Source organism: Lentzea terrae, from assembly GCF_003265345.1.
GTDB lineage: Bacteria > Actinomycetota > Actinomycetes > Mycobacteriales > Pseudonocardiaceae > Lentzea > Lentzea terrae.
The window spans coordinates 222,564-328,295 of record NZ_QFWW01000013.1 but is presented as its reverse complement, the minus strand read 5'-3'; the positions used below and the strand labels follow the sequence as shown (position 1 = coordinate 328,295).

Annotated in this window: 91 protein-coding genes and 1 pseudogene (1 of these 92 cut by a window edge); 41 read left to right on the top strand and 51 right to left on the bottom strand. The window is 69.4% G+C overall.

Annotation, left to right across the window (positions count from 1 at the left end):
• Positions 1-133: 133 nt before the first annotated feature.
• Genes DI276_RS20195 through entS form a run of 7 tightly spaced genes read right to left on the bottom strand, consistent with a single transcriptional unit; the run spans position 134 to position 24,620 of the window.
• Entirely contained in the window at positions 134-3,511 is a 3,378-nt protein-coding gene (locus tag DI276_RS20195; RefSeq protein WP_112265614.1) for a non-ribosomal peptide synthetase, read from the bottom strand.
• A complete protein-coding gene (locus tag DI276_RS20190) occupies positions 3,505-10,740 on the bottom strand; it encodes a non-ribosomal peptide synthetase (protein ID WP_112265612.1) in 7,236 nt (2,411 codons plus the stop codon). Before DI276_RS20190 ends, DI276_RS20195 begins: the two co-directional genes overlap by 7 nt.
• Positions 10,733-15,055 (bottom strand): non-ribosomal peptide synthetase, encoded by a 4,323-nt coding sequence (locus DI276_RS20185; protein ID WP_112265610.1) that lies wholly within the window; start codon positions 15,053-15,055, stop codon positions 10,733-10,735. Before DI276_RS20185 ends, DI276_RS20190 begins: the two co-directional genes overlap by 8 nt.
• Positions 15,040-22,314, bottom strand: coding sequence for a non-ribosomal peptide synthetase (locus tag DI276_RS20180; RefSeq protein ID WP_112265608.1), 7,275 nt, complete (start codon positions 22,312-22,314; stop codon positions 15,040-15,042). The genes DI276_RS20185 and DI276_RS20180 overlap by 16 nt, the downstream gene beginning before the upstream one ends.
• 3 nt (positions 22,315-22,317) lie before the next feature.
• Positions 22,318-22,524, bottom strand: a complete 207-nt coding sequence (locus DI276_RS20175; RefSeq protein WP_112265606.1) for an MbtH family protein — start codon at positions 22,522-22,524, stop codon at positions 22,318-22,320.
• Between the two features lie 51 nt (positions 22,525-22,575).
• The gene (locus tag DI276_RS20170) at positions 22,576-23,382 is read right to left on the bottom strand and encodes an alpha/beta fold hydrolase (protein WP_232836776.1); all 807 of its coding nucleotides are present in this window, start codon (positions 23,380-23,382) and stop codon (positions 22,576-22,578) included.
• On the bottom strand, positions 23,358-24,620 hold the full coding sequence (entS, locus tag DI276_RS20165) for an enterobactin transporter EntS (protein ID WP_112265604.1): 1,263 nt from the start codon (positions 24,618-24,620) through the stop codon (positions 23,358-23,360). The genes DI276_RS20170 and entS overlap by 25 nt, the downstream gene beginning before the upstream one ends.
• A 68-nt stretch (positions 24,621-24,688) precedes the next feature.
• Between entS and DI276_RS20160 the strand changes: the two genes are divergently transcribed.
• Genes DI276_RS20160 through DI276_RS20150 form a run of 3 tightly spaced genes read left to right on the top strand, consistent with a single transcriptional unit; the run spans position 24,689 to position 28,286 of the window.
• Entirely contained in the window at positions 24,689-26,293 is a 1,605-nt protein-coding gene (locus tag DI276_RS20160; protein ID WP_112265602.1) for a (2,3-dihydroxybenzoyl)adenylate synthase, read from the top strand.
• A gap of 2 nt (positions 26,294-26,295) precedes the next feature.
• Positions 26,296-27,279, top strand: a complete 984-nt coding sequence (locus DI276_RS20155) for a FecCD family ABC transporter permease (protein ID WP_112265600.1) — start codon at positions 26,296-26,298, stop codon at positions 27,277-27,279.
• 29 nt (positions 27,280-27,308) lie between these two features.
• Complete coding sequence (locus DI276_RS20150; protein ID WP_232836775.1) at positions 27,309-28,286, top strand: FecCD family ABC transporter permease; 978 nt, start codon at positions 27,309-27,311, stop codon at positions 28,284-28,286.
• A 37-nt stretch (positions 28,287-28,323) separates the two neighbouring features.
• Here DI276_RS20150 and DI276_RS20145 read toward each other — a convergent pair whose 3' ends face one another.
• A complete protein-coding gene (locus DI276_RS20145) occupies positions 28,324-29,637 on the bottom strand; it encodes a salicylate synthase (RefSeq protein WP_112265596.1) in 1,314 nt (437 codons plus the stop codon).
• A gap of 200 nt (positions 29,638-29,837) precedes the next feature.
• Here DI276_RS20145 and DI276_RS20140 point away from each other — a divergent pair, with 200 nt between their 5' ends.
• On the top strand, positions 29,838-30,536 hold the full coding sequence (locus DI276_RS20140) for an excalibur calcium-binding domain-containing protein (protein WP_112265595.1): 699 nt from the start codon (positions 29,838-29,840) through the stop codon (positions 30,534-30,536).
• 1 nt (position 30,537) lies between these two features.
• On the opposite strand, the gene DI276_RS20135 is transcribed toward DI276_RS20140, so the two are convergent.
• Both DI276_RS20135 and DI276_RS50085 read right to left on the bottom strand, forming a co-directional pair.
• Positions 30,538-33,318: a hypothetical protein gene (locus DI276_RS20135; RefSeq protein WP_157984819.1), complete on the bottom strand. Its 2,781-nt coding sequence runs from the start codon at positions 33,316-33,318 to the stop codon at positions 30,538-30,540.
• A gap of 58 nt (positions 33,319-33,376) precedes the next feature.
• Positions 33,377-33,532 (bottom strand): hypothetical protein, encoded by a 156-nt coding sequence (locus tag DI276_RS50085; protein ID WP_157984818.1) that lies wholly within the window; start codon positions 33,530-33,532, stop codon positions 33,377-33,379.
• A 167-nt stretch (positions 33,533-33,699) separates the two neighbouring features.
• On the opposite strand from DI276_RS50085, the gene DI276_RS51030 reads away from it, so the two are divergent.
• Together DI276_RS51030 and DI276_RS20125 are read left to right on the top strand one after the other, a co-directional pair.
• Entirely contained in the window at positions 33,700-34,563 is an 864-nt protein-coding gene (locus DI276_RS51030; protein WP_232836774.1) for a peptidase inhibitor family I36 protein, read from the top strand.
• A 123-nt stretch (positions 34,564-34,686) separates the two neighbouring features.
• Entirely contained in the window at positions 34,687-35,343 is a 657-nt protein-coding gene (locus tag DI276_RS20125) for a hypothetical protein (RefSeq protein ID WP_157984817.1), read from the top strand.
• Between the two features lie 4 nt (positions 35,344-35,347).
• Here the strand turns inward: DI276_RS20125 and DI276_RS20120 are convergent, their stop codons facing one another.
• The gene (locus DI276_RS20120; RefSeq protein WP_157984816.1) at positions 35,348-36,541 is read right to left on the bottom strand and encodes a PucR family transcriptional regulator; all 1,194 of its coding nucleotides are present in this window, start codon (positions 36,539-36,541) and stop codon (positions 35,348-35,350) included.
• Between the two features lie 208 nt (positions 36,542-36,749).
• Here DI276_RS20120 and DI276_RS20115 point away from each other — a divergent pair, with 208 nt between their 5' ends.
• The gene (locus tag DI276_RS20115) at positions 36,750-37,046 is read left to right on the top strand and encodes a hypothetical protein (protein WP_112265587.1); all 297 of its coding nucleotides are present in this window, start codon (positions 36,750-36,752) and stop codon (positions 37,044-37,046) included.
• On the opposite strand, the gene DI276_RS20110 is transcribed toward DI276_RS20115, so the two are convergent.
• Together DI276_RS20110 and DI276_RS20105 are read right to left on the bottom strand one after the other, a co-directional pair.
• Positions 37,047-37,685: a DNA alkylation repair protein gene (locus tag DI276_RS20110; RefSeq protein WP_112265783.1), complete on the bottom strand. Its 639-nt coding sequence runs from the start codon at positions 37,683-37,685 to the stop codon at positions 37,047-37,049.
• A 70-nt stretch (positions 37,686-37,755) separates the two neighbouring features.
• The gene (locus DI276_RS20105; protein WP_157984815.1) at positions 37,756-38,325 is read right to left on the bottom strand and encodes an RICIN domain-containing protein; all 570 of its coding nucleotides are present in this window, start codon (positions 38,323-38,325) and stop codon (positions 37,756-37,758) included.
• Between the two features lie 133 nt (positions 38,326-38,458).
• Between DI276_RS20105 and DI276_RS20100 the strand changes: the two genes are divergently transcribed.
• On the top strand, positions 38,459-41,167 hold the full coding sequence (locus tag DI276_RS20100) for an AfsR/SARP family transcriptional regulator (protein ID WP_198680765.1): 2,709 nt from the start codon (positions 38,459-38,461) through the stop codon (positions 41,165-41,167).
• Here the strand turns inward: DI276_RS20100 and DI276_RS50080 are convergent.
• Entirely contained in the window at positions 41,145-41,366 is a 222-nt protein-coding gene (locus tag DI276_RS50080) for a hypothetical protein (protein WP_157984814.1), read from the bottom strand. The genes DI276_RS20100 and DI276_RS50080 overlap by 23 nt on opposite strands.
• 193 nt (positions 41,367-41,559) lie before the next feature.
• Here DI276_RS50080 and DI276_RS20095 point away from each other — a divergent pair, with 193 nt between their 5' ends.
• A complete protein-coding gene (locus DI276_RS20095) occupies positions 41,560-42,300 on the top strand; it encodes a hypothetical protein (RefSeq protein WP_112265581.1) in 741 nt (246 codons plus the stop codon).
• Here the strand turns inward: DI276_RS20095 and DI276_RS20090 are convergent.
• Entirely contained in the window at positions 42,297-42,515 is a 219-nt protein-coding gene (locus tag DI276_RS20090; RefSeq protein ID WP_112265579.1) for a hypothetical protein, read from the bottom strand. The genes DI276_RS20095 and DI276_RS20090 overlap by 4 nt on opposite strands.
• A 96-nt stretch (positions 42,516-42,611) precedes the next feature.
• Between DI276_RS20090 and DI276_RS20085 the strand changes: the two genes are divergently transcribed.
• Together DI276_RS20085 and DI276_RS20080 are read left to right on the top strand one after the other, a co-directional pair.
• Complete coding sequence (locus tag DI276_RS20085) at positions 42,612-45,335, top strand: ATP-binding protein (RefSeq protein ID WP_112265577.1); 2,724 nt, start codon at positions 42,612-42,614, stop codon at positions 45,333-45,335.
• Between the two features lie 248 nt (positions 45,336-45,583).
• Entirely contained in the window at positions 45,584-46,156 is a 573-nt protein-coding gene (locus DI276_RS20080; protein ID WP_112265575.1) for a dihydrofolate reductase family protein, read from the top strand.
• Here the strand turns inward: DI276_RS20080 and DI276_RS20075 are convergent.
• Genes DI276_RS20075 through DI276_RS20055 form a run of 5 tightly spaced genes read right to left on the bottom strand, consistent with a single transcriptional unit; the run spans position 46,138 to position 53,136 of the window.
• The gene (locus tag DI276_RS20075; RefSeq protein WP_112265573.1) at positions 46,138-47,022 is read right to left on the bottom strand and encodes an EamA family transporter; all 885 of its coding nucleotides are present in this window, start codon (positions 47,020-47,022) and stop codon (positions 46,138-46,140) included. The two genes, DI276_RS20080 and DI276_RS20075, sit on opposite strands and share 19 nt — an antisense overlap.
• A 3-nt stretch (positions 47,023-47,025) precedes the next feature.
• The gene (gene upp / locus DI276_RS20070) at positions 47,026-47,694 is read right to left on the bottom strand and encodes a uracil phosphoribosyltransferase (protein WP_198680764.1); all 669 of its coding nucleotides are present in this window, start codon (positions 47,692-47,694) and stop codon (positions 47,026-47,028) included.
• On the bottom strand, positions 47,691-48,353 hold the full coding sequence (locus DI276_RS20065; RefSeq protein ID WP_112265569.1) for an HAD family hydrolase: 663 nt from the start codon (positions 48,351-48,353) through the stop codon (positions 47,691-47,693). The genes upp and DI276_RS20065 overlap by 4 nt, the downstream gene beginning before the upstream one ends.
• Positions 48,350-49,270, bottom strand: a complete 921-nt coding sequence (locus DI276_RS20060) for a pseudouridine-5'-phosphate glycosidase (protein WP_112265566.1) — start codon at positions 49,268-49,270, stop codon at positions 48,350-48,352. Before DI276_RS20060 ends, DI276_RS20065 begins: the two co-directional genes overlap by 4 nt.
• A complete protein-coding gene (locus DI276_RS20055; RefSeq protein ID WP_112265564.1) occupies positions 49,267-53,136 on the bottom strand; it encodes an amino acid adenylation domain-containing protein in 3,870 nt (1,289 codons plus the stop codon). The genes DI276_RS20060 and DI276_RS20055 overlap by 4 nt, the downstream gene beginning before the upstream one ends.
• Before the next feature lie 196 nt (positions 53,137-53,332).
• Here DI276_RS20055 and DI276_RS20050 point away from each other — a divergent pair, with 196 nt between their 5' ends.
• From DI276_RS20050 to DI276_RS20030, 5 genes are all read left to right on the top strand, one after another.
• Complete coding sequence (locus DI276_RS20050; RefSeq protein ID WP_112265562.1) at positions 53,333-53,980, top strand: ABC transporter permease; 648 nt, start codon at positions 53,333-53,335, stop codon at positions 53,978-53,980.
• Positions 53,967-55,088, top strand: a complete 1,122-nt coding sequence (locus DI276_RS20045; protein ID WP_232836773.1) for an ABC transporter ATP-binding protein — start codon at positions 53,967-53,969, stop codon at positions 55,086-55,088. The genes DI276_RS20050 and DI276_RS20045 overlap by 14 nt, the downstream gene beginning before the upstream one ends.
• A complete protein-coding gene (locus DI276_RS20040) occupies positions 55,085-55,819 on the top strand; it encodes an ABC transporter permease (protein ID WP_112265560.1) in 735 nt (244 codons plus the stop codon). Before DI276_RS20045 ends, DI276_RS20040 begins: the two co-directional genes overlap by 4 nt.
• Positions 55,816-56,766: a glycine betaine ABC transporter substrate-binding protein gene (locus DI276_RS20035; RefSeq protein ID WP_112265558.1), complete on the top strand. Its 951-nt coding sequence runs from the start codon at positions 55,816-55,818 to the stop codon at positions 56,764-56,766. Before DI276_RS20040 ends, DI276_RS20035 begins: the two co-directional genes overlap by 4 nt.
• 67 nt (positions 56,767-56,833) lie before the next feature.
• Positions 56,834-57,763, top strand: a complete 930-nt coding sequence (locus tag DI276_RS20030) for a hypothetical protein (protein ID WP_157984813.1) — start codon at positions 56,834-56,836, stop codon at positions 57,761-57,763.
• Here the strand turns inward: DI276_RS20030 and DI276_RS51025 are convergent.
• Genes DI276_RS51025 through DI276_RS20015 form a run of 4 tightly spaced genes read right to left on the bottom strand, consistent with a single transcriptional unit; the run spans position 57,760 to position 59,859 of the window.
• On the bottom strand, positions 57,760-58,146 hold the full coding sequence (locus DI276_RS51025) for an acyl-CoA thioesterase (RefSeq protein ID WP_198680763.1): 387 nt from the start codon (positions 58,144-58,146) through the stop codon (positions 57,760-57,762). The genes DI276_RS20030 and DI276_RS51025 overlap by 4 nt on opposite strands.
• Entirely contained in the window at positions 58,143-58,646 is a 504-nt protein-coding gene (locus DI276_RS51020; RefSeq protein WP_198680762.1) for a hypothetical protein, read from the bottom strand. The genes DI276_RS51025 and DI276_RS51020 overlap by 4 nt, the downstream gene beginning before the upstream one ends.
• A 56-nt stretch (positions 58,647-58,702) precedes the next feature.
• Entirely contained in the window at positions 58,703-58,987 is a 285-nt protein-coding gene (locus DI276_RS20020; RefSeq protein WP_112265552.1) for a SelT/SelW/SelH family protein, read from the bottom strand.
• The gene (locus DI276_RS20015) at positions 58,984-59,859 is read right to left on the bottom strand and encodes a helix-turn-helix domain-containing protein (protein WP_112265550.1); all 876 of its coding nucleotides are present in this window, start codon (positions 59,857-59,859) and stop codon (positions 58,984-58,986) included. Before DI276_RS20015 ends, DI276_RS20020 begins: the two co-directional genes overlap by 4 nt.
• Positions 59,860-60,005: 146 nt before the next feature.
• On the opposite strand from DI276_RS20015, the gene DI276_RS20010 reads away from it, so the two are divergent.
• Positions 60,006-61,046: an NAD(P)-dependent alcohol dehydrogenase gene (locus DI276_RS20010; protein ID WP_112265548.1), complete on the top strand. Its 1,041-nt coding sequence runs from the start codon at positions 60,006-60,008 to the stop codon at positions 61,044-61,046.
• Positions 61,047-61,282: 236 nt separating this feature from the next.
• On the opposite strand, the gene DI276_RS20005 is transcribed toward DI276_RS20010, so the two are convergent.
• On the bottom strand, positions 61,283-62,542 hold the full coding sequence (locus DI276_RS20005; protein ID WP_408610564.1) for an IS701 family transposase: 1,260 nt from the start codon (positions 62,540-62,542) through the stop codon (positions 61,283-61,285).
• A gap of 57 nt (positions 62,543-62,599) precedes the next feature.
• Positions 62,600-62,971: a MerR family transcriptional regulator gene (locus DI276_RS20000; protein WP_112265546.1), complete on the bottom strand. Its 372-nt coding sequence runs from the start codon at positions 62,969-62,971 to the stop codon at positions 62,600-62,602.
• 59 nt (positions 62,972-63,030) lie between these two features.
• Between DI276_RS20000 and DI276_RS19995 the strand changes: the two genes are divergently transcribed.
• A complete protein-coding gene (locus DI276_RS19995) occupies positions 63,031-64,080 on the top strand; it encodes an alkene reductase (protein WP_112265544.1) in 1,050 nt (349 codons plus the stop codon).
• Here DI276_RS19995 and DI276_RS19990 read toward each other — a convergent pair.
• On the bottom strand, positions 64,071-64,658 hold the full coding sequence (locus DI276_RS19990) for a TetR/AcrR family transcriptional regulator (protein ID WP_198680761.1): 588 nt from the start codon (positions 64,656-64,658) through the stop codon (positions 64,071-64,073). The genes DI276_RS19995 and DI276_RS19990 overlap by 10 nt on opposite strands.
• A 95-nt stretch (positions 64,659-64,753) precedes the next feature.
• Here DI276_RS19990 and DI276_RS19985 point away from each other — a divergent pair, with 95 nt between their 5' ends.
• Together DI276_RS19985 and DI276_RS19980 are read left to right on the top strand one after the other, a co-directional pair.
• Positions 64,754-65,137, top strand: a complete 384-nt coding sequence (locus DI276_RS19985; RefSeq protein WP_198680760.1) for a nuclear transport factor 2 family protein — start codon at positions 64,754-64,756, stop codon at positions 65,135-65,137.
• Complete coding sequence (locus DI276_RS19980; protein WP_112265542.1) at positions 65,134-65,928, top strand: Rossmann-fold NAD(P)-binding domain-containing protein; 795 nt, start codon at positions 65,134-65,136, stop codon at positions 65,926-65,928. The genes DI276_RS19985 and DI276_RS19980 overlap by 4 nt, the downstream gene beginning before the upstream one ends.
• Here the strand turns inward: DI276_RS19980 and DI276_RS19975 are convergent.
• From DI276_RS19975 to DI276_RS19945, 7 genes are all read right to left on the bottom strand, one after another.
• Entirely contained in the window at positions 65,921-66,439 is a 519-nt protein-coding gene (locus DI276_RS19975) for a pyridoxamine 5'-phosphate oxidase family protein (RefSeq protein ID WP_112265539.1), read from the bottom strand. The two genes, DI276_RS19980 and DI276_RS19975, sit on opposite strands and share 8 nt — an antisense overlap.
• A 36-nt stretch (positions 66,440-66,475) precedes the next feature.
• The gene (locus DI276_RS19970) at positions 66,476-68,158 is read right to left on the bottom strand and encodes a flavin-containing monooxygenase (RefSeq protein WP_112265537.1); all 1,683 of its coding nucleotides are present in this window, start codon (positions 68,156-68,158) and stop codon (positions 66,476-66,478) included.
• Positions 68,159-68,200: 42 nt separating this feature from the next.
• Positions 68,201-69,532, bottom strand: a complete 1,332-nt coding sequence (locus tag DI276_RS19965) for a hypothetical protein (protein ID WP_112265535.1) — start codon at positions 69,530-69,532, stop codon at positions 68,201-68,203.
• A gap of 29 nt (positions 69,533-69,561) precedes the next feature.
• Positions 69,562-71,064 (bottom strand): glycoside hydrolase family protein, encoded by a 1,503-nt coding sequence (locus tag DI276_RS19960; RefSeq protein WP_112265533.1) that lies wholly within the window; start codon positions 71,062-71,064, stop codon positions 69,562-69,564.
• Positions 71,065-71,192: 128 nt separating this feature from the next.
• On the bottom strand, positions 71,193-72,227 hold the full coding sequence (locus DI276_RS19955) for a heme/hemin ABC transporter substrate-binding protein (protein WP_112265531.1): 1,035 nt from the start codon (positions 72,225-72,227) through the stop codon (positions 71,193-71,195).
• Positions 72,228-72,298: 71 nt separating this feature from the next.
• Positions 72,299-72,943 carry a response regulator transcription factor gene (locus tag DI276_RS19950; RefSeq protein ID WP_112265529.1) on the bottom strand — a complete coding sequence of 215 codons (645 nt, stop codon included), beginning with the start codon at positions 72,941-72,943 and terminating at the stop codon, positions 72,299-72,301.
• Complete coding sequence (locus tag DI276_RS19945) at positions 72,934-74,058, bottom strand: sensor histidine kinase (protein WP_232836772.1); 1,125 nt, start codon at positions 74,056-74,058, stop codon at positions 72,934-72,936. The genes DI276_RS19950 and DI276_RS19945 overlap by 10 nt, the downstream gene beginning before the upstream one ends.
• Positions 74,059-74,252: 194 nt before the next feature.
• Between DI276_RS19945 and DI276_RS19940 the strand changes: the two genes are divergently transcribed.
• Entirely contained in the window at positions 74,253-74,867 is a 615-nt protein-coding gene (locus DI276_RS19940) for a DedA family protein (protein WP_232836771.1), read from the top strand.
• Positions 74,868-75,313: 446 nt separating this feature from the next.
• On the opposite strand, the gene katG is transcribed toward DI276_RS19940, so the two are convergent.
• The 3 genes from katG to DI276_RS19925 form a co-directional block, all read right to left on the bottom strand.
• Positions 75,314-77,545 carry a catalase/peroxidase HPI gene (gene katG, locus DI276_RS19935; protein ID WP_112265523.1) on the bottom strand — a complete coding sequence of 744 codons (2,232 nt, stop codon included), beginning with the start codon at positions 77,543-77,545 and terminating at the stop codon, positions 75,314-75,316.
• An 18-nt stretch (positions 77,546-77,563) separates the two neighbouring features.
• Positions 77,564-77,998: a Fur family transcriptional regulator gene (locus tag DI276_RS19930; RefSeq protein WP_112265773.1), complete on the bottom strand. Its 435-nt coding sequence runs from the start codon at positions 77,996-77,998 to the stop codon at positions 77,564-77,566.
• Positions 77,999-78,078: 80 nt separating this feature from the next.
• Positions 78,079-79,473, bottom strand: coding sequence for an aminotransferase-like domain-containing protein (locus DI276_RS19925; protein WP_112265521.1), 1,395 nt, complete (start codon positions 79,471-79,473; stop codon positions 78,079-78,081).
• Between the two features lie 22 nt (positions 79,474-79,495).
• Between DI276_RS19925 and DI276_RS19920 the strand changes: the two genes are divergently transcribed.
• From DI276_RS19920 to DI276_RS19910, 4 genes and pseudogenes are all read left to right on the top strand, one after another.
• Positions 79,496-80,386, top strand: coding sequence for a DMT family transporter (locus DI276_RS19920; RefSeq protein ID WP_232836770.1), 891 nt, complete (start codon positions 79,496-79,498; stop codon positions 80,384-80,386).
• A 52-nt stretch (positions 80,387-80,438) separates the two neighbouring features.
• Positions 80,439-80,600 (top strand): annotated as a pseudogene (locus DI276_RS53425) (DUF6939 family protein); the annotation flags it as partial.
• A gap of 79 nt (positions 80,601-80,679) precedes the next feature.
• Positions 80,680-81,027: an MmcQ/YjbR family DNA-binding protein gene (locus DI276_RS19915; RefSeq protein ID WP_232836769.1), complete on the top strand. Its 348-nt coding sequence runs from the start codon at positions 80,680-80,682 to the stop codon at positions 81,025-81,027.
• Positions 81,024-81,383 carry a VOC family protein gene (locus DI276_RS19910; RefSeq protein ID WP_112265515.1) on the top strand — a complete coding sequence of 120 codons (360 nt, stop codon included), beginning with the start codon at positions 81,024-81,026 and terminating at the stop codon, positions 81,381-81,383. The genes DI276_RS19915 and DI276_RS19910 overlap by 4 nt, the downstream gene beginning before the upstream one ends.
• On the opposite strand, the gene DI276_RS19905 is transcribed toward DI276_RS19910, so the two are convergent.
• Genes DI276_RS19905 through DI276_RS19895 form a run of 3 tightly spaced genes read right to left on the bottom strand, consistent with a single transcriptional unit; the run spans position 81,374 to position 84,487 of the window.
• A complete protein-coding gene (locus DI276_RS19905) occupies positions 81,374-82,546 on the bottom strand; it encodes a hypothetical protein (protein ID WP_112265513.1) in 1,173 nt (390 codons plus the stop codon). The two genes, DI276_RS19910 and DI276_RS19905, sit on opposite strands and share 10 nt — an antisense overlap.
• Positions 82,543-84,015, bottom strand: coding sequence for a WXG100 family type VII secretion target (locus DI276_RS19900; RefSeq protein WP_112265511.1), 1,473 nt, complete (start codon positions 84,013-84,015; stop codon positions 82,543-82,545). Before DI276_RS19900 ends, DI276_RS19905 begins: the two co-directional genes overlap by 4 nt.
• A 7-nt stretch (positions 84,016-84,022) precedes the next feature.
• Positions 84,023-84,487, bottom strand: coding sequence for a YbaB/EbfC family nucleoid-associated protein (locus DI276_RS19895; protein WP_112265509.1), 465 nt, complete (start codon positions 84,485-84,487; stop codon positions 84,023-84,025).
• Positions 84,488-84,557: 70 nt separating this feature from the next.
• Between DI276_RS19895 and DI276_RS19890 the strand changes: the two genes are divergently transcribed.
• The gene (locus tag DI276_RS19890; RefSeq protein WP_112265507.1) at positions 84,558-85,235 is read left to right on the top strand and encodes an SDR family oxidoreductase; all 678 of its coding nucleotides are present in this window, start codon (positions 84,558-84,560) and stop codon (positions 85,233-85,235) included.
• A 4-nt stretch (positions 85,236-85,239) separates the two neighbouring features.
• On the opposite strand, the gene DI276_RS19885 is transcribed toward DI276_RS19890, so the two are convergent.
• The gene (locus DI276_RS19885; RefSeq protein ID WP_112265505.1) at positions 85,240-86,094 is read right to left on the bottom strand and encodes a serine hydrolase; all 855 of its coding nucleotides are present in this window, start codon (positions 86,092-86,094) and stop codon (positions 85,240-85,242) included.
• A gap of 148 nt (positions 86,095-86,242) precedes the next feature.
• On the opposite strand from DI276_RS19885, the gene DI276_RS19880 reads away from it, so the two are divergent.
• From DI276_RS19880 to DI276_RS19870, 3 genes are read left to right on the top strand one after another with little or no spacing between them, the layout of a single operon-like run.
• Complete coding sequence (locus DI276_RS19880; RefSeq protein WP_112265503.1) at positions 86,243-86,665, top strand: hypothetical protein; 423 nt, start codon at positions 86,243-86,245, stop codon at positions 86,663-86,665.
• On the top strand, positions 86,662-86,886 hold the full coding sequence (locus DI276_RS19875; protein ID WP_408610563.1) for a helix-turn-helix transcriptional regulator: 225 nt from the start codon (positions 86,662-86,664) through the stop codon (positions 86,884-86,886). The genes DI276_RS19880 and DI276_RS19875 overlap by 4 nt, the downstream gene beginning before the upstream one ends.
• Positions 86,883-87,827, top strand: coding sequence for an NAD(P)-dependent alcohol dehydrogenase (locus DI276_RS19870; RefSeq protein WP_112265501.1), 945 nt, complete (start codon positions 86,883-86,885; stop codon positions 87,825-87,827). The genes DI276_RS19875 and DI276_RS19870 overlap by 4 nt, the downstream gene beginning before the upstream one ends.
• On the opposite strand, the gene DI276_RS19865 is transcribed toward DI276_RS19870, so the two are convergent.
• Both DI276_RS19865 and ribA read right to left on the bottom strand, forming a co-directional pair.
• Positions 87,785-88,966, bottom strand: a complete 1,182-nt coding sequence (locus DI276_RS19865; protein ID WP_112265499.1) for an amidohydrolase family protein — start codon at positions 88,964-88,966, stop codon at positions 87,785-87,787. The genes DI276_RS19870 and DI276_RS19865 overlap by 43 nt on opposite strands.
• A 38-nt stretch (positions 88,967-89,004) precedes the next feature.
• Positions 89,005-89,658 (bottom strand): GTP cyclohydrolase II, encoded by a 654-nt coding sequence (gene ribA, locus DI276_RS19860; RefSeq protein ID WP_232836768.1) that lies wholly within the window; start codon positions 89,656-89,658, stop codon positions 89,005-89,007.
• Between the two features lie 73 nt (positions 89,659-89,731).
• On the opposite strand from ribA, the gene DI276_RS19855 reads away from it, so the two are divergent.
• Genes DI276_RS19855 through DI276_RS19840 form a run of 4 tightly spaced genes read left to right on the top strand, consistent with a single transcriptional unit; the run spans position 89,732 to position 92,829 of the window.
• Complete coding sequence (locus tag DI276_RS19855) at positions 89,732-90,142, top strand: 6-pyruvoyl trahydropterin synthase family protein (RefSeq protein WP_112265495.1); 411 nt, start codon at positions 89,732-89,734, stop codon at positions 90,140-90,142.
• Positions 90,066-91,091, top strand: coding sequence for a glycosyltransferase family 4 protein (locus DI276_RS19850; RefSeq protein ID WP_112265493.1), 1,026 nt, complete (start codon positions 90,066-90,068; stop codon positions 91,089-91,091). The genes DI276_RS19855 and DI276_RS19850 overlap by 77 nt, the downstream gene beginning before the upstream one ends.
• The gene (locus tag DI276_RS19845) at positions 91,088-91,867 is read left to right on the top strand and encodes a class I SAM-dependent methyltransferase (protein WP_112265491.1); all 780 of its coding nucleotides are present in this window, start codon (positions 91,088-91,090) and stop codon (positions 91,865-91,867) included. The genes DI276_RS19850 and DI276_RS19845 overlap by 4 nt, the downstream gene beginning before the upstream one ends.
• Complete coding sequence (locus tag DI276_RS19840) at positions 91,867-92,829, top strand: lysylphosphatidylglycerol synthase transmembrane domain-containing protein (RefSeq protein ID WP_112265489.1); 963 nt, start codon at positions 91,867-91,869, stop codon at positions 92,827-92,829. The genes DI276_RS19845 and DI276_RS19840 overlap by 1 nt, the downstream gene beginning before the upstream one ends.
• Here the strand turns inward: DI276_RS19840 and DI276_RS19835 are convergent.
• On the bottom strand, positions 92,743-93,435 hold the full coding sequence (locus tag DI276_RS19835) for a creatininase family protein (protein ID WP_198680759.1): 693 nt from the start codon (positions 93,433-93,435) through the stop codon (positions 92,743-92,745). The two genes, DI276_RS19840 and DI276_RS19835, sit on opposite strands and share 87 nt — an antisense overlap.
• Complete coding sequence (locus DI276_RS19830; protein WP_112265487.1) at positions 93,422-94,420, bottom strand: zinc-dependent alcohol dehydrogenase; 999 nt, start codon at positions 94,418-94,420, stop codon at positions 93,422-93,424. The genes DI276_RS19835 and DI276_RS19830 overlap by 14 nt, the downstream gene beginning before the upstream one ends.
• Positions 94,421-94,461: 41 nt before the next feature.
• Here DI276_RS19830 and DI276_RS19825 point away from each other — a divergent pair, with 41 nt between their 5' ends.
• Positions 94,462-95,196 (top strand): CDP-alcohol phosphatidyltransferase family protein, encoded by a 735-nt coding sequence (locus DI276_RS19825; RefSeq protein ID WP_112265485.1) that lies wholly within the window; start codon positions 94,462-94,464, stop codon positions 95,194-95,196.
• Positions 95,189-95,590, top strand: coding sequence for a DoxX family protein (locus DI276_RS19820; protein ID WP_112265483.1), 402 nt, complete (start codon positions 95,189-95,191; stop codon positions 95,588-95,590). Before DI276_RS19825 ends, DI276_RS19820 begins: the two co-directional genes overlap by 8 nt.
• Here DI276_RS19820 and DI276_RS19815 read toward each other — a convergent pair.
• On the bottom strand, positions 95,571-96,233 hold the full coding sequence (locus DI276_RS19815; RefSeq protein ID WP_112265767.1) for a RibD family protein: 663 nt from the start codon (positions 96,231-96,233) through the stop codon (positions 95,571-95,573). The genes DI276_RS19820 and DI276_RS19815 overlap by 20 nt on opposite strands.
• 84 nt (positions 96,234-96,317) lie before the next feature.
• Here DI276_RS19815 and DI276_RS19810 point away from each other — a divergent pair, with 84 nt between their 5' ends.
• Positions 96,318-97,892 carry an alkaline phosphatase family protein gene (locus DI276_RS19810; protein ID WP_112265481.1) on the top strand — a complete coding sequence of 525 codons (1,575 nt, stop codon included), beginning with the start codon at positions 96,318-96,320 and terminating at the stop codon, positions 97,890-97,892.
• Here DI276_RS19810 and DI276_RS19805 read toward each other — a convergent pair.
• The gene (locus tag DI276_RS19805; RefSeq protein WP_232836766.1) at positions 97,889-98,086 is read right to left on the bottom strand and encodes an AsnC family protein; all 198 of its coding nucleotides are present in this window, start codon (positions 98,084-98,086) and stop codon (positions 97,889-97,891) included. The genes DI276_RS19810 and DI276_RS19805 overlap by 4 nt on opposite strands.
• A gap of 50 nt (positions 98,087-98,136) precedes the next feature.
• Between DI276_RS19805 and DI276_RS19800 the strand changes: the two genes are divergently transcribed.
• Positions 98,137-99,036 carry an SMP-30/gluconolactonase/LRE family protein gene (locus tag DI276_RS19800; RefSeq protein ID WP_112265479.1) on the top strand — a complete coding sequence of 300 codons (900 nt, stop codon included), beginning with the start codon at positions 98,137-98,139 and terminating at the stop codon, positions 99,034-99,036.
• Positions 99,037-99,058: 22 nt separating this feature from the next.
• Here DI276_RS19800 and DI276_RS19795 read toward each other — a convergent pair whose 3' ends face one another.
• Together DI276_RS19795 and DI276_RS50075 are read right to left on the bottom strand one after the other, a co-directional pair.
• Positions 99,059-99,577, bottom strand: a complete 519-nt coding sequence (locus DI276_RS19795) for a DinB family protein (protein ID WP_112265477.1) — start codon at positions 99,575-99,577, stop codon at positions 99,059-99,061.
• Positions 99,578-99,740: 163 nt separating this feature from the next.
• The gene (locus DI276_RS50075; protein ID WP_157984812.1) at positions 99,741-100,253 is read right to left on the bottom strand and encodes a hypothetical protein; all 513 of its coding nucleotides are present in this window, start codon (positions 100,251-100,253) and stop codon (positions 99,741-99,743) included.
• Positions 100,254-100,486: 233 nt separating this feature from the next.
• On the opposite strand from DI276_RS50075, the gene DI276_RS19785 reads away from it, so the two are divergent.
• Positions 100,487-101,056 (top strand): DinB family protein, encoded by a 570-nt coding sequence (locus DI276_RS19785; protein WP_112265473.1) that lies wholly within the window; start codon positions 100,487-100,489, stop codon positions 101,054-101,056.
• Here the strand turns inward: DI276_RS19785 and DI276_RS19780 are convergent.
• Positions 100,987-102,114 (bottom strand): MFS transporter, encoded by a 1,128-nt coding sequence (locus DI276_RS19780; protein WP_232836765.1) that lies wholly within the window; start codon positions 102,112-102,114, stop codon positions 100,987-100,989. The two genes, DI276_RS19785 and DI276_RS19780, sit on opposite strands and share 70 nt — an antisense overlap.
• A gap of 124 nt (positions 102,115-102,238) precedes the next feature.
• Here DI276_RS19780 and DI276_RS19775 point away from each other — a divergent pair, with 124 nt between their 5' ends.
• From DI276_RS19775 to DI276_RS19765, 3 genes are read left to right on the top strand one after another with little or no spacing between them, the layout of a single operon-like run.
• Positions 102,239-102,715 (top strand): phosphatase PAP2 family protein, encoded by a 477-nt coding sequence (locus tag DI276_RS19775; protein WP_232836764.1) that lies wholly within the window; start codon positions 102,239-102,241, stop codon positions 102,713-102,715.
• An 8-nt stretch (positions 102,716-102,723) separates the two neighbouring features.
• Complete coding sequence (locus tag DI276_RS19770; RefSeq protein WP_157984811.1) at positions 102,724-104,100, top strand: sensor histidine kinase; 1,377 nt, start codon at positions 102,724-102,726, stop codon at positions 104,098-104,100.
• Positions 104,097-104,744 (top strand): response regulator transcription factor, encoded by a 648-nt coding sequence (locus DI276_RS19765; RefSeq protein ID WP_112265760.1) that lies wholly within the window; start codon positions 104,097-104,099, stop codon positions 104,742-104,744. Before DI276_RS19770 ends, DI276_RS19765 begins: the two co-directional genes overlap by 4 nt.
• On the opposite strand, the gene DI276_RS19760 is transcribed toward DI276_RS19765, so the two are convergent.
• Positions 104,745-105,732, bottom strand: the 3' portion of a protein-coding gene (locus DI276_RS19760) for a solute symporter family protein (protein ID WP_112265469.1). It continues 593 nt past the right edge of the window; only the last 988 of its 1,581 coding nucleotides appear in the window; its start codon lies beyond the right edge, outside the window — the gene reads right to left on this strand; its stop codon occupies positions 104,745-104,747. It lies immediately after the preceding gene.

The following is a 105,732-nucleotide window of genomic DNA, read 5'->3' as shown; positions in this document are numbered from 1 at the left end:
GCCGCGTCTTCCGGCGCTCAGCAGGGCACCTCGCGGCACCGGCCCCGCGCCCCCGTACAACCAGTACGAGGACGCGGGGCCGGCACCACGATGCACCCGTCTGACCGGCGAAATACGGGGCGAAGGCTGACGGTCACAGCACTAGTTCTTCCTCGGTCATCGCGTCGACCTCCAGGTAGATCTCCGCGACCTGGGCCAACCGGCCGGGCATCGACTCGTCGGCCTGCATCCGGGCCGCCATCGAACCCACGGTCAGGGTGGCGAACAGGGTCCGCACCGTCACCTCGGACGTGTCGAGTGCTTCGCGCAGGCGCCCGACGATCATCGTCGCGAGCACGGAGTCACCGCCCAGTGCGAAGAACGCGTCGTCGAGGCCGACCCGGTCGACGCCGAGCACCTCGGCCCAGATCTTCGCGAGCACCTGCTCCAGTGCGGAAACCGGTGCGACGTAGGTGTCCGCTTCGGTCGCCCACAACGCCGAGACGGCCTTGCGGTCGACCTTTCCGTTGGCGGTCAACGGCATCGTGTCCAGCACGACGACCCGCGTCGGGACCATGTGCGGCGGCAGCAGGGTGCGCACGAACTCGCGGACCTCCTCGCCATCCACCTCACCTGCGACGGCGGCGACGAGCTGAGTGCCGGCCACGCCCGCCACTCCTCGGCGGACACCGGGGAACTCGGCCAGCGCGGCCTCGACCTCGCCCAGTTCGATGCGCATGCCGCGCACCTTCACCTGGTGGTCGCGGCGGCCCAGGAACTCCAGCGTGCCGTCCGGCCAGTACCGCGCCAGGTCGCCCGTGCGGTACCAGCGGCGGTCCTCCCACGAGACGAACCGGTCCGCGGTGCGTTCGGGATCGGCGCGGTAGCCGAGGGCCACGCCGTCGCCGCCGATCCACAGCTCGCCGGTGACCCAGTCCGGGCAGTCGCGGCCGCGCACGTCGACCACTCGGCAGGCGACGTTGCGCAACGGCGTGCCGTAGGGGACGGAACGCCACGACGGCGCCACTTCCCGCACCTCGCACACCGTCGAGTGGATCGCCGTCTCGGTGGTGCCGCCGAGGCCCGCGAACCGGCAGGACGGCGACTGCTCGAACGTCCGGCCGGGCAAGTCCGTGCCCACCCAGTCGCCGCCCAGCAGGACTGTGCGCAGGCCGGAGAGCTCACCGGGCCGCGCGGTCACGAGCAGCATGTCGAGCAACGCCGGCACGCAGTTCACCAGCGTCACGCCGCGGGTGGCGGCCAGCTCGACCCACTGACGGGCGTCCTTGCGGTCGTCCTCCTCGACCAGAACGACCGCGCCACCAACGGAAAGCAGGCCGAACACGTCGTAGACCGAGAGGTCGAACTCCAGCGCCGACACGGCGAGGCAGCGGTCGGACGGGCCGATGCCGAAGCGCTCGTTCAGGTCGTCGATGGTGTTCATCGCGGCCCGGTGCGGCACCTCGACGCCCTTCGGCTCACCGGTCGAGCCGGACGTGAAGAGCACGTACGCGATGTTCTCCTCGGGCACGCTGATCGGCGCGGTGAGCGGCTCTGCCGTGGTCTCCCACGACGTCAGCACGTGCTCGACACCCGCGATCCGACGAATCCGCTCGGCCCTGGCAGGAGGCTGGTCGACGCCGATCGGTACGTACCCCGCGCCCGCCGCCAGCACGCCAATCGCGGTGGCGACCTGCTCAGGACCCTTGCGCTGGCTCACCCCGACGAGGTCGCTCGGCTGAACTCCCTGAGACACCAACGATCCCGCGATGCGCAACGCCTTGTCGGCCAGCTCGCCGTAGGTCAGCACGCCGTCGCGGCCCCAGAGCAACGCCGGCGCGTCCGGCGTCTCCCGCGCCCGAGCGAAGAACCCGTCGTGCAGCAACGAACCACTGCGCGGCCCCTCGGTCGCGTTCGCCGCGGCACGGACCTCCAACTGGGAAACAGGCAGCGCGCCACCCGCCGGACGTTCCCACACGTCGTCGCGCTGCCCGAGGTTCGTGACGAGGTCGCGGAACGCCGCGAACATCGCGTCGATCACGCCCTCGGGGAACGCGTGCTCGCGCACGTCCCAGTTGATCAGCAGGCCCTCGTTGACCTCGGTGACCTGCGCGTCCAGCAGCACCTGCGGGCCCTGCGAGACGATCCACACCGCCTCGCCGAAGCAGCGGCGGACACGGGCGTCGAACAGTTCGCCGAGGTTCAGCGCGCTGGTGAACACGATCGGCGCCAGCACCTGCTCGCCGTGGTGGCGCGAGAGGTCGCGCAGCACCTCGACACCCGAGTAGGCCGCGTGCGACGCGTCCTCGTGCATCCGCGCTTGCAACGCCCGCGCGTGCGTCACGAAGGACGCTTCCTCGCTGAGGTCGACCTCCAGCAGCACGGAGCTGGTGAAGTCGCCGACGAGCTTGTCCACGTCCGGGTGGTCGCTCTGCCGGTCGAACATCGGCAGGTTCATCAGGAACCGCGGCTGCGCGCTCCAGGCCGACAGCGTCTCCGCGAACGCGGCCGCCACCACCATCGCCGGCGTGAGGCCGTGCTCGTGCGCACGGGCTGCGAGGCGCTTGCGGTCCTCCGGCGCGAGCCAGTGGTGGCGCCGGGTCACGCGCGAGGCGTCCGCGCGTTCGGACTCGGGCACCAGCGGCAGGTCCGGCGCGGTCGGCAGCTCCGGAATCCGGTGCTGCCACCAGTCCCGCGCGGCCTCCTGCTCGGCCTTGCGGCTCAGCTCGCGCTCGGCGAGGTAGCGCGGGTAGCTGTAGTTGATCGGCGCCGGCACGTGGTCGGGCTCGTCGTAGAACCGCGCCAGGTCGGCGAGCAGCACGCGGTAGCTCAACGCGTCCGCGGCCAGCATGTCGACGTCGACGTGCAGCCGGGCCTTGCCACCGGGCAGGCGGCTCAGCGCCACGTGGAAGACCTCACCGCGCGCCACGTCCAGGCGGGCGTGCGACGAGGCGTCCCGCAGTTCCTCAAGCCGTTGCGCCACTGCATCGTCTGAGAGTGAACGCAGGTCGTGCACGGTCAACGGGTCCTGGCGCCGGTCGGGCAGGATGCGCTGCTTGCCGTTGTCGCCGAACTCCGCGCGCAACATGCCGTGCCGCGCAACGAGCTTGCGCACCGCCGTCGTGAGCCGCACCGGCTCCAGGTCGGGCCCGTCGAACTCGACGTAGAGGTGCGCGGCGACCGAGCCGAGCGTGGCCTCCTCGTCGCGGCCGATCCAGTACGCGTGCTGCATCAACGCGAGCGGGAACGGCGCGCTCTCGTCGACCTCGACCCGCACCTCCGGTTCCGGCGCCACGCCAGCCGCGTCGGCGAGGATCTTGCGCCAGTCCGCGAGCGTCGGGTTCTTGGCCAGCAACGCGAACGGCACCTTCACGCCGCTGCGCCGCCACTTGTTCGCGACCTGCATGAGCTGGATGGAGTCGAGGCCCCACTCGATCAGGCTGTCGCTCTCCGACAGCCCGGCCGCCTCCGGCCCCAACAGGTCGGTGACCTCGCGCAGGAGTTCCCCCGCTGTCGGTTGCTGACTCACCACGTGCCCAGCTCCACTTCGAACTCGTCGATGTCTTCTGCGGAAACGTCCACAAAGGACGTGTCGATCGCCGTCGGTGCGCTGCCGGCCAGCTCCGCGCGGAACTTCCCGACCAGGCCCGGCTCGTCCGGGCCGGTGACCTCCACGCGCAACGTGTCGCCGACGGCCACGGCGTTCACCTCCAACGCCCAGTGCGGTGTCTTCGGCGGTACGCGCAGCACCGGTGCCTCTGGTGCCACGATCCACGGCGCGCCCGAGCCTGCGCGCAGCCGGCCGTGGTAGTTGACGACGATGGTGGGTTCGCGCAGTCCCGCGAACGGCCGGACCAGGCCGTAGCCGAGGCCGTGGTCGGGCAGCGCGTCCAGCTGCTCGGCGATGTCGCGGATCCGGATGCCCGGCCGCAGCCGCACCGGGTGGATCGTCGTGAACCAGCCGACCGTGGCCGACAGGTCGGCACCGATCTGCTCCTCCCGGCCGTGACCCTCGACCGCCACCACGACGTCACCGCTGCGGCCGCGCCACGACTCCAGCGCTCGTGCGAGCGCCGCCAGCAGTAGTTCCCGGACGCCGGTGGAGTCGGGCAACGGCACCGTGAACTCGGTGACCAGCTGCTCGCCGCCCAACGGCAGCACGGGGTCCGCACCGTCGAGCACGTCGCGCCACATGCCGGTCTCGCCGCCGCGCTGCTGTTCGGCCAGCAGCTGCGACCAGCGCCGGAACGACGTGCCGGTGCGGGTGAGCTCGCGGCCCGCCCACGCCTCGGCGAGGTCGTCCATCAGGATCCGCCACGACACACCGTCGATCACGAGGTGGTCGGCGACGATCAGCACGCGGTCGTCGAACCACACGACCTGGATCATCCGGTCTGCGGTGAGGCGCTCGCGGGTCGCCGCCAGTTCGGTGTCCAGGTCGCTGGTGGCTCGGCGGACGACCTCGGCCGCGTCGAACGACTCCTTCGGCACCTCCAGAGTCGTGCCGTCCCAACGGGAACGCAGCACGTCGTGCCGGTCGAGCACGGCCTGCACGGTCCGCACGAGGCCCTCTTCTGTCAGGTCCTCGGGTGCGACCAGCAGCATCGCCTGTGCGAGACCGCCACGGGTCCAGCGCATGATCGGCGTCGGCTCGACCAGGCCCACCGGCTCGTCGGCGATCGCGTGTGCGGGCGCCGCGATCAGCGTGGCCAACGCAGCTGGGGTGCGGTGCTCGAACACCTGCCTCGGCGTGATCACCACGCCTGCCTTGCGGGCCCGGCTGACGAGCTGAACGGACAGGATGCTGTCGCCGCCGAGCGTGAAGAAGCTGTCCTGCGCGCCGACCTCCGGCAGGCCGAGCACCTCGGCGAACAGGCCGCACAGCACGGCTTCCCGTTCGTCGGCGGGCTTGGCGTCCCCGGCGAGCGCGGCGAAGTCCGGTGCGGGCAACGCTTTGCGATCGAGCTTGCCGCTCGGCGTGAGCGGCAGTTCGGGCAACGGCACCAGCGCGGCCGGGACCATGTGGTCGGGCAGCTCGCGGGCCAGTTCCGTGCGGATCGCGTCCGGCGTGGCATCGCCGACGACGTAGCCGACGAGCCGGTCGTCCCGCACCACCACTGCGGCCTGCCGCACGCCGGCGACCTTTCCGATCGCCACCTCGATCTCGCCGAGCTCGACGCGGAAGCCGCGGATCTTGACCTGGTCGTCGGTGCGGCCCAGGTACTCCAGCGCTGCTCCGGTCCACTTCACCAGGTCGCCGGTGCGGTAGAGCCGTTCGCCGTTGCTGAACGGGCTGGCGACGAACCGTGACGCGGTGAGGCCCGGCCGGTTCAGGTAGCCCTCGGCGAGCTGGACACCCGCGAGGTAGAGCTCGCCCGGCACGCCGGGCGGGACCAGGCGCAGGTGCCGGTCGAGCACGTAGACCTGGGTGTTCCAGACGGGCTTGCCGATCGGCACAGTGCCGTCGCCGACACCTTCTGCAGTGTCCCAGTACGTGACGTCAACAGCCGCTTCGGTCGGGCCGTAGAGGTTGTGCACGTGCGGCAGGGCCTGTCCGAGGTCGGACGGCAGTGCCTCGCCACTGCAGATCACGCGCTTGAGAGACTCCGGCCGCGCGCCCGATTCGACGAACGCCCGGAGCATCGACGGTACGAAGTGGACGGTCGAGATGTTTTCGCGGTTGATGAGCTCGGCGAGGTAGACCGGATCCTTGTGGCCGTCGGGCTTGGCGACCACGAGGGTGGCGCCGGTGATGAGCGGCCAGAAGAACTCCCACACCGAGACGTCGAACGACGACGGCGTCTTCTGCAGTACGCGGTCTTCAGCGGTCAGACCGTATTCGTCCTGCATCCACAGCAACCGGTTGACGATCGCCCGGTGCGAGACCACAACGCCCTTGGGCCGGCCAGTGGACCCGGACGTGTAGATCACGTACGCCGCATCACCCGGTGCAGGCGCCACGACCTCAGCAGTCGGGCCATCGAGCAGACCGGGTTCCAGCACCACCACGGGCTGGGCGTCCTCGACCATCATCGCGAGGCGGTCGGCGGGGTAGGACGGGTCGAGCGGCAGGTAAGCAGCACCCGCGCGCTGAATCGCGTAGAGCGCAACGATCAGTTCCAGCGACCGGTCCAGCCGAACACCCACGACCGAGCCGGGACGAACCCCGCGAGCTGCCAGGCGTCCTGCCAGCTCGGCAACACGCACGTCCAGTTCCGCGTAGGTCAGCGACGAACCCTCGAACGTCACCGCGGTGGCATCCGAGGTCCGCGAAACCTGCTGCGCGAACAGCTCCACCAGCGTCGTGTCCGGCACCTCGTGGTCGGTCGTGCGTCCGAGCAACGCGGAACGCTCGCCGGACGTCAGCACGGAAGCGCGCGACAACGGCCGGTCCGGGTTCGCGACGAGCTGGTCGAGCAGGCTCACGAGTCGCGCCACCAGGTCGTCCGCGGTGGACCGGTCGAACCTGTCCTCGCTGTAGACCAGCCAGCCGTCCAGCCCGCTGTCGCCGGAGCGTTCGAACAGGTGGAACGACAGGTCGAGCCGTGCGGTGTAGAAGTCGACGTGCTCCTCGCGCAGCGACGCCGCACCGAACGGGACGGGCCCGCCGGCCGCGCGCTGGAACGCGAGCATCACCTGGAACAGCGGGTGCCTGCCGAACTGCCGCGCCGGGTTGAGCGCCTCCACGATCCGCTCGAACGGCAGATCCTGGTGCGCGTACGCCTCCAGGTCCGTGCGCCGCACCCGGTCCAGCAGCTGCCGGAACGTCGGGTCACCGCTGAGGTCCGTGCGCAGCACCAGGTTGTTCACGAAGAACCCGGCAAGACCGTCGAGCGCCGCGTCCGTTCGGCCGGCCACCGGCACGCCGAGCGGGATGTCGTCGCCCGCGCCGACCAGGCCGAGCAGTGCCGCGACCGTCGCCTGCAGAGCCATGAACACCGTGCCGCCGGACTGCTGCACGAGGTTCGCCAGCGCGCGGTGGGTCTCCGGGTTGATGCGGAACGCGACGGCGTCACCCGCGTAAGTCGCCTCGACCGGACGCGGCCGGTCTGCGGGAAGGCTGATCTCCTCCGGCAGTTCGGCGAGCTGTCGCGTCCAGTAGGTGAGCTGTTCGTCCGCGAGGTTGGCGAGCAGATCTCGTTGCCACAGCGCGTAATCCGCGTACTGCACGGGCAGCGGTGCCCACGTGGGCGTGCGGCCGCGCGACCGTTCGTGGTACGCCGTGGTCAGGTCCGCGACGAGGCGCTCCGCCGACCAGCCGTCGCTCGCGATGTGGTGTGCCAGCAGCGAAAGCACGTGCGCGTTGTCGCCGACCCGGTACAGCGTGGCCTCGAACGGCGGTTCGCGGTCGAGCTCGAACGCCCTTGCCGCAGCCTCACGAGGCGCGCCCTCGCCGAACTTCAACGACGGCAGGACGCCGAGCACTTGCTGGTAAGGCTTGCCCTCGAACTCGGGGTAGATCGTGCGCAGCACCTCGTGCCGCCGCACCACGTCCGCGAGGGCGAGGTTCAGCGCGTCGGTGTCCAGCGGCCCGTCGATGCGCACCGCGAACGGGATGTTGTAGGTCGCGCTCGGCCCTTCCAGCCGGTACAGGAACCACAACCGCTGCTGCGCCGACGACAGCGGGATCCGTCGCGGCCTCGGCATCGGCGTGAGCGCGGGGCGCTTGCGGCCGGTGGAGTCCAGCAGTCCGGCGAGTCCGGCGACCGTCGGGGCCTCGAAGACCTCGCCGATCGCGATCTCCGCGCCCAGGTCGGCACGCACGCGGCCGACGAGCCGGGTGGCGAGCAGGGAGTGCCCGCCGAGCGCGAAGAAGTCGTCGTGTCGGCCGACGCGTTCGACGCCGAGCAGTTCGGCGAAGAGCGCGGCGACGGCCTGCTCCCGTGGCGTGGCCGGTTCTTCGGACAGGGCGGTCAGCTCGGGTTCCGGCAGCGCGCGGCGGTCGAGCTTGCCGCTGGGGGACAACGGGAGCTCGTCGATCTCGACGATCACCGACGGCACGAGGTGCTCTGGCATCCCGGCGGCGAGCTTCTGCCGGATCTCCGACACGTTCGCGCCGTCGCGCAGCACGACGTAACCGACGAGCTGCTGGCGTTCGGTCCGTGCCACCACGCCCGCGCTCACGACCTCGGGCAACGCCGTGAGCGCTGCCTCGATCTCGCCGAGTTCGACGCGGAAACCGCGGATCTTGACCTGGTCGTCGGTGCGGCCCAGGTATTCCAGGGCGTGTCCGGTCCACCTGACCAGGTCGCCAGTGCGGTAGAGGCGTCCTGCGCCGAACGGGTTCGCGATGAACCGCGAGGCCGTGAGACCAGGCCGGTTCAGGTAGCCCTCGGCCAGCTGCACGCCGCCGAGGTACAGCTCGCCCGCGACACCGGGCGCGACCGGCTGGAGGAACCGGTCGAGCACGTAGGTCTGGGTGTTCCAGACCGGCAGGCCGATCGGCACGGTGCCGTTCCCGACACCGGCGGCCGCGGGCCAGTACGTGACGTCGACGGCTGCTTCCGTTGGGCCGTACAGGTTGTGCACGTGCGGCAGGGCGTGGCCGAGATCGGACGGCAGTGCCTCACCGCTGCAGATGACCCGCTTCAACGACTTCGGCCGCGCGCCGGACTCGACGAACGCGCGCAGCATCGACGGTACGAAGTGGACGGTCGTGATGTTCTCGCGGTTGATGAGCTCGGCGAGGTAGACCGGATCCTTGTGGCCGTCCGGCTTGGCGACCACGAGGGTGGCGCCGGTGATGAGCGGCCAGAAGAACTCCCACACCGAGACGTCGAACGACGACGGCGTCTTCTGCAGCACCCGGTCGTCACCGGTGAGCTGGTACTCGTCCTGCATCCACTGCAACCGGTTGACGATCGCCCGGTGCGAGACCACAACGCCCTTTGGGCGGCCGGTGGATCCGGACGTGTAGATCACGTACGCCGCATCACCCGGTGCAGGTTTCACGACGTCGGCAGTGGGACCGTCGAGCAGACCGGGTTCCAGCACCACGACGGGCTGGGCGTCCTCGATCATCATCGCAAGGCGGTCGGCCGGGTAGGACGGATCGAGCGGCAGGTAGGCCGCACCCGCTCGCTGGATCGCGTACAGCGCGACGACCAGGTCGAGCGACCGGTCCAGGTGCACGCCGACGATCGAGCCGGGACGAACACCCTGCGCGGCAAGGCGTCCGGCCAGCGCGGAAACCTCCGCGTCCAGCTCGGCGTAGGTCAGCGAGGAGCCCTCGAAGACAACGGCGGTGGCGTCCGGGGTCCGGGCGACCTGCTGCGCGAACAGCTCCACCAGCGTCGTGTCCGGCACCGCAATCTCGGCGCCGAGCAGCTGCGAACGTTCGTCCGGAGCGAGGAAGTCCAGTGCGCTCAGCCGGGCCGACGGGTCGGCGAGTGCCGTCGTGAGCAGGCTTTCCAGGTGCGCGAGGAACCTGTCGACGGTCGCGTGCGTGAACAGCTCGGTCGAGAACGTGGCCTCGACGCGCATCTGCCCGCCGGTGACGAACGCCTCCAGCGCGAGGTCGAACTGGGTCGTGTCGTTGTGCACGGTCTCCCAGCCGGCCTGCACGCCTGGCAGGTCGAAGCCCTGCAGGCCCTGCACCAAGAACAGCAGCATCACGTCGAACAGCACGGAACGGCCGGGCACGCGCGGCGGCCGCAGACGTTCGACGAGCAGGTCGAACGGCAGGTCCTGGTGCGCGTAGCCCTCGGTGCACACCTTCTGCACGCGCTGCACCAGCTCGGCGAACGTCGGGTCGCCGGTCAGGTCGGCGCGCAGCACCAGCGTGTTGCCGAAGTTGCCGATGAGCTTCTCGACCTCGCCCGCGTCGCGGTTCATCGACGCCGAGCCGATCGGCACGTCGGTCGCGCCGGTGTACCGGCCGAGCAGCGCCGCGTAGGCCGCGAACACCACCATGAACGGCGTGACGCCACGGGTCTGCGCGAACTCGCCGACCAGCTCGGTGACGCGCGGGTCGAACGCCCGGAACAGCCGGTCACCCCGGTCCGAGCGCACCGCCGGCCTGGGCAGGTCCGTGGGCAGCGGCAGGTTCTCCGGCATCGGGTCCAGCGCGCGCCGCCAGTACCCGACCTCGCGATCGAGCTTGGAGCCGAGCGTCTTGCGCTGCCACACCGCGAAGTCCGCGTACTGGATGGGCAACGGGTCGAGCTCGGCCGGACGGCCCGTCGTGTCTTCCCGGTACAACGCCGAGAGATCGCGGGAGAGCGTGTTGAACGTGAAGCCGTCCCATGCGATGTGGTGCACCGTCAGCACGAGCACGTTGTCGTCCACGCCGCGCCGCAGCAGCCGCAGCCGCAACGGGTGCTCGCGCCGCAGGTCGAACACGTGTCCGGACTCCTCGCGGGCGATCCGCGCGACCGCGTCGTCCCGTTCCGCCGCGTCCATCCCGCGCAGGTCGGAGTCCGGCATGGTCACGACGGCGAACTTGTCCACGATCTGGCGCGGTTCGCCGTCGGTGCCCTCGGTGTAGCGGGTGCGCAGGATCTCGTGCCGTTCCACCAGCCGCTGGAACGACCGGTGCAGCGCCGCCGTGTCGAGCGGACCGCGCAGGTCGATCGCGAGGCACACGTTGTAGGCGGGGCTGTTCGGGGCGATCTGCTGCAGGAACCACATGCGCGACTGCGCGTACGACAACGGCAGGTCGTCGTCGTTGTCCCGCTTGGGGATCTGCGCCGTGTTCGCGAGACCGGCCTCGGCCAGCCTGCGGCGCATCAGCTCGCGCTTGCGGGCGGCAAGGTCACTCACCAGGGGTCTCCTTCGCGATCAAGGTCAACGCGGCGAACCACTCACGGGACAGCTCACGGATGCGGTCTTCGGTGAACAACGCGGCCGGCCACTGCCAGTCGGCCTCCAGGACCGACCCGCGCACCAGCACGTTGAGCACCAGGCAGTACGGGGCGGGCGCGGCGTCGTCGGCACCGCCGCCCATCGCGCCCACCTCGGGCGCACCGGTCCACGGCGCGCCGTCGCGTTCGCCGATGGTCAGCCTGCCGAGGTAGTTGAACTCGAGCTGCGGCTCCGGCAGCCCCGCCAGTTCGGTGGCCGTGTCGGGGTTGAGGTAGCGCAGCAGGCCGTGGCCGATGCCCTTGTCCGGCACCGCGAGCTGCTCGTTGACCCGTTGCAGTCCCTTGTGGACGTCTGCGGTGAGGTCGCCGGGATCGACGCGCACCGGGTAGACGCTGGTGAACCAGCCGACGGTGCCGGACAGGTCGGCACCGGGCACGACCTGTTCCTCACGCCCGTGGCCTTCCAACGCCAGCAACAGAGAGGTGTCGGAGGCGTCGCGCCAGCGGGAGACCGCGTGCGCCAGACCGGACAGCAGGACGTCGTCGACGGTGACGCCGTGCCGCGCGGGCACTCGCGTCAGCAGTGCCTCTGCAGTCCTCTCGTCGAGGAACGTGCGGGTGGCGCGCATCGTGGCGCGGGTGTCCACCGCCGGGTCGAGCCTGCGGGCGCCGAGCAACGGATCCGGACCGGCGAGCATTTCGCGCCACAACGGCAGTTCCGGCGTCTTGGCGCGTGCGGCTTCCTGAAGTCCGGTGGCCCACTCGCGGAACGACGTGCCGACCGGTGGCAGCTCCTTGCCGTCCCACAGGTCAGCCAGCTCCGGCACCAGCACGCCCCATGAAGCGCCGTCGACGACGAGGTGGTGCAGCAAGATGAGCAAGCGGCCCTGACGGTCGCCGGCGTCGAACCACACGAACCTGGTCATGTCGCCGGTGGCGGGCCGCAGTTCGGCCAGCTCTTCTTCCACCACCGACGGCAGCAGCTCCGCGATGTCCTGGTACGACAACGCGGTTGCGTCGATCCGGCGCACCGCAGGGGTCACCGTGCCGGGTTCCGGAACGGTGAAGCTGCCGTCGAACCGCGCCCGCAGCACGTCGTGCCGGTCGATCAACGCCCGCACGAGGTCCACCAGCCGCGGCTCGGTCAGCTCGACCGGCGTGCAGAGCAGGCGGGCCTGGCTGAGCCGCTCGTACGGCCCGTTTTCGGTGAGCCAGTGCAGCATCGGGGTCAACGGCACCTCGCCGACGCCGTCCGACGGTTCGGAGTGGACGGCGGAGCGGACGACGGATGCCAGCGCGGCCACGGTTCGCTGCTCGAACACGTCCCGCGGGCTGAACGAGAGCCCGGCACCGCGTGCCTTGCTCACCAGCCGCATCGACACGATGGAGTCGCCGCCCAGTGCGAAGAAGCTGTCGTCGGCGCCCACCGTCGGCAGGCCCAGCACCTCGGCGAAGAGCTCCGCGATCTGCTTCTCCCGCACGGTGGCGGGTGGCCGGGACGTCGTGGCCGTCCAGTCCGGCGCGGGCAGTGCCTTCACGTCGAGCTTGTCGTTGCGGGTCAACGGGAACGAGTCGACGCGCACGATCGCGGCCGGCACCATGTGCTCGGGCAGCGCCGCGGCGACGTGCTCGCGCAGGCCTTCGGTGTCGCTGGCCACGACGTACGCCACGAGTCGCTTGACGCCCGGCACGTCCTCGCGCGCGATGACCACGGCCCGCCGGACCCGTTCGTCGCGCAGCAGCACAGCCTCGATCTCGCCGGGCTCGATGCGGAACCCGCGGATCTTCACCTGGTCGTCGACGCGGCCGAGCAGTTCGATCAGGCCCTCGCCGTTCCACCGCGCCACGTCACCGGTGCGGTACATGCGGGTTCCGGCGGCACCGAACGGGTCGGCGACGAACCGCTCGGCGGTCGTACCGGGACGCTTGAGGTAGCCGCGGGCCAGGCCGGCGCCGGAGATGTACAGCTCGCCCTCGACTCCCGGCGGGCACGGCCGCAGATCGCGGTCGAGCACGTAGGCGTGCGCGTTGCCGACCGGCGAGCCGATGCACGGGTTCTCGGTGCGGTCGAAGTCGCACGCCGCCGAGTCGACGGTGCATTCCGTTGGACCGTAGAGGTTGTAGATCGCGAGGTCCGGTTCGGCACGGAGCGTTCGCCACAACGGCAACGGCACCGCTTCGCCGCCGACGCCGAGCACCTTCAGCGCACCGCGCCAGCCCGGTTCGGACGCGACCTGCGCGAGCAGCGACGGCGACAGCTCGACGAACTCGATCTCGTGGTCCGCCAGGAACTTCCGCAGCAGGTCGGCGTCACGCCGGGTGTCGGCGGGCACCAGGTGCAGCTCGTGCCCGGCGAACATCCACAGCATCGGCTGCCAGGAGGCGTCGAACGCCATCGGCCACGCGTGCGCGACCCGCAGCGGGCGGCCGACGCGGTGCTGGGCGGGGTCGAACAGGTCGGTGCGGTGGCTCACCAGCAGGTTGGCGATCGCCCGGTGCGGCACGACGACCGCCTTGGGCGTGCCGGTGGACCCGGACGTGTAGATCACGTACGCGGGGTGTTCCGGCTTGGCCCGGGGCTCGAAGTCCTCGCCGGGCACGCCGGTGACGTCGGGCAGGCTGGTCAGCACGATCGCCGGGTCGGCGTCGCGCAGCATGAAGTCGGTGCGCTCGGCCGGCCATTCGGGGTCGAGCGGCAGGTACGCCGCGCCCGCCTTGAACGCCGCCGCGAGCGCCACCAGCACGTCCGGGCCGGGCGGCAGCAACAGCGCGACGATCTTCTCCGGTCCGGCGCCTGCCTCGATCAGCTTGCGGGCGACCCGGTTCGCGAGCTCGTTCCACTGGCGGAACGTCAGCCTGCGCTCGCCGGCGACGATCGCGGTCGCGTCCGGCGTGCGGCGGGCCTGGTCTTCGAGCACTTGCGCGAGAGTGGCTCCGGTTTCGAGCACCTTGCCGGTGCCCCACTCGCGGAGCTTGATGATCTCGTTGTCGCTCAACAACTCGACGTGCCGCACGTCGGTGTGCGGGGCGTGTGCGAACACCTCGGCGGCGCGCTGGAACCGGTCGGCGAGCGTGTCCGCCCACTTGTCGTCGAAGACACCCGGCCGGTACTCGAAGACGACGGTGAGCCGTTCCTCCGCGCCGACTGCCAGGGTGAGCGGGTAGTGCGTGGAGTCGTCGACCTCGACCTGGCTGATAGTGAGGCCTGCGGCGCGTTCCCGTTCGGCGACGGCGTCGGTGTCGACCGGGTAGCTCTCGAACACCACGAGCGTGTCGAAGAGGTCGCCCTGCCCGACGGCCCGTTGCACCTCGGTCAGGCCGATGTGCTGGTGCTCCATCAACGCGCCCTGCTCGTGCTGCACGGCTTTCAGCACGTCGAGGACGGTGCCGCTGGTGCGCACGCGCACCGGCACGGTGTTGATGAACAGGCCGATCATGCTGTCGACGCCGGGCAGGTCGGCCGGGCGACCGGACACCGTCGCGCCGAACACGACGTCCTTGCGGTTGGTCGCCTGCGCGAGCAGCAGTCCCCACAAGCCCTGGACGACGGTGTTGACGGTGAGGCTGTGCTCGCGGGCCCTGGTGTAGATGTGCGAGGTCAGTTCCTCGGACAGCTCCAGCCGCACCTTGCCGGGCCGGACCGGGACCTTCGGCGCGGTCGGTGCGAGCAGCGTCGGGCCCTCGACGTCGCCGATCGCGTCGAGCCACGCGGTGACGGAGGCGTCTTCGTCTTGTCCGGCGAGCCACGCCAGGTAGTCGCGGTACGGCCGTGGCGCGGGCGGCGTGACGCCCTGGTACAGCGCCAGCAGTTCGCGCACCAGCAGCGGCAACGACCAGCCGTCGAGCAGCACGTGGTGGTTGCTGATCACCAGGCGGAAGTCCCGCTCGGCCAGCTTGACGAGCGTCATCCGCAGCAAGGGCGGTTCGTCGAGCGTGAACCTGGTGGTGCGGTCGGTTTTCAGGAACGCTTCGAACTCCGCAGCGGTGAATTCGTGCTGCGCCCACGGCAGTTCGACGTCGCGCAGGACGACCTGGACGGGCTCGTCCACGTCCTCGTGCACGAGCGCCACCCGCAGGTTGGCGTGCCGGTCGAGCAACGCCTGCGCCGCTTCGTGCAACCGGTCGGCGTCGACGTCACCGCTGAGGCCGAGCACGAACTGCGCGGTGTAGACGTCCTCCGCCGACTCGTCGTACAGCGCGTGGAACAACATGCCCTGCTGCAACGGCGACAGCGGCAGCACGTCCTCGATCGGGTCGCTCACTTCTTCCGCCATTTCGCTGCGATCTTGTCCAGCTGCTTCTGCTGCAACGACACCAACGGCACGTCCGACGGCGTCAGTGCGGACACGTGGCCCCCACGCGCCTCCGCGACGAGCGCCTCCAGCGCCGTCCGCCACTTCTGGGCGATCTCGTCCACTTCGGACTTGTCCGCGGTCCACGACCAGGTGGCCTTCAGGACCGGACCGTCCGCCCGGTCCTCGGTGACGATGGTGATTTCGAGCGGCCGGTGTTGGGTGCCGGGCTTCGGCAACTGTTCTTCTGCCGGCACCCAGAAGCCCTCAGCCAGGTCGAACCGGCCGAGGTAGTTGAAGCCGATCGCGGGGTCGGTTTCGCCGTGCAGGAGCCCGTACCCGATGCCGTTGTTCGGCACCGCGCGCAGCTTTTCCTTGACCTGCTTGAGGGTGTCGCCGGGGGTGGCCGCCGGTGCCAGCGCGACCGGGTAGACCGTGGTGAACCAGCCGACCGTGCGGGAGAGGTCGGCGCCGGGCACGAGGTGTTCCTCGCGGCCGTGGCCTTCCAGCGCGACGGGTTCGGGCTTGCCCAGCGCGGTCGCGAGTGCGGCCAGCAGGACGTCCTGCAGACCTGCGCGGAACGCACCCGGCACCTCGCGGAGCAGTGCGCTCGCCAGGTCGCCGTTGATCTCGTCGGTGCGCGAGCCTGCGATCTGGGCAGGACGCACGGGTTCGGTGGTGGGGAAGGCCTGGCTTTGCCACCACTGCGCCTCGGTGGCCGGGGGAGTGGGCAGGTTCTTGGCCCACCAGCGGAACGACGTCGGCACCGGGTCGAGCTTGACCGGGTTGTTCTCGATCCTGGCGGTGAAGGCCTGTTCCAGGTCGCCTGCCAGGACTCGCCACGACACGCTGTCCACGGCCAGGTGGTGGATGACGAGCAGCAGCCGGCCCGGGGTCGACGGCCCGAGGTCGAACCACACTGCGCGGACGAGGGCGCCGGTCGCCGGGTCGAGCTCGGCCGAGACGCGGTCGAACTCGCGGTGGACCAACGGTTCTAGGGCGCCCTCTACGCGGATGTGCGTGAACACGCCGTCCGGCACGTTCGCCGGCACCGTGAGCACCCCGTCCGCGAACCGCGCCCGCAGCATGTCGTGGTGCTCCAACAACGCGCTCACAGCCTCGGCGAACGGATGCGGACCGTCGGCCGGAGGAACCCGCAGCAGCGCGGACTGAGCCATCGTCGAGTCGCCAGACGCCGCCCACCACCGGATGATCGGCGTCAGCGGCACCTCACCCACACCGCGCGCGCGTTCCTCGTCCTGCGGGGCAGGCGGTTCGCCGACCACACGGGCCAGCGCGGCGGCGTTCTGGAACTCGAAGACCTGGCGCGGCGAGATCCGCAGGCCGGCCGCCCGTGCCCTGCCCACGAACTGGATGGACAGGATGCTGTCGCCGCCGAGCGAGAAGAAGTTGTCGTCCGGGCTGACCCGTTCGACCTTCAGCACCTCGGCCATGATCCCGCACAGCAGCTTCTCCGCCGCAGTCGAAGCGTCCCGGCCGGTGCTCTGCTCGGCGGGAGGTTCCGGCAGCGCCTTGCGGTTCACCTTGCCGGACGGCATGAGTGGGAACTCGTCGAGGAACATGAAGCGCGCGGGCACCATGTGGTCCGGCAGGCGGGTCCGCAGCCAGTCGGCCAGACCGTCCACTTCGGAGCCGACGTAGTAGCCCACGAGTCGCTTGTCGCGCAGCAGCACCACGGCACGGCGGACGGAGGAGTGCTGTTCGAGGACGGCCTCGATCTCCTCCAGCTCGACCCGCATGCCGCGGATCTTGATCTGGTTGTCCGCGCGGCCGAGGAACTCCAGCGTGCCGTCCGGGCACCAGCGCGCCAGGTCACCGGTGCGGTACAGGCGCGATCCGGGCGGTCCGAACGGGTCGGCGACGAACGCCGCGGCGGTGCGGCGCGGGTCGTTGATGTAGCCGCGGCCCAGGTAGACGCCACCGGCGTACAGCTCGCCGGGCACGCCGACGGGTACGCGGCGCAGGTTTGCATCGAGCACGTGCAGCTGGGTGTTGCCGTTCGGGCGGCCGATCGAGACGGCACCGCGCATGGCGCTCGGCTCGCGGTACACGACGTGGCTGACGCCGATCGTCGCCTCGGCCGGGCCGTAGCCGTGGTACATCACGGCGTCGCTGACCGTGCGGAACCGGGCGAACAGCTCCGGCGTGAGCACCTCGCCGCCGCACCAGACGTGCTTGAGCGAACGGCCGCGCTGGGCGAAGTCCGGCAGGCCCACCAACAGGTCGAGGATCGACGACGGCAGGTAGGTGTATGTGACGCGGTGGCGCTCGATGATCCCGAGCATGTAGTCGATGTCGCGTTCGCCGCCGGGCTCGGCGATGACGAGCTTGGCGCCGGTGGTGAGCGGCAGGAAAACCTCGTTGATCGAGATGTCGAACCCGAGCGGTGCCTTGAACAACCCGCCGTCGCCCGGGCCGAAGCCGAGCAGTTCGCGTTGCCACAGCAGCCGGTGCGTGATGGCCCGGTGCCTGATCATGGCGCCCTTGGGCGTGCCGGTCGAGCCCGACGTGTAGATCACGTACGCGAGGCTCTCCGGCTCGATCCGCACGTCGAGGTTCACCGGATCCGCAGCGTCGAGATCGACGTGCAGCACCGGTATGTCCAGCTCGCGCACCGGCTGGTCGTGCGACGGACCGCTCAGCACCGCGGTGAACCGGGAGCTGGCCGCGACCTCGGCGATGCGCTGCGCCGGCCACGACGGCTCCAGCGGCACGAACGCGCCACCGGCCTTCTCGACGGCGAGCAGGCCGACGACGAGCTCCAGCGAGCGCTCCCAGTGCATGCCGACCGTGCGCTCCGGCCCGACGCCCGCTTCCTGGAGCCGGCGGGCGAGGTGGTTGGCCCTGGCGTTGAGCTCGGCGTAGGTCAGCGACTGCTCGTGGAACTCGACCGCGACGGCCTGCGGCGTGCGGACCACCTGCTCCTCGACCAGTGCGGTGAGGGTGGTCGCCCGGCGCTCCTCGGCGGTGGCGTTGAACCTGTCGAGCATCGCGCGTTCGGCGTCGTCGAGCAGGTCGACGGTGCTGATCCGCTGCTCCGGCTTGGTGACCAGCGTCGTCAGCACGCGGAGGAGCCGGTGTGCCAGCAAGTCCACAGTGGACTCGTCGAACCGGTCGGCCGAATAGGTGAGCTGGCAGTCGTAGTCGCCGAAGTGGAACGCGAGGTCGAACTTCGCGCCGGTGACCTCGGTGGCGATCGGTGCGACGGCGAGGCCGGCCAGCGCGAGGTCGGTCGCTCCGTCGTCCCGGCGCGAGACCATGACCTGGAAGAGCGGGTGCCTGCCCGGCGAGCGCGGCGGGCTGACCGCGTCGACGACCTGCTCGAACGGCAGGTTCTGGTGTGAGAACGCGTCGAGGTCGGCGTCGCGCACCCGTGCCAGCAGGTCGCGGAACGCCGGGTTGCCGGACACGTCGGTGCGCAGCACGAGCGTGTTGACGAAGTACCCGACGAGGTCGTCCAGCGCGGCGTCGGTGCGGCCGGCGACCGGCGTGCCCAGCGGGACGTCCTCGCCCGCACCCAGTGCGGACAGCAGGACGGCGGTGGCTGCCTGGCCGATCATCAACTCGGTGACGCCGAGCTTGCGGCCCAGCGCGCGGATCCGGTCACCGAGGCCCCGGGGGAACTCGACGGTGACGCTGCCGGCCTTGCGCGTCGCCTCGCGCGGGCGCGGGCGATCGGCCGGGAGTGCGATCTCCTCGGGCAGGCCTTCCAGCTTCTTCGTCCAGTACGCGCGCTCGTCGCCGGTGGCGAGATCTTGCTGCCACAGCGCGAAGTCCGCGTACTGGACCGGGAGCGGCGCCCACTGCGGGGCTTCGCCTGTGCGTCGAGCCGCGTAGGCGGTGGCGAGGTCGCGGAACAGCGGCCGGGCCGACCACTCGTCGGCCGCGGAGTGGTGCACGACCAGGGCGAGGACGTGTTCCTCCGGGCCGACGGTCAGGAGTTCGGCGCGGAACGGGATCTCGGCGTCGAGCAGGAACGGCCGGTTCGTCGCTGCGGCAACGAACTCCGCCTCGTCTCCTGAGCGCCGAACCGCCTGGACGACAGCCGCGTTCTGCACGTGCTGGCCTTCGTCGGACAGCAGCGTCCGCAGCGACTCGTGCCGGGCCACCACGTCGGTGAGCGCGGCGTCGAGGGCGTCGGCGTCGAGCGGTCCCGTCAGCCGGGCCGCGAACGCGACGTTGTACGTGGCATCCGGCCCCTCGAGCTGGTGCAGGAACCACAGACTCCGCTGCGCCGCGGACATCGGCACGACCTGAGGCCGTTCGGCCGCCACCAGCTCCGGGCGGCTGGTGCCGCCGTCCAGCAGCTGCGAAAGCCGTGCGACGGTCGGTGCGTCGAACACCGCGCGGATCCGCAGGTCGGCCTTCAGCGTGCGGCGGATCCGGCTCACCAGCCTGGTGGCGAGCAGGGAATGCCCGCCCAACGCGAAGAAGTCGTCGTCGCGGCCGACCCGCTCGACGCCGAGCACGTCGGCGAACAGCCCCGCCAGCACCTGTTCCCGCGGATCACGGGCCACCTCACCGGCGGACTCCGCGATCTCCGGCGCCGGCAGCGCCGCGCGGTTCAGCTTGCCGTTCGGAGTCGTCGGCAGCTCATCCAGCACGACGATCGCCGACGGAACCAGCTGCTCCGGCAGCCGCTCCCGCAGCGCGCGCCGGGCTGCGGCCGGGTCGAGTCCGGCGCCGGTCAGGTAACCGACGAGCTGCTGGCGTTCGGTGAACACCCGAGCTGCCGCCGCCCGCACTCCCGGCAACGCCGTCAGGGCGGCCTCGACCTCACCGAGCTCGACGCGGAAGCCGCGGACCTTCACCTGGTCGTCCGAGCGCCCGAGGTACTCCAGGGCCGTGCCGTTCCAGCGCACGACGTCACCGGTGCGGTAAAGCCGTTGTCCCGCACCGAACGGACTGGCGACGAACCGAGACGCGGTGAGGCCGGGCCGGTGGAGGTAGCCGTCGGCCAGCTGGACGCCGCCGACGTACAGCTCGCCCGGCACACCGGGCGGCACCGGCCGCAGCTGCTGGTCGAGCACGTAGACCCGGGTGTTCCAGACCGGCCGGCCGATCGGCGCCGCGGCCGTCCCGGTGCCTTCGCTCGCGTCCCAGCGAGTCACCTGCACGGTGGTCTCGGTGGGGCCGTACACGTTGTGCACGTGCGGCACGGCGCGGGCCAGGTCGGACGGCAGCGCTTCACCGCCGCAGATGATCCGGCGCAAAGATGCCGGCGGTGCTGTGGAATCCAGGAAGGCCCGCAACGCGGAGGGCACGAACTGCGCCGTCGTGACCTGTTCCCGCTCGATCATTTCCGCGAGGTAAGAGGGATCCTTGTGCCCCTGCGGTTTCGCGACGACGAGCGTGGCGCCGCTGACGAGTGGCAGGAACAGCTCCCACACCGACGCGTCGAAGCTCGACGGGGTCTTCTGCAGCACCCGGTCGTCGGCGGTGATCCCGTACTCGTCGCGCATCCACAGCAGCTGGTTCACGATCGCCCGGTGCGACACCACCGCACCCTTGGGACGGCCGGTGGAGCCGGACGTGTAGATCACGTATGCCGCGTCACCCGGCGCAGGTGCCACGACGTCGGCGGCCGGGCCGTCGAGCAGGCCGGGTTCGAGCACCACGGCGGGCCGGGCGTCCTCGATCATCATCGTGAGGCGGTCGGCCGGGTAGGACGGGTCGAGCGGCAGGTACGCCGCACCCGCCCGCTGCACGCCCAGCAGCGCGACGATCAGGTCCAGCGAGCGGTCCAGCCGCACACCGACGATCGAACCGGGACGAATCCCTTGTGCGGCAAGGCGTCCGGCCAGTGCGGAGACCTCGGCGTCCAGTTCGGCGTAGGTCAGCGAGGAGCCCTCGAAGACGACGGCAGTGGCATCCGGGGTGCGGGAGACCTGCTGCGCGAACAACTCCACCAGCGTCGTGTCCGGCACGGGGTGCGCGGTCGAGTTCGGGACCGTGATCGTGGCGTCGAACTCGGTGGGGGAGAGCGGTTCCAGGCGCGCGACGAGCAGGTCCGGCGTGGCGGCGAACCGTTCCAGCACGTCGACCAGTCGCGCGGCGACGCGGTCGACGGCGGTGAAGCGGACCGGGTCGTGAGCGAGGCGCAACGACAGCGACTCGCCGGGAACGACCAGCAGGGCCAGCGGGTAGTGGGCGGCGTCCCGCGACTCGATCGCGGTGACCAGCGAGTCCTCGAAGTCGGTGCCGGGGTAGCTCTCGAAGACGACGAGCGTGTCGAACAGCGTCGACTGGCCGGCAGCCTGCTGGATGTCGGCGAGGCCGAGGTGCTGGTGGTCGAGCAATGCCGTCTGTTCGGTCTGCACGCGCTCAGCCAGCTGGGCAAGCGTTTCGCCACCGGAAAGCCGGATGCGGGCCGGCACGGTGTTGATCAGCATGCCGACGATCGACTCGACGCCCGCCACGTCGGGGTGGCGGCCGGAGACGGTGGCACCGAAGACGACGTCTTCGCGGCCGGTCTGCTCGCCGAGCACGAGCGCCCAGGCGGCCTGCACGACGGAGTTCACGGTGAGGCCGCGCTCACGGGCGGTGCGGGTGAGCGCGGCCGTCGTCGAAGCGGGCAGAACGGCGTCGGCGACGGAAGGTAAGCCGGAGGGTGCCGCGTCGGAGGCGACGAGCGTGGGGCCGTCCAGTCCGGCGAGGGCGTCGGCCCAGGCGCGTGCGGCGGCTTGAGTGTCCTGTTTGGACAGCCAGCTCAGGTAGTCGCGGAACGGCCGCACGGGCGGCAACGCGTCGCCGGAGTGCAGCGTCAGCAACTCGCGCACGAGCACAGGGGCGGACCAGCCGTCCCACAGCAGGTGGTGCGCCGAGATGATCAGCACGGGGCCGTTTCCGGTGCGTGCCAGGGTGAAGCGGACCAGCGGTGGCCGGCCGAGGTCGAACGGCGCCGTGCGGTCCGATTCCACCAAGCGGCGCAACGCTTCGGCGTCCGCGCAGTCGACCTCGCGCCACGGCAGGTCCACCGAGCGGAAGACGACCTGCACGAACTGGCCGGAGGACTGCGTGCGGAACGACGCGCGCAGCGTCGTGTGCCGCCGCATCAGCTGTTCGGCGGCGTCGCGCAGCCGGACGGCGTCCACGTCGGCGGACAGGTGGAGCACGGTTTGCACGGTGTAGACGTCGACGCCCTCGCCGAGCAGGGCGTGGAACACCATGCCCTGCTGGAGGGGCGTCAGCGGAAGGACGTCCTCGACGTTCGACGACACGCCTCAGCGCTCGCCGCGGACGAGGCTCAGCGGACGCATGTCGGTCCAGTTCGCCTCGATGTGCGCGAGGCAGGCTTCGCGCGTGTCCTCGCCGAACACGACTCGCCAGCCCTGCGGGACCTCCGCGAACGTCGGCCAGAGCGAGTACTGACCCTCGTCGTTGACCAGCGCGTGGAAACGCCCGTTGTCGTCGTCGAAGGGGTTCGTCACGGCAAGCCTCCAGCGTAGTGGTTAACTGAGGCTTACCTTAGTTAGGTGCAGCTAACGGTGTCCAGCGGCGAAGAAGCCCAGAACTGCGGCGTTGACCACGTCCGGACGCTCGAGATAGCCGTAGTGGCCGCAGCGCTCCAACTCCACGTACCGGGCACCGGGAATCACGTCCGCGACCTCGCGGGACAGGTGCGGCGGCAGGCGGAGATCGTCGGCGAAACCGATGACGAGGCACGGCACGTCGATGTCGGCGTAGGCGGCCAGCCGGCTCGATTCCAGCGGGATGTCCAGGTCGAGCTGCGCCCGCAACCCCGGCGTCCACAGGACCGGTGACATCTCGAAGATGTCGAGCCAGTCGGAGATCGCGGCGTCGTCGTTCAACGTGTGCGTGGAGAGGTTGCGCAACGCGCGGTCGACTGCCTCTTGGCGGGGCGGCAGCACGACGCCCGAGTCGAGCATCTCCTTCTCCGCCAAGCCCATTGCCGCGCGCATGACGTCCGGCCGCCCGCGCGTGGCCATCAGCACGGCCTGCGAAACCAGCTCGGGACGGGCCAACGCCAGTTCCGTCACGACTTGAGCGCCCATCGAGGTGCCCACGAGCCGGCACGGACCGAGCCCGAGGTGCTCGATGAGACCTGCCGTGTCGGCAACGAGGTCGTCGACGGTGAATCCGGGTTCTGCGGGAGAAATTCCGCGGTTGTCGAACGTGATCACGCGGTAGCCGGCTTCGACGAACGCGGGCACCTGGTGCAGGTGCCACACCCTGCCGGTCGCGCCCGCGCCCATGACGAGCACGACGGGTTCGCCGGAACCCGTGTCCTCGTAGGAGAGCTTCACGCCGGGGAGGTCTGCGAACACGACTCACCTCGCAGGTTCGCGCGGCGCAGACCGGGCATGGTCAGCGCGGTCAGGACGACACCCGCGACGCAGATGACACCGCCCGCCACGATGCCCATGGCCGGGCCGAGCATGCGCGCGCCCAGGCCGGCCGCGGTGCCACCGACCGCGGGGCCGCTGGTCGCCTGCGCGAGCCACAGGCTGCTCACCCTGCCCTGCAGGCGGTCTGGCGTGTGGTGCTGCAACAGCGCGCGGCGCAGGATCTCCGACGTCGTGTCGGCCGCACCCGCGACCACCAGGAACGCGAGGCCCAGCCACAGGTGCCCGGACAGGCCGAACGAGGTGATCGCGAGGCCCCACAGCAACACGGCGACGATCAGCGCGCGGCCGCTGTGCCGGAACGTGTTCACCCAGCCGCTGAACAGACCGCCGATGAACGCACCCACTGCGGGCGCCGTGTGCAGCAGACCCACTGCCTCCGGGCCGCCGCCGAACACCTCGGCCGCCATCTGCGGGAACAGCGCGTACGGCATCGCGAACACCATCGCCCACAGGTCGATGATCAGCAGTCCGCGCACGATCTCGTTGCTGCGCACGAACTTCCAGCCCTCGGCGATGGACCGCAGCGGGTGTTCCTTCTCCTCGTCAACGCCTTCCGGCCGCAGATCGGGCAGTTTCCAGAACAGTGCGATGCCGATGAAGTAGCCGACGGCGTCGATCGCGAAGCACACCGCCACACCGGGCCCGGAGGCGATCAGGCCCGCGACCGACGGCCCGAGCATCGCGCCGAACTGGCTCGCCAGCGTGAGCAGGGCGCCTGCGGCCGCGAGGTGCTGGGGTTTGACCGTGGCGGGGATGGCGGCCATCAACGCCGATCCGCCGACACCGGCGACCAGGCCGATGACCACCGCGGCGAGGTAGACGAACCAGAGCATCGGCGACGGGATGGACGCGTTGACCGCGAGCGCGAAGAGCGAGATCCCGACGATCACGCGCGACCCGATGATGAGCCTGCGCCGTTCGCCCCGGTCGGCGAGCACGCCACCGGTCAGCAGGCCGACCAGCAGTGCGGCGCCGAACACCAGACCCACTAGACCGACCTGTACGGACGAGCCGGTGATCTGGTAGACGTGCACGTTGATCGCGACGTTCGTGAGCGCTGTGGTCAGCACGGTCACCGTCTGCGCGGCGAACACCAGGCGGTATGCCGGATCCTCGCGCAGTGGTGTGACGTCGACGACGAGTTCACCGAGGCGCACGGCACCATCCCTTCGATATGTCGGCTAGCCTAACCTAACTTTCTCGCCGCGATCTCAGGGAGTCGACGATGCTGGACGGCTGCGTGCCTTGGCCGGAGGAGCTGGCCGAGAGGTACCGGGCGGAGGGTTACTGGGCCGCTGAGACGCTCGACGTGCTGTTGAGCGCCGGCGCGCGCCGCCATCCGGACCGGACCGCGCTCGTCGCCGCCGACGGCACCCGGTTCACGTGGGCCGAGCTCGACGCGTGGGCCGACCGGATCGCCGCCGGACTCGTCGCCGCCGGGTTGGTCGCGCAGGACCGCGTGCTGGTGCAGCTGCCGAACGTGCCGGAGTTCGTCGCACTGTTCTTCGGCCTGCTGCGCGCCCAGGTGCTGCCCGTGCTCGCGTTGCCCGCGCATCGCGAGAGCGAGATCGTGCCGCTCTGCGAGCTGAGCGAGGCGGTCGCGTACTTCATCGCGGAGGACGACGGCGCCGGTTACGACTACCGCGACCTGGCCAGGACCGTTGTCAAGGCGATGCCGTCGGTCCGTCAGGTGTTCGTGGTGGGCGATCCCGCCGAGTTCCTGCCGCTGCCCTCGGCCGACCCGGTCGAACTGCCCGCGGCTGACCCGTTCGCGCCGGCGTTGTTCCTGCTCTCCGGTGGCACGACGGGCACGCCGAAGCTCATTCCCCGGACGCACACCGACTACCTCTACAACGCGCGCGCGAGTGCGGAGGTCTCCGGCTTCAGTGCGGACACCGTGTACCTGGTGGCATTGCCCGCCGCGCACAACTTCGCGCTCGCTTCGCCCGGCCTGCTCGGCGCGATGTCGACCGGCGGCTCCGTGGTGCTGGCGCCGGATCCCAGCGCGGACACCGCGTTCGAGCTGATCGAACGCGAGCGCGTGACGGTGACGGCGGTCGTGCCGCCGATCGCCTTGCTGTGGATGGACGTCGTCGACTTCATGGACGCCGATCTGTCCACTTTGGAGCTTCTGCAGGTCGGTGGCGCGAAGTTCAACCCCGAACCGGCCGCGCGGGTGCGGGAGACGCTGGGCTGCGACCTGCAGCAGGTGTTCGGCATGGCCGAGGGCCTGCTGAACTTCACGCGGCTCGACGACACGGACGAGCTGAAGATCACCACTCAGGGCGCCCCGCTGTGCCCCGCCGACGAGCTGCTGATCGTCGACGAGGAAGGCGAACCGGTCGCTCCTGGTGAGAGCGGCGAGCTGCTCACGCGTGGCCCGTACACGTTGCGCGGCTACTACCGCGCTGCCGAGCACAACGCGCGTGCGTTCACCGACGACGGCTTCTACCGGTCCGGTGACGTGGTGCGGCAGCTGCCGTCCGGGCACCTGATCGTCGAGGGCCGGCGCAAGGACCAGATCAACCGCGGCGGCGAGAAGATTCCCGCGGAGGAGCTGGAGAACCACCTGCTCGCACATCCCGCCGTGCACGACGCCGCAGTTGTCGGCATGCCGGACGAGGTGATGGGCGAACGGACGTGCGCGTTCGTCGTGGTGAAGGGTGAAGCTCCTACGTTGCGCGAGGTGACGGCGTTCCTGCGCGAGCGTGGTGTCGCCGCCTACAAGCTGCCGGACCGGCTCGAGGTGCTGGAGTCGTTCCCGCAGACGAAGGTCGGCAAGGTGTCCAAGGTCGCGCTGGTGCGGTTGCTCACCGGTGAGAACGGGTGAGGATGCCTTCCCGCGGCACGGGACTGGTGCTCGTGCTGGTCGCACTCGGGTTCGTGATGCTGCTGTCCCTCGCGGTCGGCGCGCGGTCGATCCCGTTCTCGACCGTGCTGGACGTGCTGGCGTCCCGGGACGGCTCCGACTCGGCGTTCGTGGTGTGGGAGCTGCGGATTCCGCGCACGTTGATCGGCGTTGCGGTCGGTGCGGCGCTCGGCGTGGCGGGCGCGTTGATGCAGGCGTTGACCAACAACCCGCTCGCCGACCCCGGCCTGCTCGGTGTGAACGCCGGTGCGTCGGCCGCGGCGGCGTTGTCGATCAGCGTGCTCGGGCTGACGGACCTGCGGGCGTTCGTCTGGTTCGCGTTTTTGGGTGCTGCGTTGGCCGGCACGGTGCTGTACGTGATCGCGGGCCGGTCGGGTGCTTCGCCGGTGCGGCTCGCGTTGGCCGGTGCGGCGGTGACGGCTGCGCTGACCGGCTTCACGCAGGCGGTGGTCCTGCTCGACCAGAACGCGTTGGACCAGATGCGGTTCTGGACCGTGGGTGCGTTGGAGCGCGCGAACATGGGGACGCTGACGGACGTCACGCCGTTCCTGGTGGTCGGGCTGGTGCTGGCGTTCCTGCTGGCGCGGCCGTTGAACGTGCTGGCGCTCGGTGAGGAGGTCGGGCGGTCGCTGGGCGCGAACCTCGGCCGGACGCAGCTGTTGACGCTGATCGCGGTGACGTTGCTGGCCGGTGCGGCGACGGCGGCGGTGGGCCCGTTGGTGTTCGTCGGTCTCGTTGTGCCGCACATGGTCCGCGCGATCACCGGGCCCGATCAGCGCTGGGTCGTGGCGTACTGCGCGGTGCTCGCGCCGGCGTTGCTGCTGCTGGCCGACGTGCTCGGGCGGGTGATGGCGCGCGAGGAGATCGACGTGGGCGTGGTGACCGCGTTGCTGGGCGGACCGGTGTTCCTGCTGCTGTTGCGGCGTGACAAGGCGGTCCGCGCATGACTGCTGTACTCGATCCTGTGGTTCCGGTTGTGCGCTCTGGGATGCGGCGCTCGTTCGTCGTGTCTGCGGTGCTCGTCGCCGCGATCGTGGTCCTCGGCGTGGTCGCGCTCGGCATCGGTGCGATCTACGTGGCGCCGCTCGACGTGGTGCGCACGTTGCTCGGCAACGGCAGCCGCATCACCAACTACGCGGTGCTGGACCTGCGGCTGCCGCGCGTGCTGATCGCGGTCGTGGTCGGCGCGGCGCTCGGCATGAGCGGCGCGGTGTTCCAGAGCCTGTCGCGCAACCCGTTGGGCAGCCCGGACATCATCGGCTTCAACTACGGTGCCGCGACCGGCGGCCTGCTCGTCATCATGGTCATCGGTGGCAGCCCCGGCGCGGTGTCGGCGGGCGCGCTGGTGGGCGGTCTGGTGACGGCGTTGCTCGTGTACCTGCTGGCGTGGCAGCGCGGTGTGCTCGGGATTCGGTTGGTGCTGACCGGAATCGGCATCAGCGCGATCCTGCAGGCGGTCAACTTCTACCTGATCGTCAACGCGGGCGTCGCCGACGTGGCGCGTGCGACGGTGTGGCTCACCGGCAGCCTGAACAACCTCGGCTGGACCCAGCTGTGGCCCGCGGCGATCGCTTTGGTCGTGCTGGTGCCCGCGCTGCTGTTCGGTGTGCGGTGGCTGGAAATGCTGGAGATGGGCGACGAGGTGGCGCAGGGCCTTGGCGTTCCGGTGGAACGTGCGCGCATGTACCTGCTCTTCACCGGTGCGGCGGCGTGCGCGGTGGCGACTGCGGCGGCCGGCCCGATCGCGTTCGTCGCCTTGGTGGCGCCGCAGTTGGCGAAACGGCTGACCCGGTCGTACGGCGCCGGGTTGCTGCCGGCGGCGTGGATGGGCGCGCTTTTGGTGCTGGCAGCGGACTTCACCACACAACGGATCGGTGGCACGTTGCCCGTGGGGGTCGCGACCGGCGCTTTGGGTGGCGTGTATCTGGCTTGGCTGCTCTGGAAGAGGCCCTGAGATGCCCCCGCCGTTCGTGGCGGGGGCATTCGCTCTGTCAGGCAGGCACCACGAACGGTGCGACCGAGCCCAGCTTCTCGCAGGTCTCCTCGAACTCGCGGTCCGGCGTCGAGTCGACCACGATGCCCGCTCCAGCACGCAGCCAGGCCTGGTCGTTCTCCTGGTAGACCGCGCGCAGCACGAGCGCCGCGTCCAGCGAGCCGTCCTCGTCGATCGCGACGACCGCACCGGAGTAGAGGCCGCGGCTGCCGTCCATGCGGGCGATCGCGTCGAGCGACTCGCGCTTCGGGATGCCCGACGCGGTCACCGCCGGGAACACCGCCTCCAGCGCGTCCCACGCCGACCGGTCGTCGGCCAGGTCGCCGTTGACGAGCGAGGCGAGGTGCTGCACGGAACCCCGCTCCTTGATCCCCATGAAGTCGCCGACGTGCACGGACTCCGGCTTGCAGATCCGGCGCAGCTCTTCCTGTGCCGTGCGCACGGAAACGGCGTGCTCGAAGACTTCCTTCGGGTCGTTCTCCAGCTCGTACCGCGCCGCCGCGTCGACCTCGGCACCACGGCCGAACGCGCGGGTGCCCGCCAACGGCTGCGTGACGACGTGGCCCGCACCGTCGACCGACACGACGATCTCGGGGCTGAACCCGGCCGCCTCGGCACCGTTCAGGCGCAGCACGAACGACCGGGCGGGGGTGTTGCCGCGGCGTCCGAGCTCGTAGGTGGACACGACGTCGACCGGGAACGGGATGTGCACCGACCGCGACAGGATCACCTTCTGGTACTGCCCCTGCCGGATCTCCTTGACCGCCTGCGCGACCCGCTCGCGGTAGTTGGCGTTGTCCGCCGTGATGTCGACCGCGGCAGCCTCACCGCTGTCCAACGGGACGTCGGCGGTCAACAGCTCGCGAACCCGCACGCGCTCGGCCGTGTCGACCCCGCGCACCACAGCCGCGCCCTCGTCCAACGTCACCTCGACGCGCGGCACGATCAGCCGGACGACCTCGCCCTCCGGCGCCGCCGCCCCGCGCAGCTCCAGCCCCGGCACCAGCGAGGCGAACCCGAAGTTGACCCGCCCGTAAGCGCGCCAGCCGGCGACCGGCAGCTCCGCGAGCGCCTCGCGGACCGCCTGCCCCGGCGAGCCCGACCAGGACCGCTCGGTGACCTCGCCGCCGGCCTCGACCCGCACCCGCCGCGCGTCGAGCGTCACCGTGGCAAGCGCGCCACCGGCGAACGTCCAGGCGCCCGCACGCTCGTAAACGACGTAGTCGTCGAAGCCGGACCGCGCCAGCCGGGTAACCAGGTCCAGCGGATCAGCCGACCCTGTCGCGATCTCTTCACGGTCGTACTCGGTCACACCAACTCCTCGTCCTTGGCGCCGGATCTCGGCTCGGTCGACCAGGGCCAGCTGGAGACCAAGGTGATCCTAACCTAAGTTAGGGCACCCTCTACAGGTCCGAATGACCGGTCAGAGCCAGATAGGTCACACCCTCCGCGCGCTGGACCGTCCGAGTGACGCCGGTAACACCGCGTCGTGGACCTCGCGATGGACCGGCCATGACCGCATTCACGCGCCGGCCGAACGCCCCCATGATCGCTGCGCTGGCTGCGGTCGTGCCCCTGCTCCTGGTGGGTTGCTCGGCAGAACCCGCTCCTCTCTCGACTTCCGCGACCACGACGACCACGACCACAACCGCCACGACGACAACGACTCCGCCGCCGGTGACCGTTTCGTCTGTTGTGGACGGACGCACGGTGGTCTTGTCGAACGGTGCCAAGGTGCAGGTTCTCGGCCTGGCGCAGCCCGGCGAGTGCTGGGCCGCGTCGGCGGTCGAGTTCGCGACGAAGACGTTGGTGGGCAAGGCGGTCAACGTCGCGGGCTCGCGGCTGCTGCTGGCCGATGGCAACGACTACGCGGTGCTCGCGGTGAGTCAGGGTGTGGCCAGGGCGGCAGCCGGAGCCGACGCGGCGATCCAGCAGGCGGAGGCGGTCGCCAGGACTGCGGCGCTCGGGTTCTGGGGGCCGTCGTGCGGTGGGCTCGACGTGAAGCCTGCGCCGCAACCCGTTGTGCCACAGCCGCAACCCGTGGTGCCGCAACCGGAGCCGGAGCCCGCGCCCGCACCTCCACCGCCGGCGGCCGCGTACTACGCGAACTGCGCGGCGGCCAAGGCGGCCGGTGCGGCACCGTTGTACCGGGGACAGCCCGGCTACCGGGCGGCGCTCGACCGGGACAACGACGGCGTCGCGTGCGAGTAGCTCAGCGGTGCGCTCGACTCCAGAGCGCAGACCAACCGCCCTTCCCCAGCAGTGCGGCGGGCACCAGCAGACCGCGCTCGGCGATCCGCTCCCAGAACAGCTCCACGGGCGCACCGAGCTCAGCCGCCGCACCCAACGCGTTCTGCCACGGCCCGTGCTCGTCGGCCAGGTCGGTGGCCGGAAACCCGGGAACGGCGGTCTTCCGCGCTGTCAGCACCCGCACCACATTGTCCGATGTGGACAGACAGGTGGCGGCGATCGTCAGCGCGCACACCAGCTCGGTCGACGGCCGACGAGCCACCGAACGCGCCAGCGCGTCGTCGTCGATCAAGGCACCCATGGCAGCGCGGATCGAGCGAGCCACCACGTCCATCGCGTGGGCCGGCGCGATTTCCGGGCGGCGGACGAGGGCGCGCAACGACCGGGGCAGCGGTGAGCCGTCCGTGAGCGTGCTGAGGCGGTCGTACTCGCGCAGGTCCGGGTCGAGCCGGGCCACTGCGGCGGCGAGCGGGCGGACGCGGGTGGCTTGCCAGAGGGTTGTGGCGTCGAGGTTCGAAGCGCGGAGCAGGTCGACGTGCTCGGCTTGGCTCAGGCGCTTCAGTGCGATCACCGCGGCTTCGGGTTCGAAGTCGGCGTGCGGACGGGCGAGCCGGGCGTAGGTGCGCCGGGCGGAGGCGGCGGAGGCCAGTTCCTGCGCGACCGCCGCGGTCAGCGCCTTGACGAGGTCCGCGGGCAGGCCGGTGGAACGGCGCGCGCCGCCTCGGGTGCGCGGCGGTGGCACGACCAGCAGGGGTTCGGGTGCGGACGGCACCGGGATCGGGATGTTGTCCACCCAGTGCTTGATCTGCTTTTCGAGGGCCGGCGTGACGTCGTCGTTGAAGCGGGCGCGCAGTTCGTGGACGTGCCAGCCGCCGGTGTGGCGGCGGATGTCGAGGTTGGCGGCGATGCGGCCGTCCGCCGAGGTGCGGAAGGCGATCAGGACGCACTGGCCCTTGCCGGCGTCCTCGGCGTACCAGGACTCGCCGATGCAGTTGCCCATGAAGCTGGACCACTCGGCCAGCTGGCGCGGTTCGCGGCCGAGTTCGACGGACAGGCCGGCGACGGTGTGTCCGTCGAGCGCCGAGATCTCCGCGGGAATCGGGAAAGCGCCGGTGCTGGCTTCGGCGATCACGGCGTCCGAACTGACGGCGGCGGCCAGTGCCGGCCAGTTGCCGCAGCGGGGTGGTGGGGTGGCGCCGAACATGACCAGTTGCGCGACGCCTGCGGCTGCTTGTGGCACGGAGTCGGTTCGGGGCGGCGGTGCGTGGTCGTAGGTCACGTCCGGGTTCGGGCGTTCGTGCCGGACGGAGGCGCGTTCGTTGCCGTAGAACGGAGCCAGCGCGTCGGCGAGGTCGGCGAGCCAGATCAGGTCGTGCGGGGACTCCGCCGCGGCCGGGTCGTCCGCCAGGCGCTGGGCCAGCGGCTGGGCCGGGGCGTCGGCGTGGGCGTCTGGCAGGGGTGGCTGCTCCCAGGTCGCGGGCGGGCGCGCGCAACCCGTTGCGGTGCGCCACTTCTGCAGCTGCGGGACCTCCCAGGGCCGGCAGGTGTCGTAGCAGTTGTGCAGCGGCCGGTCGAGATCCCAGAGGAGGGCGAACGCCGCGTCGTAGACCACCACGCCGTAGTTGCGGGCCATGGACGCGCGAATCTGCACGTACCTCTCGGTCCTGGTGTTGAGTGTCCTTTCTGGACTCAACGCGTGCACCAGCTGGTGGACGTAGTTGCCGGGCCGCGCCGGGTGGCTGTAGGCGCCTTCTGGCCGGCGGGCGGCTGCGGTCAGCTCGTTCTCGCTGAGGAAGTCGGCAGCGGCCAGCTCGTCGCGGTGCTTCTCCGCGGCGGCCGCGAGACCTTCGTCGGACAGGGTTCTGGCGAACCGGAGCAGCGCGGTGGCGGCGATCGCGTCCTGGAGGAGGCGGCCGAGCTCGGCGGCGGGCCACCAGTCGGGTGGCCGCCACCGTGCTGCGGCGGCCAGCGTCGCCTGGCCGGGCACCTCCCGGTTCATGCGCACGAAGACCATCTCGTCGAAGTGGACGCGGTGGCGTTCGCGGAGCTTGTCGATCCGGTGGGCACGGGTTTGCGACGCGGCTCGGCGTTCGAAGCGCTGCTGTTCGAGCAACTGGTCGCACACTTGGTCCCAGAGGCTGATGATCAGTGCCAGGCGTCGGGGACGCTGGTAGCCCGACAGCACGCGGGACAGGTGCTCGGCCAGGGTGGACGCGGCGCCGCGCGGGAACGGGTCGATGCCGTCCGGCGCGTGCAAGTCCAGCACGCGCTCGAGTTGTTCCGGGCCGAGGAGATCCGACGCGGCCGAAGCCAGGTGCAGCGTCGCCCAACGCTCTTCGGCGACGGCCGCGTTCGCTGCCGCGCCAACGCGTTTGGTGGCGGACGGGCCGAACATCGCCACCAGAGTGGCGGTGCGGTCGCCAAGACGATGAGCGCCGTCCAAACCGAGAACTTTCAACGCGGCCAGCACCGCGTCCCGCCGGTCTCCGTGCGCGCCGGCCAGTCGGGCTGACGTGAAGCCGCCGCCGAGGTCGACGCCCGCACCCGCGGCCGTGTCGGTCAGCGAAGCGAGCTGCCTGATCGCTTCCGCGGGATCCGCGTCGACTGGGCCGACGGCGACCGGAGCGCCCGCCGGATGTGCGCCCGCGCGGTCGCTCACGGGCATGGCTCCACCACCGGACACGGGCAGCCAGCAGCTCACCCCGGGTCCGGCTGTCACCCCAAACGCCAGCTGAATGGACATCGACACCATGATGGCGCACCCGCGCCACCCGTTTTCGGGTCGTGAGCTGCAGCTTTCGCTAAATGCCGCCGCGTTCGAAGATCGTGCGCGCCTCCCGGGCCTCGCGGCCGGCCTCGGCCTCGGCGAGAGCGCCCGGCACCGGGTTCGTTTCCTTCTCCGCGACCCACTCTTCCGGCTTAGGCCGTTCGGGTAGCGCGTTCCACTTGTCGCTCATGAATCCAGTGTGCCCGAGAAGGGCGCTGACTGACTGGTGACTTCTGGTGTCAGCGAAGTGTCAGCGCGCGTCGAGATGCTCCTTCCCAGCGGAAAACAAAAGCTTCCTGCAAAGGGCTCCGGCAATTTCGGCGGGGCCGGAGCCTGCGAAGAAGAAAAGGACACACAGTGCTCAAGAAGTTGACTCTCGTGGCGATGATGGGCGCGCTGATCAGCGTGTCCTTCGGTGCGGCCACGGCCAATGCCGCCACGGCCCGCAACGGGTCCTGCGAGGACGGCGAGTTCTGCCTGTACTACAACAGCGACCAGGCAGGTTCGGTTTCCGACTTCAACACGTCGGTCTCCGACTACGGTGACGAGCAGCCCAGCTGCTACGACTTCAAGGGCGCCGGCAACGGCAAGGGCCTGTGCGTGAAGAACGAGGCCGCCTCGGTGTGGAACCGCACCGACAAGAAGGTGACCGTGTACTTCAACAGCGGTTACGCGGGCCCGAGCCAGACGATCGCGGCGAACGCCAAGGCCAACCTGAACTCGACGCTCAAGAACGAGAACGCGTCGCACAAGCTCAACGACGCCGGTGGCCCGCCGCCGCCCGGTGGCAGCTACGACGCTCCGAACAACAACCCGCACCCGGAGGCCTCGGCCCGCGCGCCGCAGGCCACGAAGCGCACGCAGTTCGTGGACGACGAGATCCGCCGCCTGACCGGTGAGACGCACTGCTGGGTGGGCGACTACCGCAGCAACGAGTCGTCGACGAGCAACCACAACACCGGCAACGCGCTCGACTGCACGATCTCGAACGCGATCGGGCAGCACCCGTCCGCGGCGCAGAAGGAACAGGGCTGGAAGCTCGCCAACTGGCTGAAGAAGTACGCGTCCAAGCTGGACGTCCGCTACGTGATCTGGCAGGGCAAGATCTGGAGCGTGGCCCGCGCGTCTGAGGGCTGGCGCAACTACACCGCCGGTGGCGGTGTGACCGGTGGTCACTACGACCACGTCCACGTCTCGATTCAGAACCCGCACGGCGACTGATCCCGATTCAGTCCCGAAAGGCCACCCGATCATTGGTCGGGTGGCTTTTCGCCGTATTTTTGAGGCAGACTCTCCACAACCGCCGCGCCTGTGTGTCCCTGCACTGCACAAGGAGCGTCCGAAATGGCACGACGAGTCGTGGCAATCGCCGCCACAACAGCACTGGCGTTCACCGTGATCAATCCACCCGCGAACGCCGGCCCGGTCGGCAGCGGCTGGCAGGAGTACAGCCCTTCCTGGAACCTGCAGATCCAGAGCAGCGGCAAGATCACCAGCTACCCGAGCAGCACCACCAGCGCGTCCGGCCCCGGCGGGTCCTACCGCCGCGAGGGCGGGGTGCAGACCTTCAAGCTCTTCAACAACGGCTCGAACCGGGTCGAGGCGCGGATCCAGGACAACTACCGCACCGGGCAACGGCAGTTCGAGGGCGAGCTCAAGGTCACCGCCGGCACGGACGACGAGAGCGCCATGCAGATCTTCGGCAACGACGGCGACGGCGCCACCACGTTGATGATCAGGTCCTTCGCACGCAACGGCGGGACGTTGCGGGGCGGTGGCAAGGACCTGGTCAGCAACATCAACGGCAAATGGGTGCGGGTCAACGTCACCCACAACGCGACGGCCGGCGGTGGCAGCTACTCCATCTACATCAACGGCAAGCACGTGCACACGAACAACGGGCCCAAGGGCGACCACTACTTCAAGTACGGCGTCTACGGCACGTTGAAGACGTCTGGCGCCGAGCACCAGTGGCGCAACGTGCACTTCTACCGGAAGTAGAACCTCAGGGACGCAGGTCGTGGACGATCAGTGACGCGGCCAGCAACCTGATGTCCGCCGGGTCGGCCGGGTTGTAACCGGTCAGCTCGGTGACGCGGCGCAGGCGGTAGTTCAACGTGTTGCGGTGCAGGTGCAGGCTTTCGGCCGTGCGGTGCCGGTTGTGGTCGCTGTTGAGGAACACCCTGAGCGTGTGCAGCAGGTCGGGGTGCTCGGCCAGCCGGTCCATCACGCGGGCGAGGCGCTTGCGGCCGGGGCCCGGGCGGCAGAGCTGGTACTCGAGCAGCACGTCGTCCAGCACGTACGGGCCGGGCGGACGGCCCAGGCGCTGCACCAGTTCGGCGATGTCGGCGGCCTGGCGCGCGGCGGTGGGGATGTCCTCCCGGCTCTCCGCCGCCGCGATGCCGCCGACCAGGCTGACGCCTGCCGCGGTGTGCAGCTTGCGGATCAGGTCCGCGGCGGCGCCCAGTTCGGACTCGAGCGCGTCGGGCGAGGTGGGCAGCAGCACCGTGCCGCCGTCCTGGTCCAGTGCGGAAAGCGCCTGCTTCGGCAGTTCGGCACGCATGCGTCGGGCCAACGTGCCGTGCGCAGCCTCGACGCGCACGGCCACAACCACGTGATGGCTGGACAGTTCGAGGCCGATCCGCTCCGCCAGCGGCTCGGCTTCCCGGCCGGTCAGCAACGCGGCCACCAACGCGCGGGCCGCCTCACGGCGTTCGGCGTGCAGCGCCTGCTGTTCGGCCAGGTACGAAGCGGCGACGGCGGGCACAGCGGCGCTCAGGAACTGCAGCAGCGCGGGCACGGTCGCCAGCAGGTCGCCGACCTCGTCCTGCTCGGCGACGCCGGCCATCGACAGCCAGCCGACGTACGCGGCCACGTGGTAGGTGCTCAGCACGACTTCGAGCGGCACGCCCTGCTGTGCCCTGCGGACGGCCGTGGCGATCTGGTCGGCCAGCTCTTCCGGCGCGGGTGGCCGCTGTTCGCGCAGCGCCCGCAGGAAGACCTGCAGGTTTCTGGTCACCGCCTCGGTGATCTCGCGGTCGACCAACTGGTGCGGCAGCTGCCGGTAGGCCGCCGATCTGGCGAAGAACGCCTCCAGCACTTTCTCGGCGATGCTGGGAATCTGCGTCGCGGCCCGGTCGTACAGCGGGGCGAGCGGGTCCGGTGCGGGGATGTCGACCACCGGCAGAGGCTTGCGCATGCGAGCGGCCCGTGCCATCGCCCGAAGCGGTCTTCTTTCATCGGCACTGTGCACGAATGGAGGCGTCGGGCGTTGTGCATCTGACCCAAACGTTTGACCTGTTCGAGTGATGGACGGTGGGGGCGGGGCGTGCCTGCCGCCAGAATTGCAAGTCCAACCGGCAGGGCAGGATGACTTGGCACCCAACACGAGCAGTGTTCAAGAGTGCATGAAGCTGTTGCTGCGAAGTGGATTCCAGCGATCCGTCGTGCATGACGCCGTGACGCGCGTCAACGCCGTGATGTTCCGGAGGCTGTGGCGGGGCACCAACGAGACGGTGCTCGCCTACTCCGAGTCCGAGGCGCTGGCCTATCGCGTGCGTCAGGGCGACGTCGACCCGGCCGACCCGTTCGTCGTCGACCCGGACGTCACGTTGTGGCAGTGCGGCGGGGAGTTCCTGGACGTCGCGATCCAGCTGCTGGAGCTCCCACCGGCGGAGGAGCACTCGACGTTCGAGGCGAGCTGACTACTGCTGGCGGCGCACCATCTCGTTGATCCAGATGGGGGCGAACGGCGAGGTGCAGCCCGCCGGTGTCGGGTAGTCCTTCAGCACTTCCAGGCGCTCACCGATGTCGATCGCACGGGCGCGGTGTGCCGGGTGTTCGATGCCGATCTGCGCCAGGCAGTGGTTCATCGCCCACTGCAGGCGCTCGTCGGCGTGCTTCATGTCCTTCTCGATGATGTCGAGCAGGCCTTCGAGATCCAGGCCGTCGGGCTTCTTCGCCACCCGTTCGCTGGTGAGGGCCCAGCCCGCGCTCGCGACCACCGGATCCGGGTCGGCGAACCAGGCAACGCGCAGATCTTCGGCGTGGGCGCTCTTCTTCACCACGTAGTTCACGAGCCAGTCGTGGACCTTGGGGCGGCGGGCCTCGCGCAGTATCGTGTCGAGCTGGTCGCGGGTGAACGCCTTGGGGCGGCAGATCAGCAGTGCGAGCAGGCGGGCCGCGGTGTCGCCGGTCGCCCACAGCTCCAGCGAAAGGTCCTGCTGGGTCTTGAGGCGCTTGGCGATCGCGCGGAGCTTGCCGAGGTTCACGCCGTGGTCGTCGCCGTGCTTCTCGTTGACCGCGCGTGCTTTCGGGTCCTCCAGTGCGGCCAGTTCGGCCATCAACTCGGCCACCGTGCTGTCCGCCACCTCAGCCCTCCCGTCCTCGGTGGCGGACAGCCTAAGCGGTGTTTCAGCCGATCCGCCATTCCTGCGCGCGGTGGTTGACGCACCAGTTCTGGTGCAGCTTCGCCTTGTTGCCCAGGCCCCGACCGGCGATCTCCAGGCACTGGCCGCTGTGCCGCGCCCGGAGCTTGAACGTGCCGCTGCCGGTGGGCTCGACGATGAACTGCTGGTTGAACTTGGTGGCGCTGCAGGTGTACTGCGTCGCGTCGGCGGTCGGGTCCTGGCTCGCGTCCCAGACGTCGACGCACTTGCCGCTGTGCGCGACCTTGATCCGCACGGCGTTGGCCTCACCGACCTGCTCCAGCGTCCACAGCTGGTGCTGCTTGCCGGAGTCGCAGGTGTACTGGGCGATGGCCGCCTTGTTGTCCCTGCTGGCGTCGGCCACGTCGAGGCACTTGGCGCTGTTGGCGTTGCGGACGAGGTCGTAGGTGACCGCGCTGGTGCCGATGGCGGACGGCGCCTGCGGCTGAGCGGACGCGGCCTGTGCGCCCGTCAACGCGAGTGCGGCGGCAGACAGCGCAATCGCGGCGCTGACACGGCGAAGGATCGAACGGGCCTGGGGAATCCGGGTGAACAATGTGCCCTCCGTGGCGTGACGACCGGGTCCCTGCGACCGGTCTGTCGGCGATGAGGCTGGGCCGCGCAGCTTCGGCGGAGATTCGGTGGTCGTGTGATCGGCTGCTCAGACGACTCCTGAGGGGGAGTTGGTGGTGGAGTTCGGACTCCTCGGCGACGTCGAGGTCCGCGTGGACGGCCGGACCGTGGACATCGGCCACGCCAGGCAGCGGTGCGTGCTGGCGGCGTTGCTGGTGGACGCGAACCGGCTGGTGCCCGTCGACGCGCTGGTCGACCGGGTGTGGGGCGAGCAGGTGCCGCATCGCGCGCGCAACGCCGTGGCCGGGTACATGTCCAGACTCAGACAGGTGCTCCCCGCCGACGCCCGGATCACCGGCCGGCAGGGTGGTTACGTCCTGACCGTCGATCCGTTGTCAGTTGACCTGCACCGGTTCGACCACCTGGTGGCGCGGGCGCGGTTCGAACCGGACCGGGCCGCCGCGTTGCTCACCGAAGCGCTCGGGTTGTGGCGCGGCGAGCCTTTCTCCACTTTGGACACTCCGTGGCTCGCAGGAGTGCGGTCCGGGTTGGAGGCTCGCCGGCTGGCCGCGCGGCTCGACCTCACCGACCTGGCACTGGACCAGGGACGGCACACCGAGCTGCTGGCGGAGCTGGAGGCCGCACACGCGCTGTCCCCGTTGGACGAGCGGCTGGCCGGGCAGCTGATGCTGGCGCTGTACCGGTCTGGACGGCAGGCCGACGCGCTGCTGCGGTACGAGCAGGTCCGGCTGCGGCTGGCCGATGAGCTGGGTGCTGATCCCGGGCCCGCGTTGCGGTTGCTGCACAAGCAGATGCTGACCGCGGACCCGTCGCTGACGATCAGCGTCGCCCCTGCCCGTCCGGTGCCGCGGCAGTTGCCGGCACCGCCGCCGTCGTTCGCCGGCCGAGGTCGCGAGCTGGCCGCGCTGGACGCGATCATGATCAGTCAGCACCCGATCGTCCTGTCCGGCACGGCGGGGGTGGGCAAGACGGCGCTGGCGGTGCACTGGGCGCACCGGGTGGCCGACCGGTTCCCGGACGGGCAGCTGTACGTCAACCTGCGCGGCTTCGACCCCAGCGGCGCGGTCATGACGCCCGGCGAGGCGGTGCGCGCGTTCCTCGACGCGCTCGACATCGACCCGCAACGCATCCCGGCGGGTCTCGACGCGCAGGCCAGCCTGTTGCGCAGCGCGCTGGCCGACAAACGCGTGCTCGTCGTGCTGGACAACGCCAGGGACGCCGACCAGGTCCGGCCGTTGCTTCCGGGCAGTCCCGGTTGCCTGGTGCTGGTGACCAGCCGGAACCGGTTGGCGGGCTTGGTCGCCACGCACGGCGCGTACCCGTTGGCGTTGGACCTGCTGTCCACCGGGGAGGCGCACGACCTGCTCGTCGACCGGCTCGGGCTGGACCGGCTGCGCACCGAACCCGACGTGGCGGACGAGATCATCTCGCGGTGTGCCGGGCTGCCGATCGCCTTGACCATCGTGGCGGCTCGGGTCGCCTGCACGAGCTTTCCGTTGCGCGCCATCGCCGCCGAGCTGCGCGGCGGACTCGACCCGTTCGACGGCGGCGACTCGGCGACCGACGTCCGCGCCGTGTTCTCCTGGTCGTACCAGGCGCTGGAGCCGGCGCCGGCGCGGCTGTTCCGGTTGCTCGGCCTGCATCCCGGTCCCGACGTCTCCGCCGCGGCCGCCGGGAGCCTCTTCGGGTCGGCGGTCCGTCCGCTGCTCGCCGAGCTGACCCGTGCGCACCTGCTGACCGAGCACCAGCCCGGCCGGTACGTCTTCCACGACCTGCTCCGGGCTTATGCGATGGAGCAAACTCAGTTCCACGACACCGCCTCTGAACGACGTGCTGCCACTGGCCGGATGCTCGACCACTACGTGCACACCGCGCACGCCGCGACCAGGCTGCTGAGCCCGACCCGTGACGTGATCACTCCGCCGGCGCCCCAGCCCGGCGCGTACCCGGAGTGCCTCACCGACTTCGCGCAGGCCCTGGCCTGGTTCACCACCGAGCACCACGTCCTGCTGGCAGTCGTCGACCACGCCGCCGCCATCGGCCTCGACGCCCACGCCCGGCACCTGGCGTGGGCGCTGGCCGAGTTCCTGGAACGCCGCGGCCACTGGCCCGATCTCGCTCTGGTCGGTGAGGTCGCCCTGGCAGCCGCGTTGCGCTTGGCGGATCCGCTGGCGCAGAGCCACGCCCATCGCTACCTGGCCCGCGCGAGCACGCAGCTCGGCAACCTCGACGAGGCCCACACGCACCTGCGGCGCAGCCTCGACGTGTCCAGTGACGCGATCGGCCAGGCGCTCACCCACCGCGAGCTCGCCTTCGTGTGCGAACGGCAGGGCCATCACGACCAGGCGCTGCACCACTCCTCGCAGGCCATGGAGCTGTACGCGGAGGCCGGTCACCGGCGCGGTCAGGCAGGCGCCTTGAACGCCGTCGGCTGGTACCAGGCGTTGCTCGGCGACTTCGCGCAGGCGTTGACGTCGTGCCAGGCGGCGCTGGGGTTGCTGGAGCCCGACGACCTCGACGGGCAGGCGTCGACCTGGGACAGCCTCGGCTACATCCACCACCACCGGGGCGATCACCGCGAGGCCATTGCCTGCTATCAGCGGTCTTTGCAGGTGTTCCGGTCGCTCGGGGACCACTACTGGACCGCTGACGTGCTGATCCACCTCGGCGACAGCCATCTCGCGGCCGGTGACCCCGTCGAGGCTCGGGCGGCCTGGCAGGAGGCGTTGGGGATTCTGGAGGACCTCGGCCACCCGCACGCCGAGGCGGCACGGACGCGGCTCAGTCCTCCAGTGCCGCGATGATCGGGTCAGGCGCGAGCGGTCGGTCCAAGTCGCGCAGGCGTTGCTCGACCTCGGTGACCTTCTCGCTGATCACCTCGCCGAGGTCGGCCGCTCGAGTCCGGATCCGGCCAGGATCTGCTCGACCTCGACGAGATGGAGCCGAGCGGCTGGGCGCGGCGGACGAAGGCTCGGGCTTGTGCCACCGCGCGATCGACCACATCACGACCACGGTGCCGAACAGCGCCGAACAGGTGCAGCATCCCGGCGGACGTCCAGGGCGTGGCGAAGGCGAGGCTCGCCACCAGGTCGTACAGCGCGCCTGCTCGGCCCCAGCGGGCCACGTCGTGTGTCATGGTGATCACGATGGACCCTGCATCGTGGTGCAGAGTCGACCGTGCTGACGAGGGAGCGGCGTGACCGGCCAGATCCTCCGCCACGCCGGCCACGTCGAGGCCGTGCGCGTGCGGTTCGCGGCCGTCCACGACGCCAGCGCGGTCGTCGTCGGCGACGAGACCGTGTACGGGCGGCTGTGCCGGTGGATCATCGGGGCCGTGCTGGAGAAGCACGTCCGGCAGGACGAGCTGGTCGCCTACGTCGAGGAGAACCTGCGCCTGATCGTGGCCGGGCTGTTCCGCGAGGCAGGGGAGCAGCCACCGGCCCCGGACCCGGTCCGCGCGGCCGCCGTGCCCTCCTTGGTCGCGCCGGTGGAAGAGGCGGCGAGACCGGCCATGGAGCAGATCGGGCCGCTCAAGGACGTGCTGGACGAGCTGACCGGCCGCCCCGACGTCATCGCCGCGCACGCGAAGACCTGGTGGAACATCGCGGTCGCGTTGCTGGCCATGGCCGAGGAGCTGGAGGAGTTCGCCGAGCGCGACGTGCCGGCGTGGGACGGGGCTGCGGAGCACCAGCGGTTGATGGGGCACAACATCGACGCGATCAAGGGCCTCAGCTCGGTGTCGGCGGCGTTCGCGGAGATCACCGAGAGCGTCGGGGTGCTGGTCGCGCAGACGCGGCGGCTGGTGCGGGAGCTGGTCGTCAGCCTGGCCGTGGCACCGTCCGACGCGACGTTTCAGCGGCTGACCTGCCGGATCGCGGTGTACGGGGTGGCGTTGGACGCCACCCTGACGCACCTGGAGAACCGGCTGAACGGTTAGACGGCAGCCCGGCGGGCACGGCGGCGGGCGATGGACGGCAGGAACCACATGTAGACGCCCGTGCCCATCAGGACGAACAGGGGCAGCAGCGGGATGTACGAGACCCACACCGCCGAGCTGTCGACGGTCAGGGCCACGGCGGTGAAGACCACGGTGGCCATGAAGACCATGCTGACGACGCGGTGGAACTGCCGGATCCGCTTGTTGCCGCTCATTTCGTCCTCCCAGGTTGTCTGTTGGGGACAACGTTAGGAGTGGCGGATCGACCGTGCTTCTCGATTCCTGACCACTCGCTAGTAGGGTCGCTGGCCATGCAGTTCACGTCCCCCGTGCTGGTGGGCCGGAGCGAGGAGACATCAGCACTGCGGGCCGCGCTGACCAGGGCCGAGCAGCATCGCGGTGGAGCGGTGTTCCTCGTGGGGGAACCGGGAATCGGCAAGTCGCGGCTCGCAACGGAGCTCGTCGGGCACGCCTCGCAGCGCGGCTTCCGCGTGCTCAGAGGACGGGCGAGCCGCGCGGTGCCGTTGCGGGCGCTGTGCGAGGCGGTGCTGTCGGCTTTCCGCAAGGACGAGCAGCAGCTCGGCGCCTACCTGCCCGTGCTCACGAGGATGATCACGGACGCACCGAGCGGTGTGCCCGATCCGGCCGTGGTCAGGGCCGAGGCAGTCCTCAGACTCGTCACTGCCCAGAAGACCGTTGTCCTGCTTGAAGATCTGCACGATGCGGACGGCGAGACGCTGGCCGTCGTGGACTACCTGCTCGACAACCTCGCGGACGAACCCGTCCTGCTGCTCGCCACTCAACGACCGCATCCCGATGCCGCGCGACGTCTCGCGGACGAGGCCGCAACACGCCGGACGGCACAAGTGTTGCGGCTCAACGGGTTGACGGACGAGGAAGTCGCTGAACTGGCCCGGCACCACCTCGGCAGACCCGTGCCGGAAGACGTCCTGGCCAAGCTCACCAAGATCGCGGACGGGGTTCCGTTCGTGGTCGAAGAGCTGCTCAACGCAGATCTGCATGCCGGGGTGCCGCCGACGGTGGCCGCGGCGACGTTGCAACGGGTCGACGCGCTCGAACCCGACTGCATCGCGCTGCTCGAAGCCGCCGCGATCTTCGGCCGCACCTTCCCGCTCGACGTCGTGGCGGCGATGACGAACCAGGACAACGCGACCAAGCTCCTGCAGGACGCCGAACGGGCGCAGCTCGTCCACGGCCACAAGTTCCGGCACGCGCTGACGGCCGACGCAATAAGAAGCCGGATGACACCGACGGCCGAAAAAACGCTGGCCCGAAGAGCCGCAGAAACGACAGAGGCGTTGCGCCCCAACGAGTTGGAGCTCATCGCGGAGCTGTGGCAAGCAGGCGGGGACAACGAGAAGGCGGTTGACTGCCTCATCAGGGCCGGACGGCACGCGGCGGCGCTGGGCAGGTTCGGCACCGCCGTGGAACTGCTCGAACGCGGCCAGGCCCTGGACGAAAAACCGGCAGAGCTCCTCGACGCGCTCGCCCAAGTGCTCCCACTGGCCGCGGTCGTCGTGCCTGCGGACAACGGCGCGCGGGCGTTCGCGTTGGGGGAGCGGCTTCAGCAGTCGCTCACCGCAGCGCACGCCACCCCGGAACGCCGTGCCGCGGTACGCCTCGCGCAGGCCAGGGTCGCGGCCGTGGCAGGGCAGTGGGAACGCGGGCTCGACCTGATCGCGTCGACCAAACAGGCCTGCGCGGCGGTCGACGTCGTGAAAGCGGCGCTCCTGCTCGGACTCAACCAGCTCGACCTCCTGCCCAAGGCCCGCGCACTCGCCGAACGCGCGGCTGCCACCGGAACTCCGGAGATCGTCTGCGAAGCCCTCGAAGTGCTCACCCGGTGCACCAGAGGCCAGGACCTGGCCGAGGCACGGCAACACGTCCAGCGCTGGCTGCAGGTCGCCGAACAGCACGGCCTCGCGGCGTGGCGGCTGCGGGCGCTGCTGGAGCTGGGCATCACCGACAAGTACCTGACCACGACCGTCGACACCCTGCTGGCCGCGCGCCAGGCGGCCGAGGACGCCGGCGCCATCGTCATCCTGATCGCCGCCGACCTGCACATCGGCGCGACCCACCTCGTGCGCGGTGAGTACCAGCAGGCCGCCGAACACGGTGCCAGCGCCAAGAAAGCCGCCGAAAGACTGGGCCTGCACGCGTTGCAGGCACTCGCAGTCGCGATCGAGGCGGGCATCGCGGCGATGCACGGCGATCGCAAGGCGACCGACCAGGCCCTCAAACAGCTGCGCGACCACGGTGGTTCCGCCGAGATCTGGGCCTACAGCTCGGCGGTTTGCGCGCTCATGGAAGAGCAGTACGACCGTGCGCTGGCCGAGTTGGACGAGGTCGAGCAGCAGGTCACCGAACCGCGGATCCTGCGCGGCACCTTCTACCAGGGGCCGCGGCTGCTGGTCAGGGTCGCGCACGGACTTGCGGGCTGGCCGGAGTACGAACGCCTCGCCGAGTCGCATCTCGCCCAGGTCCAGCTGCACCGCACGTACTTCGCCTGGAGCCGCGCGATCCTGCTCGGCCGGGACGGACACAAAGATCAAGCAACCGAAGCCGCGAACGAAGCGCTCAGCGCCGAACTCGGCCTGCCGCGCCTGCTCGGGCTGAGGCTCGCGGGCCCGGCCGCGCTGGCCGACGGCTGGGGCGAACCGCTGGAGTGGCTGAGAGAAGCCGAGGAGTACTTCCACCGGCTGGGCGTGCCCGCCGTCGCCGCCGCGTGCCGGGCGGTGCTCAGAGAGGCCGGCGCACCCCGCCAACGACGGCGGCGCGACCACGACACCGTGCCCGCCGAGCTGCGCAAGGCCGGCGTCACGGTCCGGGAGTTCGAGGTGCTGCGGCTCGTCGTGGAACGGTTCGGCAACGCCGAGATCGCCGAACGGCTGTTCCTGTCCCCCCGAACGGTCGAACGCCACGTCGCCAACCTGCGCGTGCGCACCGGTCAGAGCTCCAGGGCCGAGCTCATCAGGTACGCGCGCCCACTAATTGAGGGGTCAGCCCGCATGTAGCCGCGCGCGTCCCCCAGCAGACTCCGCACCAGGCCCGAGTGATGCCGGGCCGCGAGGAGGGGGAAGCACGATGAGTGCAAACGGCTGGCCTGGTCCAGTGCGCTGAGGCGACGGCGGCGCTGGACTCGGTGGGGTGTCCAGCGCCGTCGTCACCGATGGCGGAAACTTTCTTGGCGCGAGATGTCGATACTGATATCTCCCGTTCGACGCACCTATGACAGCAAGCGCGAACACCAAGGAGAACCCCGATGCGCACCCTGATCGCCACCGCGTTCGTCTCGCTCGACGGCGTCGTCGAAGCCCCCGGCGGCGAGCCCGGCCACCGCAGCTCCGGCTGGACGTTCCAGGACATCGAGTTCGACGAGGCCGCCTACGAGATCAAGGGCCGCGAGCAGGACGAAGCCGCGGCGATGATGATGGGCCGGGTCAGCTACGAGGGGTTCGCCCCGGTGTGGCCGACGCTCGACTACTTCCCGCGCTACAACGTGATCCCGAAGTACGTCGTGTCGAGCACGCTCAAGGAGGACCAGCTCGTCGACAACTGGGGCGAGATCACGATCCTGCGCTCGCTCGACGACGTGGCCGCGCTGAAGGAGACCGACGGCGGCCCGATCTCCATCCACGGCAGTGCGACGCTCAACCGCAACCTGTCCGACGCGGGCCTGATCGACCGCTACCACCTGCTGGTGTTCCCGGTGCTGCTCGGCGCGGGCAAGCGGCTGTTCAGCCAGACCGACAAGGCCAAGCAGATGCTGAAGCTCGTCGAGAGCGAGTCGTACTCGAACGGCATCCAGAAGCTGGTCTACGACGTCGTGCGCTGAAGCTCGCGCACCCTCGTCGGTGTGAGCTGCACGAGGACGATCGCGCCGATGAGAACGGCGGCACCGACCAGCTGCAGGTACGACAGGGTCTGGCCGAGGAACGCGAACCCGAGGACCGTCGCCACGAGCGGGCTGCAGAACCCGAGGAACGACAACCCGATCGCGGGCACCCGGTCCGTGCCGCGGAACCAGACCGAGTAGGCGAAGAGCGAGCCGAGCACGACGAGGTAACCGAAGCCCAGCGCGTTGGTGCCGGTGATCGTGCTCGGCAGACCTTCGACCAGGAGCAGCGCCGGCAGCAGCACGATCCCGCCCGCGGTCAGCTGCCAGCCGGTGAACAGCAGCACGTTCACCGGGCGCTGCCACCGTTTCGTGAGCACGATGCCGGACGCCATGCACACCGCGCCGCCCAACGCGGCGAGCACGCCGACGAGATCCAGCTGTGCGGTGGCCTTGAGCACCAGCAACGCGACGCCGACGGACGCGGCCAGGCAGGCGAGCACGTGGGGAAGCCGGATCCGGTCACCGAGCAGCACCGCGGCCAGCACCAGCACGATCACCGGCTGGACCGAGCCGACCAACGCCGCCACGCCGCCGGGCAGGTGGTAGGCAGCGACGAACAGCAGGAAGAAGAACGCGCCGATGTTGAGCGTGCCCAGCACCAGTGCGCGCCACCACCAAATGCCTTGGGGGAGCACGCGTCCGAACATCAGCAGGATCAGGCCCGCGGGCAACGCGCGGACGGTCGCGGCGAGCAGCGGCCGGTCCGGTGGCAGCAGCTCGGTGGTGACCAGGTAAGTGCTGCCCCAGATCGCCGGCGCCAGCGCGGTGATCGCCGAGTCCGCGAGCAGTCGGTTGCTTCGCACGGCCTACCTCCTGTCGGTGCCGAAGAACCGGTCACCGAAGTCGCCGATGCCGGGCACCATGTAGGCGTTGGAGTTCAGGCGTTCCTCGATCGCCGACGTCACGATCCGCACGCGCGGGAACCGCGAGCACACCGCCTCGATGCCTTCAGCCACCGTGATGAAGGTGACGAAGACGATGTTCTCTTCCAACACGCCCTGGTCGAGCAGCACTTGAATCGCGGCGTTGGCGGTGCCGCCGGTGGCGAGCATCGGGTCGAGCAGCAGCACGTGCCGGGACGCGATGTCCTGCGGCAGGTTCGAGTAGTAGAGCCTCGGCAGCTTCGTGGCGTCGTCGCGCTGGATCAGGATCTTGCCGATCCGCGCGCCTCTGACCACCGCCCGCAGCCCGGCCTCCATGCTCTCGCCTGCCCTGATGATCGGGACGCCGACCAGGCGAGCGGCGCACCGAAGCCCGCGATAGGTCGCGCCGACCGGTGTGGCGACGTCGTGGGGTTCGAACGGCAGCAGGTCGAGGCCGGCCTCGACGAGCAGCCGGATGATCCGCTCGGTGTAGAAGACGAAGTCCTCGCGCGAACACTCGCGGGAGCGGACGATCGTGTGCATCGCGCGCAGCTGGTCGGTCTGCGGCAACAAGAAGACGTTCTTCTCGAGGTACGCGTCGATGGAGGTCACGGGCATTCCCCGACGGCGGCCACGACCCCGGCGAACGAGTCGACGAGCCAGGTGGGGTTGGCACTGAGCAGCTGCTCGACGCTGTGCACGCCGTAGGTCACACCGATCGACGACATCCCGGCCGCGTGCGCCATCAACACGTCGTGCGTCGTGTCACCGACCATCACCGCGTTCGAAGCCGGCACGCCAAGCCGTTGCAGCACCACGACTCCGGACTCGGGATCCGGCTTCGGGCGGGCGACCTGATCCGCGCCGACGACCACGGCGAACTCCTCGCGCAGGCCGGCCGCGACCAGCAGCGCCTCGGCGTTCGCGATGAACTTGCTGGTGGCGACGGCGAGCTGGAAACCGTCCTGCCGCAACGAGTCCAGCCCGTCGAACACGCCGGGGAACACCAGCTGCGGCGCCATCGGCAGCACGATCTTGCGGAACGTCGACTGGTAGAGCGAGACGCACGTGGCGACCACCGGCTCGTCCTCGGAGACGCCGAGCACCTTCGCGAACGCGGCGGGCAACGGCAGCCCGATCGTGCCGCGGATGGAGCCAGAGTCCACCGTGGGCAGATCGAGCTGGGCGAACACCGCGGCGAACGTCGTGACGATCCCGCGCGGGCTGTCGACGAGAGTGCCGTCCAGGTCGAAGATCACGCACCGGTTCACGACGAGAACTCCTTCGCATGTGCGGCAGCGAGTTCTCCCGCGACCTCGGCTGTGCTCACCAGCACCGCCATGTTCGCCTTCGCGGAACGGCCCTCCGTCGCGCGGTCGACGGCGCGCATCAGGTACTTGGTGATCGCCTGCCCGGAAACGCCGTCCCGGTCAGCTCGCGCCACGGCCTCGGCGATCACGGCCTCCACCTCGGCGCCGTCGATGGCGTCCGATGTCCTGGTGGGTGTGGTGATCAGGAACGAGCCGGGGTTGCCGAGCGCCCAGTGGTTCTCGACGGCACGGGCCAGCTCCAGCGGGTCGTCGACGCGGTGCGGGCTGCGCAGACCGCTGGACACGCAGTAGAACGCCGGGAAGTCGTCCGAGCGGTAGGCCACGACCGGGACGCAGTGCGTCTCCAGGAACTCCATGGTGAGCCCGAGGTCGAGGATGTTCTTCGCGCCCGCGCAGACCACCGCGACCTTGGAGCGGGTGAACTGGATCAGGTCCGACGAGACGTCCATCGTGCGTTCGGCACCGCGGTGCACGCCGCCGATCCCAGCGGAGGAGAAGAACTTCAGACCCGCCAGCGAAGCCGCGATCACCGACGACGCGACGGTCGTGGCGCCCAGGCCGCCGCGGGCCAGCACGATCGGCAGGTCGCGGCTGCTGACCTTCGGAATCCCCGGTGTGGCGGCGAACCGCTCGATGTCGTGCTCGGAGAGGCCCACCAGGATCCGGCCGTTGTCGATGCCGATCGTCGCCGGTACCGAGCCGCCCGCGCGGACCGCGTCCTCGACCCGGCGGGCGGTCTCGGCGTTCTCCGGGTAGTCCAGGCCGTGCGTGATCACGTTGGACTCCAGCGCCACGACGGGCTGGCCGGCCGTGATCGCCTCGGCCACCTCCTCGCTGTACACCAGCGGAACCGTCACGACTGGCCTCCCGCGATGGCCAGCGTGACCGCCTTGGTGACGGCCGCGATCAGCTCCGACATCTGCTCGTCGGTGAGCAGCACCGGCACCCGAGCGGCGGCGATCTCCTGCTGCACCGTGCCGCGCTGCCGCATCGACGCCAGCAGCTCGTCGATGTCGGGCTCGTGCAGCAGGCTGTAGTGGTCGGCCTGCAGCTCGACCACGACCGGGTCGGTGACCGAGAAGCCTTCGCTGCCCTCGATGAACGAGTAGTCGTCGCCCTGCGCCTTGAAGATCGTCAGCGGCGCGTGGATCGTGCGCTCGGCCAGCTCGCTGAAGGTGTACTTGAAGGAGAACGTCTCGGTGACGATCCGGATGATCCGCCGCACCAGTTCGCTGTCCAGGTCGCGGAACTCGCTGCTGATGAACGCGGCGAAGGTGTCCTCGTCCTGCGCGACCTGCAGGCACCGCTCCAGGCGGGCGTCGGTGATGCTGCCCGCGAACACCGAGAACAGGATCGTGACGAACGCCCGGTTGTCGTACGAGGCCTCGTCGCTGGCTCGTTCCGCCCGCACCTTCGGCGAGCCCGGCGCGATCAGGAACAGGTTCGCGACCTCGTTGCCCGCCTGCTCCAGCTGGTAGGCCGTCTCGAACGCGACCCGCGCGCCGAAGCTGTAGCCCCACAACGTGTACGGGCCGTGCGGCTGGACCTTCTTGATCGCCTCGATGTCGGCGGCGGCCATCTCGCGGATCGTGCCGTACGGCGTCTCGCCCTCGTTGATGCCGTGTGCCTGCACGCCGTAGAACGGCCGTTCGGACCGGCTGGCGAGCGTGCGCAGGTTCATCGGGTACCCGCCGAGACCCGGCCAGCAGAACACCGGCACAGCGTCACCGTTGGGCTGCAACGGAACCAGTCGCGAGATCGGTCCTTCGTGGACACCGTCGACCCGGCGGGCGAGCTGCTCGATCGTCGGCGACTCGAAGAGCACCTGGAGCGGCAGACTGGTGCCGAAGTCCTTGTTGATGCGGTTGACCAGGCCGACCGCGATCAACGAGTTGCCGCCGGTCTCGAAGAAGTCGTCGTGCGTCGAGACGGTCTCGCGCTTCATCAGCTTCTTCCACATCTCGCTGATGCGGCGCTCGGTGGTGGTGCGCGGCGCGACGAACGGCCGGTCCTGGTCGTCGACGTTGGTCTTGTCGGACGCTTCCAGGGCCTTGACGTCGATCTTGCCGTTCGCGGTGACGGGCAGCTGGTCCAGCACCACGACCTTGTTCGGGATCATGTAGTCCGGCAGGAAGTTGACCAGGTCGTCGCGGATCAGCTCGGCGGGACCTTTCATGTGGACGACGTCTTCCTTCATGCCGGGGCTGCGGCGCTGTTCGTAGGACACCTTGCCGCCCAGGAAGAAGTACGACGGTCCCGGCTTCTCGCCGATGTCGCCGAGGATCCCGTTGATGCGCTTGGCCGACGGCAGGTCGTTGTCCGACTTCGAGCTGTAGCCCGACGACATGAAGCCGAGGTCGACGTCGTTGGCGGACAACCGGTGCATGGTCCGGCCGAGGTCGATGTAGCGCCGCCAGTCCTCACGGGACCGGCTGATGGCCGTGACGCCGAAGCTCGCCCGCTCGTAGACGGCCTGGTTGATGGCGATGACGTGCTTGCGCAGCACCAGTTCGTCGGACACGCGCTCGAACGTGCCGTCGCGGTACCGGTACTGGCCGCCCGGCAGGTTCGTGACCTTGCCCGGATGCGTCTGGACGTAGATGTCGACGTCGTCCTGGCGGAGTCCCGAGTACGCGCACAGCTCGAACGTGCCGAGGTAGTAGTCCTCGTCGGCGACCTCCAGCCGGTCCTTCGTGGCGGGCGTGGCCCCGGCGGCGCGGACGTCGAGGCCGTAGTCCGGCAGGACCTCCTCGAAGAGCCCGAGCATGTGGCCGGTCTCGATCTCCAGCACTTCCTGGATGTTGTTGAGGTAGACCGACTCGATCGCGGCCTTGCGTCCGATGAAGTGCAGCTTCGCCTGCGCGTCGAGGCTTTCCTGCACCGACGTGATCAGCACGAGCTGGTGGCGCAACGGGTGGTAGTAGTACAGCCCGGCCGGCAGCCCCGCGATGTGGTGCAGTTCCAGATAAAGCTGCGTCGCGTACAACGAACCAGGCGACGCGTAGCCGTACTTCGGCAGCAGGCGCTGTTCGCTGAAGTGTGCGCCGAAGTACCGCAGGATCTCGCCCAGTTCGGCGAACCGCACGGACTTCGGTTCACGCGAACCGGCGCCGACGGCCTGGCGCTCCAGCAGCCGCAGCAGGTCGGCGTCGGTGACCTTGCCGCCCTCGTAGAACCGGTACGACTTGCGCGAGAACACCACTTTCCGCTGCAGGCACGAGGCTTCCTCGCCGGGCAGTTCGAACGACTCGCGCCCGCGCAGGTCGTCGCGCACGCCGGGGTTCGACAGCTGCGCGCGGACCTGCAGGCGGCTGGCCTTCGACTGGTGGTGCGAGCCGGCGTTGCCCTGGTCCATCAGGGCGGCTTCCCTGGGGTTGAGCTCGACGCACGCGATCAGGTTCTGGAACCCGGTCCGCTCGTCCTCCTTGACGATCACGGCGGCGTTGCGCACCCAGTCGTGCGTCTCGATCGCGAGCCGGATCTCGTCCAGTTCGACCCGGTAGCCGCGCAGCTTGACCTGGCTGTCCGCGCGGCCGGCGAACTGCACGGTGCCGTCGAGGTTCTGCGTGACCAGGTCACCGGTGCGGAACATCCCGTCGACGAACCGTTCCTCCGTCAGCTCCGGCTGGTGCAGGTAGCCGCGGGCGACCTGGACGCCGCCGATGTAGAGCTCGCCGATCTCGCCCGGCGTGACGAGGTCCCGGTTCTCGTTCAGCACGAAGTACGTGGTGTTGGCGACGGGCAGGCCGATCGAGATGGACTTCGGTGCCTCGGCCAGTTCCGCGGGATCGACCACGTGGGACGACGAGTTGATCGTCGTTTCCGTTGGCCCGTAGAGGTTGATGAGCTCCACGCCCGGCATCGTCGCGACGAAGCTCTGGGCCAGCGTGCGGGACAACGCCTCGCCGCCGCTGAAGACCTGCCGCAGCGACGTGACGGTGTGGAACTCCTCCGTGTCGATCAACGCCTGGAGCAGCGTCGGCACGCACTGCAACGTGGTGACGCCGTGCTCGCGCATGGTCTCGATCAGCATCTCGGGGTCGCGGTAGATGCCGGGGCGGCCCATCACCACGGTGCCGCCGACCGCGGGCGCCAGGATCTCCCACTGCGCCGCGTCGAAGCTCATCGGCGTCTTCTGCACCACGCGCTTCGTGCCGTTGATGCCGTGCGCATCGTGCAGCCACTGCATCTGGTTGACGATGCTGCGGTGCTCGATCATCACGCCCTTGGGCCTGCCGGTGCTGCCCGAGGTGTAGATGATGTACGCGAGGCTGTCGTGCGCGGGGGAGAAGCCGTCGTCGAACGCCTCGTCGCAGTCGTCGAGCGTGACGATCCGGACGCTGCTCGGCGCGAGCTCCCGCAGGCGGGCCTTGAGCGCGGGCTGCGTCACCACGACCTGCGTGCGCGAGTCCTCGATCATGTACCGGAGCCGCTCTTCCGGGTACTCCGGGCTGAGCGGCAGGTAGGCGCCGCCACCGCAGAGGATTCCCCACGCGCCGATGACGAGGTCGAGCGACGGCTCCACGAACATGCCGACGCAGTCGTCCTCGGTGATGCCGAGCCGCCGCAGATGCGTGGCGAGCGCCGAGCTCTGCTCGAACAGTTCGCCGTAGGTGAGGCTCGCTTCGCCGAAGACGACGGCCGTGCGGTCGGGGTGTTGCTCGACCTGCTTGCGCAGCAGGTCCGGGAGGCAGCCGCCGTCCACTGCAGGTTCGTGCGACATCTCAGAAATCCCCCAAGCGATCGGCGGACACGGCAGGTGAACGAGGCTTCATCAGTTGGTTGAAGAACGTACGTTCGACGGCTTGAAAAGTGCCGGAATTTCGCCGCAATGGGACATGCTTCGGGGACGAATGGTTGCCGGATCATGCTCAATGGGGTTGGGTGAACGGCAACTTCGAGGGCGGGGGCCAACGAGGATGAATGTGCTGGAGTACGTGGCCGATCGCTGGGATCGGCTGTCGTTGCAGGCGTTGCTGCACGTCAGCGCCGTTGTGCAGTGCACTGTTCTGGCGACCGTGCTCGGTGTGGTGATCGGTGTCGCGGTGTATCGCAGCCCGGTCGGATCCGCGCTGGCCACCGCCTTGGCGAGCACGATTCTCACCATTCCGTCGTTTGCACTGCTCGCGTTGCTGATTCCGGTGTTCGGGTTGGGCGCGGACACGACGGTTGTCGCATTGGTCCTTTACGCGTTGTTGCCGATCGTGCGGAACACCATCGTGGGACTCGCGGGTGTGGATCCTGCGGTCAGCGATGCCGCCAGAGGTATTGGCATGAGCAGAACCGGGGTGCTGACGCGGGTTGAGTTGCGGCTGGCGTGGCCCGCGATTCTGGCCGGAATGCGGGTCGCGACGCAGATGCTGATGGGCATCGCGGTCATCGCGGCGTACGCGAAAGGACCCGGTCTGGGGTCCGAGGTGTTCTCCGGGCTCGCCAACGCGGGCAGCGCGAACTCGGTGAACCAGGCCCTCACCGGCACGATCGGCGTGGTGATCCTCGCCCTGCTGCTCGACGGCGTCTACGTGCTGGTCAACCGTCTCACCGTCTCCAGGGGTGTCCGTGGCTGAAAAGGGTAGTGAGATCCGGCTCGACCACGTGACCAAGCGGTACCCCGGACAGAAGGTCGCGGCGGTCGACGACTTCTCGATGGTCGTGCCGGCCGGGCAGATCGTGGTGTTCGTCGGGCCGTCCGGGTGCGGCAAGACGACGACCATGCGGATGATCAACCGGTTGATCGAGCCCACCTCCGGCACGATCACGATCGGCGGCGAGGACGCGTTGCGGATCGACCCGGACGAGCTCCGGCGGCGGGTCGGGTACGCGATCCAGCAGGCCGGGCTGTTCCCGCACTTCACGGTGGCGCAGAACATCGGTGTCGTGCCTGGATTGCTGGGCTGGGACAAGAAGAAGGTCGACGCTCGGGTCGAGGAGATGATGGACCTCGTCGGGCTCGATCCCGGTGAGTTCGCCGGCCGCTTCCCCCGCCAGCTCTCCGGTGGCCAGCAGCAACGGGTCGGGGTCGCGCGGGCGCTGGCCGCTGATCCACCGGTGTTGCTGATGGACGAGCCGTTCGGCGCGGTCGACCCGATCACGCGCGGGCACCTGCAGGACGAGCTGCTCAGACTGCAGGGCGAGCTGCACAAGACGATCGTGTTCGTCACCCACGACTTCGACGAGGCGGTCAAGCTCGGCGACCGGATCGCGGTGCTCGGCGACCGGTCGACGATCCTGCAGTACGACACGCCGGACGCGATCCTGGCCAACCCGGCGGACGACACGGTGGCCGGGTTCGTCGGCGCCGGTGCGTCGTTGAAAGCCTTGACGTTGCTCAGGGTTCGCGATGTCGAGCTCGGCACGGCGGTTACCGCGCGGGTGGACGCCCAACCGTCCACTGTAGACATTGACGGCGAGCGGTTCGTTCTGGTGCTCGACCAGCGCGACCGGCCGTTGCGGTGGGTGCACCAGAACGAGCTGCGGCACGCCAGTTCGCTGGCCGGCATCGGACGGCCGGTGCAGGACTCCGTGACGCTGCAGTCGACGCTCCGCGACGCGTTGGAGGCGATGGTCAACGAGGGCGGGCGCGCGATCGTGACCGGCAGCCGGGGCGAGTACGTCGGCACGCTCGACCTCACGACGGTGACCGAGGTCGTGCAACGGTTGCGAGCGTCCGCATGACGGCCGAGCGGATCAGGTTCTGGGCGCAACCTCTTGCGGTGCTGCTGATCGTCGGCGGCGTGTTGGCGTGGGTCTTCTCCAGCACGTTGACGGCAACCGAGAAGAGCACCCTCAACGCTTCGTCGTTGTTGCAGGCCTTGGCGGACCACCTGTTGATGACGATCGTGGTGACCGCGATCGTGGTGCTGGTGGCGGTTCCGGCGGGCGTTGTGGCGACTCGCCCGTGGGCCCGTTGGCTCGCACCGGTGTTCCTGGCCGTGGCGAACGTCGGGCAGGCCGCCCCTGCGCTGGGCGTGCTGGTGCTGTGGTTCCTGTTCACCGGTGCGTCGGGCGGGCTGTGGGTGGCCGCGCTGCCGCTCGCGTTCTACTCGCTGCTCCCGGTGCTGCGGAACACGATCGTCGGTCTGCAGCAGGTCGACCCGTCCCTGGTGGACGCCGGCCGCGGCATCGGCATGTCGGCGTCGGGTGTGCTGTGGCGGGTGGAGTTCCCGTTGGCGACACCGTTGATCCTCGCCGGCCTGCGCACGTCGCTGGTGCTCGCGGTGGGCACGGCGACGTTCGGGTTGTTCGTCAACGCGGGCGGGTTCGGGTTGCTCATCGACACCGGCTACAAGCTGAACCTGATGAAGGTGCTGGTGACCGGCTCGGCGCTGGCGGCGGGCCTCGCGCTGCTGGTCGACTGGGTCGGCGCGGTCATCGAGCAGTGGTTCGGCCCCAAGGGGTTGCGATGAAGAGGCTGCTGGTTTTGTTGCTGTTGCTGGGTGGCTGCGGTCTGGACGTCAACACCGCGTTGCCCTACAAGGTGTTCCCCGGTTCTATCCAGCCGGAGTCGTCGCTCAAGGGCGTCGAGATCACCGTGGGCTCCAAGGACTTCACCGAGAACATCCTGCTCGGCTACCTGGCCGAGATGGCGTTGTCCGCCGCGGGTGCGGACGTCGTCGACCTGACAGACCTGAAGGGCTCGCAGACCGCACGGCAGGCGCTGCTCAACGGCGAGGTCGACGTCACCTGGGAGTACACCGGCACGGGCTGGATCAACTACCAGGGCAACGAACTTCCCGTGCCCGGCGGGGAACAGGCGCAGTACGACGCCACGAAGAAGGCCGACCGCGAACGGTTCGGCGTCGAGTGGCTCGCATATTCGCCGCTCAACGACCAGTACGCGTTCGCCGTCACCGAGGCCTACGGCGCGCAACACGGGTTGAAAACGACGTCGGATCTTGCGGCGTTTCTCGCGAAGAACCCATCCGAGGCCGTCTTCTGCCTGGAGACCGAGTTCACCAGCCGTCAGGACGGTTTCCCTGCGGCGCAACGGACCTACGGCTTCCCGAGCACCGAGGTGAAGAACTTCGGCATCGGCACGATCTACTCGGCCGTCGCGAACGGCACCTGCCCGGTCGGTGAGGTGTTCACCACCGACGGCCGGATCGCCGCGCAGAAGCTCCGCGTGCTCGAAGACGACAAGAAGGCCTTCCCGCAGTACAACGTCGCTCCGACCGTGCGCGCCGAGTTCCTGGCCCGCCACCCGTCGGTGCGCACCCCGCTGGAAACGGTGAGCCGCGCGCTGACCAACGACCAGATGATCGAGCTGTGCCGTCAGGTGGACGTGGAGGGCAAGGACGCGGGCGAGGTGGCGCGGAACTGGATGGTGTCCAAGGGGTTGGTCCGAACGGACTGATTCCCAAGTGGACTCGCGCGTGTGAGAATCTCCCTGCACTGGGGATGGAACGACTGGGGGGACTCACATGCGTCGTACGACCGCGATTTGCGCTGCGCTCTTGTTGCTGCTGACACCGGCGGTACCGGCCCAGGCGCAGAACCTCTGCACCTGGACGCCGTCGGAACTGCCGTTGCCCGCCGGCGTCACCGGCGGCCAGGTGCTGTTCGCGGCGCCGAACGGCTACCTGGCAGGGCAGGCGACCTCCGGAGCGTTGCTGCTCTGGCACAACGGCACGCCCGTCGAGGTGAACGCACCGGTCACGACCCAGCTCGGGCTCCAGGGCGTCAACGGCAGCGGGGAGCTCGTCGGCTACGACGGGCGGACGCGCACGCCATTCGTCTACCGGGACGGCACCTTCCAGACCCTGCCCGCGCCCGCCGACGGCACCACCTCCGCGGACGGCATCAACGAGGCCGGCGACATCGTCGGCACCGACCGGTCCGTCCACTGGCCGCCCTACCGCACCGTGGTGTGGCCGCGCAGCGAGCCGGGCACGTACCGGTTCGTGGCAGAAGACGTGGCCAGGGGCATCGACGACGCCGGGCGCGTGGTGACCGAGAAGGGCTACGTGGTCAACCCCGACGGAACTCGCCAGGACCTCGCGAGCTCGCCCAACCTCAACATCCGCAAGGCCCAGGCCGGCCAGGCGCTCGGCAAGAAGTTCGGCGATTACTACGCCCTCTGGCGCTGGGACGTCGCCACCGGTGCGGCCGTGCAGCGCTACGAGCTGAACGACCCGACCCCCATCGGCGTGAACACCTCGGGCCAGCTGGCCACCTGGAACGACAAGGGCGACGGCACCAGGGCCACCGTGCTGGTCTGGCGCGGCACCGAGTTCTTCGGCGAGCTCGCCGTCGGTGAGCGCGTCCGCGCCGTGGCGGAGAACAACGACCTCGCCGGGCAGCGCAAGGCAGCGGACGGCCGTTGGGTGCCCGCGACCTGGACCTGCGTCTAGTTCCCGAGCGCGTCGACGAGGACGGCCGGCACCTCGATGGTGCCGTGCCCCTCGGTCGACACCGTCGCGTAGACCACGTTGCCGCTGCAGACGGTCTCCCCGTCCCGGCGGAACGCGAAGCCGAGCGTGAAGCTCTTCCCGCCGATCCTGGCCGTGCTGATCACCACCTCGGCCTCGTCGCTCTTGCGCACGCCCGAGTTGAAGTCGAGGTCCACGTGCACGACGTGGGCGTCGAACCCCAAGCTCGGCCAGCTCCCGTACGGCAGGCCGCGGTCGGCGAAGAAGGCGTCGACCGCCTCGTCCACGTGGCCGAGGTACCACATGTTGAACATGACGCCCTGGCCGTCGATCTCGTAGAACCGGGGCGTGAAGGTGTAGCTCACCGCATCGCCTTTCCGACCGGCGGGATGACCGACACCATCGACGCGGCCAGCCACAGCAGCAATGCCACACCGGGAACGATGATGAACGTGCCGCCCTCGTTGATCGTCAGCCTGATGACGGCGAAGACGTAGTAGCCGCTCACGAGAAACCCGAGCGCGGCGAGAACCCAGCGCGCGAACCCGAGCCGGGCGAACAGCAACCCGGCCAGCAGCAACACCACACCGCCGGCGGTGTAGGTGGCCGCGATCGCCGCGTCGCCGTTGCCGATGACGTCGCGCCCGAACGCCAGCCCGAGCAACGCGACGGCGGCTTCCGGGGTCTGCCGGACTCCCTCGTCGGTGTTGAGCCCTGCCAGCACGAAGCACAGCACGGACACCAGCAGCCACAGCCCACCCGCGAGGAAGGCGGGCGCGGTGCTCGGCCGTGGACTCCAGCCTTGCGGCGGTGGTGGTCCCCATCCCTGCGGCTGCTGTGGTTGCCAACCCTGGTTCGGATGCACGGCCGTCACGATACGAGCCGTCCTGCCCGGCTGCCCGCGGTTCGGCCCGATCTGAGTTACGAGTGCTTGCGATCGGTGTGGCCGAGCGACCGCTCCGGCGCCACCCGGTCGCGCACCAGCTGCTTGAGCACGGCCAGGTCGGGGAAGCCGTCCTGCTCCTTGCGCGACCACACGGTCTCGCCGTCCAGCCGCACGTCGAACACGCCGCCGGTGCCGGGGATCAGCGCGACCTCGCCCAGCTCGGTCGTGAACGTGGTCAGCAGCTCCTGCGCGGTCCACCCGGCACGCAGCAGCCACCGGCACTGGGTGCAGTACTCGATCTCCAGACGCGGTGTCCTCATGCCTGTGATCTAACCGAGGTACCGGCGCGGGTCGCGTTGGTGCCCCAGTTCGCGAGCAGCTGCAGCGCCTCGGCGGACGCGGTGCTGGGCTCGGCGGTGTAGGTGGTGAAGAACAGGTCGGGCTCGCTCGGCATCCGCAGCGTCTCCCACTGCAGCGTCAGTTCACCGACGAGCGGATGGCGCAGCTTCTTGACGCCGAAGGCCTTCTCCTTGACGTCGTGTCTGGCCCACAGCTGGCGGAACAGCTCGCTCTTCACCGACAGCTCGCCGACCAGGGCGGCGAGCTCCGGGTCGTTCGGGTAGCAGCCCGCGTCCATCCGCAGGAAGCCGACGACGTCCGCAGCCTTGCTCTCCCAGTTGACGAAGAGGTCCTGGTAGGACGGTCGCAGGAAGATGAACCGCGCCCAGTTGCGTTCGCGTGGTTCCAGTTCGCCCCAGTCGCCGAACAACGCCGCGGCCATCGGGTTCCACGCGAGGACGTCCGAGCGGCGGCCGCCGATGTACGCGGGCACTCCCACGCTGTCGAGCAGGTGTTGCAGGGCGGGTCGCACATGTGAGCGCGCCGCCTTCTTCTTCTTGCTGTCCAACGGGCAGTGCGTGAGGTTGCGCAGGTGCGTCTGCTCGGCGTCGTTGAGCTGCAACGCGCGGGCGATCGAGTCGAGCACCTCGGTGGAGACGTTGCGAGCGTTGCCCTGCTCCAGCCGCGTGTAGTACGCGACCGAGACGCCCGCGAGCTGCGCCAGCTCTTCGCGGCGCAGGCCCGGCACGCGGCGGGTCCTGCCGTACCGGGGCAGCCCGACGTCGTCAGGCGACAGCCGCGCTCGACGGCTGCGCAGGAACTCGCTCAGCTCGGTGCGCGGATCGACGGTCATGGCGTTGAGTATCCCCGGACCAGCGACGTCGTGCCTGCTACTGCCAGTGGTAGGCACGCCAGTCGTACGAAAACCAGGTGTCTGGGTAGCGCTCGCGGAGAGGAGCAGTGTCGGCAAGCGACACGACAGAACGAGGAGAATCTTTGATGAGCACCGTCGCTGCCTACGCCGCTCCCGCACCCAAGGCACCGCTGGAGCGCACCACCATCGAGCGTCGCGCGGTCGGCGCGCACGACGTTCTGATCGACATCAAGTACGCGGGCATCTGCCACTCCGACATCCACCAGGTCAACGAGGGCTGGGGCGAGGGGATCTTCCCGATGGTGCCCGGCCACGAGATCGCCGGCGTGGTCGCCGAGGTCGGCTCCGAGGTGACCCGCTACGCCGTCGGCGACCGCGTCGGGGTCGGCTGCATGGTCGACTCGTGCCGCGAGTGCGAGTTCTGTCTGCGTGGCCTTGAGCAGTACTGCGCGAACGGCAACACGATGACCTACAACGGCATCGACCGTCACGGTGACGTCACCTACGGCGGCTACTCGAAGCAGATCGTCGTCGATGAGAACTACGCCGTGCGCATCCCGGACTCGCTTCCGCTCGACGTGGCGGCGCCGCTGTTGTGCGCGGGCATCACGCTGTACTCGCCGTTGAAGCACTGGAACGTCGGCCCCGGCAAGAAGGTCGCGATCGTCGGCCTCGGTGGGCTCGGCCACATGGGCGTCAAGATCGCCCGTGCGCTCGGCGCCGAGGTGACCGTGCTGTCGCAGTCGTTGCGCAAGAAGGACGACGGCCTCAAGCTCGGCGCCCACGACTACCGCGCCACCAACGACCCGGCGACGTTCGCCGAGCTGGCCGGGAAGTTCGACGTCATCGTGTCCACGGTGTCCGCGCCGCTGGACTTCACCGCCTACCTCTCGCTGCTCAGGACCGAGGGCGCGCTGGTCAACGTCGGCGCTCCGGAGGAGCCGATCTCGGTGAACCTGTTCGGGCTGATCGGTGGCCGCAAGACGCTGGCCGGTTCCATGATCGGCGGCATCGCGGAGACCCAGGAGATGCTGGACTTCTGCGCGGAGCACGGCCTGGGCGCGGAGATCGAGCTGATCAACGCCGACCAGGTCAACGTGGCCTACGACCGGGTGCAGTCGAGCGACGTGCGCTACCGGTTCGTGATCGACACCGCCACCATCTAGTGGCGTGTCACGCAACGTTGGCGAGGTAATTCACGCTCAGCACCACGATGCACCCGTCTGACCGCAAATTCCCCCGGCAACGTTGCGAGCCACGCCACTAGTAGTGCTTTGTTAGGTGTTGATGACCTGGGGTGTTGTTGTGGGTGTTGGGGTCTGGACGGGTTGTCGGCAGGTGTGGCAGACGCCTGTCCAGACCGCGAGTAAGGCCTGGAGTTCGCGCAGGACCGCGTAGAGCGTCAGGCCTGCGCAGGGGCTTTTGGGGTGCGGCGGAGCTGGGTGCAGATGGCCTGGGCGACGGCGGCGAGGGTGACGTGGCGGTGCCAGCCGAGCCAGGCGCGGCCTTCGAAGTGGTCCAGGCCGAGTCCGTCTTTGAGTTCGCGGTAGTCGTGTTCGATGCGCCAGCGGATCTTGGCCAGTCGCACCAGGTCCCGCAGCCGGATGTCGGCGGGCAGGGTCGAGAGCCAGTAGTCGGTGGGCTCGGGTGCGCCGGGCGGCCATTCGGCCAGCAGCCAGCACTCGGGCAGGCTGCCATCGGCGGCGCGGGGGATGTTGCGGCTGGCGGGCCGGACCCGCAGCGCGAGGAACCGTGACCGCATGGCCGCGGTCGGGTTGCCCGGCGACTTCTTGGATCCGTGGCGCCACACGACAAACTTGCCCGCCGACCGGCCGGCGTTCATGACCAGAGTCTTCAGATCCACGGGTTTGTCCTGGTAACGCGGTCCGGGTGGGCGGCCGTTGCCGATCCAGGCCGCGGTCGTCGGCACGGCGTCGGCGGGGTGGGCGGTCGCGTCTGCCCTGACGGCCAGCACGTAGGTCAGGCCGCGTTGGGTCAGGCCGAGCCGGAACTCGGTGGCGTCGCCGTAGCCGGCGTCGGCCACCACCGGCCGCGCCGGCAGGCCCCACTCGGCGGTGACCTCGTCGAGCATGTCCAGCGCCAGCCGCCACTTCTCCCGATGCCGCACCTCGTCCGGGATCGCACTGCGCGCCCGGCGAGCCCGGATCTCAGCCGCCGCCATGTCATCGGCGGCTTTCTCGTCGTCCCACGATTCCGGCAGGAACAACCGCCAGTCGATCGCCGCCGAGGCCCAGTCGGTGACCGCGTGCACGCTCACCCCGATCTGGCAGTTCCCCGTCTTACCCAAAGCGCCGCAATACATCCGCGCCACACCAGGAGAGTCCTTGCCGTCCTTGGGAAAACCGGTGTCGTCGATGACCAGCGCGTCCGGATCGACGAACCCCGCGGCCCACCCGGCCAGGCGCCGCCGCACCTCGACGTGGTCCCACGTCGAGGTGCTCACGAACTGCTGCAGCTGCTGATGATCGACCCCGAGCCGCGCCGCCATCGGCTGCATCGACTTGCGCTTGCCATCCAGCATCAGCCCACGCAGATACAGCTCACCCTTCGCCCGCTGATCACGCCGCGCGAACCCACCGAACACCGACGCGGCGAACTCCTCGATCACCGGTCGAACCCGGGCCATCTCCTCCGGAGTCACACCACAAGAAGATCACATCACTCGATCAACACAGCAGCCGCACCTAACAAAGCACTACTAGGCCGGTGGGCAGGGCACTCCGGACTCGTGCGACTTGACGGCACCGGCCAGCACCGAGTCGAGCTGCCGGAGCGTGTCCTGGAGGTCCTCGATCTGCTTGATGACGGACGACCGGTGTCCCCGCAGCGTGGCCAGCACCTGCGGGGACGCCACGCCGGTCACCACGCACGGCAGCATCTCCAGGATCGCCGCACTGGAGATGCCCGCGGCGTACAGCTGCTGGATCAGCTGCACCCGATCGACGGCGTTCTCCCCGTAGTGCCGTTGCCCGCTCTCACTGCGTTCGGAGACGAGGAGCTGCTGCTCCTCGTAGTAGCGCAACGCGCGCACGCTCACGCCGGTCTTCGTCGCCAGCTCGCCGATGCGCATGAGACCTCCGCCACAAAAGCTACCTCTGACGTCAATGTCAGGTTTCTACCTTAGCTGCCATGCTTCTCACCAGCTACCGACTCGGGAACCTGACCCTGCCGAACCGTCTCGTCATGGCGCCCATGACCCGCGCACGAGCCGTGGACGGCAAACCGGTCGCGTCGACCGCCACCTACTACGCCCAACGCGCCACCGCCGGGCTGATCGTCACCGAAGGCGTGCACCCGAACGCGGTCGGCCAGGCCGGTCCGTTCATGCCCGGCATCCACGACGACTCCCAGATCGAGGCCTGGCGAGTGGTCACGGATGCCGTGCACGCCAACGGCGGCCGCATCTTCGCCCAGCTCATGCACGGCGGCCGCATCGGTCACCGTGAGGTCGCCGGGCACGATCCCGTTGGCCCGTCGGCGATTGCCGCGAACAGCGAGGTGTTCACGCCGGCCGGCATCGTGCCCGCGCCGGTGCCTCGCGCGTTGAGTGTTGACGAGGTCCAAGAACAAGCGCAGGCGTTCGGCGACGCGGCCCGGTGCGCGGTCGAGGCCGGGTTCGACGGGGTCGAGCTGCACGGCGCGAACGGTTACCTCATTCAGCAGTTCTTGTCCTCCAACGCGAACCTGCGGGGTGACGCGTACGGCGGCTCGATCACCAACCGCATCCGGTTCGCCGTCGAGGCGGTCGAAGCGGCGGTGGACGCCATCGGTGCGGACCGCGTCGGCATCCGGCTCTCACCTGGCGGCGAGGTTCAGGACATCGTCGAATCCGACATGCCCGCGCTGTATGACGCGTTGCTGAAAGCGTTGCCGGACATGGCTTACATCCACGTGCTCGCGACTGCCGAGGACGAGGTGCTGATGGGGTTGCGCAAGGCGTGGCCCACCGCGTTCATCCTCAACCCCGGCGGCCAGATCGGCCCGCACGAGAGCACTCAGGAGCAGGGGGAGCGCTGGCTCGCCAACGGCGCCGACCTGATCAGCTACGGCCGCGCGTACCTGGGCAATCCCGATCTGGTCGAACGGTTCCGGCTCGGCCTGCCGCTCGTGAGCACCGATCGCGAGACCTGGTTCCAGACCGAGGCCGGGTACGTCGACTATCCCAGCTATCAGCACTGAAGTGCGCGCATGAGGTGGTCGACGAGCCGTTCGAGGTAGCCGGGCTCGACTTCCGCCCGCCGCACCGACAGCCGCCAGTAGACCGGCGCGGCGACCAGGTCGAGCGCGATCTCGACGTCGAGGTCCGCCGGCAGCTCGCCCCGTTCGACCGCCCGCCGCAGCGTGACCGCTCCGAGCGCGCGGCGGGGTTCGCCGATGGTCGCCGCGATCGCCTCGGCCAGTGCGGGACTGCGGACGGCCTCCGCCGTGAGGTCCGGCAGGATCGTCGCGAACCGCGGGTGGGTGAGCCAGTCGTGCACGGCGGTCACCGTTGCGAGCAGGTCGCCCCGAAGCGAGCCGGTGTCCGGAACTTCGGCCAGTGGCACGGAGAACTCCGACAGCGCCGCGACCACCATGTCCTGTTTGGACGGCCAGCGCCGGTACAGCGCGCTCTTGCCGACCTCCGCGCGTTTGGCGACGGCCTCCATCGACAGCCGGCCGTAGCCGTGCTCGGCCAGCTCGTCCAGCACCGCCTCGGTGATCGCTTGCGTCACCTGGGGCTGCAGGACGGCGGCGCCGGTCGGGGTGCGCTTGGTCATGTGGCACATCATAGGACTGGACGAGACGGTCCCGTCCCGCCTACCGTGGTGGACGGGACGGGACCGTCTCGTCCATTTCGTTTGGAGGACAACTCGTGGATCTCATCCCGAGGGCGTTGCAACTGCTGCTGGACAAGGACATGGCCGGGTTCGCGGGCCTGTGGGCCGTCGACGGGGTGATGGAGTTCCCGTTCGCCCCGCCCGGTTACCCGACCAGGCTGGAGGGTCGGGCGGCGATCGAGGACCACCTGCGCGACTACCCGGAGATGCTCGACATCCAGGGCTTCCCGAAGCAGGTCGTGCACCAGAGCGTCGACGAGGATGTCGCCGTGGTCGAGTTCGACGCCGAGGGCATCGTGGTGGCGACCGGCAAGCCGTACCGGTTCTCGTACATAGCGGTGATCACGACGCGCGACGGCGAGATCGTCTCGTACCGCGACTACTGGAACCCGCTCAACGTGCAGGAGCTCGCGGCATGAGCGTGCTGGTCATCGGTGGTACGGGCATGACTGGCAGCCTGCTCGCGCCCCTGCTGCCCGAAGCGCGCATCGGCACCAGGAAACCGGTGCGCGACGACCACGTCCGGTTCGACTGGGACGTCCCGGCGACGTTCGACACCGCGCTGGAGGGCGTCGACCGCGTCTACCTCATTCCGCCGGTTGGAGTTGCCGACCCGGCGCCGGTGGTCGAGTCTTTCCTCGCTCGAGCGCGGCTCGTGCGGCGGGTGGTACTGCTGAGCTCGTCTGCGGTGCCAGAGAGTGCGACGGAGAGCGCCACGGGGATGGGCGCTCTCCCCGCACTGGTGCGGACGATGCCGGAGTGGGCCGTGTTGCGGCCGTCGTGGTTCATGCAGAACTTCACCGGCGACCACCTGGTCGCGGCCGGCGTCCGGGCCGGCGAGATCGTCACCGGTACGGGGGACGGCAGGGTCGGGTTCGTCGACGCCGCCGACATCGCGGCCGTGGCGGCACGGGCGTTGCTGGATCCGGTGCCGCACAACACGGATCACCTGATCACCGGTCCGGCAGCGCTCAGCTACGCCGATGCCGCCGCGATCATCACCGACGTCACCGGACGCCCGGTCCGGCACCGCTCGGTCAGCACCGCGGAGATGACCGAACGGCTGGCCGTTTCGCTGCCGCGCGAGTTCGCCGCGATCCTCGCCCAGCTCGACGAGGACATCCGCGGTGGTGCGGAAGACCGGGTCACCACGACCGTCGAGGACGTGACGGGCAGGCCACCCCGGTCGTTGCGCGAGTTCCTCAGCTGAACGTCCACCGCGTCGCGCCGCCAGGTTCCACGGAGGCCACGGCGTGGGCGGCCCGCAACGAGATCCGGTAGACGTACCAGGGCGGCGGGCCACCGCTCGGCGCGGTGTAAGGCGCGGTGAACGCCTGGCCCTCCCGTTCGGTCGGCCAGCCGGCCGCGCGGTACCTGGCGGCGATCCGGTCCAAAGTGGACTCGTCGGTGACGCGGTGCGCGTCGCCTTCCAGCACGAGGTCCATTCCGGTCAGCCGCACCGACACCGTGCAGGCCGGGTTCTCCGCGAGGTTGCGCGACTTGCGGGTGCCCGGCCCGCTCACGAAGTGCAGCGCGTCCTCGAACCAGACGGCGCCGATGCCAACGCTGTGCGGCCGCCCGTCCGGTCGCACGGTGTTCAGGAAGAACGGCACGTCCTTGGCCGCGGACTCCGCGGCGAGCAGGTCTTCCGCCTGGCTCCACTGCAGGGGAGCGTTGCCGTACTGGTCGAGGTTGCGGGTCTTGGCAGTCGAGTTCGTCATGCCCAACCGTCGAACGGGGATCCGCGTTTTCGACAACTAGCTCCGGTGGTGGACCTCCTGGAGGCCGTACACGGGCGTCGGCAGCCCTTCGAAACGGGCCTTGAGCTGCAGCGCGAGGTACCGCGAGAAATATCGCGACTGGGCGAGGTTGCCGCCGTGGAACCACAGTCCCGGTTGCCGCGTGGGCTTCCACATGTTGCGCTGCTCGCCCTCCCACGGCCCCGGATCGCGGTAGGTGTCCGAGCCGATGCCCCAGACCTTGCCGACCCGTGCCGCCATCTCCGCGCCGCCGAGCTCCGCGACGAAGCTGTTCATCGACCCGTAGCCCGTCGCGTACACGACCAGGTCGGCGTCCAGTTCGCGGCCGTCGTCGAGCACGACGGCGGTGCGGGTCAGCCTGGTGACCTGGCCGCGGGCGAGCTTGATCGAACCGTCGGCGACGAGGTCGGACGCGCCCACGTCGATGTAGTAGCCGGATGCGCGCCGCAGGAACTTCATGACCAGGCCGGTACCGTCCTCGCCCCAGTCGACCTCGAATCCCGCCTGCGCCAGCCGTTCGTACAGGTCCGCGTCCCGTTCCCGGATCTGTTGCTGCACCGGCAGTTGCAGCTCGGGCAGGACCCGGTACGGCAGGGAGGCGAACAACGTGTCCGCGCGTTCGGTGGTGATGCCCGCCGCCAGCGCCCGTTCCGAGTAGAGGTCGCCGAGCGCCAGGTCGAGCAACGTCTCCGACCTGATCACGTGCGTCGACGAGCGCTGCACCATCGTCACATCCGCGCCGTGCTCGACCAGCGCGGCGCAGATGTCGTGCGCGGAGTTGTTGGACCCGATCACCACGACCTTGCGGCCCGCGTACTGCTCCGGGCCGGGGTGCTGCGCCGAGTGGTGCTGTTCGCCCTCGAACTCGTCGGCACCCGGAAACGCCGGCATGTTCGGCTTTCCGGCCATGCCCGTCGCGAACACGACGTGCGCGGGGTGTAGCAGCACGGTCTCGCCATCGTGGTCGACGGTCACCGTCCAGCGGTCGTTGTACGACACGGCTTTGACCTCGGACCGGGGCCAGTACGGGATCTCCAGCACCCGCGTGTACATCTCCAGCCAGTCGGCGATCTTGTCCTTGGGGGAGAAGACCGGCCAGTGGTCCGGGAACTTCAGGTACGGCAGGTGGTCGTACCAGACGGGGTCGTGCAGGGTCAGCGTCCGGTAGCGCTTGCGCCACGCGTCGCCAGGGCGGTCGTGGCGATCCAGCACGAGCGCGGGGACGCCGAGCTGCTTGAGGCGTGCGCCGAGCGCGATACCGCTCTGGCCTCCGCCGATCACCACGACGTACGGCTCCTGCGCGACTTCCTGCTCGACGTAGACGGGCCGCCGTTCCTCGAAGCCCTTCAACTCCTCCAGGGTCGTGAGCAACGTCCACGCGCCCTCGCCGGTCAGCCGCAGATGACCGCGGCACCGGCCGACCGAGGTCTCGAACTCGAGCCACGCCTCCGTGACGCCGTCGGCCGCGACCGGCGACTCGGTGACGCGGAACCCGGACGCGTCGACGTCGCAGGCCTTGACCAGGTCCGCCACGGCGTCGCGGCCCTCGGCCGTCTTGACGTTCCAGGTGAACGCCACCAGGTCGCGCCAGTAGGAGTCCGGAGCGAAGAGCGCGGCCGCGGCGTCGGCGTCACGGGCCTGCAGCGCGGACTCGAACCGTTCCAACCACTCGTTGACCATCACGCTTCGAGTGGACCAGAGCGGGCAGGTTCGCGCGCTTCATCAACCCACTGAGCGGCACGGCACCACGAAGAACCAGCCGTCCGGCTGATGCTCCAGCCGGGTGTCCTGGGCGCCGGCAGCACATTCCGCGCGGGCCCGCGCGAGACTCTCGTGCCACGGAATGCCGTTCCGCACGGAGCTCGGCACCTGCAGCTGGGTGAAGACGCTGATCACCAGGGCGATCCCGATGACGTAACGGCCGGCGCCCACCGCCACACGTTCCCAGAGCTTCGCGGGCGTCGTGTCAAGGCCGACGAAGATCGCGGTGTACAGGAACAGGCACGGCAGGACGCTGTAGCGCTGCCCGCTCATCACGACCTCCTGCTGCTGCACCTGCAGGAGATGGCTCCAGTTCAGCACCAGGCACGCGACGATGATCAGGACGCTGTACCCGCAGGCGAGCAGCACCAGCGTCCGTCCGGCCCGGTCGCCGAACCACAGGCCCGCCGCCACCGGCACCGCCACGAGCAGCAGCGCCACCAGGATGACCAGGTTGCCGTGCGCCGGGTAGAACGCGCTGACCCGCTCGGAGCCGGTGAAAGCCGCCACCGGCACCCGCAGCAGGCTCGCCAGCAGCACCTGCACCGGGTCGACCTCGTCGTTCGAGTACGACCTCCTGGTGGCGAACAGCATCACCGTGCCCTGGATCGCCAGCCCGGCGAGGAACGTGATCGGCACTTCCTTGCGCGGCAAGAAGAGCCGCACGAGCGCGATCGGTACCAGGATGAAGGCGAGCGGGCTGGACAGTGCGGCGAGGCACACGAACAGCGCCACCGGCACACGCGGGGCGTTGCGCCACAACAACGCCCAGAACGCGCCGTAGAGCAGGAACCAGTGCAGGTTCGCCATGTTGTTCAACGGCTCGGAGTTGCCGACCGGCAGCACGATCACGAGCGCGGCCAGTGCGAACCGCAACGGCGCCGACCTGATGTAGGCCTGGGAGCCGGCGAACGCGATCAACGCCACGAGCGCCCGCAGCATCGCCGCGGCGATCGCGAAGGCGGCGGCGGTCCACTCGATCGGCAGCAGCGCGACCACCTGGGCGACCAGGCGCGGCACCGTGTGCAGGTAGCCGTCGTACGGCGTGACCAGGTTCCCGAGCGCGGGGAAGCGGACCGCGTCGACCATGAATCTGGCGCCGTCCTCGCCCCACAGGTGGTCGAGCCGAGCCCAGCCGGCCGGGATGAGCAGCAGAAACGCCACCGCGGCCAGGAACGCGCCCGCTAAACCCAGCCACGCCCGTTCGTGCGGGGGATCAGCCGGCAGCGGGAGCACGCCGTCCGCGAGTGTCTTCGACCGTTCCACCGTCAACGTCACCTGTCGGTCCCCCATGTCCGTTCGTTCGCGGGAGAACCTACCCGTCAGCGCTGGACGAGATCCGGCAACGGTCGTTCGTAACGCGCCCACTGCTCAGCGGACACGGGAGTGATGGCGGACGAGTTGAGCGTCGCCACCGCCGGCGGTCCGACCGCCCACAGCTTGTTGTCGAGCACCAGCCCGATCGAGTTGTCGGGGCCGAGCACGGCGGGCGTGCCGGCCGGGATCCTGACCGCGAGGTTCAGCCAGTCGGCGATCTTGGGGCGGGTGGTGAGCACACCGCGGGCGAACTTCTCGGCCACCGAGCGGCGTTCGAACCGGATCACCTGCCCGGCCACGACCACGTCGGCCGTGCGTTCCGGGGACGGCATCGCGAAGCCGTCGAGCACCCGCGCCTCGCCGATGGTGGCGCACCCCTGGAAGCCGACCGCGTCGAGGCCGAAGTGGGCGATGTTGGTCGGCGAGCCCCCGCTCTCACCGGTGGCGCGCAGCACGTCGATCGGCACCCGGCCGCACGGGTCGCTCTGGTGGACCGGCGCGTGGCCTTCCGGCGTGCGCACCAGCCCCGGCCCTTCCTTCCAGCTGCCGGGGATCACCACCGGTTTGAAGGGGTGGCGGGTGAAGTCCTTGTTCCAGAACGTGATGGTCGTGCCGCCGTCGGTCGAGTGGGCGATGGCGAACGCGGACACCGCGTCGATCCACATCCAGTCCGAGCTGAACGCCTCGACCACCGACCGGGTGCGGGGCTGGTTGTTCGAGGTCACCGGCTTGAAGCCCTGGGGGCCGAGCGCCTCGACGCCCTTGGTGAACAGCGGGTCGCGCGAACGCAGCACGTACTGACCTGCGCCGTTCTGGTGCGAGGCGAGGCCGGTGGTGTCCGTGAACATCAGGTACACCCAGCCGTCGAGGTAGACGGCCGACTGCTGGCCCGCGCCGTAGGTGTTCCCGCGGATGTTGTCGCCGGCCGGCGTGATGATCGACTGGTTGCCGTTCTCGCGGTGCCAGCTGAGACCGTCCTTGCTGGACGCGACGCCGACCGAGCTGCCGTTCGCGTGGTTGTCCCGGTTCGCGGCCGTGTAATACATGTAGTACGTGTCGCCGATCTTGACCAGCGACGGGTCGCACACGTGCATGGCGTCGAATCCGGTACCGCTGCCGCTCAGCACCGCGCGCGCCGTGCTGAACGGGCCGTCGGCGGTGGGACCGTCGCTGTAGAGGATGTCGTCGCCGTCCGGCTGTGCGCTGCCCATCTGGCTGCACCACCACGTGCGCACCTTGCCGCCGTCGAGCATCACGGCGGGCGCGTAGTTGTAGACCGCGTCCTCGACACCGGCGACCACGACGCCGGGGCTCTGCCGTCCGTTCTCCACCGAGAGCGGGAAATCGATGCGCAGCGGCGCCGGTGGTGGCGGCTTCGTCGTGGAGGTTGGCTTGACGTGCTCCGAGGGAACACCAACGGGGTCGCCGGCCGCGGCCGTGGTGCAGGCCGTGACGCTGCTGAGCAGCGCGAGCGCGGCCAGCAGCGCGTGTGGTCGACTCAGGGGCACTCACTCATAATAGTGATCAAGTCCTCCAGACGGGTGAAGTCCGGAATCACGGGGCCGGTCGACGACCGCTTTCCCGGGTCGCGCGCTGGTTGCGGACGTCTGTGACGGTCCGCACACCGGCTGTGATCTCACGTGTACAGCGCCCTGGCCAGGCCGTCGAGCACCGCGCCTGTCAGCGGTCCGAAGCCGAGCACCTGGCCGTCGTTCATGTCGACGATCCGGCGGTGCCGCCCGGCCGGTGTCTGCGCGACTCCCGGCACGTTCATCAGGCCCTCGACCCCGCCGACGGACCGGAGTCCCTGCGACATCACCAGGATCACGTCCGGCGCCGCCTCGGCCAACGCCTCCGGGCTGACCGGTGCCGCCCCCTGCACCCCGGAGGCGTCGACCGCACCCACCGCGGTGATCAGGTCGTCCGCGCCCGTGCCCTGGCCGAGCACCTGGTGCACGCCGGACTGGCCGCGCACGTAGAGGAACACGACGCGCAGCTCCGCGTCGTTCGCGAGCCGGTGCGCCGCGATCTTGGCCTTCTCGATCTCCACGGTGGTGCGGTGCGCGAGCTGCTCACCTTCTTCCGGCACCCCCAGTGCGTCGGCGACCTGCCGGGTCAGCGTGCCGACGTTGTTGACCGCGCGCCGCGAGTCCATGACGACGACGGGGATGCCGGCTGCTCGCAACTGCTCTGTGGCGCCCTCTGGCCCGAGCGTGGTGTCGGTGATGACGACGGTCGGCCGCAACTTGACGATCGCCTCGACGTCGAGCTGGTGCCCGTTCGACGTGACGACCGGAAGCCTTGCCGCGGCGGGGAATCCGGTCGAGGCGTCGCGCCCGGCCATCCGGTTGCCGAGTCCCAGGCCGAACACCGTCGCGCCGAGCGTGCCGTACCGGTCGAGCGCGAGAATCCGGTCCGCGCTGGTCACCGTGACCTTGGTGTCCTGCGCGTCGGTGACCGTCGTGGGCAGCTTCGGCACGACCACGTCGCTGATCGGGACGATGTCGGGCTCCGCCACCGTCGCGGTGCTCGGACCCGTCTTCTGCCTGGGGTCCTCGGCCGGTTCGAGCTGCTCCAGCGGAGGTCTGGTGCGTTCGGGCGTGTTCTGCTCGGCCGGCCCGGTACATCCCGCCGCCAGCACCAGTGTGAGCACAGCCACCCCGACCCTCACGTCCTGAACTTAGCCCAGGGGAGGGTGTTCGCGGACCTTTCCCGGCACCACAACGGCATCGTCGAGTTCCACTAGCTGCCCAGGAAGCGGACGACGGCCATCACCCGGCGGCTCAGGCCGGACGAGGCGGCGAGCCCGAGCTTCTCGAAGATCGCGTTGATGTGCTTCTCCGCGGCGCTCTGCGAAATGTGCAAGTGCTCGGAGATGCGCGCGTTGGTGAGGCCCTGGGCCATCAGTTCCAGCACCTCCTTCTCCCGCTGGGTCAGCGTTTCGAGCGGGTCGACCTGGGTGGTCCTGGTCAGCAGCCTGCGCACGACCTCCGGGTCGAACGCCGCACCGCCCGCCGCGACCCGGTCGAGCGCCTCCAGGAACTGGTCGACCTGGGCCACGCGGTCCTTGAGCAGGTAGCCGACCTTGCTGCTGGTGCTGGTGATCAGCTCGGTGGCGTACCTGTTCTCGATGTACTGCGACAGCACGAGCACGCCGACGTTCGGCCACCTCTCCCGGATCGTGAGCGCGGCGCGCATGCCGTCGTCCTTGTGGTCCGGCGGCATCCGGACGTCCGTGACCACGATGTCCGGCTGGAGCTCCTCGGTCGCCTTCAGCAGCTCCGGCGCCGTGCCGACCGCGGCGACGACCTCGTGGCCCTCCTCGCCCAGCAACCGGATGAGGCCCTCGCGCAGCAGCGTCGAGTCCTCGGCCAGAATCACCCGCACGGCACCCTCGCGGAGATCGTGGTGGGACCGCCGAGCGGGCTGGTCACCTCGAAGTACCCGTCGACGGCCGCGACCCGGCGGGCCAGCCCCGACAGCCCGGTGCCGCTCGCGTCCGCACCGCCCGTCCCGTTGTCCCGCACCTGCACCTTGATGTCGTCCTCTTCCCGCCAAACGCACACCTCGACCAGCGACGGGTCGGCGTGCTTGGCCGCGTTGTTGACGGCCTCCGACACCACGAAGTAGATCACCGCCGCGAGCGCGGCGCCGGGCGGTTTCTCCAGCGTGTTGACGACCTCCACCCGCACGCCGGCCCGGTCCGCGAGCGCCTCCAGCGCCATGGCCAGTCCGGAGTCGTCGAGCACGGCCGGGTAGACCCGCGTGGCGACCTCACGCAGCTCGTGGATGGTCTCGCCGGCCGTCTCGTGCGCCTGCCGCAACAACTGCTGCAGCTGCTCGTCGTCCTTGGCCCGGCGTGCCCTGCCGATCAACATGCCGAGCGCGACGAGCCGCTGCTGAACCCCGTCGTGCAGGTCGCGCTCGATGCGCCTGCGCTCGTCGTCGATCGCCTCGATCACCTCGGCCCGCGTGCTGGTCAGCTCCGCAACCCGTTGCCGCAACAGCGTTTGCGGATCCGTCCCGAGCATCCTGGTGGCGAGCCACCTGTCCAGCACCGCGACACCGCTGATGCCCGCCAGCGTGACGAAGATGAGCAGGGCACCCGGCAACACCGCCACCGCGATCAGCTGGGTGCTGACCTCGTCGCCGTCCCTGACCAGGCCCCACCTCCCGTCGAAGAGCCACGCCGTCAGCATCGAGAGCGCCGTGGTGACGTAGAGCAGCAACATCAGCACCACGCCGGCGCCCATGCCGCCGACGACCCACCGCACGCCCAGATAACGCCTGCACCGCAGCGATGTCAGCGGATCGAGGTGCACCGAACCGCCGTACCGCGCGATCCGCCGCAGCTCCACCCCGGTCATCCTGACCACGCCGACGCCCAGCACCGACAGCAACAGGTCCGGCACCGCGGTCAGCGACCCCACCAGCACGCCGTAGAACGCCAGGAACCACCTGCGCACCACCGAGCCGGCGCTGAGCTGATCATCCTGGTGCACATCGCCACCGTACTGGCCACAGCAGCACCCCGGCATTGTGGTTTTCCACAGTATCGCCCTGTGGTTTCCCACAAAATTCTCAACGGTTTACCTCATGGCGCCGGCCCTTCCCCATTCCTAGCGTTGACCCCGACCAATTCATTCACCTCGGCAAGGGGACGAAAACAATGCTGGCTGAGTGGGCAATCGCCCTGATGGAAACGCTCGGAGGCGTGGGCGCCGCCGTGGTCGTGGGCCTGGACAACCTGTTCCCACCGATCCCGAGCGAACTGGTGCTGCCCCTGGCCGGCTTCTCCGCGAGCAAAGGCGTGTTCAGCCTGCCAGCGGCCCTGTTCTGGACCACCTTGGGCTCCGTAGCGGGCGCCGTCATCGTCTACTACGCGGGCCTGCTCCTGGGCCGCGACCGCACCCGCCGCCTGGTGGCCCGCATTCCCCTGGTCAGGGTGACCGACTTCGACAAAACCGAAGCCTGGTTCACCCGCCACGGCACCAAAGCCGTGTTCTTCGGCCGAATGGTGCCGTTGTTCCGCAGCTTCATCTCGCTGCCCGCAGGTGTGGAACGCATGAACTTCCCGAAATTCTTAGCGCTCACCACGCTGGGCAGCCTGATCTGGAACACCGTCTTCGTGGGCGCCGGCTACCTGCTGGGCGAGAACTGGCACCGCGTCGAGTCCTACGCGGGCGTCTTCCAAAAGCTCGTGCTCGTGGCCGTGGCAGGCGCGCTCGTCCTCTTCGTCGTCACCCGGCTGCGTCAACGCACGAAGGGCGACCCGGAGGCGACGGAGGTGCTTCCGCGTGTCAGGCGATGACGTTGCCGCGCAACACAATCCGCCTGGGCCTGGTAGGACCGACGGGTCCTCGCGCGGATGCGCGTCGTAGCCGACCGCCTCCTCCGGCCGCCGCCGCGGGCAGCTCGTTCTCGGAAACCCGTCTGCCGCAGCCGGGAAAGAACCGCCCAGGCGCGCCCAGCCACCGCTGACTCCGAGCCAACCGCGGCAGATCAGCCAGCACGTGCTGCCGGAACACCACGTGCGAGTGGGCGTCGCCAGGCGTCTCCATCCCGTTATGCGCGCACGTCGACCAGCCCCGGCAACGATCACAGACCGTCCGAAGTGGACGAACGAGCAGCGCGCAACCGTTCCCCGTCCACGACAAAGGAGACCGGCGTGCGCAAAGGCAGAGCTGTCCCCGAGCCCCGCATAAAACGCCGGTACCCCAGGCCAAAAAGCCTGGGGTACCGGAAACGTCCCGAAAATCAGACGTCGTAGCGGTCCGCGTTCATGACCTTGTTCCACGCCAGGACGAAGTCCGCGACGAACTTCTCCGACGCGTCGTCACTCGCGTAGACCTCGGCGACGGCGCGCAGCTCGGAGTTCGAGCCGAACACCAGGTCGTTGCGGGTGCCGGTCCACCGGACGGCACCGGTGGCGCGGTCGCGGCCCTCGAAGTTCTCCTGGTCCTCGGTGACCGACTTCCACTCCGTCTCCATGTCGAGCAGGTTGACGAAGAAGTCGTTGGTCAGCGTCTCCGGCTTGGCCGTGAGCACACCGGCCTGCGAACCACCGTGGTTCGCGCCCAGCACGCGCAGGCCGCCGACGAGCACGGTCATCTCCGGCGCGGAGAGGCCGAGCAGGTTGGCCTTGTCGATCAGCAGGTACTCCGACGGCAGCGGCGTGGCCTTGTTGCCGTAGTTGCGGAAGCCGTCGACGACGGGCTCCAGCACCGCGAACGACTCGGCGTCCGTCTGCTCCTGCGTGGCGTCGGCGCGGCCGGGGAGGAACGGCACCTCCACCGAGTGGCCGGCGGCCTTGGCGGCCTGCTCGATCGCCGCGGCACCGCCGAGGACGATCAGGTCGGCCAGCGAGACCTTCTTGCCGCCGGTCGCCGAGCTGTTGAACGCCTCCTGCACGCCTTCCAGCGCGCGGAGCACCTGGGCGAGCTCGGCCGGCTCGTTGACCTCCCAGTTGCGCTGCGGCTCCAGGCGGATGCGGGCACCGTTCGCGCCACCGCGCTTGTCGCTCTGGCGGAACGTCGAGGCGGACGCCCACGCCGTCTTGACCAGCTGCGAGACGGAGAGACCGGTCTCGAGGATCTTGGCCTTCAGCGTGGCCACGTCCTCAGCGGAGACCAGCTCGTGGTCGACCACCGGCAGTCGGTCCTGCCAGATCAGCTCCTCCTGCGGCACCTGCGGGCCGAGGTAGCGCTGGATCGGGCCCATGTCGCGGTGGGTCAGCTTGAACCACGCGCGGGCGAAGGCGTCCGCGAACGCCTCGTGGCTTTCCGCGAACTTGCGCGAGATCGGCTCGTAGATCGGGTCGAACCGCAGCGCGAGGTCCGTGGTCAGCATCATCGGCGTGCGGTTGAGCGTGCCGTCCTCGGGGTCCGGCACGGTGTTGGCGCCGGCGCCGTCCTTCGGCTTCCACTGGTGCGCACCGGCAGGCGACTTGGTGAGCTCCCACTCGAACGCGAAGAGGTTCTGGAAGAAGAGCCCGGTCCACTTGGTGGGCTGCTGCGTCCAGGTCACCTCGAGGCCGGACGTGATCGTGTCGCGGCCCTTGCCGGAGCCGTGCGTGCTGATCCAGCCGAAGCCCTGCGAGTCCATCAGCGCGCCCTCGGGCTCCGCGCCGACCAGCGACGGGTCGCCGGCACCGTGCGCCTTGCCGAAGGTGTGGCCACCGGCGATGAGCGCGACGGTCTCCTCGTCGTTCATGCCCATGCGGCCGAACGTCTCGCGGATGTCGCGGGCGGCGGCCAGCGGGTCCGGGTTGCCGTTCGGGCCCTCGGGGTTGACGTAGATCAGACCCATCTGGACCGCGGCCAGCGGGGACTCCAGGTCGCGCTCACCGCTGTAGCGGGCGTCGCCGCCGAGCCACTCGGTCTCGGGGCCCCAGTACACGTCCTCGTCCGGCTCCCACACGTCCGCGCGGCCACCGGCGAAACCGAAGGTCGCGAAGCCCATGGTCTCCAGCGCGCGGTTGCCCGTGAAGATCATGAGGTCGGCCCAGGAGACCTTCTTGCCCCACTTCTTCTTGACCGGCCACAGCAGACGGCGGGCCTTGTCCAGGTTGCCGTTGTCCGGCCAGCTGTTGAGCGGAGCGAAGCGCTGCATGCCCGCGCCGGCGCCACCGCGGCCGTCGTGGGTGCGGTAGGTGCCCGCGCTGTGCCACGCCATGCGGATCATGAACGGGCCGTAGTGCCCGAAGTCCGCCGGCCACCAGTCCTTCGACTCGGTCAGCACGGCGTCGACGTCGCGCGCCAGCTCGTCGAGGTCGACGGTGAGGAACTCCTTGGCGTAGTCGAACTCACCGCCCATCGGGTTCGCCTGGACGGGGTGCTTGCGCAGGATCCGCAGGTTGAGCTGCTTGGGCCACCAGTCGCGGTTGCTGCCGCCTTCGGTGGGATGGCTGAGTCGCCCGTGCGCGACCGGGCAGCCGCCCGCCTCCTCCACGTTCAGCTCACTCAGCTTGGCGTCAGTGCTGTCGGACACGGGAATCCTTCCGGGTGTTCAGGAACTTTTCGCGGCGGTCGTGCACTCGGGGCAGGTGCCCCAGTAGATGACCTCGGCCTCGTCGATGACGAACCCGTGGTCGTCGGATGCGTCCAGGCAGGGCGCGGCGCCGACAGCACAGTCGACGTCAGCGATCGAGCCGCAGGATCTGCACACGACGTGGTGGTGGTTGTCCCCGACGCGCGCCTCGTACCGCGCGACGGAGCCCTGAGGTTCGATGCGGCGCAACAGGCCGGCCCCGGTCAAAGCCCGGAGCACGTCGTACACAGCCTGATGGGAGACCGCGCCGAGGTTCTGACGCACGACACCGATGATCGAGTCCGTGTCGGCGTGCGGGTGGCTGTGCACCGCGGACAGCACAGCTATCCGCGGAGCCGTCACCCGAAGTGACGCTCCACGCAACATGCGCTCGAAGTCGGAAGCCGTGGGCACGGGACACACCATGCCGTCTTTTCTGGAGTGAGTCAAGTTAACGAACGATGCCATTCACCCGAACCGGTCACCCGAACCGATCAGCGCCGCACGGCGGCCACGGCGTCGGCCAGCCGCCGCACGCCCTCGGCGAGCACGTGCTCAGGTGCTCCGCCGTAGGTCAAACGGAGAAAACAGCCCTGCGGTTCAGCGGCGAACCACGACCGGCCGGGAAACACGACGACGTCGCGCGCCGCGGCAGCCGCCGTCAGTTCCAGGTCGTCCACGCCGTCCGGCAGCCTCGCCCACAGGTGCAGCCCGCCGGACGACCGCGCGACCTCGAGCTCGGGCAGGTGCTCGCGAACCGCGCGCGCCAGAGCGTCGCGCCTGGTCCTCAAGGACTGCTGGAGCGTGCGCAGGTGCCGGCGCCAGACCGGCGACGTCACGAAGTCGATCGCCGCCTCCTGCAACGGCCCCGCGACGTACAGGTCCTGCTTGGACCGCGTGTTCTTCAACCGGATGCCCGCCGGCCCGCGCGCCCCGATCACGGCGACGCGCAGCCCCGGCGCGGCGACCTTGGTCAGCGACCGCACGTAGACGACGTGCCCGTCGGTGTCCAGCGAGGCCAGCGTCGGCGGCGCGGTGCCGTCGATGGTGAACCCGCGCGCCCAGTCGTCCTCCACGAGGAACGCGCCGGCCCTGCGGATGATCCGCATGACCTCGGGCCGCCGTTCCTCGGACAACACGGCACCGTGCGGGTTCGCGTGCAACGGCTGGCAGTAGAACAGCTTCGCGCCGGTGCGCTCGAACGCGGCCTGCAGCAGGTCCGGCCGCACCCCGTCCTGGTCCGCCGGCACCGGCACGACCTTCAGCCCGGCATCCTGCGCCGCCGCGATCGCACCGAGGTAAGTCGGCGACTCGACGAGCACCGCGTCGCCACGATCACCAAGCCCGCGAAACACCGTCGCGAGCGCCTCCTGCGCGCCCGCGCACACCGTCATGTCCCCGCCCCTGAGCTCGCCGCCCGCCTCCTTCGCGAACCACGCGCGCAACTCGTCCTTGCCCTCGACCGGCACCCGCCCCCACGAGGCGGGCCGCCGCGCCGCCCGGCTGAGCGCGGCCCCGAGCGCGTCCGTCGGCTGCAGGTCCGGGTCGAGGTACCCGCTGGTGAGCGGGATGACCTCGGGCCTGGGCACCGCGAGGAGGTTCGCCACGAGGTCCTCACCGGGCCGGCCCTCGCCCAGCGCGACGGCCTGCCACGACAGGTCCTGGCTGGTCGTCGTCGTGCGCGGGGCCACGAAGCTGCCGCGCCCAGGCCGCACCTCGACGAGCCCTTCGGCCGCCACGCGCTGGATCGCCTGCTGCACCGTCGCGGGCGAGGCCCGATGCCGAGCCATCAGCTCGCGCACCGAGGGCATGCGATCACCAGCACGTCCGGCCTGTGCGGCAGCTCTCAGGTCCTCGATAACGCGGACGGCTGCGTTATCCTCATTCATGAGAGCCAAGAGTAACGTTATCGTGCCAGCGGGGGTAACACTCGGCGCGCTGGGCGTGCTGGGTTTCAGCTTCTCCCTCCCGGCAACCCGCCTGGCAGTGGCGGGCCTGGACCCGTGGTTCGTAGCGTTCGGCCGCGCGCTGGTGGCGGGCCTGCTGGCGATCGCCTACCTCGCGTTATCGCGCGCCCCGCTGCCCTCGGCGACGCAGGTCCGCCGCCTGGTCGTCGTCGCTCTCGGCATCGTGGTCGGCTTCCCGCTCTTCACCTCGCTCGCCCTCACCACCCAAACCTCGGCCCACGGCGCCGTCGTGATCGCCGGGCTGCCCATGTGCACGGCGATCTGGGCGGTCCTGCGAGCCTCCGAACGCCCGCCACCGGCGTTCTGGCTGGCGAGCGGCGCCGGCCTGCTGGCAGTGCTGGCCTTCGTAGCCACCGGCGGCGGCTTCTCCGGCTCCCTCAGCCTGGCCGACGCCTACCTGTTCATCGCGGTCGTGTTGTGCGGCTTGGGTTACGCCGAGGGCGGCGCACTCTCCCGCGAACTGGGCGGCGCGCGAACGATCTGCTGGGCCCTGGTCGTCTCGCTGCCGGTGACGATCCCGATTTCGGTCCACACAGCCGACTTCTCCCGAGCCACCCCGGTCGTCTGGGCCAGTTTCGCTTACGTGGCCCTGATCTCGATGTTCCTGGGCTTCTTCGCCTGGTACGCGGGCCTGGCCGCGGGCGGTGTGGCCAAGATCGGCCAAATCCAGCTGGCCCAACCGGTCCTGACCCTCATGTGGTCCGCCGCGGTGCTCGGTGAACCGGTCGGCTGGCCGGCCTTGACCACCGCCGCGGTGGTCGTCGTCTGCGTGGTGCTGACCCAGCGCAGCCGAGTCACACCGCAGACGGTGACGGAGCCACAGCCGGTCCGCTGACGCCGGGGAACAGGACGCCGGGGAACAGGACGCCCGGAATTGTCAGACCCTCCTGCCATCCTCGACCTGTGCCGATCGAAGTGGCGAGCAAGCGCCGGAAACTGACCCGCCAGGACGCGGTGTTGTCGACGTGACTTCGCGCGGCCAGGACCCGTGGGTGCGCTTCAGCCCGTTCTACCCGCACGGCGACATCCCGGTCCCGATGTCACCAGGCACCACGAGTCGCCGCACGTGTCTGACCGGGCGGAATGACCGGATTTATACTGCTCGTCTTCGGCTTTTGGGGGTCGGCAGTGGCGACATCGGAGAAGCAGCTCCGCAAGATCGTGGACGCGCTCGCCGAGGTGCAGCGCACGTCCGGGAACCAGTACGACACCTTGAAGGTGCGGGGCAAGGTGTTCGGCTACTTCTGGCCGCGCACGCAGACGGTCGGGTTGAAGCAGACGCTGTCGGAACAGCTGGCGCTGGTGGCCGAGCGGCCGGACGTGTTCGAGGTGCAGTTCACGGCGGGCGGGTTCGGCTGGGTCGTGGTGTACCTGGAGGGCATCGAGGCCGACGAGCTCGCTGAGCTGGTGTTCGAGGCGTGGCGGTTGTCGGCGCCGGAAGAGCTGGTCGCCCAGGTTCCGGACCTCGCGCGATGACCAGGGTCAAGTTCGAGCTGCCCGCCGACGACCTGAAGCGTGCGACGGCCTTTTACCGCGATGTCTTCGGGTGGTCGGCGCAGCAGTTGCCGTTCGAGTACGTGCTCGTCGACACCGATGGCGAGCCCGTGGATCCGGCGGACAGCGATGGCGGGATCTCGCCGCGCACCGAGTTCGTGCAGGGGCCGGTGCTGATCATCGAGGTGCCGAGCATCGACGACGTGGCGCCCAAGGTCGTCGAGGCGGGCGGCGCGTTGCTCAACGCCAAGGAGCGCGTTGGCGACTTCGGGTTCTCGCAGTACGTCAAGGACAGCGAGGGCAGCGTGCTCTGTCTGTGGGAAGCCCTTCAGGGGTGACGGACGTCGAGGCGCGATCCGTCCGCGAACGTCAGCCTGACCACGGGAGCCGCCGGCAGACTTGCCCCGGCGGAAGAGGTTTCCAGCCGCACGGCGTTGCGTGGGATCTCCGCGAACGTCGTGACGACGGTGGCGGGCTTGGCTTCGAACAGATGCGTCGGATACACCACGGCCACCCGCTGGTCGCTCACCGCCAGCCGCGCGTTGCCGCGGGCGAACGCGAAGTGGTCGGCCAGTCGCACCGCGGCGCACGACGGGGCAGGCCCTTCCAGCCAGTAGCCGAGCGTCGGGTCGTCGATCCAGTCCGGCGGTGACGGGGGTGCAGGCAACGGCCACCGCAGTGTGTCCAGCTTCAGCGGGGGCATCTCGCCGACAGGGCTCCAGGGCACGTGCACCGACCCGCCAACCACGCCGCCCACGTACCCGAAGACCGGGGCCAGGCCCAGCTCCAGGTTCTCACCGCGGCGCAGCCAGAACTTCGTCAGCTCCTTCGCGACCACCTTGTCCTGGACAGCGACCCGGGGTTCGAGCAGGAAGTCGAACCCCGAACCATCGACCAACACCACCCGCAGCACCGAACCGGACGACTGGACGTCGGCGATCTGGGCGCGCGGAACCTCCACGACCACCTGGTGCTCCGGCACCGCGACCGGCTCGCCCTCGAGGTGCTCGCCGAACTTGAGCCGGTTGTCCATGAGGATCTTGCCGATGTCTTTGCCGAACCCGATCGCCTTGCCCAGCAACGACTTCGAATCCCCCGACGCGGGTGCCTCCGCGGCGACGACCCGCTGGGCGATCACCAGCCGTTCGGAGGTCAAGGCCCACAAGCGGTTCGAGCGGGTGCCGGGCTCGAACCGCGACAGTGCGCGAACCGCGAGCGACTCTCCGGTCGGGCCGAAGGCCAGGTGGTCAGCGGCAGGAGACTTGTCGTCGCCCGAATCCCCGCCGCCGGCCAGAAAGGTCAGCGCCAGGTCGCCCATCCCCCGGCCCACCGCCGAGGCACCGCGGGTGAGCAGCGACCGGCTCGGTGCTCCCAGGCGGTCCAGGCCGTCGACGGCGTAGTAGAACGTTTGCCGGTACATCGCCCAGACCAGGGACTCGCCGGCCCGGCAGACGTGCTGCCGGGCGACGTGGCCTGGGCCGAGAGGTGCTGAGAAGATCACTCGTACTCGAACCCTCGGTTCATGGCATCAGAACGCTCCTCGTCGGAGGACGGGTCCTGGCCCTTGTTGTAGCCGTACTTGATGCCCTGCTCCATCGCGAGGCCGGGTGCGTTCTCCATGACGCCCTTGGTGACGGCGGTCGGCACGTGGGTGGTGCCGCTCATGCCGGCCATGCGCAGGCCGGCCTCGGTCAGGTTCGTAGTCAGCGAGTCGGAGCCCGGACCGTCAACGCCGAACCGCCCGGCGAAGCGGTTGCCGGTCTTCGAGGCCATCGTCGCCGGGTCGGCCTTGGTGACGATCTTGGCCAGCGGATTGGCGTCGAACTTGCGCATCAGGAACTTCTCGGCCATGTTGCCGTCGCGCATGCCCTCGGCCTTCTCGACGAGCTTGCGCAACGGCCCCTTGCGCAGCTTCTGCAGGATGTCCTCGAGCTTGTCGATCAACGGCTTGAGCTTGCCCAGCAGCTGCTTGACCTTCATGCCGAGGCGCGCCATGGTGCCGCCGACCTGGGCGGTGGTGGCGACGCCGGCGGCGGCCATCGAGGCACCGGCCGTGATCCACGAGGCGGCCAGCGCGGCCAGCCACTCGATGATCAGGCCCATCACCAGTTCCTGCAGGATGTCGATGCAGATCTCGACGAACGCGTCGAAGAGGTCGGCGGCGAGCTCGAGCATCTGCTGCAGGCCGCGGATCTCGTTCGAGAACGCCTCCGCGCCCGCGCCGAACTCGTCCATCTGCTTGCGGAACTTGTCGCCGGCCTGGCCGGTCCACGGCTGTGACGTCGCGGCGGCGCGGTTCTTCTCGTGCTCGCCGGTCTGCTGCACCCAGTCCGCGACCTTGCCCCAGCCGGTGCCGGTGCTGCGCATCTGCTCGGGGTCGCCGATCGCGGGTTCGAGCACGAGCTCGACGATGGGGCTGATCACGATGCCGATCAGGAAGCCGAGGCCGTTGTCGATGAACGACTGGCCGGGGCTCATCACGAACTGCAGCTGCTCCATGCGCGCGTTGACCGCGGCGATGGCCACGTCCGGCGGACTGCCGGCCCGCGAGATGTCGCCACCCGTGCTGACCCACGAGCTGCCGTAGCCGGCGTTCTGCTCGAAGCTGCTCTTGCGGTTCGCATTGCCCGCGCTGTTCAGGTCCGCGAGCGACCCGGGCCCGCCGCCGGAGCTGAACTTCTGCAGCCCCTGGTGGATCGCGTCCTCGACGTCGCGGTAGGTCTGCGCGGTCTGGTCGGTGCGCTCGGCCACGCCCTCCAGGAAGCCCTTGGCCTTGTTGGCCATGTCCTGGCATTCCTGCAGGCCCTCGAAGTACTTGAACGCGAGCAGCTCGCCGAGCGGGCCGAAGCAGTCGTCGCTCACCCGCGCCTGTTCGAGCAGGGTCGCCAACTGTCCGAAGTGGCCGGCGGCCTCCTTCGAACCGGAGCTGTGCGCTGTGAGGGCACCGCCCTGCACCTGGAATCCCGTCATGCCCCCATCACCTCAGGATCGAGTTGCCGCCGAAGTCGTCGTCCTCTGAGACTGGCGCGGGACGGGGACGGTTCCCCGGTGCGGGATGCGACACAGGCGGTGCCACCGGCTGGGGTGCCTCGGGCATCATCACGTTCGAGTGCGCGTTGAACGCGTCCTTGAAGCGTTCTGCCTGGTCACCCAGCACCGGCGTGACGGTGTCCTGCAGCATCTGCGCGGCCTGCTGCGTCGCCGCCCGGATGGTGGCGAGGATCTCCTGCTGCAGCTGCGTGTGGCTGTACTTCATCGCGGTGGGGCTGAGCTGCAGGCCCAGCACGGCACCGGACGGCGCGACGGTGACGGTCACGGCGCCGTCGCCGCTGCGGGCCTGCCCGCGCAGCTCCGAGATCTTGTCCTTGAGCTGGCCGGCCCTCGCGGCCTGCTCCTGGAAAGCCCTGATCTTCTCTTCCAGATGTGCCCTGCGGTCAGACACGGCGACCCCTTCCCCAGTTGGTCGCCGCACACGCTAGCAACTTGACCTCCAGTGCGATGAAGGTTGCAGCATGTCCGGTGTGAACGTGGTGATCACCGGCGGTGGCAGGGGTTTCGGAAGCACGATCGCGCGCCGGTTCGCGCGACAAGGAGCGACGGTGGTGGTAACGGCACGTGATCTCGCTGCGGCACAACGCACCTGCGAGTCACTGCCCGACGCGCACGCGCTGCAGTGCGACCTGACGGACGCCGCATCGGTCCGGCGCTGCGCCGAGCAGGTTGGGGAGTTGTTCGGACACGTCGACGTGCTGGTCAACAACGGGGCCGCGTTCCTGGCCGAGTCCCAGGTGGACGACGACGCGATCGTGCGGACCATCTTGTCCGGTACGGCCGGAACGGTGTTGATGACCGAAAACTTCCTGCCGCTGCTGCGCCGATCCGAACGCGCTGACGTCGTGACGATCGTCTCGCTGGAGGCCGAGTCGCGCAGCGATCCCGCGCACATCGCACACGCGGCCTTCCACGCGGCCAAGGCGGGACAGGGCCGCTACACCGAGATCATGTCGCAACGGCTCCGGCCGGAGGGCATCCGGATGATCTCGTTGTACCCGCCGGACTTCGACAACGACGAAGACGCTCCCCGCGACGGCGTGCTGACCGCGCAGTCCGTGGCCGATTGCGTGTTGTTCGCCGTGAACCAGCCACGGGACTGCTTCATCCGGTCGTTCCACTTCGAGCCGATGGCCTGAGCCGTCAGCGGAACAGGATGCGGGTGATCTCCGTGTCCGTTTCGCGGCCCTCGTCGTAACCGCCCTCGCCCTTGAGGTTGTTCATGATCGCGAGCGTGTACCGCTCATCCGCTCCGACGAACCCGACGGAGTTCATCACCCAGCCGCCGTCTTCCTTGGACCAGCCGTTCTTCGTGCCGGAGTCCGGCCCCCACACGCCCCACTGCTGCTCGGGACCGACCTGGCGCATCTGCCCGACGATGTAGCCGCGGTCCTCGGCGGGCACGGTGTCGAGCACGTAGTTGATCAGCCGGTCGAGGTCGTTGGTCGTGCACTTCTCGTAGCCCCAATACGGGAAGGTGGCCGAATAACCCCTTTGTGCCACCAAACCGGTCATTCCGTACTTGGGGAACGCCGCGTTGAACGTCGCACCGGTGTAGCGCTTCCACAGCGTGTCGGCGGCGTCGTCGTCGGAACTGTGCAGCATCGCGGTCATCAACCGGCGGTCGTCGCTGGTCAGCTTGATCTTGCCGGACCTGTTGCGCTCCAGCAGGTTCACGATCATCGCGAGCTTGATCGTGGACGCCGTCCAGGTCAGGTCGTCCGCGTGGTCGTTGCGCCACATCGCACCGGTCTTGCGGTCGCGCAGCACGATGCCGACGGTGCCCGGCCTGGTCTCGGCGTAGTTCTTGGCGTCCTGGATGCGCTTCTGGAACCCGCACTCGAAGCCGCTGTCGGGCAGTGGGCAGACCTCGGGCGTTGCGATGAGAGGCGCTGCCGCCGGCGTGTGCGAGCGTGCGACGGCGGGTGGTTCCGCCGTCACGGCGTGGCCGCACGCCGTGAGGGCAAGCGCGCACGCAACAAGGATCGGACGGAGCATGAGCCGCACGCTATGGGTCCGATCGGGTGACGTCGACCGCCATCTGGACGCGTCGATCAAGTTCAAACAAAGTCAAAGATGTTTGACACGGTGTCCGCTTCGCTTTACCTTGGTCGTGTCAGGTTTCTTTGACATCGGGAGCGGGACCATGGCGTTCGAAGAGAAGCGGGCCTGGTTCATGGCGATCGTCGCGTTGGCCGGTTATGCCGTGTACGCAACGATTGTCCTGAGTCGAGCCACCGGTAGACCGCTCGCCGAGGTGCCGTACGCGGGCACGATGCTGTGGACGATCGGGCTCGGCATCGTCGCGGGCATCGTGCTCGGGATCCTGAACGGCATCGCCTCGCGCGAAGACGGCCTGCAGGTCGACGAACGGGACCGCGAGATCGGCCGGTTCGGCGACCACGTCGGCCAGTCCTTCATCGCGATCGGCGGCGTGTCCGCGATGGCGCTGGCCATGGTCGAGGCCGCGCACTTCTGGATCGCCAACGTGCTCTACCTGTGCTTCGTGCTGTCGGCGGTGCTCGGTTCCCTCGCGAAGATCGCGGCCTACCGGCGAGGCCTGCAGTGAAACCGACGAAGGTGACGAACTCCATCCGCGCGCTGCGGTTCGCGCACGGCGAGATGAAGCAGGCCGATCTCGCCAAGGCCGTCGGCGTGACGCGGCAGACGTTGATCGCCATCGAGCAGGGGAAGTACTCGCCCTCGCTGGAGGTCGCGTTCAAGATCGCGCGTGCGTTCGGGGTTTCGCTCGAAGAGGTGTTCCAGTACCCGGAGGAGGAGACGACGTGAAGGCTGTTGTGCAACGAAGATACGGATCGGCGGTGCTCGGTGACCTGGATGTGCCTGTGCCTGGGCCGGGTGAGGTTCTGCTGGAGGTGCGGGCCGCGGGTGTCGACATGGGCACCTGGCACCTGCTGAGCGGCAAGCCGTACCTGCTCAGGATCATCGGGTTCGGCTTCCGCGGGCCGAAGTCACCCGTGCCGGGCAGGGACGTTTCCGGTGTGGTCAAGGAGATCGGCCCTGGTGTCACCGAGTTCGCACCCGGTGACGAGGTGTTCGGCACCTGCGACGGGTCGTTCGCCGAGTACGCCGTCGCGCCGGTCAAGCAGCTGGCCCGCAAGCCGGAGGGGATCTCGTTCACGGAGGCGGCCGCGGTGCCGATCTCGGGCGGTACCGCGCTGCAGGGACTGCGTGGAGTGCAACCGGGGCAACGGGTTCTGGTGCTCGGCGCCGGTGGTGGTGTCGGTTCCTACGGCGTGCAGATCGCGAAAGCCCTTGGCGCGCACGTGACCGCGGTCTGCAGCACCTCGAAACTGGACCTGGCGCGGTCGCTGGGCGCGGACGAGGTCGTCGACTACACGGTCGCGGACTTCACCGGCACGTACGACCTGATCCTGTCCTGCGGTGGCGATCGGCCGTTGTCCAGGCTGCGCAGGGCTTCGACGCCACGTGGACGGATCGTGCTGGTCGGTGCCGAGACCGGCGGTTCGGTGACCGGCGGGTTCGAGCGGTCGCTGGCGTCGGTGGCCCTGAACCCGTTCATCTCGCAGAAGTTCGTACCGCTGATGTCCGCGGAACGCGCCGATGTCTTCGACGAACTGCGGGTGCTGATCGAGGCGGGCAAGATCAAGCCACCGGTGGACCGGACCTTTCCGTTGTCCGAAGCGGTGAACGCGATCGAGTACGTCTACACGCGACGGTCGAGGGGCAAGGTCGTCGTCGCGATCTGACCGCCGATGACCACGGTGGTCACGTGCTGCAACGCGGAGATGTCCCGCATGGGATCTCCTTGCACCGCAATGATGTCCGCATCCCAACCGGGCCGGAGCACACCCTTGCTGACGCCCAGCGCCTTCGCCGCCTGGCTCGTCGCGGCGGCCAGCGCGGCCGCGTTCGGCACGCCGCCCTTCACGAGGTCGGCGACGGAAAAAGCGATGATCCCGTGTCCCTTGCCGGGCGCGATCCCGCCATCGGTGCCGGCGACGGTTCGGACGCCGTGGTCGTACATCAGTCCGGCCATGCTGACCTTGCCGGCGTAGCTCATCCCGGCCTTGTCCCACGCCTCCTTGACGAACGGCGGCGGTTCCTGCGTGACGCCGAGCGTGTGGCAGACGGCGATGTCCGCCTCCGCCAAGGCGTCCAGCAGGTCCGGTGGCACCTGCATGCCGCGGTCCGTCAGGCAAGTGAGGTGTTCGATGCCGTCCACTCCCGCGGCCACAGCCCGTTGCACCGAGGCGAGGCTGTGGGCGTGGGCGGTCACCGGAATTCCGTGCGAATGGGCTTCCTCGACCATCACCCGAAGTTCGTGCTCGGTGAACTGGCAGTCGCTGACGTTCGTGCCGGGCGTCGCGAACCCGCCGCTGGCCATGATCTTCACGACGTCGACCCGCCGCTCGGCCCGCTCGCGCACGGCCCTGCGGAGCTCTTCCTCACCGGCCGCTTCACCGCCCATCGACCAGCAGTGACCCCGCTTGCTGGTGATGGGCGGGCCGGAGCCGAGGACGCGTTGCCGGTGCCGGTCGCGCTGGTCGACCACCGACCACTGGTGGTCGCCGAGGTCGCGGACGGTCGTGACGCCTGCCCGCAGGTGCCGGTCGAGGCTCTCCTCGATCACCGCGTCCAGCTGCTCGCGCGAATAGCCGGGCAGGCGGTCGAGTGCGCCGACCTCGCCGTCGCCGCCGAGGTGCACGTGGGTGTCGATCAGTCCCGGTAGGACGGTGGCGGTGCCGAGGTCGACGATCTCGGCACCGGGAACGTCCGGATGGCCCTGCGCGACCGCTGTGATCTTGCCGTTCTCGGCGATGACCGTGACGGGACCGGCGAGCGAGTGCTCACCGTCGAACGCACGCCCCGCTCGCAGCGCCAGCATCGGCACATTCTGAGCGCCGCATGCTGGGAAAGCAACGGTCAGCGTGCGTGCGGCAGGGTGAAGGAGTCGACCTGCGGCAGGTCGTGCCCGAGCCGGTCGCGCTTCGCCGTCAGGTACGCGATGTTGTGCGAGTTGGGCGCCATCAGCAACGGCACGCGTGAGGTGACCGGAATTCCGTTCTCCTCCAACGCCGCGATCTTGTCCGGGTTGTTCGACATCAACCGCACGGACTGCACGCGCAGGTGGCGCAGCACCCGAGCGGCCGGCGTGTAGTCGCGGATGTCCACGGGCAGGCCGAGCGAGGTGGCCGAGTCCAGCGTGTCGAGTCCGGCGTCCTGCAGGACGTGCGTGCGGATCTTGTCGACCAGACCGATGCCGCGGCCCTCGTGACCGCGCAGGTAGACGAGGATGCCGCTGCCTTCACGCACGATGGTGTTCAACGCGGCGTCGAGCTGCTCGCCGCACTCGCAGCGCATGGCGGCGAAGATGTCACCGGTCATGCACTCGGAGTGGATGCGCACCAGCACGTTCTCGCGCAGCTTCGTCTTGCCGTAGACGAGCGCCATGTGCTCGTGACCGTCCGCGCGGAACGCGACTGCGCGGAAGGTGCCACGGCGGGTCACCAGGTCGGACTCCGCCACGTCTTCCTCGTTGAAGGCCTGCTCGAACATCTCGGGTCCCCTCGTCCACATGGCGCCTCCCGAGCGTGCAGCTACGCTCGGATGCGAGGTCGCACCGTAACCCGACCGCACAGCGGAGGTCACCCTGTTCAGCATCACCGTCCGCGATCACGTGATGATCGCCCACAGTTTCCGCGGCGAGGTCTTCGGTCCGGCACAACGTCTGCATGGAGCAACGTTCCTGGTGGACGCAACGTTCAAACGTGCCGAACTCGATTCGGACAACATCGTCGTCGACATCGGACTGGCCACCCAGGAGCTGAACAAGGTCCTGGCAGCGTTCAACTACCGCAACCTGGACGAGGAACCGCAGTTCGCGGGCATCAACACGTCCACGGAGTGGCTCGCGAAGCACATCGCCGACCAGCTCGCGGAGCGGATTTCCGAGGGCGCTCTCGGTGAGGGTGCTCACGGCATCGATGCGATCGCCGTCACACTTCACGAGTCCCACGTGGCGTGGGCCGGCTACGAACGTGCACTTCGTACTGCCGGCTGACGTCGACGATCCGGCCAGTCCCAGCGGCGGCAACGTCTACGACCTCAGGGTCGGAGCAGGGCTCACCCGCCTGACCGTCGCTGGTGACTGGCCGCGTCCGCACGACACCGCACCGCTGCGGCAAACGCTTGCGCAGATCCCGGACGGCGACGTCGTGCTGATCGACGGCCTGGTCGGGTGCGGTGTGCCCGAGGTGGTCGTCCCGCACGCCCAACGGCTGAGGCTCGCCGTGCTCGTGCACCTGCCGCTCGCTGACGAGACCGGGCTCGACCCCGCGACGGCCGCGCTGCTCGACGAGCAGGAACGGCAGGTCCTGCGGGCGGCGAGCGCGGTCATCGCCACCAGTCCCACGGCCGCCCGCAACATCAGGACCAGGCACGGGCTGGAGAACGTGCACGTGGTCGTTCCCGGCACCGATCCGGCGCCGCGCGCACCCGGCACGGACGGCGTCAGCCAACTGCTCTGCGTTGCCTCGATCACACCTCGAAAAGGCCACGACCTGCTGATCAGGGCCCTGCAGAAGATCGACTACGAGTGGCGCCTCGACTGTGTGGGACCGGTTCGGCCGTTCGTCCGGCAGCTGCCGGAAGATGATCGGGTCAGCTTCCGCGGACCGCTCACCGGCGAGGCTCTGACCAGGGCTTACAGCGACGCCGACCTGTTCGTGCTGGCGTCGCGCAACGAGACCTACGGCATGGTCGTCACCGAGGCGCTCGCGCGCGGTCTGCCGGTGATCGCGAGCGCCGTGCCGGACGCGCTCGGCGACGGCGGCCTGCTGCTCCCGCCGGGCGACGAAAATGCCTTGGAAGCTGCACTGACGCGCTGGTTCCAAGATCAGGAATTCCGCGCCGAACTGCGTGTCAAGGCACTCGAACGGCGGACAAATCTGTCCACTTGGGACGAATCCACAGAGGACCTGCGGAGGGTGCTGGCTAGTCTGCGGCCATGACCTTCGCGCCGGAATGGCTGGCCCTGCGGGAAAACGCCGACGCTGCCGCACGCTCGACCGCACTCGTGGATGTGCTCCGCGAAACACTGGTGAACCGAAACCGGCTGACGATCCGTGACCTGGGTTGTGGCACGGGATCGATGGGACGATGGCTCGCCGGGAGGCTCGGCGGTGTGCAGCACTGGGTGCTGCACGACCGCGACCCCCGGCTGCTCGGGCTGGCGGAGGCCAGCATGAGCGCCGTCGAGAACGTCACCGTCGAAACGCGTGAGGGCGACCTCACGTCCCTGACCGCCGCCGACCTCGCGGGCGCTGACCTGGTCACCTGCTCCGCGCTGCTCGACTTGCTCACTACCAACGAGATGAACGCTCTGGCGGTTGCATGCGTAGAAGCACATGTGCCCGCACTGTTCACGCTCTCGGTGGCAGGCCGGATCGAGTTCGACCCGGCCGAGCCGCTCGACGCCGCCTTCCAGGACGCGTTCAACGCGCATCAGCGCCGCGTCGTGGACGGGCGCCGGCTCCTCGGACCGGATGCTCCGGCCGCTGCTGAACAGGCATTCGTGGCAGCCGGCGCTTCGGTTCGAACGGATTCGAGCCCGTGGCGGATGAACTCCGACGCCCTCCAGCACGAATGGCTGAAGGGCTGGGTCGGTGCGGCGGTCGAGCAGGAACCAGCACTTGCCGCGGAAGCGCCTGAGTACCTGCGTCGCAGGTCACAGGCGAGCGCGGTGGTCCACCACGTCGACCTGCTAGCGATACCGAGGGCTGTCTGATGAAGAAGTTCTGGCCGTGGCTTCGCCTGTTGCTGGCGGTGGCGATCCTGGTTGCTGTGGGCCTGCGCCTCGGTACCGGGGCGTTCGTGGACGGACTGCGCGCGATCGACGCGTTCTCCGTCGCCGCCGCGCTGGCGATCGGGTTCGCGACGACGTTGCTCAGCGCCGGCCGCTGGGTGATCGTCGCGCGCCGCCTCGGCCTGTCGCTGTCCCTGCGCACCGCGGTCAGCGACTACTACCGGGCGCTGCTGGTCAACGCCGTGCTGCCCGCGGGCGTGCTCGGCGACGTGCACCGCGCGGTCAACCACGGCCGTGAGTCCGGCGACGTCGGACGCGGCGTGCGCGCCGTGTTCTTCGAGCGCTTCGCCGGTCAGCTGGTGCTCATCGGGATCGGGCTCGCGGTGCTCCTCCTGCACCCCGCGCCCGGCTTCGACGTCGCGCCGAACGGCCTCACCATCACACTGGTCCTCACCGGTCTGGCCGTGGCCGCGGTCGCCGGCTGGCAGATCAGGCCCGTGCGCCGGGTCCTGGTCAACACGCTGGCGGACGGCATCCGGCTGCTGTCGTTCAAGACCTGGCCCGCGGTCGTCGGACTGTCGGCCGCCACGGTCGCCGGGTACGTGGCGATGTTCGTGGTCGCCGCCCGTGCCGCCGGGTCGGACGCGACGATCACGCAGCTCGCGCCGGTCGTGGTGCTGGCCCTGCTGATCATGGCCATTCCGGTCAACATCGGCGGGTTCGGGCCGCGCGAGGCGTTCCTCGCGGTGGCGTTCGGGGCCGCCGGGCTCGGCGCCCAGCACGGCTTCACGACGGGCATCGTCTACGGCGTGCTGGCGTTGATCGCGGCACTGCCCGGCGCGGTCGTGCTGTTCCTGTCACGCCGTACCAAGGTCGAAAAGGCCGAGGTAGTGGCGGAACGAGTCCACGAGTCCCGCGAGCAGGAGCTCGCCCTTGTGCGCTGACGCCAGGGACGGCCGCCCGATGACGCCGGAGGACGTGTACGGCGCCAGACCCAGGGTGAGCATGTGCCGCCGGTCCTCCGCCAGGTGGTCAGCGGTTTCGTAGCCGGGACGGATGAGATCGGGGTGAGCGTGCAGCAGGATCGAGGTCTCCAGCTCACCCGCGTGCATGTCGCTGTACGCCGAGGTCTCGATGCCGGCCTGCTCCCGCGCGAAAGCCCAGTCGTCCCGTCCCGGGAACAACGCCAGACCTTCGCCCTCCTGCACGATGTTCGACAGCACGTAGTTGCCGCCGTGGCCGTTCACCAGGACCAGGCCCGTGACACCGGTGCGCCGCAACGAGTCCGCGACGTCCGTGATGACTGAGATCAACGTGCTCGCGGAGATGCTGACGGTGCCCGGCCAGTCGGCGTGTTCCTGCGAGCACGAGAACTGGATCGGCGGCAGCAGCCGGACCGGGTACTTCGCGGCGATCTCCGACGCGATGGTCCAGGCGATCACCGAGTCCGTGGCGAGCGGCAGGTGCGGGCCGTGCTGCTCGGTGCTGCCGACCGGGAGCACGGCCACGCGCTGGTCGCGGACGTCGACCGTGGTGTCACTCGGAAACATGGGGCTCAGGGTAGTTAATGTGGCTGTAGTCAATCCGGTGGCACAGCGCCGGAATCTCCCCGTCGGCCAGCTTCGGCATCACGTCGGGGAGCTCCTCGAACGCGCTGTTGCCCGTGATGAGTGCGTCGAACCGGGCGTCGGCGAGGAGATCGAGTGCGAGCGCCATGCGTTCGGCGTAGGTGCGGTCCGGCCGGCCGACCGTGCCGACCTGGCTGCTGCGGATCGTCAGGCGCCGCGAGTGGAAGTACTCGCCCAGCGGAACCGCGATCTTCTTGTCGCCGTACCAGCTCAGCTCGACGACCCGGCCTTCCGGGGCGAGCAGGTTCAGCGCGGTGGTGAGGCCCGGTTCGGTCGCGCTGGCGTGGAAGACGAGGTCGCAGCCGTCGAGAGCGTTGGCCGGCAAGGCGAACCCGACACCCAACTGTCGTGCGATGTCCTCGCGGCTGGGATCGGCGTCCACGAGCTGGACACGTGCGCCGGGGAACGTTGCGATGACCGCCGCGATGCTCGACCCGACCATGCCACCGCCGACCACCGCGATCCGGTCGCCGATCAGCGGATGCGCGTCCCACACGGCGTTCACGGCGGTCTCGACCGTGCCCGCGAGCACCGCCCTGGCCGCCGGAACCGCGTCGGGCACCGGGGTCACCGAGCTTTCCGGGACCACGTAACGAGTCTGATGTGGATAGAGGCAGAACACCGTCCGCCCGCGCAGTTGTTCGGGCCCGTGTTCAACGACGCCCACGTTGAGGTACCCGTACTTCACCGGCCACGGGAACTCGCCCTCCTGGAAAGGAGCCCTCATCGCCGCGTACTGGTTCTCCGGCACGCCACCGCGGAAGACGAGGGTCTCCGTGCCGCGGCTGACCCCGGAGAACAGCGTGCGCACCGCGACCTCACCCGGCCCCGGCTCGGCCAGCGCGACCTGCCGAACCTCCCCTTTTCCGGATTCATTGAGCCAAAAGGCACTCGCCGTACGTGTCACTCACAACACCTCCGCCGCACGAAGTCCACTAGGGGCACCTGATGATCACACTTCAGCACACCAGGGCATCCGCTGTCGTACGAGAGCCTGCCGCGTGGGCGGCGGCTCAGGTACTCCTGCTGGGTGTGGTCGGTGCCACGGCCGGTCTCGGTCCGCTCGGCTGGGCCGCCGGGCTCGCCTACGGGTTCGCCACCTGGGCGTTCCTCGGCTACGGCATGCAACGCCACCGCACGGCGTCGCTCGGCCCCGCTGACCGGGTCACGCTGGCCCGCGGGCTCATGGTCGGCGCCGTGACCGCGTTGGTCGCAGATCGTGCTGGTCAGGACGTTCCGGTGGCGCTGGTCGTGACGTTGGCGGCGGTCGCCTTGTCACTCGACTGGGTGGACGGTCAGGTCGCGCGCCGCACCGGTACGTCGACCGCGCTGGGTGCGCGGTTCGACATGGAGGTCGACGCGTTCCTGATCCTGGTGCTGAGCGCGTACGTGGCCGTGCAGATGGGGCCGTGGGTGCTCGCGATCGGGCTCATGCGGTACGTGTTCGTGGCCGCGTCGTGGAAGTTCCGCTGGATGAACGCGCCGCTGCCCGCCAGCTACGCGCGCAAGGTCGTGGCCGCGGTGCAGGGCATCTTCCTCGTCGTGGCGGCTTCGGGGGTCATCCCGTTCGCGGCTGTGCTGGTCGGCCTCGCGCTGGCATCGCTGGTGTGGTCGTTCGGCCGCGATGTGCGGTGGCTCTGGCGTCACGCAGGAGTTTCGGTGGGAGGATCCCGTCATGTCTGAGCAGACCTCAACCGCCGCGAAGATCGGCAACGTCGTCGTCTGGATCCTGCAGATCCTGCTCGCCGTGCAGTTCGTGCGGAACGGCTGGGCGTTGTTCGGCGACGACTTCGTGAAGAAGTTCGACGACATCGGCTTCGGCCAGTGGTTCCGCTACTTCACCGGCGTGCTGGAGATCGCCGCCGCGATCGGCCTGGTCATCCCGCGCATCTGCGGCCTCGCGGCGCTGGCTCTCGCCGGCATCATGACCGGCGCGGCGCTGACCGAGTTCTTCCTCGTGACCAACGGCGGATTCGACGACGCGCTGATGCCGATCATCTTCGTGATCTGGTCGCTGGTGATCGCCGTGTACCGCCGCGAGCAGATCTTCGGAGTGCTCAAGCTGGTGCGGAAGTGACTTTCGGGAAGTAGCGCAGCACCGCGACGTCCCCGAGTTTCGTGACGTCCTCCAGGTGGAATCGGCGGGCCGGTCCACCGGGGAATTCGGCGGGATTCACGAAACGCGGGGCCGTCGCCTGTCCGATCAGCATCGGCGCGACCGCGATCCTGATCTCGTCGGCGAGTCCCGCCGCGAGGAACGCCGTGTGAATGCTCGTGCCGCCTTCGACCATGAGCCTGCGCACACCACGTGCGCCCAAATCGTCCAGAATTTCTGAGAAATCGCTGAAACTCTTGGTTTCCGCGAGGTGGTCGACCGTCGTGGTCTCGCTCTTGGTGTAGACCAGCCGCGCGCCGCCGCAGTGCCAAAACCGCAGCTCAGGGTCGAGTTGTCCGCTTCTCGTGATGACGACCCGCAGTGGGAACTCCGGTTTGCCGTCCGCTATTCTCCGCGCACGCCGCTCGTCGCTGTAGACGAGCAGTCGCGCGTTGTCGCGGCGCAACGTCTCGGCCCCGGCCAGAATCGCGTCCGACTCCGCGCGCATCCGGTCGACGTGGTCGAAGTCCTCCGCGTTGGAAAGCGGAAACCTCTCGGTGCCGCGATCATCGATGTGGCCGTCGAGGCTGACGGCGACGCTCAGCAGAACGTGCGGGCGGGTCACAGAGGAGATGGTAGTGCAGTTGAACCGGTCGCGGGTCGTGCCGCGTTTTACCTCATAGGTCAGGAAAGGGGATTCTCGGTGAGGATGTTGCTGCGTCGGACGGCCACGCTCTTGGCGGCGCTGTTCGTGTTGTTCGTGCTCACCGCACCGAGCGACCTGGAGAAGTTCACCTTCGAGGCGTTCCTGCGGGTGCCGCTCGAAGGCCTCGTCGGCGTGCTGGTCCTGGTGCTCGTGCCGGACCGGTTCCGCAAGCCCCTGGCCATCGCCGGCGGTGCCGCGCTCGGCGTGTTCACGGTCGTCAAGATCATGGACATCGGGTTCGACATGGTGCTGTACCGGCCGTTCGACCTGGTGCTGGACTGGCCGTTGCTGGCGCCCGCCCTCGACTTCGTGGACGTGACGTTCGGCCGGTTCGCCTCCGTCCTGGCCGTGGTGGCCACACTGGCGCTGGTCGTCGGCATCGTGCTGCTGGCCGCGGTTTCCGTGCTGCGCCTCAGTTCTGCGGCGGCGGGCCGTCGCCCGGCGGCGATCCGCGCGGTCGCACTGGTCGCCGTGGCGTGCGTTTCGCTTGCCGTGCCAGGGATTCCGGTCTATTCGGACGCTGCCGCCACCTCGCTGGTCGATCACGCGCGGCGGGTTCAGGTCGGGTTGCAGGACCAGGAGACGTTCGCCGCCGAGGCGTCCGTCGACGCCTATCGCGGGCACCCGGGACTGCTGTCCTCGTTGCAGGGCAAGGACGTCGTCTTCACGTTCGTGGAGAGCTACGGGAAGTCGGCGCTGGAACTCCCCGACGTCTCGGCGAAGCTCGCTGACGGCAACTCGCGTCTCAAGGCGGCCGGGTACAGCGCTCGATCGGCGTTCCTGACCTCGCCGACGGCCGGTGGCGGCAGTTGGATGGCGCAGGCGACGCTGCTGTCCGGGCTGTGGATCGACAACCAGCAGCGCTACCGCAACCTGGTGGCGTCGGACCGGCTGACGCTCCCGCGCGCGTTCCGCGAGGCGTCGTGGCGTTCGGTGGGCGTGGTCCCCGGCATCACACAGGCGTGGCCGGAAGGCGACTTCTTCCACTACAACGAGATCTACGCCGCACAGGACCTCGGCTACAACGGCCCGCGCTTCGGCTACGCGACGACCCCGGACCAGTTCACGCTGGAGTCGTTCCAGCGCAACGAACGTTCGAAGCAGCACGGCCCGGTGATGGCCGCGATCCCGATGGTCTCCTCGCACGCACCGTGGTCGCCGACCCCGGACTCGGTGGACTGGGACAAGCTCGGCGACGGCTCGATCTACCGCACCATGCCGGCCTCGGACGACCCGCCGGAGTCGATCTTCGGCCGCGACCCGGCCGCCGTGCGCGCCGACTACGGCCACTCGATCTCGTACTCGCTGGAGTCGGTGATCTCCTACGTCGAGCGATATGGCGACGAGAACCTCGTCTTCGTGTTCCTCGGCGACCACCAGCCGGCGCAGATGGTGACCGGTGAAGGAGCGTCGCGGGACGTGCCGATCACCATCGTCGCCAAGGATCCCGCGGTGCTGTCGCGGGTCGAGGGCTGGAAGTGGGACGACGGCATCAGGCCGGGAGGATCGGCGCCGGTGTCGAAGATGAGCGACTTCCGGGACCAGTTCCTCTCGACCTTCTCGCCACCCAGGCCCTAGCTCGGGCCGTTCGAAGAACGATTCCAGCACCACGATCGTCTGCGTCCCGGTGACGCCGTCGACGGCGTACAGCCTGCGCCGGACGACGCCCTGTTCCCGCAGCTTGCAGACCCGTTCGTGGGCGGCCCGGCGGACAGCCCGACCGCCTTGCCGAGCGCGGCGTAGGCCTGGGTCGCGTTCCGCTGCAGCTCCACGAGCAGAATGCGATCTACGTCATCAGGTTCGAAGAACTGCGGGGTAGCACGTGGACAAGGTCAAAGCGGACTTCGTCGCTCTGGACGACCGGTTCGCCCGCGTCAACGGCGACGAGTGGATCCAGCGGCTGCACACCGGCTGCCGGTGGACCGAGGGGCCCGCGTACTTTCCCGCGGGCCGCTACCTGGTGTTCAGCGACATCCCGAACGACCGGGTGCTGCGCTGGGACGAGTGCACCGGCGCCGTCGGTGTCTTCCGCGAGCCGGCCGGGTTCCACAACGGGCACACGGTCGACCGCCAGGGCCGGCTCGTCAGCTGCGAACAGGGCAACCGCCGCGTGACCCGCACCGAGCACGACGGCTCGACCACCGTGCTCGCCGAGACCTACCGGGGCAAGAGGTTCAACAGCCCCAACGACGTCGTCGAGTCGGCGGACGGCGCGATCTGGTTCACCGACCCCAGCTACGGGATCGACAGCGACTACGAGGGACACCAGGCCGAGAGCGAGATCGGCGCGTGCCACGTCTACCGCGCCGATCCGGTCGACGGGTCCGTGACGATCGTGGCGGACGACTTCTCCCGGCCGAACGGGCTGGCGTTCTCGCTCGACTCCTCGCTGCTCTACATCGCCGACACCCGCCAGAACCCCAGTCACATCAGGGTGTTCCGGGTGGAGGACGGCAAGGCGCTCTCGGGTGGCGAGATCTTCGCGACCAGCGACGCCGGGGGTTTCGACGGCATCCGCGTCGATGCCGCCGGACGGGTCTGGGCCGCCGCGCACGACGGCCTGCACTGCTTCGCCCCGGACGGCACGCGGATCGGCAAGCTGCGGATCCCTGAGGTGTGCTCCAACCTGACCTTCGGCGGGCCGCGGCGCAACGACCTGTTCATCACCGCGTCGAGCTCGGTGTACACGCTGCGGGTGAACTTCTCGGGGCCGCGCATCTAGGCGGCCCCGGTCCAGAGGGGTCTCAGCCCATCGTCTTCTGGCCGTCGATCGTCTCGCGGATGATGTCGGCGTGGCCCGCGTGCTGCGAGGTCTCGGCCACGATGTGCACGAACACGCGCCGCGCCGACCACATCTTGCCCTCGGGGAACCACGGTGCGGCCGGCAGCGCGTGCGAGAGGTCCATGTCCACCGTCTCGACCAGCTTGTCGGTGTAGGCCGCGACCGCGTTGTAGCGCTCGATGATGCTCGCGAGGGTCTCGCCCGGCTCCATCCGGAAGTTGGCCTCGTGGTTCTCGTAGTCCGTCGACTCGGGGTCGGACGCCATGGCCTCGGTGCCGTGCTCGATGAACTTGACCCAGTTCTCCTCGACCGACGCGACGTGCTTGATGAGGCCGCCGATCGACAGCGCGCTGACCGTCGGGCTGGACGCGGCCTGCTCGTCGGTGAGGCCCTGCGCGGTGAACGTCAGGAACCAGCGGTGCTGCCGCAGGGTCTCGAGGAGGTCCGCGCGCTCGCCGGTGAGGATCTCGGTGGTGGTCATCGCTCTTGTCCTTCGCTCGTTTGTCCCGACATGAAGGACTCTATGACCGCTTGAGGTCAGCTTGTGTCCTAGACGAGCGGCCGCTCAAGCGAAATTCGAGCGCGGTTCAAGCGATCCGAGCCTGACCTGGGCGTGACTGTCGGTCACTCAGCCGAAAGTGCACTCATCGGTCGCGCAGGTAACCGTCGTCGGGCCGGTCGACGCGGCCGCCGCCCTCCTCGGTCTCGTCGATGTGCATGGCGGTCTCCTCCGCCGCGGTGACGTGCTCGCTCGCGCCGGCCTCGACCGCGACCGCGTCCGGCTCGTCGTCCACGGGCTCGCCGCCACCCTCGGGCGTGGTGAACTGCTGGTGTTCGGTCATGCCCTCGTGGTTTCCGCCGAGCCGGACGCGCAAACGCGCGTCCGCCCGACGTGAGCTTTGCCAGACTCGTGGCGATACTCCAGGATCGCCCGCCGCCACGTCTTGAACAGGGCCCTGCGGGTCGGCGGGCGTTGCCGAGCACGCGGTCACGACGAGCAGCAGGGACCGGACGAGACGCATACCGCTCGTCACCGTGGACGACAGGTACCTGCAGCACAGCGACCTGACCATGCCGCCGGGCAAGACGTTCTCCAGCACGGGCCTCAACGACGCGCCGTGGGTCGGGCCGTACGTGCGAGACCTGTCGCTCGCCACGCAGGACTACCACGCCGCCAACCTGCTCACCCGCGTCGATCGCGACACGGTCCGGCTGGTGGAGCAGGAGGAGAACGAGGGCAGGGTGGTCCGCATCGAGCAGACCGCGCCGTCGTTCGGTCAGCGGGGGCACGTCACCGCCGTGTACAGCCAGTGGGCACCGCGCCGGACGTGCTGGGCCCCGCTGCCGAAACCGTCGCTAAACCGTCGGAGGTCGTCGTTAAGGTCGGCGCATGATGGCTCAGGATCTCCAGCGGTACCTGCAGGACTCGCGCAACTCCGTCGTGTCCTCTTTGGACGGATTGAGCGAGTACGACGTGCGCCGCCCGCTCGTGCCCAGCGGCACCAACCTGCTCGGCCTCGTGAAGCACCTGATCGGCATCGAGTTCGGCTACCTCGGCGACAGCGCGGGCCGTCCAGCGCCGGTCAAGCTGCCGTGGAACGAGGACGGATCGGTCTGGGAGAACGGCGACATGTGGGCCAAACCGGACGAGAGCCGCGAGTACCTCCTCGACCTCTACCGCGCGGCCTGGAAGCACAGCGACGAGTCGATCGCCGAACTGCCGCTGGACGCACCGGCCTCGGTGGAGTGGTGGGCTGAGCACAAGCGGGAGACCACGTTCGGGCACCTGCTCGTGCGCGTCGTGGCCGAGACCGCGCAGCACGCCGGCCACTGCGACATCGTGCGCGAGCTGATCGACGGACGATCCGGCGCGGACAACCCCGACGGCTTCTACGACCTGGTCCTGAGCATGGCGAGCGCCCCGATCACGGGCCCCGGCACGAGCAGCAGGAACGCGTAACGCCAGGTCACGAGCTCGGCCATGAGCGGAACGAGCTGGATGCTGACCACCGTCAGCCCGAAGCCGATGGCGGTCAGCGCGGTGAGCGCCGTCCCGACGTAGCGCGGGTCGGCGACCTCGCTCAACGACGTGCTGAACACGCCGGAGTCGGCGATCACCGACGCACCCCACACCGCGCAGAACGCGATCAGCAGCGGCGTGCCCCAGGCCAGCGGCGAGAACAGGCAGCAGAGCCCGCTCACCGTCAACGCACCGACGGCGGCGGGCGCGCGGCCGAACCGGTCCGCCGCCCAGCCACCGACGAGGCAGCCGGCGAAGCCGGCCACGCCCATCGTGAGGAACACCGTGAGGCCAACGGGTTCCCGAGCGCTCAGCAGGAACGTCGGCAGCCACGTCCACAGCGCGTACAGCTCCCACATGTGCCCGTAGTAGCCGAGGTTCACCAGCCGAGGCTTGCGTTCGCGGAACATCTGCACGGCGTAGCGCGGGTTGAGCTGGGCGGTCGCCGTGGTGAGGAACGGTCCCGGCCGGACGAACAACAGCGCCGTCAGCGCCCCGAGGAAGGCGATCGCGGCCGCGCTGACGAGCACCTCGCGCCACGGCAGTTGCCCGAACACGTGGGGGAGCGCGCTGCCGAGCGTCAACGCTCCGATCAGGACCCCGAGCGCCCGGCCACGGGTCCTCGTCTCCGACCAGGACGCCATCAGCTTCATGCCCACCGGGTAGACGCCGGCCAGCGCCACACCAGTCAGGAACCGCAGCGGAATCGCCATCGCCAGACCATCCGCGGTGAGCCCGAGCACCAACGTCAACGCCGCACCCGCCGCCGCGGAGATCGCGAGCAGCAGGTGCGGGCGGACGCGGTCGGCCAGGTTGAGCACCGTGGCGCCGACCGCGCCCGTGACGAACCCGAGCTGCACGGACGCTGTCAGCCACACCGCCGCGCCCGCGCTGATGCCCCACTCGGTGCGCAGCGACGGCACGACCGCGGACATCGAGAACCACACGGCCAGGCCCAGGACCTGGACGAGTGCGATGGCGGCCCGTTGGATCAGCACAGCACCTCCTGTGCGGTGGATTCTGCAACGGTCCTGCCGTCGCCGCCGACCTTGTCGAAAGTAAGGGTCACCCGGTTCCGATCGGCAGAGGCGCCCGTACCGCGATCTTCCTAGCTTCGATTGGGTGACTTGGCTGGTGATCGGCACCGACGCGGTGCTGGGTGTGTTCGTCCTGATGTTCGGCTGGCTGGTGCTGAAACACCGGCTGCGCGCTTTCCTCGCGGGCGCAGGGGTTGTGCTGGCCTACGCGGTGAGCGAGGTGATCAAGCTGGTCGTGCAGGAGGAACGGCCGTGCCGCACAGCACCATCGCTCGCCGAGTGCCCGGCTCCGGGTGACTGGTCGTTCCCCAGCAACCACTCGGTGGTCGCCGGGGCGTCCGCGATGGCGATCTGGGCGCTGCACCGGACGCTCGGCTGGGTGGCGGCGGTGTGCGCGGTTGCGGCAGCGGCGTCCAGGGTCGTGGTCGGTGTCCACTATGTACACGACGTTCTGGCCGGACTGTTGCTCGGCGCGCTCGTTTCGTGGGCGATTGCGGCTGTGCTGAAGAAGAAGCGGACCGAGGATGACGCGCCGACCGTGGTGCTGCAGCGGCTGGGATGATGGGTGCTGTGTGGGAGGCTGTGCTCTACCTCGTCCTGTTCGTGGCGGCTTTCGTCGTCGTGCGCAACAGGCCCGCGGTCGCACTGGGAATCGCGCTGGGGGCGTGGCTCGTCTGCTACCTCGTCAGCGTCGAGTTCGACGCCAGGGTGATCGCGCTGGCGCCCGCGCTCGCGTTGGTCAGCTTCCTCTCCGGCCGGCACGCGGAGGACCCGCGGGCCACCGCGATCGCGCTCACCGTCGCCGAGATCGCCGGTGTCGTCGTTGCTCTGACCGAGCGGGGAGGCAGTGACACCGCGCTCGCCGTCACGTCCGGCGTCGGGGTGCTCGGCGTGGTGCCGTGGGCGTTCGGGCGGTTCCGCAGGAGGTACGCCGAGCTGCAGGACGTCGGCTGGGAGCACGCCGCACTCCTCGAACGCGACGCCGACAACGCCCGCGACGCCGAACGAGCCCGCCTCGCCGGGGAGATGCACGACCTCGTCGGCCACGAGCTCGCCAGGGCCGCGTTGCTGGTCGGGGCTCTGGAACTGGAGCCGACGCTCACCGCCGGGCAACGCGAAGCCGCCAAGACCGCGCGAGCCAGCGTCACGGCAGCCGCGGAACGACTGGCCGACGTCATGCAGGTGCTGCGCGCCGACGAGGACGAACCCGTGGCGACGATCGAGGAAGTGGTCCAACGGAGCGGCCTCGACGTCGAACTGAGAAACCAGCGCACACAAGAGCTCGACGGGATCATCGCCAGAACCGTGCACAGGGTCGTCGCCGAAGCGCTGACCAACGTGATCAAGCACGCCCCCGGTGCGAAGGTCGCCGTCACGCTCACCGAGCACCTCGAGCTGCGGATCACCAACGGACCGGCGCCGAAGACGACCGCGGTGGGCAGCGGCAAGGGACTCGTCGGCCTGGCCGAACGCGTCGCGCTGGTCGGTGGCTCGTTCGACGCCGGACCGAAGGACGGCGGGTTCGAGGTGAGGGCAAAGCTCCCAGAACGGCCACTCCCGAGAACGACACCCACGCACGTGCGCAGACAACGCACCGAGGCCGAGATCAGAAGAAGCGCCAAACGCACTGTGCTGATCACGTCGGTCGTGTGTGTGGGCATCGCGATCGGTGTGCCGGGCTACATGGTGTTCGACGCGGCGACGTCGGTGCTCACGCAACAGCAGTTCGCGCAGGCCGAGCTGGGCGACCACGAGGACGATCTCGACCTGCCGCTGCGCACGCGCGTCGACAACCCGCTCGGCGTCACCGCGCCGGCGAACGCCGAGTGCCGCTACTACTCCACGCACGCCAACCCGTTCGACAACCAGGGAGACGACCTGCACCAGCTGTGCTTCCGCCAGGATCGGCTCGTGTCCAAGCAGTGGCTCGCGAGGAGGAGCGGTTGATCAGGGTGGTGCTCGCCGACGACGAGCCCGTCGTCCGGTTCGGGGTGCAGGCCGTGCTCGCGACCGCGAAAGACATCGAGGTGGTCGCGGAGGCGGAGAACGGGCGCGAGGCGGTCGACCTGGTGGCGCGGCACCGGCCGGACGTCGCCGTGCTCGACATCCGCATGCCGGGACTCGACGGGCTGGACGCGGCCAACCGGATCCGCCGGCACCATCCGGACACGAAGACGTTGGTGCTGACCACGTTCGCCGACGACGCCTACATCAGCAGGGCGCTCGGGGAGGGCGCGGCCGGGTTCGTGCTGAAGACCGGCGACCCGCAGGAGATCATCTCCGGGGTCCGCGCCGTCGCGAGCGGCGCCGCCTACCTGTCACCGCTCGTCGCCAGGCGCGTCGTCGACCAGCTCGCGACCACGCGTCCCCGCCAAGGTGCGAAGCAACGGATCGAGGTGCTGACGGCCAGGGAACGCGAGGTGCTCGGGCTCGTCGGCGCCGGGCTGTCCAACGCCGAGATCGCCGCCCGCATCCACGTCGTCGAGGGCACCGTGAAGGTGTACGTCAGCACCATCTTCCGGCAGCTCGGCGTCCGCAACCGCGTGCAGGCGGCGATCATCGCGCACGAGTCGGGGATCATCCCCGCCTGATCAGGCCTTCGCGCCGATGCCCGAGATCGCCCGCACTTCCATCTCCGCCGCCAGCTCCGCCATCTCGGGCTCCGGCTTCGAGAAGATCGTGGCGAGGAACCCGCACAGGAACGAGAACGGGATCGACACGAGACCGGGGTTGCCCAGCGGGAACCACGCGAAGTCCACGTCCGGGAAGATCGACGTCTTCGCGCCGGACATCACCGGCGAGAAGATGATCAGCACCAGGCACGAGCCCAGGCCGCCGTAGATGCTCCACAGCGTGCCCGTGGTGTTGAAGCGCCGCCAGAAGATCGTGTAGAGGATCGTCGACAGGTTCGCGGACGCGGCCAGTGCCAGCGCCAGCGACACCAGGAACGCCACGTTCTGGCCGTTCGCCGCGATACCACCGATGATCGACAGGATGCCGACCACGACCGCGGTCAGCCGGGCGACCCGGATCTCCCTGCGCGGCTCGGCGTTGCCACGCTTGATCACGTTCGCGTACACGTCGTGCGCGAACGAGGCGGACGCCGCCAACGTCAGACCGGCGACCACCGCGAGGATCGTGGCGAACGCCACCGCGGACACGACGCCGAGCAGGACCTCGCCACCGATCCGGAACGCCAGCAGTGGTGCGGCGGAGTTCTCGCCACCCGGCGCCGCGGTGATGGTGTCGGTGCCGACCAGTGCCATCGCGCCGAAGCCGATCACCAGCGTGCACAGGTAGAAGATGACCATCGTCCAGGTCGCCCACACGACCGAACGACGGGCTTCCGACGCGTTCGGCACGGTGTAGAAGCGCATCAGCACGTGCGGCAGCGAGGCGATGCCCAGCACCAGCGACAGGGCCAGCGAGACGAAGTCCAGTTTGGACATAGCACTGAAACCGTACTTCGCACCGGGATCGAGCACGGCCTCGCCGAGCTTGTTGTTCTCGGTGGCCGTCTGCATGATCTCGGACAGGCTGAAACCGAACTTGCCCAGCAGGAAGATGCTCATCAGCGTC

What these genes read in the sequence shown, in the direction of transcription:
- DI276_RS20140 (WP_112265595.1), top strand. Translation starts at nt 29,838, where the DNA reads ATGACCGCATTCACGCGCCGGCCGAACGCCCCCATGATCGCTGCGCTG.
- DI276_RS20050 (WP_112265562.1), top strand. Translation starts at nt 53,333, where the DNA reads ATGAATGTGCTGGAGTACGTGGCCGATCGCTGGGATCGGCTGTCGTTG.
- DI276_RS20035 (WP_112265558.1), top strand. Translation starts at nt 55,816, where the DNA reads ATGAAGAGGCTGCTGGTTTTGTTGCTGTTGCTGGGTGGCTGCGGTCTG.
- DI276_RS20120 (WP_157984816.1), bottom strand. Translation starts at nt 36,541, where the DNA reads ATGCGCAAGCCTCTGCCGGTGGTCGACATCCCCGCACCGGACCCGCTC.
- DI276_RS19785 (WP_112265473.1), top strand. Translation starts at nt 100,487, where the DNA reads ATGATGGCTCAGGATCTCCAGCGGTACCTGCAGGACTCGCGCAACTCC.
- DI276_RS19880 (WP_112265503.1), top strand. Translation starts at nt 86,243, where the DNA reads ATGGCGTTCGAAGAGAAGCGGGCCTGGTTCATGGCGATCGTCGCGTTG.
- DI276_RS20135 (WP_157984819.1), bottom strand. Translation starts at nt 33,318, where the DNA reads ATGTCCATTCAGCTGGCGTTTGGGGTGACAGCCGGACCCGGGGTGAGC.
- DI276_RS20155 (WP_112265600.1), top strand. Translation starts at nt 26,296, where the DNA reads ATGCCTTCCCGCGGCACGGGACTGGTGCTCGTGCTGGTCGCACTCGGG.
- DI276_RS19910 (WP_112265515.1), top strand. Translation starts at nt 81,024, where the DNA reads ATGACCAGGGTCAAGTTCGAGCTGCCCGCCGACGACCTGAAGCGTGCG.
- DI276_RS20115 (WP_112265587.1), top strand. Translation starts at nt 36,750, where the DNA reads ATGAAGCTGTTGCTGCGAAGTGGATTCCAGCGATCCGTCGTGCATGAC.
- DI276_RS19925 (WP_112265521.1), bottom strand. Translation starts at nt 79,473, where the DNA reads ATGAATGAGGATAACGCAGCCGTCCGCGTTATCGAGGACCTGAGAGCT.
- DI276_RS19835 (WP_198680759.1), bottom strand. Translation starts at nt 93,435, where the DNA reads ATGTTTCCGAGTGACACCACGGTCGACGTCCGCGACCAGCGCGTGGCC.
- DI276_RS20020 (WP_112265552.1), bottom strand. Translation starts at nt 58,987, where the DNA reads ATGAGGACACCGCGTCTGGAGATCGAGTACTGCACCCAGTGCCGGTGG.
- DI276_RS19990 (WP_198680761.1), bottom strand. Translation starts at nt 64,658, where the DNA reads ATGACCAAGCGCACCCCGACCGGCGCCGCCGTCCTGCAGCCCCAGGTG.
- DI276_RS20125 (WP_157984817.1), top strand. Translation starts at nt 34,687, where the DNA reads ATGGCACGACGAGTCGTGGCAATCGCCGCCACAACAGCACTGGCGTTC.
- DI276_RS20015 (WP_112265550.1), bottom strand. Translation starts at nt 59,859, where the DNA reads ATGACCGTCGATCCGCGCACCGAGCTGAGCGAGTTCCTGCGCAGCCGT.
- DI276_RS20040 (WP_112265560.1), top strand. Translation starts at nt 55,085, where the DNA reads ATGACGGCCGAGCGGATCAGGTTCTGGGCGCAACCTCTTGCGGTGCTG.
- DI276_RS19865 (WP_112265499.1), bottom strand. Translation starts at nt 88,966, where the DNA reads ATGCTGGCGCTGCGAGCGGGGCGTGCGTTCGACGGTGAGCACTCGCTC.
- DI276_RS20010 (WP_112265548.1), top strand. Translation starts at nt 60,006, where the DNA reads ATGAGCACCGTCGCTGCCTACGCCGCTCCCGCACCCAAGGCACCGCTG.
- DI276_RS19940 (WP_232836771.1), top strand. Translation starts at nt 74,253, where the DNA reads ATGGAAACGCTCGGAGGCGTGGGCGCCGCCGTGGTCGTGGGCCTGGAC.
- DI276_RS19900 (WP_112265511.1), bottom strand. Translation starts at nt 84,015, where the DNA reads ATGACGGGATTCCAGGTGCAGGGCGGTGCCCTCACAGCGCACAGCTCC.
- DI276_RS19845 (WP_112265491.1), top strand. Translation starts at nt 91,088, where the DNA reads ATGACCTTCGCGCCGGAATGGCTGGCCCTGCGGGAAAACGCCGACGCT.
- DI276_RS20055 (WP_112265564.1), bottom strand. Translation starts at nt 53,136, where the DNA reads ATGTCGCACGAACCTGCAGTGGACGGCGGCTGCCTCCCGGACCTGCTG.
- ribA (WP_232836768.1), bottom strand. Translation starts at nt 89,658, where the DNA reads ATGTGGACGAGGGGACCCGAGATGTTCGAGCAGGCCTTCAACGAGGAA.
- DI276_RS19995 (WP_112265544.1), top strand. Translation starts at nt 63,031, where the DNA reads ATGCTTCTCACCAGCTACCGACTCGGGAACCTGACCCTGCCGAACCGT.
- DI276_RS19795 (WP_112265477.1), bottom strand. Translation starts at nt 99,577, where the DNA reads ATGACCACCACCGAGATCCTCACCGGCGAGCGCGCGGACCTCCTCGAG.
- DI276_RS20085 (WP_112265577.1), top strand. Translation starts at nt 42,612, where the DNA reads ATGCAGTTCACGTCCCCCGTGCTGGTGGGCCGGAGCGAGGAGACATCA.
- DI276_RS19885 (WP_112265505.1), bottom strand. Translation starts at nt 86,094, where the DNA reads ATGCTCCGTCCGATCCTTGTTGCGTGCGCGCTTGCCCTCACGGCGTGC.
- DI276_RS20185 (WP_112265610.1), bottom strand. Translation starts at nt 15,055, where the DNA reads ATGGCGGAAGAAGTGAGCGACCCGATCGAGGACGTGCTGCCGCTGTCG.
- DI276_RS50080 (WP_157984814.1), bottom strand. Translation starts at nt 41,366, where the DNA reads ATGTGGTCGATCGCGCGGTGGCACAAGCCCGAGCCTTCGTCCGCCGCG.
- DI276_RS50085 (WP_157984818.1), bottom strand. Translation starts at nt 33,532, where the DNA reads ATGAGCGACAAGTGGAACGCGCTACCCGAACGGCCTAAGCCGGAAGAG.
- DI276_RS19820 (WP_112265483.1), top strand. Translation starts at nt 95,189, where the DNA reads ATGTCTGAGCAGACCTCAACCGCCGCGAAGATCGGCAACGTCGTCGTC.
- DI276_RS19970 (WP_112265537.1), bottom strand. Translation starts at nt 68,158, where the DNA reads ATGGTCAACGAGTGGTTGGAACGGTTCGAGTCCGCGCTGCAGGCCCGT.
- DI276_RS20110 (WP_112265783.1), bottom strand. Translation starts at nt 37,685, where the DNA reads ATGGCCGAACTGGCCGCACTGGAGGACCCGAAAGCACGCGCGGTCAAC.
- DI276_RS20090 (WP_112265579.1), bottom strand. Translation starts at nt 42,515, where the DNA reads ATGAGCGGCAACAAGCGGATCCGGCAGTTCCACCGCGTCGTCAGCATG.
- DI276_RS19850 (WP_112265493.1), top strand. Translation starts at nt 90,066, where the DNA reads ATGCGATCGCCGTCACACTTCACGAGTCCCACGTGGCGTGGGCCGGCT.
- DI276_RS20000 (WP_112265546.1), bottom strand. Translation starts at nt 62,971, where the DNA reads ATGCGCATCGGCGAGCTGGCGACGAAGACCGGCGTGAGCGTGCGCGCG.
- DI276_RS20030 (WP_157984813.1), top strand. Translation starts at nt 56,834, where the DNA reads ATGCGTCGTACGACCGCGATTTGCGCTGCGCTCTTGTTGCTGCTGACA.
- DI276_RS19825 (WP_112265485.1), top strand. Translation starts at nt 94,462, where the DNA reads ATGATCACACTTCAGCACACCAGGGCATCCGCTGTCGTACGAGAGCCT.
- DI276_RS19975 (WP_112265539.1), bottom strand. Translation starts at nt 66,439, where the DNA reads ATGACGAACTCGACTGCCAAGACCCGCAACCTCGACCAGTACGGCAAC.
- DI276_RS20080 (WP_112265575.1), top strand. Translation starts at nt 45,584, where the DNA reads ATGCGCACCCTGATCGCCACCGCGTTCGTCTCGCTCGACGGCGTCGTC.
- DI276_RS19890 (WP_112265507.1), top strand. Translation starts at nt 84,558, where the DNA reads ATGTCCGGTGTGAACGTGGTGATCACCGGCGGTGGCAGGGGTTTCGGA.
- DI276_RS19840 (WP_112265489.1), top strand. Translation starts at nt 91,867, where the DNA reads ATGAAGAAGTTCTGGCCGTGGCTTCGCCTGTTGCTGGCGGTGGCGATC.
- DI276_RS19965 (WP_112265535.1), bottom strand. Translation starts at nt 69,532, where the DNA reads ATGGGGGACCGACAGGTGACGTTGACGGTGGAACGGTCGAAGACACTC.
- DI276_RS19980 (WP_112265542.1), top strand. Translation starts at nt 65,134, where the DNA reads ATGAGCGTGCTGGTCATCGGTGGTACGGGCATGACTGGCAGCCTGCTC.
- DI276_RS19810 (WP_112265481.1), top strand. Translation starts at nt 96,318, where the DNA reads ATGTTGCTGCGTCGGACGGCCACGCTCTTGGCGGCGCTGTTCGTGTTG.
- DI276_RS20160 (WP_112265602.1), top strand. Translation starts at nt 24,689, where the DNA reads ATGCTGGACGGCTGCGTGCCTTGGCCGGAGGAGCTGGCCGAGAGGTAC.